The sequence below is a fragment of the Pseudomonas sp. TE3644 genome (assembly GCF_056278815.1).
Genome location: NZ_JBWBQF010000001.1, coordinates 6,887,476 through 7,002,818, shown reverse-complemented (window position 1 = coordinate 7,002,818; position 115,343 = coordinate 6,887,476). Strand labels below are relative to the sequence as shown.

Below are 115,343 nucleotides of genomic sequence, written 5' to 3'. Positions count from 1 at the left end.
AGCGCCTGAACGGCTATGTCGACCTGCAGACTGTGCTTGCCGGCGACGACATCAATTACAGCTACTTCCCCGTGGGCCTGCAGAACCAGGCCGAGGCCCTGGCCGTGCGTGATGCCCTGCAAGCCCAGGGGATCAACCCGCGCCGCTACTTCTACCCGTCGCTGGACACCCTCGACTACCTGCAACCCCAGGCCGCGCAGCCGCATTCGCGCGGCTTGAGCCAGCGCATCCTGTGCCTGCCGATCTACCCGGGACTGGAGCGAAGCGTGCAGGACCAGGTGATCGACACCCTGCTGCGCCAGCGCGAGCAGCCCCAGGATGCGTCCCTGGCGCGCGCGGTATAACGGCGATGAAAAAGCGCTCGGTGGTGCACAACACCACGATCAGCTACCTGGGCCAGGCCTACGCGCTGCTGGTGGGCATCCTGATCATGCCGTTCTACCTCGGCCACCTGGGCGCCGAGGTGTACGGCCTGATCGGTTTCTACACCGTGCTGCAGGCCTGGTTGCAGTTGCTTGATGCCGGCATGTCGCCAGCGCTGGTGCGCGAGATCGCCCATCAGCAAGGCAAGGCCGACAGCCAGTACCTGTCCGGCTGGCTGCTGCGCTGCTTTGAATTGATCTTTCTGCCGCTGGCCCTGCTGTCGATGCTCGGCGTGTGGCTGGCCAGCCCGTGGATCGCCGGGCAGTGGCTGAACGCGCAACACCTGGCACCCGATACCCTGGCGCACTGCGTGGCGCTGATGGGGCCGCTGGTGGCCTGCCGGCTGTACGCCACGCTGTACAAAAGCGGGCTGCAAGGGCTGGAACTGCACGCCTGGCTCAACGGCGCCAACGTGCTGGTGGCCACCCTGCGCTACTTCGGCGGCCTGGCACTGGTGGCCTGGGTGTCCCAGGACCCGGTGGTGTTCTTCCAGTTCCAGGTGCTGGTGGCCGTGCTCGAAGCGCTGCTGTTCGCCGGCAAGGCCTGGCGCCGGCTGCCACCACCAGGCTGGCTGAGCGGCTTCAACTGGGCGCTGGTCAAGCCGGTGCTGCCGTTCGCTGCCAGCCTTTCAGGCAGCTCGGTGCTGTGGATTCTGCTGACGCAACTGGACAAGGTGCTGCTGTCCTCGGCCCTGACCCTGAAGGACTACGGCTACTTCTCGCTGGTGGCGCTGGTCAGCACCGGCATCGTCATGCTGATCAACCCGCTGGTGCAAACCCTGCTGCCGCGCATGACCGCCTTGATGGCCGAGGGTCGCGAAGCCGACATGCAGCGCCTGTACCTGGCCGCGCACCGCTTTGTCGCCACCTTCATCGTGCCCATGGCTGCCGTTATCGCCGTGCATGGCGGCGCACTGATCTACGCCTGGAGTGGTGATCGCCAGGCCGCCGAGTGGGTGGCGCCGATCCTGTTCTGGTACGCCCTGGGCAGCGCGATTCTCAGTCTGAGCGGCTTTCAGTTCTACCTGCAATACGCCCATGGGCGGATGCAACTGCACCTTTGGTACAGCCTGATCTCGGCGGCCATCACCGTACCCGTGCTGATCCTGGCCGTGCATTACCACGGCGCGCTGGGCGCCGCCATCGCCTGGTTTGCCCTGCGTCTGCTGTCGTTCGCCCTGTGGCCGGCCTTCATCCATCAGCGCCTGGCCCCCGGCCTGCAGGGCGCCTGGGTGCACGACGTGCTGCGCATCAGCCTGATGAGCGCCCTGGGCGTGCTGTTGACCCGGCCGCTGGTGCAGGCACTGAGCAGCGATAACCGCCTGCAAACGTTTCTGGCCCTGGCCCTGTGCGGGCTGATCACCCTGCTGCTGGTGGCAGGCAGCTACCGCCCCTTGCTGCAACGCGTGGTTTTGATCTTCAACCGGATGAGCACCCAACGATGAACAGCAGACCCGAAAGCGACATCACCCGAAACTGGGGCGCAACCCGCGAGCCCCTGCTGAGCATTGTCTGCCCCACCTATAACCATGTGAATTTCGTGGCCCAGACCCTGGACAGTTTCCTGGCCCAGCAAACCACCTTCCCGTTCGAGGTAGTGATCAACGACGACTGCTCCACCGACGGCACCACCGCCATCGTCGCCGATTACGCGCGCCGCTACCCGGGCATCATCCGCCCGCTGTTCCACACCGAAAACCAGTACCAGCAGGGCAGGCACCCCTGCCCCGAGCTGTTTCGCCTGTCGCGCGGCAAGTACATCGCCTTCTGCGAGGGCGACGACTACTGGACCGACCCGTTCAAGCTGCAGAAGCAGGTGGACTTCCTGGAAGGCCACCTGGACTACGTGATGACCTATCACGACGCCATCGCCTTCAACGAAACAGGCGTGCAGGGCGTGCAACTGGTCGGCAAGGGCCAGCGCGACGCCAGCAGCCTTGAGCTGATGAAGGGCCGGCCCATCTCCACCCTCACCACCTGCTGGCGCAACGTGCTGCACGAGTTGCCCCGCGAGCTGTCCAGCGCCCCGCTCAACGACCTGGTGTGGTGGGCGCTGCTGGGGGCCCACGGCAAGGGCAAGTACCTGGGCGACATCGCCCCGGCCGCCTACCGCGTGCACAGCGGCGGGGTGTTCTCCATGCGCTCGGACAAGAAAAAGCTGCAGATGACCCTGCACACCTACAGCGCCCTGGGCAATTACTACTTCCGCATCGGTAACCAGGCGCTGTACGAGCACTGCCTGGTGCAGGTGTTCGGCCTGGCCCTGTCGGCCATTTCACCGCTGCAGAAACTGCTGGCACTGGCGCTTGTAGCGCGCAACGTCAGCGTAAACCTGTTCCGCCGGGTCACCGCACCCGCGGCACGGGGCTGAAGTGCAACAGAGCAAGTGGACCGCCCTGCCCCGACGTGCGATGGGCGGGTTTTCTGATCGGCATGTGTGGCGCTGCGTCGATGACGGGTTGCCCTACCTGAGTATTGAGGATCAATAAAAATGACAGCCATGACGCGTTCTTCGCTGGATCACTACCAGGATACTCAGCTGGACCTGGCAACCATCCTGCGCACCCTGTTCGACCACAAGCGCCTGATTGCCAGCGTGGTCGGCGCCTTTGCCGTGGCGGGCCTGGCGTTTGCCATTCTGTCCACGCCGATCTACCAGGCCAACGTGATGATCCAGATCGAGCCCAAGCGCGTCGGCCTGGACAACACCCCAGAGATCAACACCAAGCCCAACGCGGTGTCCCAGGCCACAGCCGAGATCGAGCTGATCCGTTCGCGCTCGGTGCTGGGCCAGGTGGTCAACGAGCTGAACCTGGACATCGTCCACAAGCCCAACTACCTGCCGGGCATCGGTGCCTTCATGGCCCGTCACTTCAAGCCAACGGCGGCCGAACCGCTGGCAGCCCCGCTGCTGGGCCTGAACAGCTACGCCTGGGGCGGCGAGAAACTTGCGGTCTCGACCCTGGAAGTGCCTGAAAACCTGCTGGGCAAGAAAATGACCCTGGTGGCCGGTGAAGGCGGCCAGTACCGCCTGCTGGACAGCGACAGCCTGACGCTGCTCAAAGGCCAGGTGGGCGAGCTGGCCACCGGCAGCGACGTGAGCCTGAAGATCGATACCCTGCAGGCCCGCCCCGACACCGAATTCACCCTGACCCGCAACCGCGCGCTGGTCACCCAACTGGACTACCAGACCAAACTCAAGGTGGTAGAGGCCGGCAAGGACTCGGGCATCGTCTACCTGTCGCTTCAGGACCCGGACCCGGCCCAGGCCAACCGCGTGCTCAATGAAGTCAGCAACCTGTACGTGCGCCAGAACCTGCAACGCACCTCCGCCGCCGCCGAACAGCGCCTGGACTTCCTGCGCTCGCAACTGCCGTTGGTGCGCGCCCAGCTGACAAAAGCGGAAGACGCTCTGCATGACTATCAGATGCGCAGCAAGTCGGTGGACATCACCCAGGAAACCTCTTCGCTGCTCAGCCAGGTGGTGGCCGCCGATACGTCCATCTCCGACCTCAAGCTCAAACGTGTCGACCTGGACCGCCTGTACACCCGCCAGCACCCTGCGCAAGTGGCGCTGACCACCCAGATCAACCAGCTCGAAAGCCAGAAGGCCAGCATGCAGGCCAAGGTCCGCAACCTGCCTGAAACCCAGCAGGAACTGCTGCGCCTGACCCGCGAGCAACAGGTCACCAATCAGACCTATACCCAACTGCTGAACAAGACCCAGGAACAGGACATCATCCGCGCCGGCAACATCGGCAACGTGCAGATCATCGACAAGGCCGACGCCAACGTCGAAGAGCCGGTCAAGCCGATGAAGAAACTGATCGTGGCCATCGCGGTGCTGCTCGGCGGCCTGCTGGCCGTGGCCATCATCTTCATTCGCCAGGCCTTCGACCGCGGCATCGTCAACCCTGACGACATCGAGAACCTGGGTATTCCGGTATACGCCTCGGTACCGCTGTCGCGCCTGCAGGACCGCCTCGACAAAGGCCGCCAGCCACGCAAGGGCACCAGCGAAACCAAGCTGCTGAGCATCGCCGAACCTACCGAGCTGGCCGTGGAATCGCTGCGCAGCCTGCGTACCAGCCTGCACTTCGCCATGTTGGAGGCACGCAACAACATCCTGATGATCTCCAGCCCCAGCCCCGCGGTGGGCAAGTCGTTCGTCAGCGCCAACCTGGCGGTGATCATCGCCCAGACCGGCAAGAAGGTACTGCTGATCGACGCCGACATGCGCAAGGGCTACCTGCACAAAGTGCTGGGCCTGCAACCGCGCCACGGCCTGTCGGACGCCCTGGCCGCGCGCCTGAGCAACCGTGAGGTGATCAATGGCACCGCGGTGGACAACCTGCACTTCATTTCCTGCGGCTTCGCGGCGCCCAACCCGTCCGAGCTGCTGATGCATGACAACTTCCACAAGCTGCTGCGTGAACTGTCGCCCAAGTACGACCTGGTGCTGATCGACACCCCTCCGATCATGGCGGTTACCGATGCCGCCCTGGTGGGCCGCCAGGCGGGTACCACCCTGCTGGTGGCGCGCTTTGGCAAAAGCTCGGCCAAGGAAGTGGAAAGTGCCAAGCGGCGCTTGGCCCAGAACGGCGTGCTGGTCAAGGGCGCCATTTTCAACGGTATCGAACGCAAGGCGTCCACCGCCGAATACGACTGCTCTGCCTACGACTACAGCCCAGGCAAGAAGTAAACCGGGCGCCCGACAATGTCCCCGGCGCAGGCCGGGGCAGCCAGCGAGAGATTGACCATGAGCTACTACGACGACAGTTCCAACTGGTACCTGATCCAGACCAAACCACGCCAGGAAGCCCGTGCCGAAGAACACCTGGTGCGTCAGCAGTTCGAATGTTTTCGCCCCCTGAAAACCAGCAGCGAAAAACAGCGCCGTGCGGCGGACGAGGAGCTGTTCCCCGGTTACCTGTTCATCCGTCTGGAGCAGGGCGACAGCTGGTACCCCATCCGCTCCACGCGCGGTGTCTGCCGCATCGTCGCCTTCGGCGGCGCCCCGTGCCCGGTACCCGACAGCCTGATCCAGCAAATCCGCCGCCGCCTGGCCGCCCCGCCCGCGCCGCTGTCCTTCAACCAGGGCGAAGCGGTGATGGTGCGCACCGGCAACAGCGAAATCCAGGCCATCTTCCTCAGCGACGACGGCCAGGAACGCGCGGTGATTTTGCTCAATCTGTTGCAGCGCGAGCAGCGCATCAGCCTGCCAAAAAGCAGCCTGTCGCGCATGGCGATGCCGGTGTGTTGAGCAACCACCACCGAAGCCACGCCATGCAAACAAGGCTGGCGACCCAGGCCTGACAGGCCATGGCACGTTGCAAAAGATGTGGGACCGAGCGCAGCTCGGGAAGCGCCGCGCGGGCGGCGCTCGATCTCAAGGGCGCCCCACACATCAAGACAAGCCCTGTAGCCGCTGCCGCCAGGCTGCGCTCGCCCTGTGCCTGGCTGGAGATCTCCAGTGGCCACAAGGGCCAGCGCAGCCTGGCGGCAGCGGCTACGGGCCTGCGGTGGGGCTCAGAGGCGCATGTCGATGATTTTATGGCGCTCTTGAGATCGAGCGCCGCCCGCGCGGCGCTTCCCGAGCTGCGCTCGGTCCCACATCTTTTGCAACGTGCCATGGCCTGATCCATCGAGTTGCCAGCCTTGTGCGGTTGGCGTCAGTCCGGTGTAGCAGCAGTTTGAACAACCATAACAACAGGGGTACCCTGCCATGCCCGCCACGACAACCCTGGTCACCCTCACCTACGGTGACCGCCTGCGCTACCTGCAAGTGCTGATCGAACGCTCCCTGGCATGCGCCGAGATCGGTCAGGTCATCGTGGTCAACAACGCCGCCACCGCCAACCTGGACTCGCTGGCCCAACGCTGGCCCGGGCAGGTGCAGGTCATCGACCTGCCCAGCAACACCGGTTCGGCCAACGGCTACGCCGTGGGCATCGACGCCGCCCTCAAGGCCGGCGCCGAGTACATCTGGCTGATGGACGACGATAATGCCCCCACCCCCGGGGCCATCGAAGCACTGCACCTGCGCCTGGCCGAATGTTCCTGCAAACTGGGCCGCGCCCAGGTGGCCGTGCTGGGCTTTCGCCCCACCCACCAGGCCGACATCGCCAGCGGCGTGCCACGGCGTTATGCCTTCCCGCACCGCTCCAGCTGCTTCGGTTTCCACATCGCCCAGTTGCCCTACAAGCTGTGGCGGCGCCTGCCCTGGGGCAAACCCCACGCCGACAGCCTGCATCACAGCCTGGTGAAACTGCCGTTCGCCACCTATGGCGGCCTGCTGGGCCATCGCGCCATGTACGAGAACATCGGCCTGCCCCGCGCCGACATGATCCTGTACGCCGACGACACCGAATACACCCGTCGTATCACCGCCAGCGGCGGGCACATCTTCCTGGTCACCGATGCCTTGCTTGAAGACCTGGAGCAGTCCTGGAACATCAAGGCACGCACCAACAACATCTACGAAACCTTCCTGCTTGGCGACTCCGACCTGCGCGCCTACTACACCGCGCGCAACCAGGCCTGGTTCGACAAATTCGTATGGGCCCGCTGGGGCTGGCTGTACCACCTCAACCGCGCCGTGTTCATGACGCTGTTGCACCTGGTGGCCGTGCGCCGCGGCGCACGGCGGCGCCTGGCCCTTCTGCAGCAAGCCATCGCCGACGGGGAGTCCGGGCGCCTTGGCATCAATAAGTCCTTCCCCCTATGAACGTGCTTTTTCTCTCCAGCCTGTACTCGCCCAACATCGGCGGCGGTGCTGAAATCGTGCTGCAACGCACGGTCGAAGGGTTACACCAGCGCGGCATGAACGTATGCGTGCTGACCACCGGCCCCCAGGCCGGCCTGAGCAACGATGAAGTTCGCGGCGTAAAGGTGTACCGCGCCGGCGTGCTCAACACCTACTGGCACTTCAGCGACCAGCGCCCCAACGCGCTGGCTCGCCTGGGCTGGCACCTGCGCGACCGCTACAACATGGGCATGCGCGCCTATGTGCGGCAGGTCATGACACAGGAAAACATCGACCTGGTGGTGTGCCACAACCTGGGCGGCTGGTCAGTGGCGGTGTGGGACGAGATTTCCAAGGCCGGCGTGCCCATCGTGCAGGTACTGCACGACATGTACCTGCTGTGCCCCGGCAGCCTGATGTTCAAGAAGCGCCAATGCTGCGGCGGCCCGTGCACCCTGTGCACAACGTTGCGCCAGGGCCATGCCGACCGCTCCTCGCAGGTGGATGCGGTGGTAGGCGTAAGCCACTTTCTGCTGGAGCGCCTGCAGAACGCGCGGTTCTTTCGCAACGCCACCGCCCAGGTGATCTACAACGCCAGCCCCGACGTCGAGGAAGCCCCCCGTCAGCGCCCCAAGGGTCGCCTGGCCGACAGCGAGCCGCTGCGTTTCGGCTACCTGGGCACCCTCTCGGACCACAAGGGCGTGCGCTGGATGATCGAGCAGTTCAAGCGCCTGCCCTTCAACGCCACCCTGCAGATCGCCGGGCGCGGGCAGCAGGACTACGAGCGGGAAATCCGGCAACTGGCCGATGGCGACGAGAACATTCATTTCGTTGGCTACCAGGCGCCGGAAAGCTTCTACCGGCAGATCGATGTGGCGCTGGTGCCGTCGCTGTGGAACGAGCCCTTCGGCATGGTCGCAGTGGAAGCCTGCGCGCACTCGATTCCGGTCATCGCCAGCCACCGCGGCGGTCTGCCGGAAATCATCCGCGAAGGCATCAATGGCCTGCTGTGCAACCCGGACGAACCCGAGTCGCTGGCCCTGGCCATGCTGCGCCTGTACCGCCAGCCCGAACTGCGTCGGCAACTGGCCGCCCAGGCCCGGGCCAGCGTAGCGCCGCTGCTGGACATCGAACGCATGCTCGACAGTTACCAACAGCTGTTTTTCCAGGTCCATCAGAATAGAAGCGCCCACCATGAAAACCAGCGTGCCTCTCAGCCTCTCTAAACCCGCGTACCGCCTGGGCGTCAGCAAATCGCTGATCGTACTGTTAGTCGCCATCAGCCTGGTCGTGGTGGAAACCTTCAGCGGCGCGCTGCGCTTCTTCCTCGACCAGGCAGGCCTGTCAGTGTTGATGTACCCGGCCAAGGCCGCGTGCCTGGCGCTGTTTGCCGTGGAACTGCTCAACTACAAGGGCAGCCGCAGCTTCTGGGTGCTGCTGGTGATGCTGGCCATCGCCGCCGTACTGGGCATGCTCAACGGGGCGGCGCCAGGCAATATCGGCTTTGCCTTCTACATGTACAGTCCGTTCCTGTTCGGCCTCGTCTGCGGCGTGCACCTGGAGCATCGCAAGCGCGCCCTGGCCTGGATAATCGGCCTGTGCCTACTGGCCTCGCTGGCCGGGCTGGTACTGGACATGTACAGCACGGTGCCGTGGAAGGGCTACAGCTACAACGTAGGCGACACCGAGGTCAGCGCCAACCAGGCGTGGTCCACCAACGGCGTGGACCGCATCGCCGGCTTCACCCGGCTGTCCACCACGCTGTCGGTGCTGATCGCCATCTTCAGCCTGTACCTGACGGCCTTCATTCGCTCGCGGCTGGTGCTGCTGGCCATGTTCGCCACCAGCATGGCCGCCATTTACCTGACCACCAACAAATCCACCGCCGTGGCCTACGGCTGCACCCTGGCGCTGATGCCGCTGCTGCGCCATCGCCTGAGTTGCCGCATCGTCTTCGCCATTGTCGTGGCCATCGGCATCATCCTGCCGGTGATCGGCTTGACCATGGACTTTGACCCGCATGCGGCCACTGCGCAGACCGGCTTCCTGTCATCGTTCTATGACCGTCTGATCAATACCTGGCCCAACGTGGTCGGCAGGCATTGGGTGCAAGGCTGGAGCGTGTGGGGTGCAGGGTTCGGCATGGTCGGCAGCACGGTGGCCGCCCTCCCGGTATACACGGCCTTTACCACGATCGTGGCCGACAACAGCGCCCTGTACCTGTGGGCCACCTTTGGTTTTGCAGGGCTTGCCCTCTACTTCCTGATGCTGCCGCTGATGATTCGCCTGCGTGACAAGTCCACGCGCATGTCCCGGGCCCTGGTGAGTATCTGTTTCTGCCTGGTGCTGGTGAGCTGGACCACCGACGTTCCCGAGATTGCCGTCGCGGACCTGTTCCTGGGGCTGGCGGTATCGGTGGCCCTGCGCCGCAAAACCATGCCTGCCAACGTTACCCGTACGGCCTATCCGTGGCTGCCCAGACACGCGGCGCTGAATGTGCCCTCGCGACTTTTGTGAACCCACCATGCGCCCATTGCTATCTTGCCTGGCCCTGCTGCTGCACGGGCTGTTCAGCCCTGTCGCGCAGGCGGCCGACGAGCCGTTCATCATTGGTACCGCCACCCATCTCAAGGATGGCTCGCCCCAGCTGGCGCGACTGTTCCAGCTGGCCGGCGAGGCGGGCATCGACTCGGTACGCGAAGACGCCTACTGGGCCCGCGTGGAACTGGCCCCCGGCCAACTGCAGATCCCGGCCAGCTGGCGCGCCTATGAGGCCGCCCGTACAGAGCGGCGCATGGGCAACGTGGTGGTGCTGGACTACGGCAACCAGTTCTATGACAACAACGCATTGCCGCGCACACCGGCAATCAGCGATGCCTTCGCCGTCTACGTGGACTTCGTCACCCGCGCCCTGTCCGGCACGGTCGACTTCTACGAGGTGTGGAACGAATGGGACCTGACCGGGCCGGGTGATCGGAAGGTCAGCGACGACTACCTGACCCTGGTCAACAGCACCAGCGCCCAGATTCGCCGCAACGACCCGAAGGCCCGCATCCTGGCTGGCGCCATCACCAGCGAGGGCATTGCCAAGGGCTTCGCCGACCGGCTGGTGGAAGGTGGCGTGGCAGGGCAGGTCGACGGCCTGTCCCTGCACCCTTATGTGCACTGTGCAGGCGACCTGGGCAAGACCCCGGAAAGCTGGATCAAGTGGCTGGGCAGTGTCGACCAGCGCCTCACCCGCCTGGCCGGCAAATCGGTGCCGCTGTACCTGACCGAGATGAGCTGGCCGACCTCCAGCGAACCTTGCGGGGTGGATGAAAACACCCAGGCCAGCTACCTGGCCCGTGCCTACTTCCTGGCCAAGACGCGCCCCAACATCAAGGGCATGTGGTGGTACGACCTGATCAACGACGGCAACGACCCCGGCGAGCGCGAACACAACTTCGGCCTGCTGCGCACCGACCTTGCGCCCAAGCCGGCCTACAAGGTGCTCAAGGCCATCGCCCCGGTGCTGGCCAACTATCGCTACGACAGCCTCAAAAGCCTGCAGGCCGACAACCTCTACCTGCTCAATTTCGCCAAGGGTGACGAGCAGGTGCTGGTGGCCTGGGCCGTGGGCCGCCCGCGCCAGGTCAAGATCGAAGCCAACGGCCGCCAGCAAGGCGACGTGCAGACGCTCGACACCCGTCGCCCCGAACGCGGGCGCACCGCCGCCGGGCAATGGCTGTGCCCCAAGGCACCGGAAGAACACTGCACCACGGTGATAACGCTGGACGATTTCCCTCGAATCATCAGCCTGGGTGACGCCAGTTGGCTGTTTACCCGCTGAGCACAAGGCCAGGCCTTGAAGGACCGAACCATGGTAGTGATCAATGCTCGCTTTCTGACCCAGGAACTGCGCGGTGTGCAGCGCTTCGCCGAACAGGTCAGCCTGGCCCTGCAGGCCCGGCGCCCGGACCTGGTATTCGTGTGCCCCGACAACATTCAGATGCACGACACCGCCCGACGCCTGAACGTGCAGGTGATCGGCCGTCGCACCGGGCACCTGTGGGAACAACTGGACCTGCCGCGCTACCTGCATCGCCAGGGCTCGCCCCTGCTGGTGTCGCTGGGCGCCACCGCGCCGCTGCTGTACCGCAACCAGATCGCCAGCCACCACGACATCACCTACGTGCGCCACCCGCAAAGCTATACCCGGGCGTTCCGCACCGCCTACCGGCTGATCACCCCGGTGCTGCTGCGGCACTTGAAGGACCTGGTGACGGTGAGCGAATTCTCGCGCGGTGAAATCTCGGCGTTCTACGGCTTCCCCAAGGAACGCATCCTGGTGGTGCCCAACGCGGTGGGCGACGAGTTCCAGCCCGGCATCCCCAGCCGTGCCCGCAAGACCTACCTGCTGGCAGTGTCCTCGCCCAGCGAGCACAAAAACTTCGCGCGCATGATCAAGGCCTTCCTGCAGTTGCGCGGCCATGAGCGGGTGGAGCTGCGCATCGTCGGCGCGGCCGGCGGGGTGTTCTGCGACCCCAGCCTGGAACGCCTGGCCAGCAACAACCCGCGTATTCGCTTCCTGGGCCGGCTCAGCGACGAAGAACTGATCCTGCAGTACCAGGGCGCCGCCGCCTTTGTCTTCCCTTCGCTGTACGAAGGCTTCGGCATCCCGCCCCTGGAGGCGCAGGCCTGCGGTTGCCCGGTACTGGCGGCCAACGCGGCGTCGATACCCGAGGTGCTGCAGTCCAGCGCCCTGTATTTCGACCCGCTGGACGTGGAACACATGGCCCAGGCCATGCACCTGGTGCTGGCCAACCAGTGCATCCGCCAGCAGTTGCGCACCCTGGGCCTGCACAACGTGTCGCGCTTCGACTGGAACCACTCCGCCGGGCTGATCAGCGAGCGCATCGACGCCCTGCTGGCGCAGCAGCCCCCCAGCCACGCCGGACTGCCCCTCAACGCTGGCCTACCCAAATAACGGGGCCTGGCCCCCTGCATAACAACAAATGGTGGCACCATGAAAATCGCAATCGTCCATGACTGGCTGGTGACTTACGCAGGTGCCGAGCGCGTGCTGTCGGCGCTGCTGAAAATCTGGCCGGAAGCCGATCTGTTCTCCGTCATCGATTTCCTCAGCGATGAAGACCGCGCCCACCTGGGTGGCAAGCACGCCCAGACCACCTTCATCCAGCACCTGCCCAAGGCCCGCACCCGCTACCAGCAATACCTGCCGCTGATGCCCCTGGCCATCGAGCAGCTGGACCTGTCGGGCTACGACCTGGTGATTTCCAGCAGCCACGCCGTGGCCAAGGGCGTGCTGACCGGCCCGGACCAGTTGCACATCAGCTACGTGCACTCGCCTATCCGCTATGCCTGGGACTTGCAGCACCAGTACCTGAACGAAGCCGGCCTCAGCCACGGGCTGAAAAGCAAGATGGCGCGCATGATACTGCATTACATGCGCATGTGGGACCAGCGCACCGCGGCGGCCGTGGACGAGTTCATCGCCAACTCGCACTTCATCGGCCGGCGCATCGACAAGGCCTACCGCCGCCCTTCCACCGTCATCTACCCACCGGTGGACACCCGTGGCTTCGATCTGCAGGTGCAGAAGCAGGAGTACTACCTGACCACCTCGCGCATGGTGCCTTACAAACGCGTGCCGATGATCGTCGAAGCCTTCCGCGCCATGCCCGACAAGCACCTGATCGTGATCGGCGACGGCCCCGAGATGGAAAAATGCCAGGCCCTGGGCGCCAGCAACGTCAGCCTGCTGGGCTTCCAGCCGTTCGGCGCGCTGCGTGAATACCTGCGCAACGCCAAGGGCTTTGTCTTCGCCGCCGAGGAAGACTTCGGCATCAGCCCGGTGGAAGCCCAGGCCTGCGGTACCCCGGTGATCGCCTTCGGCCGTGGCGGCAGCCTGGAGACCGTGCATGGCCTGGATCACGAGCAACCCACGGGGGTGTTCTACCACCAGCAGACGGTTGGCGCGCTGATCGCCGGCATCCATGACTTTGAAGCCAACGCCCACCGCATCACGCCCCAGGCCTGCCGCGAAAATGCCGAACGCTTCTCGGCCGAGCGTTTCGAGCGTGAGATGCGCCAGTTCGTCGAATCGCGCTGGAACGAAGAACACCCGCCGGTGGCCCTGCCCGTGCCCGTCGGCACACCGCGCCTGGCCCTGGCACCCACGCTGGCCCCCACGCTGGTGTCCAGCGTGAAAAACCTGTGACCGGGAGGCATTGTCATGGCACGACCGCTCAAAGGCATTCTGCAAGCCCACCAATCGGCCCTGTCCCTGGCCCATCGGGCGCTGGACCTGGCCGTCATCACCGGCATCACCCTGTGGTTCGCCTGGATGGAAGGCCGCCTGCACGACGGCGACACCTGGGTGCGCATCATGGCCATGGTGCTGCTGTTTCACTGGATCTGCGAATACCACCAACTGTATGGCTCGTGGCGCGGCGAACGGGTGGCCCGGGAGCTGTTGCGGGTGTTCAACTACTGGGCGCTGACGTTTTGCTGCCTGCTGCTGGCCGACTACCTGTTCAACAAACCCGAGGTGGTGCTGGATAAAACCCGCATGGCCTGGTTCGCCCTGGTGCTGTTCTGCCTGTGCGGCTACCGCCTGCTGATCCGCAGTACGCTGCAGGCCCTGCGCCGCCGCGGCTTCAATACCCGCACGGTGGCCATCGTCGGCACCGGGCAGATCGGCGAACGGCTGGCATGCTCCATCGCCGCTGCACCCTGGATGGGCCTGCACCTGCTGGGTTTCTACGACGATGAACCCCAACAAATGGCCCTGGACGAACTGGGCAAGCGCCTGCCGGTGCTGGGCGGCCTTGACCAACTGGTGCTGGATGCCCGCGAGGGGCGCATCGACAAGGTCTACATCACCCTGGCCATGAGCTGCGAGCCGTCGCTGTGCTGCCTGGTCAAGGGCCTGAGCGATACCACCGCCTCGGTGTACCTGATTCCCGACGTGTTCATGTTCGACCTGCTGCACGCCCGCAGCGAGAGTATCAATGGCCTGACCAGCATCAGTCTGGTGGACACGCCGATGGATGGCTCCAGCCAGCTGGTCAAGCGGTTCGAGGACGTTGTGGTGACCAGCCTGATCCTGGCGCTGATCGCCGTGCCCATGCTGCTGATCGCCCTGGGCATCAAATTGACCTCGCGTGGCCCCGTGTTTTTTCGCCAGACACGCTATGGTTTAGATGGGCGACCGATCATGGTCTGGAAGTTCCGCAGCATGACGGTCCAGGAAAATGGCAGCGAAGTGGTGCAAGCGAGTCGAAATGACACGCGCGTGACCCCGTTCGGCGCGTTTTTGCGACGTACGTCACTGGACGAACTGCCGCAGTTTTTCAATGTGCTGCGCGGCGACATGTCGATCGTCGGCCCGCGTCCCCATGCAGTGGCGCACAACGAGCAGTATCGCAAACAGGTCAACGGCTACATGTTGCGGCATAAGGTCAAGCCCGGCATTACCGGCTGGGCGCAAGTCAATGGATGGCGCGGGGAGACAACGACCTTGGACAAAATGCAGAAACGCATCGAATTCGACCTCGACTACATCGAGCACTGGTCTATCTGGCTGGACCTGAAAATCATCGCGCTGACCCTGTTCAAGGGCTTTATCCACAAGAACGCCTTCTGACCCCCTACAAGACCCAAGACTGGAGAAATACGCTTTCTCCAAGGAAGACTTTGCCATGAAGCGATCGCTATTCGGTGTTTTGCTGTTCACTGCACTGTTGCAGGGTTGCGCGTTTGCGCCCGGGCAACACATGACGCCCTCCGACGCCCAGGACGAGGACACGGGCCCGGTCACCGTGGTGCCCATCACCTCCACCACGGTCAACCAGCAGAAGGTCATCTACAAGCCCCAGCCCATTCCGGCGGCGCTGCTCAACTACCGGCCGGGGGATTACCGCATCGGCCCGGGCGACAACCTGATCATCACCGTGTGGGAACACGCCGAACTGAACTCGCCCAGCAACCAGACCCAGGCGGAGGCCAGCGCACGGGTGGTGCGCCTGGACGGCACGCTGTACTACCCCTACATCAACTCGATCAAGGCTGGCGGCCTGACCGTGCCGGAATTTCGCGCCAACCTGCAGAAAGCACTGGGCCAGTACCTGACCGGCGCCCAGGTGGACGTCAACATCCAGTCCTACGACAGCCAGAAAGTGATCATCTCGGGGGCGGTGAAAAACCCCGGGCCACAGTCGCTCAACAACCTCCCGCTCAATTTGGTCAACGCCATCAGCCGGGCGGGTGGCGAGGCTTCGGATGCCAACCTGGCCAACCTGATCCTCAAGCGTGACGGCCACGAGTACGTGATGGACATCGACACCCTGAACCGTACCGAATCCAAACTCAACGAGATCTACCTCAAGGATGGTGACCAGTTGCACCTGGGGAATGACCACGCCAACAAGATCTACGTACTGGGCGAGGTGCCGAAGCCGCAGGTGATGAACTACGGCACCAGCACCTTCAACCTGATGGAGGCCCTGGGCAATGCCGGTGGTATCGCCCAGGAAACCGCCAATGCCGAGGCGATCTACGTGATCCGCGGGGCGCAGGATGGCAATGGTCAGCCGCCGACGGTGTTTTACCTGAATGCCAAGAAGCCGACGGCTTTCCTGTTGGCGCGCCAGTTTGATTTGCGCACGTCGGATGTGGTGTTTGTGGGGCCGGCGAATATTACGCGGTGGAATCGGTTTATCAGTCAGTTGTTGCCGTCCGCGACAGTTGTAGGGACTACGGCGGCGTTTAATCACTAGGCGGGGGTTTTGCGGCGCTCTTGAGATCGAGCGCCGTCCGCACGGCGCTTCCCGGGCAGAGCCCGGTCCTACGTTTGTTTCGGGCCAGTTATGTCTGTGAGGGCACCTCGTCCGCCTTGTTCGCACCACCACAGATTTGTAGTGAAAAAAACAAAGCGGACCAGGTGATGCTCCAGACATAACTGGCCCGAAACAAACGTAGGACCGGGCTCTGCCCGGGAAGCGCCGCGCGGGCGGCGCGCGATCGCAAGCACACCACCCGCCCAAAGACATGCACCCGCCCCCCCAACAATCTCCAAAAAAGCCCGCCGGCCGCCCGGCGGGCTTTTTTGCGTTATATCCCTGGCAAAAGATCCGCTAGCATTAGGCTGGTATCGCAATGCCACTGGAACCCTCATGCCGGACGTCGCCCCACCCGAATTCGCCCTGCTGACGCTGGAAAACGGCCTGCGCGTGCAACTGCGCCACGATCCGCGTCTCAAACGCGCCGCCGCCGCGCTGCGCGTGGCCGCCGGCAGCCACGACGTGGACCCGGCCTGGCCTGGCCTGGCGCATTTCCTGGAACATCTGTTTTTCCTCGGCACCACGCGCTACAGCGGCGACCACGCACTGATGCCGTTCGTCCAGCGCCACGGGGGCCAGCTGAACGCCAGCACCCGCGAGCGCACCACCGACTTCTTCTTCGAACTGCCCACCGAGTCCTTCCCCGGCGCGCTGGACAGGTTGTGCGAAATGCTCGCCCACCCGCGCCTGGACCGGCAAGACCAGCTGCGCGAACGCGAAGTGCTGCATGCCGAATTCATCGCCTGGTCCCGCGACCCGCAGGCCCGCCATCTGCAATGGCTGACCGCGCCGCTGGCTGCCAGTCACCCGCTGCGCGCCTTCCATGCCGGCAACCGCTACAGCCTGCCGGTGCCCCGCGAGGCGTTTCAGCACAGCCTTCTGGCGTTCTACCAGCGCTTCTACCAGGCCGGGCAGATGTCCCTGACCCTGGCTGGCCCCCAACCACTGGAAGAACTGCGCGCCCTGGCCGAAAAGGCCGGCGGCCTGCTGCACCCCGGCGCGGCCAGCCCACGCTTGCCCTCGCCGCCCTTGCTCGACCAGCTGCCAACAGCGATGGAGCCGGCCGACCCCAGCCGCCTCAACCTGGTCTTCGCCTGCCAGCAGATCCCGGGCGACAGCGCCTCGGCCGTCGACTTCCTCGCCACCTGGCTGGTCTCGGCTCAGCCCGGCGGGCTGCTGGCCGAACTGCAACGCCGTGGCCTGGTGGAAACCCTGAGCCTGACCCCGCTGTACGACTTCGACGGCCAGGTGGTACTCAACATCGAATTCAAGCTCACCGCCGCCGGCCAACAGCCACGGGCGCTGATCAGTGAGCTGTGCCTGGATTGGCTGGAGTTCTTCCAGTCCCACGACGACTGGCAAGGCCTGTGTGACGAATACCACCTGCTGCGCCAGCGCCGCGAGCTGGTCCGCACCGCCCTGGAACTGGTGCGCCGCGACAGCGAGCACTTCGGTCAGGGGGGCGTTACCCACGTCAGTGCCGATGCACTGGTTGCCCTGCGGGCCATCCTTGGCCAATTGCGCGCCGATGCCATCCTGCACGGCCCGCTCACCCGCAGCGGTGCCGATAGCGACGTCAAATGGCGCCTGCCGCAGCGCAACCGCTTCCTGCGCCCCAGCCGCCGCCCGGCGCAACCCGTCCCCACGCCGGCGTGCCTGGATATCATCGATACAGCGCAACCGCCCGGTCACGAGGCCTGCCTGTACCTGCGCTGGCGGGTGAAGTCGGCGCAACGGGCCGGCCTGTGGCGCATGCTTGATCACAGCCTGGCCAAGCTTCGCGAGGAAGCCAGCCAGGCGGGCGTGCAACTGAGCTTCACCAGCCTGGGCGATGACTGGCAACTGCGCCTGTGTGGTGTGCAGGACCCCATGCCCGCCCTGGTCGAACAGGCCCTGGAGACCCTTGTCCATCCGGCCCCGGAAACCTGGCGCCAGCTGGGCCAGCTGAATGCTCCCGCGCCGTTGATCCCTATCCGCGAATTGCTCAAGCGCCTGCCCGAGCACAGCCTGGGCTACTACCAGCCACCCTCGCGCGGCCGCGGCGAACAACTGCAGCCTCCCGCATTGCAGCGCCTGTGGCACGACGCCCGCTGGGACGGCATGGCCCTGGGCCTCACCCCGGCCACCACCCAGGCGCTGAACGTGGCCCTGGCGAAAATGCCCGGCCACGCCGACACCGCCCTGTGCCAGCCGCCGCTGCCCCTGCACGGCCGTACGTGGAGCCAGGTGCCCACCGATTCCGGCGAGCAGGCACTGCTGCTGTTCTGCCCGGCCGCTGGCGAGCAGATCATCGACCAGGCCGCCTGGCAGCTGCTGGCGCAGCTGTGCCAGTCGCCGTTCTACCAGCGCATGCGGGTCGAACTGCAACTGGGCTACGCCGTGTTCAGCGGTTTCCGCCAGGTAGCAGGGCGCCCCGGCCTGCTGTTCGGCGTGCAGTCCCCCAGCACGCCCATGGCCGAGATCCTCGAGCACCTGCAGGCATTCCTGCACACCCTGCCCGCCCTGGTGCGTGCCCAGTCGGGCAACACCCTGAGCCAACAGTGCCGGGACCTGGCCGCCCGCACCAGCCTCAGCGACATGGAGCTCGGCCAGGCAGCCGAAAGCCTGTGGCAAGCCCGGCTGGGCGGCCACTCGTCCGATTTCATCGATCAGTTGCGCAAGGCCTTCGGGCGCTTGCGCAGCGACGCGTTGCAGCAGGCCATCGGCCAGTTGCTGGAGGCTCAAGCTGGCTGGTTGTGCCTGGCCAATGGCCCTGCCGTGGATGAATCCTGGCAAGTGGCACAATGATCTTTACGCAGGCTGTAACGAGCTTTCTCAGCACCGTTAATGCAATTTAACGTTTCAGTACATGGGAATTTAGTAAGATAGTGCCCTAAGCATACGAACATCTCCCCACGGAGGTGGTTCTAATGTGTTGTACCAGCACCACTTCCATCCATCACCCAGAAGGAGCCATCCTATGTGGACCAAACCAGCTTACACCGACCTGCGCATCGGCTTTGAAGTCACCATGTACTTCGCCAGCCGTTGATTTTTATCGCGGTACAGCGCCTCGGTCAGCCGGGGCGTTTTTATTTTTGCTTTCCCCTTTGAAGTCAGACGTCACAGGCCTCCCATGTACATCCAGATTCTAGGTTCTGCCGCCGGTGGCGGTTTCCCCCAGTGGAACTGCAACTGCGTGAACTGCAAGGGCTACCGCGACGGCACCCTGAACGCCAAGGCGCGCACCCAGTCGTCCATCGCCCTGTCCGATGACGGCGTGCACTGGGTCCTGTGCAACGCCTCGCCCGACATCCGTGCCCAACTGCAGGGCTTTGCGCCCATGCAACCGGCCCGCGCCCTGCGTGACACCGGCATCAACGCCATCATCCTGCTGGACAGCCAGATCGACCACACCACCGGCCTGCTCAGCCTGCGCGAAGGCTGCCCGCACCAGGTGTGGTGCACCGACATGGTCCACCAGGACCTGACCACCGGTTTCCCGCTGTTCAACATGCTCAGCCACTGGAACGGCGGCCTGCAGTGGAACCGCATCGAACTGGAAGGCAGCTTCACCATCCCGGCCTGCCCGAACCTGCGCTTCACCCCGTTCCCGCTGCGCAGCGCCGCGCCGCCCTACTCGCCGCACCGCTTCGACCCGCACCCGGGCGACAACCTGGGCCTGCGCGTGGAAGACCTGCGCACCGGCGGCAAGCTGTTCTACGCCCCGGGCCTGGGTCAGGTCGACGACACGCTGCTGGGCCACATGGCCGACGCCGACTGCCTGCTGGTGGACGGCACGCTGTGGGACGATGATGAGATGCAGCGCCGTGGCGTGGGCACCCGTACCGGCCGTGAAATGGGCCACCTGTGCCAGAACGGCCCCGGCGGCATGCTGGAAGTGCTGGACGGCCTGAGCAAGCCGCGCAAGGTACTTATCCACATCAACAACACCAACCCGATCCTCGACGAAGACTCGCCCGAGCGCGCCGAAGTGACCCGTCGTGGCGTCGAAGTGGCCTTCGACGGCATGAGCATCGAGCTGTAGGAGTGTGACCATGACCGACGCCAAGGCAATGTCCCCCGCCGAATTCGAGCAGGCCCTGCGGGCCAAGGGCGCCTACTACCACATCTACCACCCTTATCACGTGGCGATGTACGAAGGCCGCGCCACCCGCGAGCAGATTCAGGGCTGGGTAGCCAACCGCTTCTACTACCAGGTCAACATCCCCATGAAGGATGCCGCGATCCTGGCAAACTGCCCGGACCGCGAAGTGCGCCGCGAGTGGATTCAGCGTCTGCTGGACCACGATGGCGCGCCTGGCGAGGACGGCGGCATCGAGGCCTGGCTGCGCCTGGGCCAGTCTGTGGGCCTGGACCCGGACCAACTGCGTTCCCAGGAACTGGTGCTGCCCGGCGTGCGCTTTGCCGTTGACGCCTACGTCAACTTCGCCCGCCGCGCCAGCTGGCAGGAAGCGGCCAGCAGCTCGCTGACCGAACTGTTCGCCCCACAGATCCACCAGTCGCGCCTGGACAGCTGGCCGCAGCACTACCCGTGGATCGACCCGGCCGGCTACGAATACTTCCGCACCCGCCTGGGCCAGGCCCGGCGTGACGTGGAGCATGGCCTGGCCATTACCCTGCAGCACTACACCACGGCTGAAGGCCAGCAGCGCATGCTGGAAATCCTGCAGTTCAAACTCGACATCCTGTGGAGCATGCTCGACGCCATGACCATGGCCTACGAGCTCAACCGTCCGCCCTACCACAGCGTTACCGACCAGCGTGTCTGGCACAAGGGGATAGCCTTATGAGTCTTGATCGCAACCTGACGCCCACATGGCGCCCCGGCTACCGTTTCCAGTACGAGCCGGCACAGAAAGGCCACGTGCTGCTCTATCCTGAAGGGATGATCAAGCTCAACGACAGCGCCAGCGCCATCGGCGGCCTGATCGATGGCCAGCGCAGCGTTTTTGCCATCATCGCCGAGCTGGACAAGCAGTTCCCCGGCGTACCTGAGCTCGGTGACGACATCGAGCAATTCATGGAGGTCGCTCGTGCAGAGCACTGGATCGAACTTGCCTGAGCTGCCGGCCACGCCTGCGGTCGGCCTGCCCCTGTGGCTGCTGGCCGAGCTGACCTACCGCTGCCCATTGCAGTGCCCGTACTGCTCCAACCCCCTGGACTTCGCTGCCCAGGGCAAGGAGCTGACGACCGAGCAATGGTTCAAGGTATTTCGTGAAGCCCGGAAAATGGGCGCTGCACAAATCGGTTTCTCCGGTGGCGAGCCACTGGTGCGCCAGGACCTCGCCGAGCTGATCCACGAGGCGCGTCAGCTGGGGTTCTACACCAACCTGATTACCTCGGGCATCGGCCTGACCGAACAGAAGATCGCCGACTTCAAGGTGGCCGGCCTGGACCATATCCAGATCAGCTTCCAGGCCAGCGACGAGCAGGTCAACAACCTGCTGGCCGGCTCCAAGAAGGCGTTCAAGCAGAAGCTGGAAATGGCCCGCGCCGTGAAAGCCCACGGCTACCCGATGGTGCTGAACTTCGTCACCCATCGGCACAACATCGACAAGATCGACCGCATCATCGAGCTGTGCATCGCCCTGGAAGCCGACTTCGTCGAGCTTGCCACCTGCCAGTTCTACGGCTGGGCCGAGCTCAATCGCCTGGGCCTGCTGCCCACCAGGGAGCAGTTGGTGCGGGCCGAACGCATCACCAACGAGTATCGGGAAAAATTGGCGGCCGAGGGCAACCCCTGCAAGCTGATCTTCGTCACCCCGGACTACTACGAAGAACGACCCAAGGCGTGCATGAACGGCTGGGGCAGCATCTTCCTCACCGTGACCCCGGACGGTACGGCCCTGCCCTGCCATGGCGCGCGGCAGATGCCGATCCAGTTCCCCAATGTGCGCGAGCACAGCATGCAGCACATCTGGTATGACTCGTTCGGCTTCAACCGCTTCCGCGGTTATGATTGGATGCCCGAGCCGTGCCGCTCCTGCGACGAGAAAGAAAAGGACTTCGGTGGCTGTCGTTGCCAGGCTTTCATGCTGACCGGCGATGCCAGCAATGCCGACCCCGTGTGCAGTAAATCGGCGGACCACGGGATCATCCTCAAGGCCCGTGAAGAGTCCGAGACTGCCACGCAGACCATCGAACAACTGGCCTTCCGTAATGAACGAAACTCGAGAATCATCGCCAAGGCCTGACCTGTTCAGCGCCGCCCAGGCCGTTGCCGCCGGTACCGACTTTGCAGAGCTTGCGGTCGGCCCTGGCGGGCTGTTCTGGAACGAATTCCGCCCCCAGGAGGCGGCCTGCCGCATCTGGAACTGGCAGGCCGGGCAACTGCGCTGCCTGACGCCGGATGGCTTCAGCGTGCGCAGTCGCGTGTATGAATACGGCGGGGGCTCGTTTTGCCTGGTCGAGGGCGGTTTGGTCTTCGTCAACGAAGGCGACCAGCAGCTTTATTTCCAGGACTTTGTCGGCTCAGTTCCGCGTCCACTGACCCACGGTTCCCTGCGCTATGGCGGCGTCGAAGCGGCCAACGATCGGGTGCTGGCCGTGGAAGAAAGCCATGGCAGCGAGCACGTTGACCATTGCCTGGTCAGCATTGCCTTGGCTGATGGCTCGCGCCACGTACTGGCTGAAGGCGCCGACTTCTACGCCTCCCCCACCTTGAGCCGCGACGGCCAGCGCCTGGCCTGGATCGAATGGAGCCGGCCGCATCAGCCGTGGACCGTGACCCGTTTGATGGTGTGCCAGCGCCTGCCTTCCGGGCAGTGGGGCCAGCCGGTTCAACTGGGCGGCGACCACGAACAGTCGTTGCAACAGCCCCGCTTCGATGGCGAAGGCCGCCTTTATTGCCTGTCCGACCTGGCCGGGTTCTGGCAGCCATGGGGCGAGACCGCTGATGGCTGGCAGCTGCTGCCCTCACGCCCGGCCGACCACGCCGGTGCCCCTTGGCAACTGGGCGCCTGCACGTTGCTGCCGCTGCCGGGCGCGCGCTACCTGGCCACCTGGTTCGAAGAAGGTTTCGCCCGCTTGGGCATCGGCCAGCCCGACGGCCTGATCGAAGACTACAGCGGCGACTTCAGCCGCTTCCGCAGCCTGGCCATCGATGATCAATGCATCTACGCCATCGCCGCCTCGGCCACCTGTCCGCCGGCGGTGATCGCCATCGACCGGCGTACCCGCGACGCCCGCGTGCTGGCTGGCGGCGTACTGCCCCTGCCCGCCGACCAGATCAGCCGCCCGCAACCGCTGCGCTACGCCAGCGGTGACAGCCACGCCTTCGGCTTCTTCTACCCGGCCATGAACGGCGACAGCCAGCCGCCGCTGGTGGTATTCGTGCACGGCGGCCCCACCTCGGCCTGCTACCCGGTGTTCGACTCGCGCATCCAGTACTGGACCCAGCGCGGCTTCGCCGTGGCCGACCTCAACTACCGCGGCAGCAGCAGCTATGGCCGCGCCTACCGCCAGGCCCTGCACCTGCGCTGGGGCGAAGCCGACGTGGAAGATGCCTGCGCGGTGGTCAGCCACCTGGCCGCCCGCGGCCTGATCAACCCGGCCCAGGCCTTCATCCGCGGCGGCAGCGCGGGCGGCTACACCACCCTGTGCGCCCTGGCCTTCCACAACGTCTTCCGCGCCGGCGCCAGCCTGTACGGCGTCAGCGACCCGCTGGCCCTGACCAAGGCCACCCACAAATTCGAAAGCGACTACCTGGACTGGCTGATCGGCGACCCCCAGCGCGACGAAGCCCGCTACCGGGAGCGTACGCCGCTGCTCCACGCCAGCAACATCAAGGTGCCGGTGATCTTCTTCCAGGGTGAACTGGACGCCGTGGTGGTGCCCCAGCAAACCCACGACATGCTCAAGGCCCTGCACGACAACGGCCTGCCGGCCGAGGTGCATTACTACCCGGATGAGCGTCATGGGTTCCGCAAGGCGACGAATCTGGCGCATGCGCTGGAGCAGGAGTGGGGGTTTTATCGGCGGGTGCTTGAGGGGTGATACTGGCGCTCACCCCACCGTAAGGGTAACGGGCTTGCCCACCCGGCTGAGCATTGTTACCAGGCAATCGAGCGTGAACTTCGAGGTCTTCAAGTTCACAACATCAGAGACACGAGGCCGAGATACCATGAGGATCCTGGCCGCCTCTGCCTGCTTGAGGTGTTCTTGCTCAATCCACCCCGCCAAAGCCGACATCAGCTGACCTTTAAGAGCGACTGTGTCGTTGATCTGTTTCTGAGACTGGGCCTTCAGACGCACGGCCTCATCGGGAGAAAAACCGAGGTCTGCAAATACATTGCCGTCCGCCTCGGTCACGTGGCGAATCTGGGTATCTACCTTCATTTTTCATCCCTCTCCATTTTCAACACGGCCAGATAACGAGCTCGGGCAAGCTGAACATCAGAGCTCGCTCCCCCCAGGAAACTTGGCCAGATAAAGCACACGAAACGCGCCCTCTTCGTCTCTGACTCGGATTTCACGAACTCCGGTGCCTACGCGGCTAAAAGACTTCCAGTCATCCGGTGTATCGCCGCATTGCACTTTGTGCAACTGGAATCCCATGCAACGTCGCACGACCCACGGAAACTGGAGGAGATCATCATAGGAGCTCCCTACCCACCGGAGCGGTTTAGCGCAGCTCAAGTAGCACCTGACGTATAAAATATTATACCAAAAAGGCAGGTGCTGGATCGCGTAAAAGACAAAGGCCTCACCTCAAATGAAAAGAGGTGAAGCCTATTTGATCCGATAAGGATTGAATGTCAGGCAGATCCCATGAAAACGTCAGTCGTTTCCGATCTCCCGTACAGCTCAGCGCTTGGCGATGATATACACCGCATGCACGATGCCCGGGATATAACCGCACAGCGTCAACAGGATGTTCAGCCAGAAGGCCCCGCCGAACCCGACCTGCAGAAATACGCCCAGTGGTGGCAGCAGAATGGCGATGATGATGCGGATAAAGTCCATGTTACGGCTCCTGGAAGTTGATAACCAACTGACATCATGGAGCGCGCAAGGGTTCAACCCAGGGCGGCGGAGTTCACGCTGAGAGAGAAAGGGGCACGCCAATCCTGTAGCAGCTGCCGAAGGCTGCGTCGCAGGCGGCGCGGTGTAACAGCCAGTGCGCGGCGCCCATGACGCGGCCTAGCGGCCGCTGCTACGGGATCGAGGCGCGGCGTAGAGATACATCTACATAAAAAACACCCCGACCCAAGGGGGAGCCAGGCCGGGGCGATGCGCATTTACGCAGACGGTACAGGGTAATCAGTGCAACCGCTGGCTGCGGGCGCGGGCGAAGGCCAGGCTCAGGCGCTGGAACAGGCGCGGGGGTTCGGTTGGCGTCGGGACCGGTTCGGCATCGTCAATGATCAGCAGGATGTCCAGCGCCCGGCACAGTTGCTCCACGCCTTGCAGGTAGGCGTCAGCATCCGCCGTGGGCTGGAGCATGATCGCCACCGTCTGCGCATCAACCGCAGCATGCAAAGCTGCCAGATTACCAAACGGTACGCTCACCCCGACGGTGATGATGCGCCCTTCGTCCCGACGGCGCATGGCGCCCCACTCCAACGCCAGGCTCAAGGCCGCGTCACGCGCGCAGGCGTCGGCGCCCAGCAGCAACGCCTGATCACGGGCCGTGGCTTGGCACAGGCATTCGGCCAGGCTCGGCAGGCCATTTTCATCGGGCAGCAAGGCCAGGTTGAGCACGTCTGAGGGCTGCGTGGTCTTTCCTATGTAAATGCCCTGCTGTCTCAGACTACCCATTGCCGCCAGCGCCCCTGCAACCCTTGTGAATGCGGCGTAGACTAGGGGTTTGCCGGCCTTGTGGCCATTTCGATTTTCGAACTATTTCGATAAGTGATACTTATGGATTTTCGCCAACTGCGCTATTTCGTCGCAGTGTACGAAGAGGGTCATGTTGGTCGTGCCGCCGAGCGCCTTTCACTGTCCCAGCCAGCGCTGTCACAGCAGATCCGCCAACTGGAACACAGCCTGGATGTAAGCCTGTTCGAGCGCGGCAACAAGCGCCTGTTGCCGACCCTGGCCGCCCACACGCTGTACAACCACGCACTGCCGCTGCTCGACGGCATGCAGAAAGCCCGCGAGGCGCTGCTGGGTTTTCGCGGCCAGGCCCTGCGCACCCTGGCCATCGGTGTGCTGCAAACTGTGCACCCGGCCCTGGTGCCACAGCTGCTGGAGCGGGTGCGCAAGGCCCAGCCGCACCTGGTGATCCAGATCTACGAGCTGTCCGGTTCCGAAATCGAGAAACGCCTGCTCAACGGCACCCTGGACATCGGCATCAGCTACCTGCCACCGCGCCAGGCCGGCCTGCACGGCGTGCTGCTGTACGAGGACGAGCTGCAACTGGTGATCAGCACCGAGCACCCCTTGCGCGAGTTCAAGAAGGTGTCGCTGCGGCAGGCCGCAGAACTGCCGATGCTGTTGCTGGGCGAGGAATTCCAGGTGCGGCAGATCTGGCAGGCGCAACTGGCCAACCTGGGCCGTCGCGCGCAGGTGCAGGCAGAGCTGAACACCATGGCCGCCATCCTCGACAGCCTGCCCTATATGCGCCTGGCCACCGTGCTGCCAGGCCGCGCGCAGCAGATCGGCGAACACCCGGACCTGCTGTGGAAGCCGCTGAGCGAGCCGCGCGTGCCGTTGCAGGTGGGGTTGGTGTACCGCGATGCCCAGCGTCAGCAAGCGTCGGTGACCTTGCTGCGGCAGTTGCTGGAAGACGTCATCACCGCCTGACAAAACGCGCGCGCAAGAAAAAACCCCGCCGTGGCGGGGTTTCGCAATCTATATCCCTGACTTCCTTTTCTGCCCGCCGTCCAGTGGCAGGTTCCTTACGTGTCCGTGTTCTGCTTGGCGCTTCCTGCGCGACGTCCATGAAGCAAGATTACCCATGGATCCGTTTACCCGGTATCGCCGAAAGGCAACACGTCACGTAGGAAAATGCCTACAGCGACGCACGGGCATCAGAACTGCTCGGCCTCCAGCAGGAACAGCGATTCACTGCCCGCCTTCACCGATGCCGTCAGCGAGTGAATACGCGGCAACAGACGGGCGAAGTAGAAGCGCGCGGTGCCCAGTTTGCTGGCGTAGAAATCCTCCTGCTCCTGTTTGCCCAATGCGGCGCGGGCCATCAGTGCCCACATGTAGGCATAGGCGGTGTAGCCAAACACGTGCAGGTATTCCACGGACGCCGCGCCGATTTCATTCGGGTCGTTCTTGACGCGGTCCAGCAGCCAGGCGGTCAGCTCGTCGAGGTTATCCACAGCCGCCGCCAGGGGCTTGGTGAACTCGCCGAGCTCCGGCGCTGCCGTGCTGATGAAATGACGCACTTCGTCGGCAAACAGTTGGTAGAACGCGCCACCGCTACCGATCACCTTGCGGCCCACCAGGTCCAGCGCCTGAATACCGTTGGTGCCTTCGTAGATCTGGGTAATGCGCACATCACGGACCAACTGCTCCTGGCCCCACTCGCGAATAAACCCGTGGCCGCCAAACACTTGCTGGCCGTGAACGGTGGTTTCCAGGCCCAGGTCGGTCAGGAACGCCTTGGCCACCGGGGTCAGCAAGGCCACCAGGTCTTCGGCGCGTTTGCGCGTGGTGGCATCTTCGCTGAACTTGGCAGTGTCGAGCTGCATGGCCACGTAGGTGGAGAACGCCCGGCCGCCTTCGTTGAAGGCCTTCATGGTCAACAGCATGCGGCGCACGTCGGGGTGCACGATGATCGGGTCGGCGACCTTGTCCTTGGCTTTCGGGCCAGTGGGCGAACGGCTTTGCAGGCGGTCGCGGGCGTACTCGATGGCGTTCTGGTAGGAACGCTCGGCCGACGCCAGGCCTTGAATGCCAACGCCCAGGCGCTCGTAGTTCATCATGGTGAACATCGCGGCCAGGCCCTTGTTGGGCTCGCCGACGATATAGCCCACGGCGCCGTCGAAGTTCATCACGCAGGTGGCCGACGCCTGGATGCCCATCTTGTGCTCGATGGAACCGCAGCTCACGGCGTTGCGCGCGCCCAGACTGCCGTCGGCATTGACCATGAACTTGGGCACCAGGAACAGTGAGATACCCTTGGGCCCGGCGGGCGCGTCAGGCAGCTTGGCCAGCACCAGGTGGATGATGTTCTCGGTCAGGTCGTGCTCGCCGCCGGTGATGAAGATCTTGGTGCCGCTGATGGTATAGCTGCCATCGGCCTGGGGCTCGGCCTTAGTACGGATGATGCCCAGGTCGGTACCGGCATGGGCTTCGGTCAGGCACATGGAACCGGCCCAGACGCCGGCGTACATGTTGGGCAGGTAGGCCTGCTTCAGCTCGTCGCTGGCGTGGGCGTTGATCGACAGGCAGGCGCCAGCGGTCAGCATCGGGTACAGGCCAAATGCCAGGCTGGCGGAGTTGATCATTTCCTCGACCTGGGCCGAGACCACCTTGGGCATGCCCATGCCGCCGTAGGCAGGATCGCCGCCCACGCCTACCCAGCCGCCTTCGGCGTAAGTCTGGTAAGCCTGGGGGAAGCCCGCCGGGGTGGTGACCACGGTGTCTTTCCAGTGGCAGCCTTCTTCGTCGGCGCCGCGGTTCAACGGCGCGATGCGCTGGCTGGTGACCTTGCCGGCTTCTTCGAGGATGGCTTCCACAGTCTCCGCGTCCACGGTCTCTGCCAGGGCCGGTAGCTGGGCCCACAGGCTGGCTACATCGAAGACTTCATTGAGGACGAAGCGCATATCGCGCAGGGGCGCTTTGTAATCAGCCATGGCAACCTCGCAAACGGGAGTGGGAGAGTGGATTCAATCCAGTGTAACCCAACAACTTTTGCGACACATAGGGTCGTCTTGTGACCAATAGGTCTAACCTGGTATTACAAAATTTGACTGTGGGAGCGGGCTCTGCCCGCGAAAAGAGCGCCGCGGTAGACCAGATGTTGCGCGGTGCGTTCTTCGCGGGCAGAGCCCGCTCCCACAGTAGATAGAAGGATGAACGATCAGGCCGAGGCGGCGGTACGCACTGCGCCGCGGCGGGTCTGGCCGTAGCCCACCACGCAGTTGCGGCCCGCGCCCTTGGCGCTGTAAAGCGCTTCGTCGGCAGACTTGAGCACTTGCTCAGGGGTGCGATGGTCAATCAACCGCTCGGCTACGCCGATGCTGATGGTTACCGACACGCTGGTGGCCCCCGAGCCGTGGCGGCGCTGGCGCCCCTGCTTGTCGTCCTGCGGCCGGCTGTCGGGGTTGCGCAACTGGATGTTGTAGCTGGCGATGGCCTCGCGGATCGCCTCCAGGTGCGGCATGCACTCCTCCATGGTCTTGGCGGCGAACACCAGGGCGAACTCCTCTCCGCCGTAGCGATAGGCGCGCCCGCCGCCGGTGACCTTGGACAGCTTGCTGGCCACCAGGCGCAGCACCTGGTCGCCCACGTCGTGGCCGTGGGTATCGTTGAATTTCTTGAAGTGGTCGACGTCGGTCATGGCCAGCACGTAGTTGCGCCCCAGGCGCTGCATGCGCTCGTTCAGCGCGCGGCGCCCGGGCAGGCCGGTCAGCTCGTCACGGAAGGCCATTTGATAAGCCTCGTGGGCCACCGCCGCAGCAATCATCAGCATCACCTGGCTGCACATGATGTTCAGGGTGAACGGCAGGATGAAGGTCTTGGGCAACATCCAGAACAATCCGATCAGGCCCACCAACTGCGCGGCGTGCAAGGGCCGCGGCTGACGCAGGTACTGCACCGTCAGCAGCACGGCGGCCAGGAAAAATACCGGATAGGCCATCTGGATCAGGCTCATCCATTGGCCGTGCCAGGAAGGCCAGCGGATCTCGGCCAGCCAGTTCAGCAACGGCACCGGGAAACTCTGCTCCAGCCCAAGGGCGGTACTGCCCACGGCCAGCAACACCGCGAAGCGCGCCACCATGTCCTGGAACAGGTGCGTGCGCTCCTGCCAGGCGCCGAACAACCCGTACAGCGCTGGCAGCAACAGGCAACACAGGTGGAACACCACGGCGGCGTCTTCGCGCACCCGGCCGTTGTCGCGGTAGAAGTCGGTCTGGGTGTCCAGCAAGAAATAGGCGATGTACACCGTGACCATCAGGAACAGCTCGCGCTGGCGGCGGTAGACCGCGCAGTAGGCGCCGCCCAGCAACAGCACCAGGGTGGGCAGCACGTTGAACAGCGAGGTGAAGAATACGTTCAGGTCTTTTACGTAGGCAGCCGCGAGCCCCGCAAGCAACAACAACAGCGACGGTAGGAAATGACTGAAATTAAAAGCTGATAAACGCGGCAAAAGGGAAAATCCGATAGCAAGCAAGATTATGGCATTGTGCCTTTACCTGTATCGGCAATCATTACGATTGTTTAATGCTCAACACATATTGACGCCAAAAAAATTTCCCTAAGCCCATACACCCCGTAGCCGCTGCCGAAGGCTGCGCTGGCCCTATACCGCGCTGGAGATCTTCAGGGTTCACGCCGGCCAGCGCAGCCTGGCGGCAGCGGCTACGGATCGCGTGGGCAAAAAAAAACCGCTGCACCAGGGCAGCGGTTTTTTTAACGAAGGTTTCGACGCTTAGTAGCTAAGCCCGAAATGCTCTTCGTCCATCGCCATCAGGTTGTTGGCGCCCGACAGGATCGCCGCCACGTGGGTACGGGTACGCGGCAGGATGCGCTGGAAGTAGAAGCGCGCGGTCTGCAGCTTGGCGGTGTAGAACGCCTGCTCGGTGGTGCCGGCAGCCAGTTTCTCGGCCGCCACACGTGCCATGTCGGCCCAGAAGTAGGCCAGGCATGCGTAGCCGGAGTACATCAGGTAGTCCACCGAAGCGGCACCCACTTCCTCGCGGTCTTTCATGGCGGCCATGCCGATCTTCATGGTCAGCTCGCCCCACTCTTTGTTCAGCTGGGCCAGCGGGGTGACGAACTCGGTGACAGCTTCGTTGCCTTCGTTGGTCTGGCAGAACTTGTGGACGATCTTGGTGAAGCCCTTCAGCGCTTCGCCCTGGGTCATCAGCACCTTGCGGCCCAGCAGGTCGAGTGCCTGAACGCCGGTGGTGCCTTCGTACAGCATCGAAATGCGGCTGTCGCGCACGTTCTGCTCCATGCCCCACTCGGCGATGAAGCCGTGGCCGCCGTAGATCTGCACGCCGTGGTTGGCCGCTTCAAAACCGACTTCGGTCATGAACGCCTTGGCGATCGGGGTCATGAAGGCCAGCAGCGCGTCGGCCTTTTTCTTCTCTTCTTCGTCGACGCCGTATTTGACGATGTCCACTTGCTTGGCGGTGAAGTACACCATGGCGCGGTTGCCTTCGGCGAACGCCTTCATGGTCAGCAGCATGCGACGTACGTCAGGGTGCACGATGATCGGGTCAGCCGCTTTGTCCGGCGCTTTCGGGCCAGTCAGCGAACGCATCTGCAGACGATCACGGGCGTATTTCAGGCCACCCTGGAACGCGATCTCAGCGTGGGACAGGCCTTGCAGCGCAGTACCCAGGCGAGCGGTGTTCATGAAGGTGAACATGCAGTTCAGGCCTTTGTTCGCCGGGCCGATCAGGAAACCGGTGGCCGCGTCGAAGTTCATCACGCAGGTGGCGTTGCCGTGGATGCCCATCTTGTGTTCCAGCGAACCACAGTTCACCGCGTTGCGGGTGCCTGGGGTGCCGTCTGCGTTGGGCAGGAACTTGGGCACGATGAACAGCGAGATACCCTTGGTACCGGCCGGGGCATCGGGCAGGCGGGCCAGCACGATGTGGACGATGTTGTCGGCCATGTCGTGTTCGCCGGCCGAGATGAAGATCTTGGTACCAGTGACTTTGTAGGAACCATCGGCCTGCGGCTCGGCCTTGGTGCGCAGCATGCCCAGGTCGGTACCGCAGTGCGGCTCGGTCAGGCACATGGTGCCGGTCCACTCGCCCGAAACCAGCTTGGTCAGGTAGGCCTCTTGCTGCTCGGGGGTGCCGTGCTCGGAGATGGTGTTCATGGCGCCATGGGACAGGCCCGGGTACATGCCCCACGACCAGTTGGCCTCGCCGACCATTTCGCTCACGGCCAGGCCCAGCGACTCGGGCAGGCCTTGGCCGCCATGGGCCACGTCGTGGGCCAGGCTTGGCCAGCCGCCTTCGACGAACTGTTTGTAGGCTTCCTTGAAGCCGGTCGGCGTCTTCACGCCCGACTCGCTCCAAGTGCAGCCTTCGATGTCACCCACCCGGTTCAGCGGGGCCAGTACCTGCTCACAAAACTTGGCGCCTTCCTCGAGGATGGCGTCGACCATGTCCGGGGTAGCGTCCTCACAAGCCGGCAGGCTTTGATAGTGCGCTTCATAGCCAAGCAGTTCGTCACGTACGAAGCGAATATCACGCAAGGGGGCCTTGTAATCAGGCATAGCGATAAACCTCTGCTGATGAAACTGGAATGTGTGACCGCAACAGACCAACCAGCGCTTGATGGCTTTCTGTCAAACAGTTGTTTGAAACATACGTTTACGCCCAAAAGTTGTCAAGCATCCATCGACCACACTACACCCGACACGCACGAAATACCCGCCCACAGGTCATCGCCACAGGTGCAGAACACTGTGGTGAATATCGGGAAATAAAGGTCTTAAACGCCGTAGCCTGGCGGCAGCGGCTAGGAGACGGTGTCGTCTGCATCGCGGCCAAGGCCGGCTCCTAACACGGACGGCGTAGGAGCCGACTTTAGTCGCGATGCAGACGCCGCGGTTATAGGATCAGGCGTAGGTGTCGATCAGAGTGCCGAGGGTTTCGGCCGCAGCCTTTTCAACCTTGAGGCCGGCTTCCACTTCCATGCGGCCCTGGTTCAGCTGCACGGCGCTGTTGGCCAGGTCTTGCTGGCTGATGTCCACGGAGAGCAAACGCTTGGCCTGCAGGTCGGTGGACTGGTTGGTAACCGGGGAGGTGCTCTCCACGGTATTGCTGGCGATCTGGCTGGCGGCCTGGTCAACACGCGCCAGGCCACTCTGTACCGAGCTCAGGCCTGCGTAGTAGGCGCTGCCGCTGGTGATTTGCATGGTCAAACCCCGAAATCATTAAGCTGATGCCTTCTATTGAAGCAGACACCGTCAATAAATTCACGTCAATAAGACGAATGGCACTTGGCCATCTTGATAGCTAAATTCAATCCAGCAAATCCAGCTGCAAGTGCTCGGCCACCATCGCCGCCGAAATCCCCTTCAGGCGAGGCACACGCCCCAGGCAAGGCGCCGGCAGGCACTCGGCCAGGGTGGCCAGGTTTTCTTCCAGGCGCGAGGTACGGCCATCGATGACGTTGGCTACCCAGCCCGCCAGTTGCAGCCCGTCGCGGGCAATGGCCTCGGCAGTCAGCAGTGCATGGTTGATGCAGCCCAGGCGTACGCCCACCACCAGAATCACCGGCAGCTTGAGGGCCATGGCCAGGTCGGACAGGTTGGCCTGGCCCGACAGGGGCACGCGCCAGCCGCCGGCGCCTTCGATCAAGGTGAAGTCGGCCTGGTGGGCGAGAATCTCGCGCATGGGCTCCAGCAAGGTCTGCACACTCAGCGTCACACCGGCTTCACGGGCCGCTAGGTGCGGGGCGATGGGCGGCTCGAAGGCGATCGGGTTGACCTGCTCGTACGGCAACTGAATCGAGCTTTCGGCCATCAGCGCCAGTGCATCGGCGTTGCGCAGGCCCTTGGGCGTGACATCGCAGCCCGACGCCACGGGCTTGGCGCCCAGGGTGCTGAGGCCATTGAGCCTGGCTGCGTGCAGCAACCCGGCGGCGATGGTGGTCTTGCCGACGTCGGTATCGGTACCGGCGATAAAGTAAGCTGGGCCCATCTCAGTTGTCCCCTTCCAGCGGTTTGTGCAGTACCGCGTAGACCACCTGGTAGGTGGCCGGCAAGCCTTGCGGCTGGCGGAATTGCTCGTAAGCCTGCAACAACCCGGTCATGCGCGCACGCCCGGTCAACCCGCCATTACGGCCCGGGTTGAGGTTGTGTGCCCCCAATGCCTTGAGTTCATGGGTCAACCCACGCACATCAGGGTAGTACAACACGTGAGGAACCTGTTCCAGACACAGCACTTGCAGGCCACTTTCGCCGCACAGGCGCTGATAATCCTCGAACGGGCGGAAGCGATTGACGTGCACCAGGCCGTCCACCGCCTGCCAGCTTTCACGTAATTCACGCAAGGTACCCACGCACAGGCTGGCGAAGGCCATCACCCCGCCCGGTTGCAGGCTGCGCCGCGCTTCGGCCAGCACCGCGGCGAAGTCGCTGCACCATTGCACGGCCAGGCTGGAAAACAGCAGGTCGACGCTGGACGAGCGCACGGGCAGGCGCTCGGCGTCACCCACCACATACCCCGCCGCGCCACCCAGCGGACGGGCGTGCTGGAGCATGCCTTCGGCGATATCCACCGCCACGCCGTAGGCATCGGGGTAGGCAACGGCCAGGGCGCGGCTGAAATAGCCGGTGCCACTGCCCAGGTCCAGCCAGCGGCGCGGCTGGAAGCGTTGTGGCAAGCGCTCGATCAGCGCAGTGCCGACATTGCGTTGCAGTTCGGCGACGCTGTCGTAGCTGGCTGCCGCACGGGAGAACGAAGCCGCCACCTGACGCTTGTCCGGCAGTGCGCCGGGCAGCGGGGGCGTGGAAAGATCAGTCATCGGGGGACTCATGCAGAAAGGCCTGGATGGCCGCCGCCAGTTCATGGGGGTCTTCCAGGGGGAAAGCGTGGCTGGCCGCTTCAATGAGGCCAACTTCGACATCGGGCAGCAGGGTCAGCACATCACCGGCTACCTCGGCCGGCACCAGGGCATCGTGGCCGGCGTACAGATGCAATTGCGGCCCGGCGTAGGCCTGCAGGGCGGCGCGGATATCCAGTTGCGCCAGCAACTCCAGGCCATGACGCAGCGCATCGGCCGAGGCTTCAGGCGCACCGGCGCCCAGCAGCCGGGACAGGCTGCGCGGGTCTTCCACCGCGCCTTGGGCACACAGCAGGCTGAAGCGCTTCAAGGTGCTTTGCGGGTTGGCGCTGCAACCGGCCAGGAAGGCGTCGAAGGTCTGCGCCGGCATCGCGTTGGGCCATTCGGCGCGGGCGACGAAACACGGGTTGCTGGCCAGGGTCAGCAGGCCGCAGCAGCGGTCGCCACGGCGCGCCGCCAGCTCCGCAGCCAGCATACCCCCCAGCGACCAGCCGCCCAGCCAGCAGTCCTGGGGCACGCTGGCGTCCAGGGCGTCGAGCCAGGCATTCAGGTCGCTGCTGCCTGGGGTGGGCAGCGGCTCGATATGCACGTGCAGGTGCTCGTCCAGCCCTTGCAAGGCAGCGGCCAGGGGCTGCAAGGGCCCAAGGCCCATGCCCCAGCCCGGCAACAGAATCAGGCGATCACGCATCGCTCGGCTCCAGCAACGGATAACAATCGGCCAATGCACTCAACAATAGCTGCACCTGCGCCTCGCTGTGGGCCGCCGACAAAGTCACGCGCAGACGGGCGCTGCCCGCCGGTACGGTCGGTGGGCGGATGGCCGTGACCATCAGGCCGCGCTCGCGCAGCAGCTGCGACAGGCGCACAGCGCGGCCGGCATCGCCGATCAGGATTGGCTGGATGGGCGTGAAGCTGTCCATCAACTGCAGGCCGATCTGCTCGGCACCGTGGCGGAACTGACGGATCAGCGTGGCCAGGTGCTCGCGACGCCAGTGCTCGGTACGCAGCAGCTCAAGGCTCTTGAGCGTGGCGCAGGCCAGCGCCGGTGGCTGGCTGGTGGTGTAGATGTAGGGCCGGGCGAACTGCACCAGCGCTTCGATCAAGTCATCACTGCCCGCCACGAAAGCACCCGCGGTGCCGAACGCCTTGCCCAAGGTACCGACCAGCACCGGCACCTCGTCGATGCCCAAACCAAAATGCTCGACGATGCCTGCCCCAGTGGCGCCCAGCGGGCCGAAGCCGTGAGCGTCATCCACCATCAGCCAGGCGCCCTTGGCCTTGGCGACCTTGACCAGTGCCGGCAGGTCGGCAATGTCGCCGTCCATGCTGAACACGCCATCGGTCACCACCAATGTATTGCCGGTGGCTTTCTCCAGGCGGTTGGCCAGGCTGGCCGGATCGTTGTGCAGGTAGCGATTGAATCGCGCGCCGCTGAGCAGGCCGGCGTCCAGCAGCGAGGCATGGTTGAGACGGTCTTGCAGCACCGTGTCGCCCTGCCCCACCAGCGCCGTGACCGCGCCGAGGTTGGCCATGTAGCCGGTGGAGAACAGCAAGGCGCGCGGGCGCCCGGTGAGCTCGGCCAGCGCCAGTTCCAGGTCGTGGTGCGGGCCGCTGTGGCCGATCACCAGGTGCGAGGCCCCGCCGCCCACGCCCCAGCGCGCCGCGCCGGCTTGCCAGGCGGCGATCACCTCGGGGTGGTTGGCCAGGCCCAGGTAGTCGTTGTTGCAGAAGGCCAACAGCGGTTGGCCATCGACCACCACTTGCGGGCCCTGGGGGCTCTCAAGCAGCGGCCGCTGACGGTAGAGGTCGGCGGCGCGGCGCTCGGCCAGCCGCGCGCTGAGGTCGAAGGCCATCGGCGGTCAGGCCGACGCAGCGTCGTAGAACAGCTCGCCGCTCTTCTGCTCGATCAGCGCCTGCTCGATGGCGGCCTGGTGCACTTCGTCAGCGTGCTCTTCGCGGGCTTCAGGCTTGATGCCTAGGCGTGCGAACAGCGCCATGTCCTTGTCGGCCTGCGGGTTGGCGGTGGTCAGCAGCTTGTCGCCGTAGAAAATCGAGTTGGCGCCGGCGAAGAAGGCCAGGGCCTGCATCTGCTCGTTCATGGCTTCGCGGCCGGCGGACAGGCGCACGTGGGACTGCGGCATCAGGATACGGGCCACGGCCAGCATGCGGATGAAGTCGAACGGGTCGACGTCCTCGGCGTTCTCCAGCGGCGTGCCGGCGACTTTCACCAGCATGTTGATGGGCACCGACTCCGGGTGCTCCGGCAGGTTGGCCAACTGGATCAGCAGGCCGGCGCGGTCGTCCAGCGACTCGCCCATGCCCAGGATGCCGCCCGAGCAGATCTTCATGCCGGCGTCACGCACGTAGGCCAGGGTCTGCAGACGCTCGCTGTAGGTACGGGTGGTGATGATGCTGCCGTAGAACTCGGGCGAGGTGTCGAGGTTGTGGTTGTAGTAGTCCAGGCCCGCTTCGGCCAGGGCAGCGGTCTGCTCCTTGTCCAGCTTGCCCAGGGTCATGCAGGTTTCCAGGCCCATGGCCTTCACGCCGGCCACCATCTTCAGCACGTAGGGCATGTCCTTGGCCGACGGGTGTTTCCAGGCAGCGCCCATGCAGAAACGGGTGGAACCGATGGCCTTGGCGCGCGCGGCTTCTTCCAGCACCTTCTGCACTTCCATCAGCTTTTCTTTTTCAAGACCGGTGTTGTAGTGGCCCGACTGCGGGCAGTACTTGCAGTCTTCCGGGCAGGCGCCGGTCTTGATCGACAGCAGGGTGGACACTTGCACGCGGTTGGCATCGAAATGCGCGCGGTGCACAGTCTGGGCCTGGAACAGCAGGTCGTTGAAAGGCTGGGTGAACAGGGCCTTGACCTCAGCCAGGGACCAGTCGTGACGAAGCGTTGCAGTTGTGCTGGCGCTCATGGGCGATTCCTTGGTTATGCTTGGGCTGGCGGCCGGGATAAGGGAAATACCCACAACCGCCACACGGATAATGGGCATATTTAAGGAAGACGCATGGACTGTCAACCGGGTCACGGAAGGTCGGTTTACAACTGGCTAATAAACAACCAATCGTGTTTATTGTGCGATGAGCCGGCCCAGCAGGCTTACCCATTGTGCGCCGCCTGCGAAACCGAGCTGCCTTGGCTGCAGGAGCGCTGTGGTCGCTGCGCCCTGCCCATGGCCATCGACGGCGTGCTGTGCGGCCAGTGCGCCCGCCGCGCCCCGCCGTTCACCCAGGTCGAGGCGCCCTGGCATTACGGTTTCCCGGTGGACAGCCTGATCAGCCAATTCAAGCACAACGCCCGCTGGCCGCTGGGCCGGTTGCTGGGCGAGCTGCTGTGCCACTGGCTGCAAGCCCGCTTCGATGAAGGCCTGCCACGCCCCGACTGCCTGCTGCCGGTGCCCATGGGCCGCAAGCGCCTGCGTCAGCGCGGCTTCAACCAGGCAGCGCTATTGGCGCGCTGGCTGGGGGCACAACTGCGTCTGCCCGTGGATGAACACATGCTGCTGCGCCCGGTGGAAACCCGCGCCCAACAGGACCTGGACGCACGCCAGCGCCAGCGCAACCTGTTGCAGGCCTTCACCCTGGCGCCGCGCCCGTGGGTGCAGGGGCGGCACCTGGCGCTGATCGACGACGTGATGACCACCGGCGCCACGACGCGCGCCCTGGCGCAATTGCTGCTGCGTGCCGGTGCGGCGCGGGTCGATGTGTATTGCCTGGCGCGCACGGCGAAACCGGGCACGGCTTGACTTGCCTGGCGACGGAGTTCAACGTCGTGCGCTCTATAACACCGACACAGCGCCACTACTGCCATGCCCTTGCCCAGCCTGCTCACCCAACACATCGCCCGTCGCCCGCAGCGCATCGCCCTGCTGCAACACATTGCCGAACAAGGCTCGATCACCCGCGCCGCCAAAGCCGCGGGCATGAGCTACAAGGGCGCCTGGGACGCCATCGACGAACTCAACAACCTGGCCGAAAAGCCGTTGGTGGAGCGCGCCGTGGGCGGCAAGGGTGGCGGTGGCGCGCGGCTGTCGGAAGAAGGCCAGCGCGTGCTGCGCCTGTACCAGCGCTTGCAGGCTTTGCAGACGCAGGTGCTGGAAGTGGCCGAAGATGTGCGCGACCTTGATCTGCTGAGCCGCCTGATGCTGCGTACCAGTGCGCGCAATCAATTGCAGGGCAGTGTCCGGGCCATTACCGCTCAAGGTCGCAATGACCTGATCGAACTGGACCTGGGCGCCGGGCAGTCACTGTGCGCGCAGATCACCCATGAAAGCACCCAGACCCTGGAATTGAGCGAAGGCGTGCAGGTGCTGGCCCTGATCAAGGCCGGCTGGCTGCGCCTGCATGATGCGGCGGGGCCTGTGCCGGCTGGCGAGAATGGGCTGGTGGGCCGAGTGGAACAAATCATCGATGACCCTGAAGGACCGAGCGAAGTGCGGGTCGGCCTGCCCAATGGCCAGACCCTGTGTGCGCTGGAAGATGCGGCGCGGGTCGAGGAGCTGGGTGTGGTGGAGGGCAAGGATGTGTTGGTGGCGTTTGCGCCCACTTTTGTGCTGCTGGGTACACCGCTGTAGATCTCCGGATCTCTTGAAACCGCGTCGCCTGCATCGCGACTAAAGTCGGCTCCTACGAGGGCAGACGACGCGGTCCTGTAGCCGCTGCCGCCAGGCTGCGCTGGCCCTGTGCCCCACTGAAGATCTACAGGGTTCACCCCGGCCAGCGCAGCCTGGCGGCAGCGGCTACAGGGCAGGATTGTTGCGGGATGTGTATTGAAATATCCCTGTCACAGGCCCTCCCTAGCGTGATCCCCCTACCCGCAGGGAGCCTGATCATGCACCTCTTACAAGACCAAGAACCAACCGACCTCGAACGCCTCACCGGCCTCACCCGCCGCCACTTCCTGGGCGCCGGCGCGCTGGGCGGCGCGGCGCTATTCCTGGGCGGCAGCCTGCTGGCGCGCAGCGTCAATGCCGCCGTCGGCAGCGGCACCTTGCTGGGCTTCGACGGCATACCCGCCGCCACCGCCGACAGCATCAGCCTGCCCAAGGGCTACCAGGCCAAGGTGTTGATCAGTTGGGGCCAACCCCTGCACAGCGACGGCCCCGCCTTCGACCCCAGCGGCAACGGCAGCGCCGCTCATCAAGAATTGCAGTTCGGCGACAACAACGACGGCATGAGCCTGTTCGCGTTCAAGAACGATCCCAACCGTGCCCTGCTGGCCATCAACAACGAATACACCAACTACCGCTACCTGTACGCCCACGGCGGCCGCCCGCAGTCCGCCGAGGAGGTGCGCAAGGCGCTGGCCAGCGAAGGCGTGTCAGTGATCGAGGTGCACCGTCAGGACGGCCATTGGCAGTTCGTCCAAGGCTCGCCCTACAACCGGCGCATCCACGGCAATACGCCCATCGCCTTCAGTGGCCCGGCGGCGGGCCACGCACTGCTCAAGACGGCCGCCGACCCGCAGGGCCTCAAGGTGCTGGGCACCTTCCAGAACTGCGCCAACGGCAAGACCCCGTGGGGCACCTACCTGACCTGCGAAGAAAACTTCAGCGACTGCTTTGGCAGCAGTGCCGCAACCCCCAGCTTCGACGCCGCGCAGAAGCGCTATGGCCTGACCGCCGCCAGCAAGGAAGTCGACTGGCACCCCCACGATCCTCGCTTCGACGTGGCGCACACGCCCAACGAGTTCAACCGCCATGGCTGGATCGTCGAGATCGACCCCTTCGACCCGGCTTCCACGCCCATCAAGCGCACCGCACTGGGCCGCTTCAAGCACGAGAACGCCGCCCTGGCGCAAACCCGTGACGGCCGCGCCGTGGTGTACATGGGCGACGACGAGCGCGGCGAGTTCATCTACAAGTTCGTCAGCCGCGACCGCGTGGACAGCGGCCAGCGCGACATCCTCGACCACGGCACCCTGTACGTCGCCCGCTTCGACGCCGGCAGCCAGCACAAGGGCCAAGGCCAATGGCTGGAACTGACCCACGGCCAGCACGGCCTGGACGCCGGCAACGGCTTCGCCAGCCAGGCCGACGTACTGATCCACGCACGCCTGGCCGCCAGCCAGCGCCAGGCCACGCGCATGGACCGCCCCGAGTGGATCGTGGTCAGCCCCAGCGATGGCCAGGTCTATTGCACCCTCACCAACAACAGCAAACGCGGCGAAGACGGCCAGCCGGTGGGCGGCCCCAACCCACGGGCCAAGAACATCTACGGGCAAATCCTGCGCTGGCGCGAGCAAGGCGACGATCACGGCGCCATGACCTTCGAATGGGACCTGTTCGCCGTGGCCGGCAACCCCACCGTGCATGCCGGCAAACCCGAAGGCGGCTCGGCCAACATCAACGCCCAGAACATGTTCAACAGCCCCGACGGCCTGGGGTTCGACGATGCCGGCCGGCTGTGGATACTCACCGACGGCGATGCCAGCAACAGCGGCGACTTCGCCGGCATGGGCAACAACCAGATGCTCTGCGCCGACCCGCGCAGCGGCGAGATACGCCGCTTCATGGTCGGCCCGGTGGGCTGCGAGGTCACCGGCATCAGCTTCGCGCCGGATCAGCGCACCCTGTTCGTCGGCATCCAGCACCCCGGCGAGAACGGTGGTTCGACCTTCCCCGAGCACCTGCCGGGCGGCAAACCGCGCTCTTCGGTGATGGCCATCACCCGCACTGACGGCGGCGTGATCGGCGCCTGACCCCACGCCGCGTCTGGTACCATGTGAGGCCGGACGCGGCCACCTGCCGCACGCAGGAGTCAGCATGTCCCACCCGTTTGAAACCCTCACCCCCGACCTGGTGCTGGATGCCGTCGAAAGCATCGGCTTCTTGAGCGACGCCCGCGTCCTGGCGCTCAACAGCTATGAAAACCGCGTCTATCAGGTCGGCATCGAAGACGGCCAACCGCTGATCGCCAAGTTCTATCGCCCGGACCGCTGGACCGACGCCGCCATCCTCGAAGAACACGCCTTCACCGCTGAACTGGCCGACTGCGAAGTGCCGGTGGTGGCGCCAATGATTCATGAAGGCAAGACCCTGTTCGAACACCAGGGCTTCCGCTTCACCCTGTTCCCGCGTCGCGGTGGCCGGGCGCCGGAGCCGGGCAACCTTGACCAGCTGTACCGTCTGGGCCAATTGTTGGGCCGCCTGCACGCTGTGGGTGCTACGCGCCCCTTCGAGCATCGCGAAGCCCTGGGGGTGAAGAACTTCGGCCACGATTCGCTGACTACCCTGCTGGAAGGCAACTACGTGCCGCGCAGCCTGCTGCCGGCCTACGAGTCGGTGGCCCGCGACCTGCTCAAGCGCGTGGAGGAGATCTACCGCGACACGCCCTACCAGAACATCCGCATGCACGGCGACTGCCACCCCGGCAACATGATGTGCCGCGACGAAATGTTCCACATCGTCGACCTCGACGACTGCCGCATGGGGCCTGCCGTGCAGGACCTGTGGATGATGCTGGCGGGCGATCGCCAGGAATGCCTGGGCCAGCTATCGGAACTGATGGACGGCTACAGCGAATTCCACGACTTCGACCCGCGCGAACTGGCGCTGATCGAACCGCTGCGCGCCTTGCGCCTGATGCACTACAGCGCCTGGCTGGCGCGCCGCTGGGACGACCCGGCATTCCCGCGCAGCTTCCCCTGGTTCGGCACCGAGCGTTACTGGGGCGACCAGGTACTGGCCCTGCGCGAACAACTGGCGGCGCTCAACGAAGAGCCGCTCAAGCTGTTCTGATAACAACAACCAGCCACACCGTGACCACTGCCTGAGAAAAACAAGGACGCTGCATGCAAGCCGCCAACCCGCGCCGCGGGTATCTGCTGGGCCTGACGGCCTACACCTGCTGGGGACTGTTCCCGCTCTACTTCAAGGCCATCGAGAGCGTCCCCGCCCTGGAAATCATTGTCAGCCGCGTGCTGTGGTCGGCGCTGTTCGGCTCGCTGCTGCTGGCGGCCTGGAAGCACCCCGGCTGGTGGCGTGACCTGCGCGACAACCCGCGCCGCCTGGGCATCCTGGCCGGCAGCGGGGCGCTGATTGCCGCCAACTGGCTGATCTACGTGTGGGCCGTGAACAACGGGCGCATGGTGGAAGCCAGCTTGGGCTACTACATCAACCCGCTGGTGAATGTGCTGCTGGGCATGCTGTTGCTGGGCGAACGCCTGCGCCGCCTGCAATGGCTGGCCGTGGGCCTGGCCGCCGCCGGCGTGGCGCAGCAAGTGTGGCAAGTGGGCAGTCTGCCGTGGGTATCGCTGGCGCTGGCGCTGACGTTCGGTTTCTACGGCCTGATCCGCAAGCAGGCGCCCGTAGCCGCCCTGCCCGGCCTGGTGGTGGAAACCTGGCTGCTGGTACCGCTGGCGTTGGGCTGGCTGGCTCTGCACCCCGGCGTGCCCAGCGCTCAACCGGAATTCTGGCTGACCACCGACGGCCTCTGGCTACTGGCCGCCGGGCCCATCACCCTGGTGCCACTGGTCAGCTTCAACGCCGCCGCCCGCCACCTGCCTTACACCACGCTGGGCTTCCTGCAATATCTGGCGCCTACGCTGGTGCTGTTGCTGGCGGTGTTCAAATACCACGAGCCATTGACCGCCAATGCGCTGGTGGCCTTCGCCTTTATCTGGGCGGGTCTGGTTATTTACAGCCTGGACGCCATCGTGACAATGCGCCGCAAAAGCTGATCAAAAAACGATCAAACCTCTGCAGGCCACGGTTCTCGTGGCCTGCAACGGACTACCCCAAGGTTATCCACAGCTCGATCCCCGCCGTTTGTGCACAAGCCCCTGAAATTGCTCGTTTTTTAGCCAGATACCGGAGAAGCCCGGCCGGCGGGCGTCTGCGCGGTGTTCCCCCAGCTTATCCACAGGCAGGTGCAAGATAAACATGAACAACTTTCAGGGCTCGGTACGCAGCACCAACTCCACCATCAAGTCATCGGCCAGGGCTTCCAGGCGCTGCTGCAACTGATCCAGCGACAGGGTCAGGGGCAAGCCCAGCACGGCCTCGGCATGGAATAGCGGCTCGCTGCTCATGGGCGCAGGGCGCACATCGGTCACCAGGCGCTCCACGTTCACGCCCTGTTCGGCCAGCAGGCGGGTGATGTCACGGACGATGCCGGGGCGGTCATTGCCCACCAGCTCCATGGCGATCGGCTTCCAGGTGCAGCTTTGCTCAACGCCCGTTTCGGCGATCAGCACGCGTATGCCACGGGTCGATAGCGCTATCAGCGCATCCACCAGCCCGTCATGACTTTCCGCCGGCACGGCCACCCGCAGAATGCCGGCGAACTGCCCGGCCAGGCGCGACATACGGCTGTCCAGCCAGTTACCGTTGTGGTCGGCCACGCATTGGGCGATCCGTTCGACCTGCCCGGGCTTGTCCGGGGCAAAAACCGTCAATACTAAGTGCTCCACGCTGGCGCCCTCTTGTTGTGGTCGATTGAGTATAGGCAACTCGCAACAGCGCCTGTCTTCAAACCGGCGTCGTCTGCATCGCGGCCAAGGCCGGCTCCTACGCGGTCGTGGTAGGAGCCGGCCTTGGCCGCGATGCAGACGACGCGATCGACGGGTGAGCGAATGAAAGGTGTGTACTGTTTCCAGATTTATCTGGAACAATTACCTTAAGTTTTGAGAACATACGATTCGTACTGTGACCGGTAGTCCAAAATCGGTCGCAGATCGACGTATTTAGTCTGATTTTCACAACCGCAACTCATCATGTAGTATGCCGCAGCGCGGACTACATAATGACAATCGATGTCTGGCCAGGCGCCTGTGAAAATACGTCAAGCCCACTGGCATGCGCCCGCGGGTCCGCCCAGCCGCCCGTCAGGGCACGTTCTGGCAGCGTATTTAGAGAAGCGCTACAGGCTTTAATACAAGAGCTGAATAGCTGAGCAGAGTGAGGCAAGCAATGACTGAACACGTTCAAGTCGGTGGCCTTCAGGTCGCCAAAGTCCTGTTCGACTTCGTGAACAACGAAGCCATCCCCGGAACCGGCCTCAACGCCGAACAGTTCTGGGCCGGGGCGGAAAAGATCATCAACGACCTCGCTCCAAAGAACAAAGCGCTACTGGCCAAACGTGACGCCCTGCAAGCCAAGATCGATGGCTGGCACCAGGCACGCCAGGGCCAGGCTCATGACGCCCCGGCTTACAAGGCCTTCCTGCAGGAAATCGGTTATCTGCTGCCAGAAGCGGCGGACTTCCAGGCCACGACGCAAAACGTCGACGAAGAAATTGCCCACATGGCCGGCCCGCAACTGGTGGTGCCGGTGATGAACGCCCGCTTTGCCCTCAACGCCTCCAACGCCCGCTGGGGCTCGCTGTACGATGCGCTGTACGGCACCGACGCCATCAGCGAAGAAGGCGGCGCCGAGAAAGGCAAGGGTTACAACAAGGTCCGTGGCGACAAGGTCATCGCCTTCGCCCGCGCGTTCCTGGATGAGGCCACCCCACTGGCGGCCGGCTCCCACGTGGACTCCACCGGCTACAAGATCGTCGATGGCAAGTTGGTGGTCAGCCTCAAGGGCGGCAGCAACAGCGGCCTGCGCGACGATGCGCAGCTGATCGGCTACCAGGGCGACGCCAACGTGCCCACCGCCGTGCTGCTGAAAAACAACGGCCTGCACTTCGAAATCCAGATTGATGCGCAAAGCCCGGTCGGGCAGACCGACGCTGCCGGGGTCAAGGACCTGCTGATGGAAGCGGCCCTGACCACCATCATGGACTGCGAAGACTCGGTTGCCGCCGTGGACGCCGACGACAAGGTGGTGATCTACCGCAACTGGCTGGGCCTGATGAAAGGCGATCTGGCTGAAGAAGTGTCCAAGGGCGGCACCACCTTCACCCGCACCATGAACCCGGACCGTCACTACAGCGCCCCCAATGGCGGTGAAGTGAAGCTGCACGGCCGTTCGCTGCTGTTCGTGCGCAACGTCGGCCACCTGATGACCATCGACGCCATTCTCGATGGCCAGGGCAACGAAGTGCCGGAAGGCATCCTCGACGGCCTGGTCACCAGCCTGGGCGCTATCCACAGCCTGAACAATGGCAGCAGCCGCAAGAACAGCCGCACCGGTTCCGTGTACATCGTCAAACCGAAGATGCACGGCCCTGAAGAAGCCGCGTTCACCAACGAACTGTTCGGCCGTATCGAGGAAGTGCTGGGCCTGGCCCGCAACACCCTCAAGGTCGGCATCATGGACGAGGAGCGCCGCACCACGGTCAACCTCAAGGCCTGCATCCAGGCCGCCAGCGAGCGCGTGGTGTTTATCAACACCGGCTTCCTGGACCGTACCGGCGACGAGATCCACACCTCCATGGAAGCCGGCGCCGTGGTGCGCAAGGCTGCCATGAAGGCCGAGAAATGGATCGGTGCCTACGAGAACTCCAACGTCGACATCGGCCTGAAAACCGGCCTGCAGGGTCGCGCGCAGATCGGCAAGGGCATGTGGGCCATGCCCGACCTGATGGCGGCCATGCTGGAGCAGAAGATCGCCCACCCGCTGGCCGGTGCCAACACTGCCTGGGTGCCGTCGCCGACCGCCGCCGCGCTGCACGCGCTGCATTACCACAAGGTCGACGTGTTCGCCCGCCAGGCCGAACTGGCCAAGCGCGTGCCTGCCTCGCTGGACGATATCCTGACCATCCCGCTGGCCAAGGACACGAATTGGTCGGCCGAGGAAATCCAGAACGAACTGGACAACAACAGCCAGGGCATTCTGGGTTACGTGGTGCGCTGGATCGACCAGGGCGTGGGTTGCTCGAAGGTGCCGGACATCCACGACGTGGGCCTGATGGAAGACCGCGCTACCCTGCGTATCTCCAGCCAGCTGCTGGCCAACTGGCTGCGCCACGGCATTGCGACTGAAGCGCAGATTCTGGAAAGCCTGAAGCGCATGGCGCCCGTGGTGGACCGCCAGAACGCCAACGACCCGCTGTACCGCCCGCTGGCACCGGACTTCGACAGCAACATCGCCTTCCAGGCGGCGGTTGAACTGGTGATCGAGGGTGGCAAGCAGCCCAACGGCTACACCGAGCCGGTGCTGCACCGCAAACGCCGCGAGTTCAAGGCCCGCAACGGGTTGTAAGTCGTAGCCGCTGCCGCCAGGCTGCGCTGGCCCCAAGCCTCACTCGAGATCTCCAGTGTGGATAAGGGCCAGCGCAGCCTTCGGCAGCGGCTACATGTTTACTCCAACCCCAGCTCCTTCCTGGCCAACTGCACCAGATGCCGGGTATCAATCGGCTTGAGCAGAAAATCCACCACGCTCAAGTGCATCGCCGCAATCGCATCCTTCACCCCCGCATCCCCGGACATGATGATGATCGGCATCGCCGCGCGATCGGAAGCACGCACGTCACGAATCAGGTCCAGCCCGGTATGCGGCGCCATGCGCAGGTCAGTCACCAGCAAGCCGATGCTTTTGTTGGAGGCAAGCATGCTCAGTGCCTCGGCAGCACTGGCAGCGGTCACGCAGCTGATCCCCTGCAACACCAGAATCTCGGCCAGCAACTCCCGTGAAACCTGATCGTCATCGACGATCAACGCCTGTTGAGGGGGCAGATCCGGCACCTGCATGACGGCACTCAGTGCCTCGCGCTCGGCATCGCTCAAAATATCGTGATCGGACATACGCCTCTCATCAAAGGGAAAACCGGACGTTCCACATCCAGTTGAGACCGCAGACGAGTGGCTTTACCTGTGCACTTCGTCGGGTCGTCACGTGAAGATCAGCATGATGTCGAGGAATGAGATCCAGTTGAAGCATTTTTTTTAGACTTACGTCCAATGGGCTCACCGGCCCATCAGGCCGACCATGTCCAGCTATAAGAACAAAGCGGTCATGGACATGAGCAAACCCGACGCCTACGCCCTGGCGGGCAGGACAGCAGTGCTGCAGAACATCCAGGGGACGCTGCAATTCCTGCAGCGCTACGCCCCTTTCAACCAGATGGACCAGGCGCACCTGGCCTATCTCGTGGAGCAGTGCCAACTGCGTTTTTACGCGGCCGGCGACAGCATCATCAAACCCGCCGACGGGCCGGTGGAACACTTCTACATCGTCAAGCAGGGCCAAGTGGTGGGCGAGCGCCCGCACACCTCACGGCGCGGCACCGAAACCACCTTCGAAATCGCCACCGGCGAGTGCTTCCCCCTGGCGGCCCTGCTGGGCGAACGCGCCACGCGCACCGAACACCTGGCAGCCCAGGACACGTTTTGCCTGCAACTGAACAAGGCGGCCTTCATCAAGCTGTTCGCCCTGTCGGCGCCGTTCCGCGACTTCGCCCTGCGCGGCGTCAGCAGCCTGCTGGACCAGGTCAACCTGCAAGTGCAGCGGCGTGCGGCGGAAACCCTGGGCACCCAGTATTCGCTCAACACCCGCCTGGGCGAACTCGCCATGCGCCACCCGGTCACCTGCGATGCGCAGACGCCGGTGCGCGAAGCCGTGGCGCTGATGCACGAGCAGCAGGTGGGCAGCATCGTCATCGTCGATGAACGTCGTTATCCACAGGGCATCTTCACCCTGCGCGACCTGCGCCAGGTAGTGGCCAGCGTCGACGCCGACTTCAACCAGCCCATCGCCCGGCACATGATCGCCGAGCCGTTTTACCTCAGCCCCGACGCCAGCGCCTTCGATGCGGCCATCGCCATGACCGAACGGCACATCGCCCACGTCTGTTTGGTCAAGGAAGGACGCCTGTGCGGCGTGGTCTCGGAGCGCGACCTGTTCTCGCTGCAACGGGTGGACCTGGTGCACCTGGCGCGCACCATCCGCAACGCCGGGCGCCTGGAACAACTGGTGACCCTGCGCGGCGACATCGGCCAGCTGGTGGAGCGCATGCTGGCCCACGGCGCCTCGTCGACGCAGATCACCCACATCATCACCCTGCTCAACGACCATACCGTGTGCCGGGTAATCGAGCTGGTATTGCAGGACAAGGGCGACCCCGGCGTGCCCTTCAGCTGGCTGTGCTTTGGCAGCGAAGGCCGCCAGGAACAGACGCTGTTCACCGACCAGGACAACGGCATCCTGTTCGATGCCCGCGACGCCGCCCACGCCGCCGAAATCCGCGGCAAGCTGCTGCCCATCGCCCACCAGATCAACCTCAACCTGGCCCAGTGCGGCTTCACCCTGTGCAGCGGCAATATCATGGCCGGCAACCCCGAGCTGTGCCTGTCGCGGGCTGAATGGGCGCGGCGCTTCGCGGCGTTCGTGCGTGAGGCCACGCCGGAAAACCTGCTGGGCTCCAGTATCTACTTCGACCTGCGCGTGGTGTGGGGCGATGAGCAAGGCTGCCAGCAACTGCGCCGCCAGGTGCTGGACCAGGTGGGCGACAACCGCCTGTTCCAGCGCATGCTGGCCGAGAACGCCCTGCGCCAGCGCCCGCCGGTGGGGCGTTTCCGCGAGTTCGTGCTGGCCCGCAAGGGCACCGACAAGGCCGGCACCCTGGACCTCAAGGCCCAGGGCCTGACACCCTTCGTCGACGGCGCACGGCTGCTGGCCCTGGCCAACGGCATCGAGGCCACCAACACCCTGCAGCGCCTGCGCCAACTGGTGGCCAAGGAGGTGATCGACAAGCTCGACGGCGCCGCCTACGAGGAGGCTTATCACTTCATCCAGCAGACGCGCATGCAGCAGCACCAGCGCCAGACCCGCGACAACCAGGCCTGGTCCAACCGCATCGACCCCGACAGCCTCAACGACCTGGACCGGCGCATCCTGCGCGAGTCCCTGCGCCAGGCCCAGCGCCTGCAGGCCAGCCTGACGCTGAGGTACCAGCTGTGAACCTGTTTGCCTGGCTGCGCCAACCAGCGCCTACCCTCAACCCTGCGCAGCAACTGGCACTGCAACGCCTCAGCGCCCCCGCAGTAATGGGCGATTGCAGCCTGCGCCAGCAACGCTGGGTGGTACTGGACCTTGAAACCACGGGCCTGAACCCCAACCGCGATCAGTTGCTGGCCATCGGCGCAGTGGTGATCGAAGACGGCGCCATCGACCTGTCCCAGCAGTTCGAATGCACCCTGCACCGCCAGGGCCACAAACCCAGCCCCAGCGTGCTGCTGCATGGTTTGGGGCCGGACGCCCTCGCCGCCGGCCGCGACCCGGTGGACGGCCTGCTGGATTTCATGGACTTTGTCGGCGACAGCCCGGTGCTGGCGTTCCACGCGCCTTTCGATCAGCGCATGCTGAGCCGCGCCCTGAAAGAGACGCTGGGCTACAAACTGCAGCACAACTTCATCGACGCGGCCGAACTGGCACCGCTGCTCAACCCCCAGACCGTGCTGCGCGAGGCCTCGCTGGACGACTGGATCGCCCACTTCGGCCTGCAGGTGGACGAACGCCACAACGCCAGCGCCGACGCCTATGTCACGGCGCAACTGGCGCTGATCCTGCTCAGCCAGGCACGGCGGCTGGGGCTGGACAGCCCGGCGCTGTTGTTGGAACGGCTCAGCCAGTGGCGCCGCCGCCAGGCCATGCCCGGCCTGTAGCTGCGCCTGAAAACCGCGTCGTCTGCATCGCGGCCAAGGCCGGCTCCTACACGGCCGAGGTAGGAGCCGGCCTTGGCCGCGATACGGACGACGCGATCCCCGTAACTGCCCCCCGGAGAAACATTTCCACCGACGAACGCCAATTGCACTACGACATCACTCCTGACACAATCGCGAATAATTCTCGTTAGTTTGAACACTTGCATTCGGGGAACGTCTTGTCGTCAGCCCATAGCCCTCATGGTGAGCTCGTCGGTACGCTTTATCGCGACCATCGCGGCTGGCTGCTTGCCTGGCTGCGGCGCAATATCGCCTGCGGCCAGCGCGCCGAGGACTTGAGCCAGGACACCTTCGTGCGCCTGCTCAGCCGCGACGAGCTGAGCGCCCCGCGCCAGCCCCGGGCGTTCCTGGCAGCCATCGCCAAGGGTCTGCTGTTTGACCACTTCCGCCGCGCCGCACTGGAGCAGGCCTACCTGGCCGAACTGATGCTGATCCCCGAAGGCGAGCAGCCTTCACCCGAAGAACAGCAACTGATCCTGGAAGACCTGCAAGCCATCGACCAGATGCTGGGCAAACTGTCCAGCAAGGCCCGCAGCGCCTTCCTGCTAAACCGTCTGGAAGGCCTGGCCCACGCCGAGATCGCCGAACGCCTGGGCGTGTCGGTGCCACGCGTACGCCAATACCTGGCCCAGGGCATGCGCCAGTGCTACGTGGCCCTGTACGGTGAACCGACATGAGCCCCAACGGCCCGGTCTCGGCACGCGTGCTGGACGCCGCCATCGAGTGGCAACTGTCCCTGGACGGCAACAACCCGACCCAGCAGGCCGAATTCGCCCTGTGGTACGCCGCCCATGAAGAACATGCCCGTGCCTGGCAACAACTGGGCATGCTCGACCAGCGCCTGCGCGTAACGCCATCAGCGGGCCGCAAGGCTCTGCTCGGCAGTGCCGGCAGCGCCCGGCAACGCCTACGCAAGCTGGGCAGCGGCTTGGCCAGCGTGGTGCTGGTACTGGGCCTTGCCACCCTGGGCCTGAAAAAATGGCAACCCCTGGACTACTGGCTGGCCGACCAGCGCACCGCCACCGGTGAGCAGCGCACCCTGACCCTGGCCGACGGCACCGAAGTGGAACTCAACACCCACAGCGCCGTGGACATCCGCTTTGATCAGGACCAGCGCCTGATCGTGCTGCGCGAGGGCGAGATCATGGTGCACAGCGGCCACCCGCCCGGCGAACAGCGGCCCTTGATCGTGGAAACCAGCGACGGCCGCCTGCGCGCCCTGGGCACACGCTTCCTGGTGCGTCGCGAAGCCGAAGGCACGCGCCTGAGCGTGCTGCAATCAGCCGTGGCCGCCCACGCCAAAGAATTGCCCGGCGAAGTGGTGTTGCACGAAGGCCAGCAAATGCTGATGCAGCGCAGCGCCCTGGGCGAGGCCGTCGCCCTCACCCCCGGCGCCGACGCCTGGACCCGCGGCATGCTGGTGGTGGACAACGCCCGCCTGAGCGACCTGGCCCATGAACTGTCGCGCTACCGCAGCGGTTACCTGGGCGTAAGCCCCAAGGTGGCCGACCTGCGCATCACCGGCAGCTTCCCGCTCAAGGACACTGACCTTGCGCTGCGCGCGCTGCTGCCCACCCTGCCCATCCAGATCCAGCAGCACACACGCTGGTGGGTCAGCCTGGAAGAACGCCCGGCCGCCCCGCAAGCCCTGTAACCATCGTCGCTGTAGCCGCTGCCGAAGGCTGCGCTGGCCCCTATGGACACTGCAGAACTGCAGCGAGGGTCAGGACCAGCGCAGCCTGGCGGCAGCGGCTACGGGTTGCGCTAGCAGATCTTAATCAAAATTATTTTCAATCAGCCCTATCACTTTTTGAATCTCGTCCGGCACACAGGCAATTGAGAAATATTCCCTGTCAGGAGTGCCCGCATGTCCCGCTCGCTCGAATCGCTGCTCCGGCCCAGCCTCATGGCTGTCGCCATTGCCCTTGCCGTCCCCACGACCAGTACTGCCCTGCAGGCCGCCGAACAGGCCAGCCAGTTGCGCAGCTACAACCTGCCGGCCGCCCCCCTGGCCAGCACGTTGAACCAGATCGCCAGCGGCGCTGGCCTGGTACTGGCCATCGAGCCGGGCCTGGTAGCGGGCAAGACCAGCGCGGCGGTACGCGGCCAGTTCGACGCGGCCGGCGCACTGCGCCAGGCGTTGGCAGGGAGCGGGCTGCAGCTGGTGCAGACCAGCGCCGGCACTTTTACGTTGATCGCAGCGCCAGAAGGGACACTGGCGCTGCCTGACACCAACGTGAATGCGGCCAGCGACTACGAAAGCGCCTGGGGGCCAACCACTGGCTACCTGGCCACCCGCACTGCGGCAGGGACCAAGACTGATACCGCGCTGGTGGAAGCACCGCGTTCCATTTCCGTGGCCACCCGCCAGCAGATGGACGACCGCGGCGTGCAAACCCTGGAAGATGCCGTGAAATACATGCCCGGCATCGTGTCGGCCAGCTACGGCAGCGACACCCGTTACGATTGGATGCGCGTACGTGGCTTCGAACCAACCCAGTTCCTGGACGGCCTGCCACTGCCCAAGGGCGTGTACGCCAACCCGAAAATGGAAACCTGGGACCTGGATCGCATCGCCCTGCTGCGCGGCCCGGCTTCGTCGCTGTACGGCCAGACCCCGCCCGGCGGCCTGCTGGACATGGTCAGCCGTCGCCCCAGCGAAGAAACCAGCCACGAGATCTCCCTGCAATACGGTAGCGACAACTGGCGCCAGATCGACTTTGCCAGCACCGGCAAGATCGACGACGAGGGCAGGTTCCTCTATGGCGTGAGCGGTGTGATTCGTGACAGTGGCACCCAGATCGACCACATCGACAACAAGCGCTACAACATCGCCCCCAGCCTGACCTGGAACATCGACCCGGACACCAAGCTGACCTTCCTCAGCCAGTTCACCCGCGACGATACCGGCGCCACCAGCCAGTTCCTGCCGATCCAGGGCACCAAGATCAGCTCGCCGCTGGGTGATATCTCGCACCACAAGAACCTGGGCGACCCCAACTACGACCATTACGACCGTACCTACTACGCGCTGGGGTACTCGTTCGAGCACCGCTTCAATGACGTGTGGCAGTTCCATCAGAACCTGCGCTACACCAAGTCGGACCTGGCCTTCCAGCAGATCACCGTCAACAGCTACATCCCCGGCCTGGCCGGCTATACCGTGGACGCGAACGGCAACGTCGGGCGCCTGAGCACTAACGTCGACGAAGACATCAGCCAGTTCGCGATGGACAACAACTTCCAGGCCGACTTCGCCACCGGTGACATCAGCCACACCGTGCTGATCGGTGCTGACGTGCAGCACATCAACACCAACTACCTGTCGATCTACGGCTTCAACGTGCCGGACATCAACGTCAACAACCCGACCTACACCGATACCATCACTCGTCCGGCACGTTCGGGGGCGTTTTACGACTACAACCAGAAAACCACCCAGACCGGCGTCTACCTGCAGGACCAGATGGCCTTGGACAAATGGCGCTTCACCGTGGGCGGCCGCGAGGACTGGGTGCACACTGGTACCAAATTCTTCAACAACGCAGACGCCACCAACACCGAACGCGACAGCAATTTCAGCCTCAACTCGTCCGTCAGCTATGTGTTTGACTCGGGTTTCGTCCCTTACCTGTCGTATGCCGAGTCGTTCCAGCCCACCACTGGCGCGGACATGACGTCCACCAGCTCGCTGAAACCGACCCAAGGCAAGCAGTGGGAACTGGGTATCAAATACCAGCCGCCCGGCTCCAGAACCCTGCTGACCGCTGCCGTGTATGACCTGACCCAGAAGAATGTCACCGTCACCAGCAACGTCGGCGGCATCTCCGTGACCGGCCAGACAGGCGAAGTGAAAGTGAAGGGCCTGGAACTGGAAGCCGTTTCCGACCTGACCGACAACATCAAGTTGATCGCTTCCTACACACTGGCCAAGTCGGAGGTACAGGACGGCCTCTACAAAGGTAATCGCCTGACTTTGATGCCTAACCAGACCGCCTCCCTGTGGGCCGACTACACCTGGCACCAGGGCCTGCTGGAAGGCTTCGGCATCGGCGGCGGCGCCCGCTACACCGGCAACACGTACGGCGACCAAGCCAACACCTGGCTGGGCAAGGCCGACGCCTACACCGTGTTCGACGCCTCGGCCCACTACGACCTGGGCGCGCTCTCCGGTTCGCTGAAAGGCGCGTCCCTGAGCCTGACCGCCAAGAACGTGTTCAACAAGGACTACATTTCCACCTGCGACGGTTACTATTGCTACTATGGCGACCTGCGCAGCGTGGTCGCCGCGGCCACCTACAAGTGGTAATCGCCTGACGCTTCACACAAGCCGCCCTCCGGGGCGGCTTTGTTATTTCGGACTCCCGTGAAATGAAAAGTAACACTATTCGTCGCTGGTCCTTCATCCATACCTGGACCAGCCTGATCTGCACGCTGTTCCTGTTGTTGCTGGCCGTCACCGGCCTGCCCTTGGTGTTCCATCACGAGATGGAAGAGCTGCTGGGCAATGCCCCGCATTACCGCGAAATGCCCGCCGACACCCCGAAACTGGACCTGCAACAGCTGGTACAGGCCGCCCTGGCGCACCGCCCGGGCGAAGTGGTGCAGTACTTTGGCTGGGATGAAGACCAGCCCGAGGGCATGTTCGCCATCACCGCCGCCACGCCGGGCACCGAACCCAATTCGTCGCACACCTTCAGCCTCGATACCCGCACCGGCGAAGCGGTGGAAACCCCGGCGGCCAATGGCGGTTTCATGATGGTGATGCTGCGCCTGCACGTGGACATGTACGCCGGGCTGCCGGGCAAGCTGCTGCTGGCGTTCATGGGGCTGCTGTTCGTCGTGGCGATCGTCTCGGGGGTGGTGCTGTACGCGCCGTTCATGGGCCGGCTGAAGTTCGCCAGCGTGCGCCGGGAAAAATCCCGGCGGGTGCGTTGGCTGGACCTGCACAACCTGATCGGCATCGTCACCCTGACCTGGGCCGTGGTGGTGGGCCTGACCGGGGTGGTCAACGCCTGCGCCGACCTGCTGATCGACGCCTGGCGCAGCGACACCCTGGCGGCCATGGTCGCGCCGTATCACGACGCGCCACCCCTGACCTCAATGGCCCCCGCCAGCCGCCTGCTGGAGATTGCCGAAGCGGCGGCGCCGGGCATGAAGGCTGACTTCATCGCCTTCCCCGGCACGCTGTTCTCCAGTGCGCATCACTATGCAGTGTTCATGAAAGGCGCTAGCCACCTAACCTCACACTTGCTGACCCCAGTGCTGATCGACGCCAGCACCCTGGCGGTCACTGCCGTTGGCGAACGTCCCTGGTACATGGACGCCTTGGGCCTGTCGCAGCCGCTGCACTATGGCGATTACGGCGGCAGGCCGATGCAGATCCTGTGGGCGGTGCTCGATGTGCTGACCATCGTGGTGCTGATCAGCGGGCTGTACCTGTGGTGGGTACGGCGCAAGGTGAAAGCATGAGCCGCAAGCGTTCGCGGTTCTGGCCAATGTTCGGTGCCCCTTTGGTGATCGGCCTACTGGGCGCGGCGGGGTTGTTCGCCGCGCTGCTGGGCGATGGCGCCTGGGACTGGCTGTCGTGGATCGGGCTGGGCATCCCCGCGCTGATCAGCGTACATGCCCTGCGCAAATAGCAACGCCCCCCCGTAAACCGCGTCGTCTGCATCGCGACTAAAGTCGGCTCCTACACCGGCCGGGGTAGGAGCCGGCCTTGGCCGCGATGCAGGCGACGCGGTCGGTCTGGCTGGCCTCTTCCCGAGCTTCGCCCGGTCCCACAGTTGCGCTGCAACAGCTCCAGCAACCCCTGCGCCCAACGCTGTTCTTCACGCAACATCACCCACCTCCTGCACGGCCTTGGCCGGCCCCACGCCATACCAGTCCAGCCGACGGGTCAGCACCATGAACAGCCCCAGCATGGCGAACAGCAGCAGCGAGCCCATCAGCAGCGCGTAATCCTCGGCACTCAACAACCCGAACAACAAGCCATACAAGGCGGCCAGCCCGGCAGCAAACCCCAACCCGTTGCGCCAGCTGTGCAGCACATGGCTGACGTAGAAGCCGATCAACAGCACGCAGCCACTGGCCGACAAGCCATACGCCATGGCGAAGCCAATGTGCTCGGCCAGCGACAGCAACAGCAGGTAGAACAGCGCCAGGGCAAACCCCACCAGGGCGTACTGCATCGGGTGAATGGCCAGGCGCTTGAGCACTTCGAACAGGAAGAACCCGGCAAACGTCAGCGCCACGAACAACAGCGCATATTTGATCGCCCGATCAGCCTTCAGGTATTGATCCACCGGGTCCACCAGGCTGACGCCAAAGGTGGTGTTGGTGAGTGTTTCACAGCGCAGGCCACGCACGCAGTCGTCCAGGCGCTCCTGCAAATTGGTGGAGAAGAACGACGTTTGCCACTGGGCGTCGAAGCCAGTTGCCGCCACGTTGCGCTGCACCGGCAGATAATCGCCGACGAAGCTGGGGTGCGGCCAGTCGGCCTTGAGTGCCACGGAAGTCTCGCGCCCCACGGGCAGCACGTCGAAGCGGCCGGTGCCCTGCAGGCCCAGATCGAAACCAACCTTGAGGGCCTTGGGCTGGCTGGCATCGAACAGCGGCAACTGTACGTGCACGCCATTGCCCAGCCAGCTCACCTGGGTACCCGGCTGGAAGTCCAGCCGCTGACCGTCGAGCTCCAGTTTCAGCCCGGCCTCGATGCCGCGAATATCGCTGATACCCACCGCCAGGAACGGCGCATCAAACTGGTAATCGGCCAGGTTATCCGTGATGCCCAACTGCGCAGGCAGTTGGAAGTCAGCCTCGATATGGTTGCTGGCGTGGTAAAGCCGCGCTTCGTAGATACCGCGGGCGCGCAGTTCGGTGCGCAGGTCGGCCGCCAGGTCGAAACGCTGCGGCAGGAAATACAGACGACCCGAAGAATGGGATTCCTGCTGGTAGCGGTTACCCGTCTTCTCATCGGTTTTCCATTCGCGCTCGGTCTTGCGGTACGGCACCACCAGCACCGGGCCGCTGAGTTGCTGGTTGGTGCTGGAACTGCGGGCGATGTCATCGAGCACCACGTCGCGGCGCGCCTGGCGCTCGCTGATCAGGTTGCCAATCAAGTACAGGGGAATCAGCAGCAACACGATCAGCGTGGTGATCATGGCCAGTTTGACGCTGAGGTTTCGGTTCATGGGGGGGCTCGCTCCTTGGCAATGGAGCGAGTGTGCAAGCGCCGCATGGGCGCTTTATGGGCGTTGTGTGGAGATTATGTGGAGATGCGCGTCCACGGGAACCACAGGCGCACCTCCACACCGCCGTCGACATTGCCAATGTGCAGGCGGCCGCCATGCAGCTGCATCACTTCCTCGACGAAGTTGAGCCCAAGGCCCGTGCTTTTGCGCCCGGTGCCAGGCCTTGGCAGCGAATAGAAGCGCTCGCTCAGACGCGCCAGCGCGTACTCGGGGATCGGTTCGGCCTGGTTGAACAGCACCAGTTGCTGGCCGTCCAGGTACAGGCGCAAATGGCCACCGGCCGGGCTGAAATCCAGGGCATTGTCCAACAGGTTGTTCAGCGCCTGGCGCAGCAGGAATGGCTCGCCCAATACCGTCAGGCCGGGCGGCAGAGCAGGCTCGATCCGTACATTCAGCCCTTCTATTCGGGTCATCTGCCCATGCAGCAACTGGCGGACGAGCGCCTCTATCGGCACATCCACCTGCTCCTCCAGGCCTTGGCGTTGTTCGACCATGGCCAGGTTCAGCAGGCGTTCGATCAGCTGTTGCAAGCGTGCGCTTTCCCGGTCGATGTTGGCCACGAAGCGTTGCTGCTGGTCAGCGGGCATCGGCCCTTGCAGCAGCTCCGCCGCGCCACGGATAGCCGCCAGCGGGCTTTTCAGTTCGTGGGTCAGGGTGTGCACGTAGCGCTCCACGTAGTCCTTGCCCTCCAGCTGGCTGCGCATGTGCGCCACCGCCGTGGCCAGCAGCGCCAGCTCGCCGCCGCTGTAGGCCGGCAGCGCCGCACGCTCGCCCTGGCTGACGGCCTGGGCATAGTGGGTGAGCTTGCGCAGCGAGCGGGTCAGCCACCACGACAGCGCTGCCCCCACCAGCAACCCCAGCACCATCAAGCCCACGCCGAAGGCCATCAGCCGGTGCTCCGAGCGGTCGATGTAAGGCTGCAGCGAGCGGTTGGGCTTGGCCACGGTGACTTCGCCGATGATGCGCTCGCCGTCCATGATCGGCGCGCCCACATGCATCACCGACGACTCGGGGTCGGCCGGATCGCTGCGGGTAGAGCGCGCACCGTACTGGCCGCGCAAGGTCAGGTACACGTCGTTCCAGCGCGAATAGTCCTGGCCCACAGCCTGCCCGGCCGAGTCCAGCAGCACGATGCCGTGGGCGTCGGTGACGTAGATGCGGTGGCTGACCTGATTCTTCTGCAGGCCCCAGATATCAGCGTTGGGCTCGCGCTCGCCGTAGGCCTTCAGCACCTCATTGAGCCGGCTCTGTTGCAGGGTGCCGGCCTTGACGTCGGCCTCCAGGATTTCCGCCAGCAGGTTGGCCGTGTCTACCAGGGTTTCCTCGGTGGACTGGCGCACCCCCGGGCGGATTTCCTCGCGCACGGTGTACAGCAGGAAGTAGCCCGCCAGGCCGACGAAAAAGAAATACACCAGGAAGATGCGAATCCCCAGGCGCATCAGCTGTTGGCCGGGCTGTAGCTGTAGCCGACGCCGCGATGGGTCTGGATGGGTTCGGCGTCGGCGGCCACCGTGCGCAGCTTGGCGCGCAGGCTTTTGATGTGGCTGTCGATGCTGCGCTCGTAGCCGGCGTCGCTGGGCACGCCCACGGCGTCCAGCAATTGCTCGCGGCTGAACACCCGCTCTGGCTGCTCGAGCAGGGTTTGCAGCAGGCGGAACTCATGGCGCGTCAGGGTCAGCGGCTGGCCGCGGTAGCTGATCAGCAAGCGCTCGATGTCCACCTGGAACAACGTCGCGGCCTGCCGCGGGGCCACGCGCTTGAGGATAGCGCGCACCCGCGCGGCCACCTCGCGTGGGCTGAACGGCTTGACCACGTAATCGTCGGCGCCGATTTCCAGGCCCACCACGCGGTCGATCTCGGCGTCGCGGGCGGTAAGAAAAATCACCGGCACTTCACTGAAGCGGCGCAATTGCTTGCAGGTCTCGAAACCGCTGATGTCCGGCAGGCCGACATCGAGAATGATCAGGTCGGCCGGCTGGCGGCGCTGATGTTCCAGCGCGGCCTGGCCCAGGATAACCCAGGTGGTTTCGAAGCCCTCGCCTTGCAGCGCGTAGATCAGGGTGTCGGCAATGGCCGCTTCGTCTTCGACGATGAGTATGTGTGGCATCCGATCAGCACTCGGGGTCGCCGGCGGTGTAGCGGCGGGCCGGGTTTACCGCGGCGCCGAACTCGCGCAGGGCCTTAGCGCCGATCAGCAGCGGGTAGTTGAAGGTGCTGCGGTCCACCAGGTTGGCCTCGATGGTGCGCTTGGTGCCGCCCAGGCACATCTCCAGGTCGACCACCGGGCGCTTGGCCACTTCGGTGCCCTCGCCTTCATCTTCCTCGTCGGCGCGGCTCTTGATACGGCTGATGCGCGCCACCTTGTGCTCGAAGACCTTGCCGTCGGCGTCCTTGGTGGCCAGGCGGAAGCGCACCCAGTCTTCACCGTCGCGCTGGAACAGCTGGATATCGCGGGCCGACAGCGACGCGGTCAGTGCGCCGGTGTCCATCTTGGCCTTGAAAGTAGCACCGCCGATTTCCGGCAGTTTGATGTATTCATAGCGCCCATACAGGGTCGGCTCGGCGGCCATGACCGGCAGGGCCAACAGCGACAACAGTGCGAGAACGGATTTCACCGGTGGTTTCCTCGGTTGAGAGATGGGCTGCGGGCAGCATACGCAAAAAATCGTGAAACATTTGTCCACAACCATTCGGCATGCCGGATTTGGTGTTAAGCCCCGGCCTCTTTATGATTGCCGGCCACAATGACACCAAGAGTCGTTTTATGCGTCGCCTGCTTGCCGGCAGTTTCACCATGCTGCTGCTTTTACTCAATACCCTGGTGCTGATTGGCCCCCTTCTGCTCTGCGCGCTGCTCAAGCTGATCGCGCCCGGCCACTGGCGTGACCACGCCTCCAAGGCAGTGATGTGGTTCGCCGAAACCTGGGCCGAAATCAACAAGCTGATCTTCCGCCTGTGCATCCCCACCCGCTGGGACATCCGTGGCGCCGAGAGCCTGCGCGTCGACACGTCCTACCTGGTGGTCTGCAACCACCAGTCGTGGGTCGACATCCCCGCGCTGATCCAGGCCCTGAACCGCCGTACACCGTTCTTCAAGTTCTTCCTCAAGAAAGAACTGATCTGGGTGCCGTTCCTGGGCCTGGCCTGGTGGGCGCTGGACTACCCCTTCATGAAGCGCTACACCAAGGCCTTCCTGGACAAGCATCCGCACCTCAAGGGCAAGGACCTGGACATCACCAAGGCGGCCTGCGAGCTGTTCAAGCGCCAGCCGGTGACCGTGGTCAACTACCTGGAAGGTACGCGCTTCACCCAAGCCAAGCATGATCAACAGGCTTCGCCGTTCCGCAACCTGCTCAAGCCCAAGGCCGGTGGCGTGGCGTTCGTGCTGGCGGCCATGGGGCAGCAGCTGGACCGCATGCTGGATGTGACCGTGGTGTATCCGCAAGGCAAGATCCCGGGGTTCTGGAACCTGGTGTGCGGGGATGTAAGCCAGGTGATCATCGACGTTCATTCGCGTGAAATCGACCCGGCGTTGCTGTCGGGCGATTACGAGAACGACCCGGCGTTTCGCCAGACCGTGCAGGACTGGGTGAACCGGTTGTGGGCGGACAAGGATGCGCGGATTGAGGCGTTGCGGCTGGAGTTGAGCCAGTAGGATCTGCAGTGCCCCTATCGCGAGCAAGCTTTGCTCCCACAGTGTTAAGCCTTATGTCGATGTAAGGTTCGGCGCTGTGGGAGCAAAGCTTGCTCGCGATAGGGGCGACGCGGTCTTGGGAATCAGCCGCCCACACCCCAAATCCCGCTCAGGCTTTTCAGCAACGTGCCGCCCACGCCCTGCTGCCCCAGGTACTGCAGGATCACCGGCGCAAACTGCCCCACCATCGAGCTGTCCATACCCAACGCGCCGAACGCATTGTTCAGGTCACTGGTGTTCTTGACGTTGCCCAAGGCGCCATCGAGCGCGCCCTTGTCGGCCCCCGACTGCCCCAGCAACCCACCCAGGCCGCTGATGGCATTGGCACCGGCGACCTTGTCGACGCCCGGCACCTGCTTGGCCAGTTGCGAGTAATCGGCCGCGCTGAGCTTGTTCTTGGCCAGCCCCAGCATCGCGCCGGTACCGCCGATGGCCTGTTCAGGCGTGACGTTGAGCTGTGTGCCAACGCTGTTCAGCAGCCCTGCCGCCTGCGGTGCGGTGCTGGTGCCCTGGTTGCCGTTCTGGATCGACGAAGCCGCGTTCACCGCATCGTTGAGGTTGAAGGCGAAGGCCGGGCTGGCCGCCAAAGCGGTCAGGGTTGCCAGGGTGATGGCGCGCATGGTGTTCATTGGGTTCCCCTTGAATCTGTGGTCGCCACCCGGGTGGCCGGGCAACGAAAGCCACAATTTGACTCGCTTTATGTCGCTCTGTTCCAGAAACGAAATAATTTCGTACACATTGCATCCGATTGCGTGGCCTGCGCGTATATCAGGCAACGCGGCGCCCGCTGGGCTAGGCTCAAACAGCCACCCACTGCGGAGACCGTACCATCGACAACGATCCGCTCAGCCAGCTGCTGGCCGACTGCGCGCAGGGTAACCGGCGTGCCTTCGAGACCCTGTATCGCACCAGCAGCGCGCGCCTGCATGGCGTGGCGCTGCGCTGCGTGGGGCGTCGGGACCTGGCCGAGGAAATCGTGCAGGAGAGTTTCGTGCGCATCTGGCACAACGCATCGCGTTACGACCCCAGCCTGGCCGCGCCGATGACCTGGATGGTCAACATCACCCGGCACCTGGCCATCGACCTGCTGCGGCGCCACCACGAACTGCCGCTGGATGACCAGCAGATGGAAAGCCTGGCCGACGCCAGCCCGTCGGCCCATGAACAACTCAATCAAACCCGCGAAGCCTCGGCACTGGGCCGCTGCCTGGAAGACCTGGAGGGCATGCAGCGCCAGTCGATCCTGACCGCCTATTTCCACGGCCTGTCCAATGCTGACCTGGCCCGGCACCTGTCGGCGCCACTGGGCTCGGTGAAATCCTGGATCAGGCGCGGCATGGAGCGCCTGCGCCGGTGCCTTGAATCATGAACTACCACGATCCGGCCCTGCGCCGCGCCCTGGCGGCCGACTACGCCATCGGACTGATGCCGCCCACGGCACGGCGACGTTTCGAGCAGCTGATGGCTGACGATCGCGGTTTGCAGGTGGAGCTGGCGCAGTGGCAGGCAACCCTGGCCAGCCTGACGGCGCCCATCGCCGAAGAGCCTGTGCCGGAGCAGGTGTGGGAGCAGATCGTTGCCCGTATCGAACCGCAGCGTCTGCACATGCCGCGACGTTCGCGGCGGCGCGGCTGGCTGATGGCGGTTGCGGCGACTGTGGTGCTGGCCGTGGCAATCGGCCTGTTCCATGGGCGTGACCAGGCGCAGTACAGCGCCACGTTGGTGGGCGCGGGTGATCAGACGGCGGTGAAGATCGAAGCGTTCGACCAGTATTTGCAGGTGGAACCCGTTTCCCTGGGTCGCGCACCGGCTGACCGCAGCATGGAATTGTGGGCGATCCCGGCCAATGGTATGCCGGTGTCGTTGGGGTTGATGCCTGAGGGAGGCAGGGGAAGGATCAAGCTCAGTGAAGCGCAGCGCAAGTTGCTGGGCGCGCAGGTGACCTTGGCGATCAGCCTGGAACCGGCCGGTGGTTCACCCACCGGCCAGCCAACCGGGCCTGTCCTCTACCACGGCCAAATCCTGTAGCCGCTGCCGAAGGCTGCGCTGGCCCCATACCCCACCGAAAATCTCCAGCGAACCCAAGGCCCAGCGCAGCCTGGCGGCAGCGGCTACAGATCGGTGTAGCCGCTGCCGAAGGCTGCGCTGGCCCTATGCCCCACCGAAAATCTCCAGCGAACCCAAGGCCCAGCGCAGCCTGGCGGCAGCGGCTACAGATCGGTGTAGCCGCTGCCGAAGGCTGCGCTGGCCCTGTGCCCCACCGAAAATCTCCAGCGAACTCAAGGCCCAGCGCAGCCTGGCGGCAGCGGCTACAGATCGGTGTAGCCGCTGCCGAAGGCTGCGCTGGCCCTATGCCCCACCGAAAATCTCCAGCGAACCCAAGGCCCAGCGCAGCCTGGCGGCAGCGGCTACAGATCGGTGTAATTGGATGGACTCGCCCAAGCCGAGGCGTCAATGCGCCACGGTGGCAGTCTAAACAGCCAACGACAGCGAGGGCGAGTCCATGAAAAAGCATACTTCGATTGATCAATCCTTGTCTTCCGCCAATTTGTCGGTCTGCACGACCGTGGCGGTCGATCTGGCCAAACATGTCTTCCAGGTTGCCGGCGAAGACGCTCTAGGCCACGTGCACTATGAACAGCGCCTCAAGTCGCGCGAAGCGTTCTACGAATTCCTTCAACAACTGGCACCTCACGTCATAGTCTTGATGGAGACGGGGCCAGGTGCTCAAGCCTGGGCGCGACAGCTGCAGGAACAGGGCGTCGAGGCTCGGATTTTGCCGGCCAAGTTGGTGACGGCACACCGCACAGGACCCAAAAACGATCGTAACGATGCGTTGGCGATTTTGCGGGCCGGTCGTGATGAGAAAATCTGCGCAGTACCGATCAAGAGCGTTGCGGCGCTTGCCATGCAGGCATTGCATCGTGCCCGCCAGGGCTATGTGCGCCGCCGCACGGCATTGAGTAATCAGATGCGCGGCCTGCTGCTTGAGCACGGCGTGGTCCTGGCTCAAGGTGATATCGCCATCAGCCAGAGAATTCCACGAGTATTGGAGGATGCTACTCAACCAGTGCCAGCCATGTTGCGCGAGTTGATCGATGAACTGCTCGCGGAATGGCGCTTTTTGGGCGAGCGCATTGCGGTGTTGACGGGCCGTCTGGAAGCAGCGGCAAATGCCGACAGCACGGCCAAGCGGCTGATGAGCGTGCGCGGTATCGGTCCGGTCACCGCCACGGCGTTGGTAGCCAAGGAAACCCAGCCCGAACGGTTCCCCAATGCACGCAAGTTCGCGGCCTACTTTGGCCTGGTTCCCGACCAACACAGCAGCGGGAATAAAGTTCGCCTGGGCGGTATGAGCAAGCGAGGCGATTCATATCTGCGCAGCCTGATGATCCAGGGCGCGCACGCGGTGCTGCAACAACTGCGATCCGATTCGGAGCAACCCGACGACCGCCGATTACTGCGCTGGATGAGCCGCCTGGGCCGCAAACAGGCTGCGGTCCGGCTGGCCAATCGCAACCTGCGTATCGTCTGGAGGCTTCTACAGAATGACCAGACTTATCGTCGACAGCATGGCAGCGGCCAGCCAGCGATGATGAGCCACTGATCCACCGAGTTCTGCCACCGAGGTAACTACTGTCCAACCCTGTGCTGAAAAACATTGACCCCAGATAGGATCGGCGTGGATTGATGCCTAAGCGGCTAGCGGCCTTCGAGGCCTGACTGTAATCGGCATACCACGAGCTCTTCCAATGTCGGCCAGAGGCCCAAAGCGGCTTCCTTGAATAGGCCTAATACATAGATGCAACGGGCGGCAGTTTTTCAAAAGCGGGTAGACAGGAGGGGCGAGTCCATACATAGCCGCTGCCGCAGGCTGCGCTGGCCCTATACCCCACCGAAAATCTCCAGCGAACTCAAGGCCCAGCGCAGCCTGGCGGCAGCGGCTACAGATCGGTGTAGCCGCTGCCGAAGGCTGCGCTGGCCCTATACCCCACCGAAAATCTCCAGCGAACTCAAGGCCCAGCGCAGCCTGGCGGCAGCGGCTACAGATCGGTGTAGCCGCTGCCGAAGGCTGCGCTGACCCTATGCCCCACCGAAAATCTCCAGCGAACTCAGGGACCAGCGCAGCCTGGCGGCAGCGGCTACAGATCGGTGTAGCCGCTGCCGAAGGCTGCGCTGGCCCTATGCCGCACCGAAAATCTCCAGCGAACTCAGGGACCAGCGCAGCCTGGCGGCAGCGGCTACGGGGTCAGGCAGCGCTGAACAGTTTGTGCGGGTCGATCACGAATTTCTTCGGTACGCCGGCATCGAACTCGCCATAGCCTTCCGGCGCCTGGTCCAGGGTGATCACCTGCACACCCACCACTTCAGCAATGTTGATGCGGTCCCACATGATGGCCTGCATCAGCTGGCGGTTGTACTTCATCACGGGGGTCTGGCCGGTGTGGAAGCTGTGGGACTTGGCCCAGCCCAGGCCGAAGCGAATGCTCAGGCTGCCGATCTTCGCCGCAGCATCCACGGCGCCCGGGTCTTCGGTCACGTACAGGCCAGGGATACCGATCTTGCCCGCCACGCGCACCACGCCCATCAGCGAGTTAAGCACCGTGGCCGGGGCCTCGTGCTGGGCACCGGCATGGCCGTGGCCGCGGGCTTCGAAGCCCACCGCATCGACGGCGCAATCCACTTCCGGCTCGCCCAGCAGGTCGGCGATCTGCTCGTGCAACGGGGTGTCCTTGGACAGGTCGGCAATCTCGAAACCCTGGGCCTTGGCGTGGGCCAGGCGCACCGGGTTGACGTCACCGACAATGACCACTGCAGCGCCCAGCAGGCGGGCCGAGGCAGCGGCCGCCAGACCAACGGGGCCTGCGCCCGCAACATACACGGTGCTGCCCGGGCCTACGCCTGCAGTGACGGCACCGTGGTAACCGGTAGGCAGAATGTCGGACAGGCAGGTCAGGTCACGGATTTTCTCCATGGCCCGGTCACGATCGCCCAGTTTCAGCAGGTTGAAATCGGCGTAAGGCACCAGCACGTATTCGGCCTGGCCACCCACCCAGTCGCCCATGTCGACGTAACCGTAGGCACCGCCAGCGCGGGCCGGGTTGACGGTCAGGCAAACGCCGGTGTGTTGTTCCTTGCACGACCGGCAGCGGCCGCAGGCAACGTTGAAAGGTACCGACACCAGGTCGCCGACTTTGAGGTTTTCCACGTCCTTGCCGACTTCCAGCACTTCGCCGGTGATCTCGTGGCCCAGCACCAGGCCGACCTGGGCCGTGGTACGGCCGCGCACCATGTGCTGGTCGGAGCCGCAGATATTAGTGGAGACAACGCGCAGAATGACGCCGTGTTCAATGCGTTTTCCGCGTGGATCCTGCATTTTCGGGAAGGGAATTGTTTGCACCTCGACCTTGCCGCCGCCGAGATACACCACACCGCGATTACCAGACATGCTTTCACCTCATTGTTGTATTTATTGAGATTGCGCAAATCGTGTGGGAGCGGGCTCTGCCCGCGAAGATCACACTGCGGTGCCTGCTTCGCGGGCAGAGCCCGCTCCCACAACTGCCAATTCGGCGCCGGTATTACTCCTTACAAGACGACCGTGCGGTTGGCGTTGAGAAACACCCGCCGCTCAATATGGAAACCCACCGCCCGCGCCAGCGTCTGGCACTCGATGTCGCGACCCTTGGCAATCAGGTCCTCGGCATAGTGGCTGTGGTCGACCACCTCGACGCCCTGGGCAATGATCGGCCCTTCGTCGAGGTCGTTGTTGATGTAGTGCGCCGTGGCGCCTACCAGCTTCACGCCCTTGTTGTAGGCCTGGTGGTACGGCTTGGCGCCCTTGAAGCCGGGCAGCAGCGAATGGTGGATGTTGATGGCCCAGCCATCCAGGCGGCGGCACAGTTCGGGCGACAGCACTTGCATGTAGCGGGCGAGAATCACCAGTTCCGCACCCTTTTGCTCGATGACCTTGAGCACCTTTCGCTCCTGCGCGGGCTTGTCGTTGGGGTCCAGGGGGAAATGGTAGTAGGGAATTTCGTGCCAGCGCGCCAAAGGTTCCAGATCCGGATGATTGGAGACCACGGCCACCACATCCATGGGCAGTTGGCCGATGCGCTGGCGGTAGAGCAAGTCGTTGAGGCAGTGGTCGGCCTTGGAGACCATGATCACCACCTTGGGGCGGTAGTGCGGGGCGGTCAGTTCGAAGACCATGCCGAAAGCAGCACCGCGCTCAGCCAGGCCGGCGCGGAAGGACTGCTCGTCAAAGCCATCGGGCTGGCGGAATTCGACGCGGATGAAGAAGCGTGCCGACAGGCGATCATCGAACGAATGGTGCTCGGTGACATAGCAGCCCTGTTCGAACAGGTAGCGGGTCACCGCGTCCACCGTGCCGAGCACGCTGGGGCAATCGGCGGTAAGGATCCAGGTATCGGGGGCGCGGCTCATGGGTACGGCTCCATCTCGGTGGTGGGGCCTTCGCGGCCACAGGCCGCTCCTACAGGTTCAGCGCCAACCCTGTAGGAGCGGGCCGTGCCCGCGAAGAGGCCAGCAAAGTCAGCCAACAATCTCAAGGCCATACTCGGCCGACGCATCCTGCAGCCACAGCCACCAGTAATCGGAGAAGCTGCGACGTACAACCAGCTCCCACACATCTTCGCTGGGGCGACGAATCACCAGCTGCGACTTGGCGAACACCGTGCCCACCGCCTTGCCCACCGGGAAGCTGTCGGGGTGCACGTCGTAGCTGGTGGACTTCATCAGCACCTCGCGCACCTTGGGGCCGCTCAGTTCCAGCAAGCTTTGCCCGCCGCTGACGTTGACCACGGCGAAATGCTGGCCATCCAGCGCTTCACGCAGGCGGTTCTCGGTGGCCACTTCTTCGCCGGCCGGCACCACCAGCAGCCATTCATCCGGGCCCAGCCATTGCAGCGAGGTGTCGCCGCTGGCAACCATGGCCAGGGCACCCGGCAGTTCCAAGCCCAGCGCCTTGAACACGCCACCGGCGAAGGCCTGGTCGTGACCGTTGCCACGCAGGGTCAAGTGGCCCAGCAGTTTCTTGTCGCGCAGCTTCACGCCGGCGTTCTTGCGGCCCTTGCCGACCAGGCTGGCGAGGTCGGCGTGGTGCAGCGGCGACTCGACCTTGGCACCCGAGGCTGGGCGTTGTTCGTATACGTTGACTGTGGTCATGGGGACACCTGTCAAAAAAATCATAGAACCCTTAAAGCCTTACTCCGAACCTGTGGGAGCGGGTTCTACCCGCGAAGAGGCCAGTGGCAGCACCATCGCATTCGCGGGCAGAGCCCGCTCCCACGGGGGGAGCGAGGTCCGAGGGGTTAAACGTTCTGTTGTTCGCCTTTGGGGTCGAAGAACACCGAGCTGCAGATTTCGGCTTCAACGAAGCTGCCATCCACCAGCGGCGCATACACCTTCTCGCCCATGCGTTTGAGGCCGCCCTTGACCACCGCCAGGGCAAACGAATGGCCCATGGTGGAGCTCATGTAGCTGGAGGTCACGTGACCGACCATGCTCATGGGGATGGTCTGCTTGGTGTCGAACACCAGTTGCGCGCCTTCCGGCAATACCTTGTTCGGGTCCACGGGGCGCAGGCCTACCAGCTGCTTGCGCTGGTCACGCACGCAGTCTTCGCGGTTCATGCCACGCCAGCCGATCCACGAGAACGGCTTGGTGCGGCCTACGCACCAGCCCATGTTCAGGTCGTCCGGGGTCATGGAGCCGTCAGTGTCCTGGCCGACGATGATGAAACCCTTCTCGGCACGCAGCACGTGCATGGTCTCGGTGCCGTACGGGGTCAGGTTGTACTGCTTGCCCGCCTCGGCGATCTGCTCCAGCACGCCCATGGCATAGTCGGCCTGGATGTTGACTTCGTACGACAGCTCGCCGGTGAACGAGATACGGAACACCCGCGCCGGCACGCCGCCGACCTTGCCTTCCTTCCAGGTCATGAACGGGAAGGCGTCCTTGTCCAGGTCGATGTCGGTCACGTGGCTCAGCAACTTGCGGCTGTTGGGGCCCGACAGGGTCAGGGTGGCCCAGTGGTCGGTGACCGAAGTGAAGTACACCTTCAGGTCCGGCCATTCGGTCTGCTGGTAGATTTCCAGCCACTGCAGCACACGGGCAGCGCCGCCGGTGGTGGTGGTCATCAGGAAGTGGTTGTCGGCGAGACAGGCGGTAACGCCGTCGTCGAAGACCATGCCGTCTTCCTTGCACATCAGGCCGTAGCGGGCCTTGCCCACGTCCAGCTTGGTCCAGGCGTTGGTGTAGATGCGGTTGAGGAACTCGCGGGCGTCCGGGCCCTGGATATCGATCTTGCCCAGGGTGGAGGCGTCCAGCAGGCCCACGCTGTCACGCACGGCCTTGCATTCGCGGGCCACGGCGGAGTGCATGGTTTCGCCGCGTTTCGGGAAGTACCAAGGGCGCTTCCACTGACCGACGTCTTCAAACTCGGCGCCGTTCTTCACGTGCCAGGCATGCAGGGCAGTGAAGCGCACCGGTTCGAACAGGTGGCCGCAGTGACGCCCGGCAATGGCACCGAAGGTGATCGGGGTGTAGTTGGGGCGGAACATGGTGGTGCCCATCTCGGTGATCGAGATGCCACGGCTCCGGGCCGCGATGGCCAGGCCGTTGATGTTGCCCAGTTTGCCCTGGTCGGTACCGAAGCCCAGCGCGGTGTAGCGCTTGACGTGTTCCACCGACTCGAAGCCCTCGCGGGTCGCCAGTTCGATGGCGGCGGCGGTGACGTCGTTCTGCTGGTCGACGAATTGCTTCGGCGCACGGGCAGTCGGCTTGTCGTGGGGCACCTGGAACAGCGCCAGGGTCGGCTCTTCCTGACGGTTCAAGGCCTTCGGCACAGTGCCTTCGACAATCTTGAAGCCCGCCTCGGCCGCCGCACGGGCGCCGCCTTCGAAGCCGTCCGACAGCGCGTCGGCCAGGTTGAACACGCCATTGATGCCGCCCACGCACACGCGCTTCTGCGGTGCATCGCCGGGTACGAAGGCGAGGATGTCTTCACGCCAGATCGGCTTGCCACCCAAGTGCGACGCCAGGTGAACCACCGGGCTGTAGCCGCCGGAGCTGCCGATCAGGTCGCAGTCCAGCCATTCGCCGGGGCTGGTCACTTTGTGGGATTTGACATCGATGGCGGCAACACGGGCAGCGGTCACGTGCTTGCTGCCACGCGATTCGATCACGGCGCTGGAGGTCAGGATGCGGATGCCCTTGGCACGCGCTTCTTCCACCAGGGCGCCACGCGGGTTGTGACGGGCATCGGCCACGGCCACTACCTGCAGGCCGGCGTCGAACCAGTCCAGGGCCACGCGGTAGGCGTAGTCGTTGTTGGTGGACAGCACCAGTTTCTTGCCTGGCGCCACGCCGTAACGGCGCACGTAGGTAGAGATGGCACCGGCCAGCATGTTGCCCGGCACGTCGTTGTTGCCGTACACCAGCGGACGCTCATGGGCACCGGCGGCCAGCACCACGCGCTTGGCGCGGACACGGTGGATGCGCTGGCGCACCTGGCCGATCGGGGCGCGGTCGCCCAGGTGGTCGGTCAGGCGTTCGTGAATGGTGAGGAAGTTGTGGTCGTGGTAGCCATTGACGGTGGCACGCGGCAGCAGCACCACGTTGGCCAGGCCCTTGAGCTCGTTGACCACCTGCACTACCCATTCGGCGGCCGGTTTGCCGTCCAGGCTTTCGCGGGTGTCCAGCAGGCTGCCGCCGAACTCTTCCTGCTCATCGGCGAGAATAACGCGGGCACCGCTGCGGGCAGCGGCCAGCGCTGCGGCCAGGCCGGCAGGGCCGGCGCCGACGATCAGCACGTCGCAGTGCTGGTTGAAGTTGTCGTAGGTGTCCGGGTCGTTCTCGGTGGGCGAGCGGCCCAGGCCGGCAGCCTTGCGGATGTACTTCTCGTAGGTCATCCAGAAGGACTGCGGGTACATGAAGGTCTTGTAGTAGAAGCCCGGCGGCATCAGCTTGCCGCCGACCTTGCCGAGAATGCCCATCATGTCGTTGTTGACGTTCGGCCAGCCGTTGGTGCTGGTGGCCACCAGGCCCTGGTACAGCGCCTGTTGGGTGGCGCGCACGTTGGGGATCTGGGTGGCTTCGGTGGCGCCGATCTGCAGGATGGCGTTCGGCTCTTCGGTACCGGCGGCGATGATGCCGCGTGGGCGCGAGTACTTGAAGCTGCGGCCCACGATGTCGACGCCGTTGGCCAGCAGCGCGGCGGCCAGGGTGTCGCCTTCATAGCCGGTGTAGCTCTGGCCGTTGAAGGTGAAGGTGATTTTCTTGCTGCGATCGATACGACCGCCGCTGGACAGGCGATTGACCTGGCTCATGCTTTATCTCCCGCGGCCGTGAACTGAGGCTTGGTGCCGATCGGATAGGTTTCGAGAATCTCGTACGTCACCGTGTCGCGGGTGGCGTTGAAGTACTGGCGGCAGCCGGCGGCATGAATCCACAGTTCGTGGTGCAGGCCACGGGGGTTGTCGCGGAAGAACATGTAGTCGCCCCACTGCTCGTCGGTGCAGGCACCGGGGTCCAGTGGGCGTGGAATGTGGGCTTGGCCGGAGCTGTGGAACTCTTCTTCGGAGCGCAGTTCGCCGCAATGAGGACAGAAGATATGCAACATGTAGGGGTTCTCCTGTAATTAGTGGGCGACCGCGGCAGCGCCGTGTTCGTCGATCAGCGCGCCGTTGTGGAAACGCTCGATGGAAAATGGCGCGGCCAGCGGGTGCATCTCGCCCTTGGCCAGGCTTGCAGCGAAGACGTTGCCCGAACCCGGGGTGGCCTTGAAGCCACCGGTGCCCCAACCGCAGTTGAAGAACATGTTCGGGACCGGGGTCTTGGAAATGATCGGGCAGGCGTCCGGGGTGGTGTCGACGATGCCGCCCCACTGGCGGTTCATGCGTACGCGCGACAGCACCGGGAACATCTCGACGATGGCCTGGATGGTGTGCTCGATCACCGGGTACGAACCGCGCTGGCCGTAGCCGACCCAGCCGTCGATACCGGCGCCGATTACCAGGTCGCCCTTGTCGGACTGGCTGATGTAGCCGTGCACGGCGTTGGACATGATCACGCTGTCGATGATGGGCTTGATCGGTTCCGACACCAGCGCCTGCAGCGGGTGGGATTCGACCGGCAGGCGGAAGCCGGCCAGCTTGGCCATGTGCCCGGAGTTACCGGCAGTGACCACGCCGACGCGCTTGGCGCCGATGAAGCCCTTGTTGGTTTCCACGCCGATGCACACGCCGTTTTCCTTGCGGAAGCCGATCACTTCGGTCTGCTGGATCAGGTCCACGCCCAGGGCGTCGGCGGCACGGGCAAAGCCCCAGGCCACGGCGTCGTGACGGGCCACGCCGCCACGGCGTTGTACGGTGGCGCCGATGATCGGGTAGCGGGTGTTTTTCGAGCAGTCCAGGTACGGGATCTCGTCGGCCACTTGCTTGCCGTTGAGCAGTTCACCGTCGACACCGTTGAGGCGGTTGGCGCTGACGCGGCGCTCGGAGTCCCGCATGTCCTGCAGGGTGTGGCACAGGTTGTAGACGCCGCGCTGGCTGAACATGACGTTGTAGTTGAGGTCCTGGGACAGGCCTTCCCACAGTTTCATGGCGTGCTCGTACAGGTGGGCCGATTCGTCCCACAGGTAGTTGGAGCGCACGATGGTGGTGTTGCGGGCGGTGTTGCCGCCGCCCAGCCAGCCTTTCTCGACCACGGCGACGTTTTTGATGCCGTGTTCCTTGGCCAGGTAGTAGGCCGTGGCCAGGCCATGCCCGCCACCGCCGACGATGACCACGTCGTAGACCTTTTTAGGGGTGGGCGTGCGCCACATGCGCTGCCAGTTTTCGTGGTGGCTGAGGGAGTGCTTGAGAAGGCCGAAGCCCGAATAGCGTTGCATAGTGGTTACTCCAACTCAGCGGTAAACCGGGAAGTCTGCGCACAGGGCGGCGACATTCTTGGCCACATCGGCTTCCACATCGGCATCGCCGAGGTTGTCGAGGATGTCGCAGATCCAGCCGGCCAGCGCGGTGCACTGGGCCACCTTGAAGCCACGGCTGGTGACGGCCGGGGTGCCGATGCGCAGGCCCGAGGTCACGAACGGCGACTGTGGATCGTTAGGCACGGCGTTCTTGTTGACGGTGATGTGGGCGCGGCCCAGGGCGGCGTCGGCGTCCTTGCCGGTCAGGCCCTGGCGAATCAGGCTGACCAGGAACAGGTGGTTGTCAGTACCGCCGGACACCACGTCGTAGCCACGGTCGATGAACACGGCGGCCATGGCCTGGGCGTTATTGATGACTTCCTGCTGGTAGGCCTTGAAGCCTGGCTCCAGCGCTTCCTTGAAGCACACGGCCTTGGCGGCGATGACGTGCATCAGCGGGCCGCCCTGGCCACCGGGGAATACCGCGGCGTTGAGTTTCTTTTCCAGGGCTTCGTTGGCACGTGCCAGGATCAGGCCGCCACGTGGACCGCGCAGGGTCTTGTGGGTAGTGGTGGTCACCACGTCGGCGAACGGAATCGGGTTGGGGTACAGGCCAGCGGCGACCAGACCGGCCACGTGGGCCATGTCGACGAACAGGTAGGCACCCACCTTGTCGGCGATCTCGCGGAAGCGCGGGAAGTCCAGGGTCTTGGAGTAGGCCGAGAAGCCGGCGATGATCATTTTTGGCTGGTGCTCGACGGCCAGGCGTTCTACTTCGTCGTAGTCGATCAGGCCGGTGTCGGTGTCGATGCCGTACTGCACGGCGTTGTACAGCTTGCCGCTGAAGCTGACCTTGGCGCCGTGGGTCAGGTGACCGCCGTGGGCCAGGCTCATGCCCAGCACGGTGTCGCCAGCCGACAGCAGCGCCAGGTAGACCGCGGCGTTGGCCTGGCTGCCCGAGTGCGGCTGGACGTTGGCGTAGTCGGCGCCGAACAGCTCCTTGGCGCGATCAATGGCCAGCTGCTCGACCTTGTCCACGTGCTCGCAGCCGCCGTAGTAGCGCTTGCCCGGGTAGCCTTCGGCGTATTTGTTGGTCAAACCGCTGCCCTGGGCCTGCATCACGCGTTTGCTGGTGTAGTTTTCCGAGGCGATCAGCTCGATGTGATCTTCCTGACGCTGTTCTTCGGCATTCATTGCCGCCAGCAGTGCATCGTCGTAACCCTGGATCTGGTCTTGCTTGCTGAACATCGCGGTTCTCCCAGCGGCGGCGCGGCGCCTTTCGTATTGGTCGGGAACCGTCTTTTGGCGGCCCCCTTTGAATGCGATGGTAGGGCTGGCGCTTATAGACCAGATGCCTGCGCGCGCCACACAAAGGTGCGTTAACGACATAGGCTGCAAAACCCCTGGAATTGCACGGGACATTCCCTGTGGGAGCGGGCTCTGCCCGCGAAAAGAACGCCGCGCAGGGCCTGGTACCGCAGTGTTTTCTTCGCGGGCAGAGCCCGCTCCCACAGAGAGTGGGGTTGTAACAAGTGCCCCATAGGCGCCGCGTGGGCGGTGGTTTACAGTGACCGGCTAGACGATCACAAGGAACCGGCCATGAACGAACAAAGCCAGCAGTTTGCCAGTGACAATTATTCGGGCATCTGCCCCGAAGCCTGGGCGGCCATGGAACAGGCCAACCACGGCCACCAGCGCGCCTACGGCGACGACCAGTGGACCGCCCGCGCTGCCGACGATTTCCGTCGCCTGTTCGAGACCGACTGCGAGGTGTTCTTCGCCTTCAACGGCACCGCGGCCAACTCCCTGGCGCTGTCGTCGCTGTGCCAGAGCTACCACAGCGTCATCTGCTCGGAGACCGCCCACGTCGAGACCGACGAATGCGGCGCGCCGGAGTTCTTCTCCAACGGCTCCAAGCTGCTGACCGCCCGCAGCGAAAACGGCAAGCTCACCCCCGAATCCATCCGCGAAGTGGCGCTCAAGCGCCAGGACATCCACTACCCCAAACCGCGGGTGGTCACCCTCACCCAGGCCACCGAAGTGGGCAGCGTGTACCGCCCCGACGAGCTGAAAGCCATCAGCACCACCTGCAAGGAACTGGGCCTGAACCTGCACATGGACGGCGCCCGCTTCGCCAACGCCTGCGCCACCCTGGGTTGCTCGCCGGCCGAGCTGACCTGGAAATCGGGCGTGGACGTGCTGTGCTTCGGCGGCACCAAGAACGGCATGGCCGTGGGCGAGGCGATTCTGTTCTTCAAGCATGAGCTGGCGGTGGATTTTGATTACCGCTGCAAGCAGGCAGGGCAACTCGCTTCGAAGATGCGCTTTCTGTCGGCGCCGTGGGTGGGGTTGCTGGAGAACGATGCGTGGCTCAAGCATGCGCGGCATGCGAACTATTGCGCGCAGTTGCTCAGCCAGTTGGTGGCGGACATCCCTGGCGTGGAACTGATGTTCCCGGTGGAAGCCAACGGGGTGTTCCTGCAGATGTCGGAGCCGGCACTGGAAGCGTTGCGCGGCAAGGGCTGGCGGTTCTATACCTTCATCGGTAACGGAGGGGCGCGGTTCATGTGCTCGTGGGACACCGAAGAGGCGCGGGTGCGGCAGTTGGCGGCGGATATTCGGCAGGTGATGAGCTGACACAACGCAACTCCCCTCGTGGGAGCGGGCTCTGCCCGCGAAAAGAACACCACGTAGTATCAGGTGCTACGCGGTGTGCTTTTCGCGGGCAGAGCCCGCTCCCACACCAGGAAAATGATGCCTGTGAATTACAACTTGAACCCACCCATCTGCCGCGCCAGATCATCAGCCAGCCCACGCAACACCTGACACTCCTCCCGCCCGCTACGCACTTCCCCCGCCGTAGCCCGGGCCAGGTCGGAAATACCCTGCACGTTGCGGTTGATCTCCTCGGTCACCGCTGTCTGCTCCTCGGTCGCCGTCGCCACCTGGTGGTTCATGTCGCTGATGCGCTCCACCTGATCGGTAATCGCCGTCAACGACGCGCCGGTGCGCTGGCTTGAAGCAACCCCGGTGCCCGTCGCCGCCTGCCCGCTGTGCATCGACGCCACGGCGGTCTCTGCGCCCTGCTTGAGCCGCCCGATCATTTTCTGGATCTCATCGGTGGAGGCCTGGGTACGCTGGGCCAAGGTGCGCACTTCATCGGCCACCACCGCAAACCCGCGCCCCATCTCCCCGGCCCGCGCCGCTTCGATGGCGGCATTGAGCGCCAGCAGGTTGGTCTGTTCGGAAATGCCACGGATTACAGCCAGCACCTGATCGATCGAACCCACCTGGTCCGCCAACTCGGTCACCGCACCTGCGGCGCTGCCGATTTCCACCGACATGCCTTCGATATGGGCGATGGAACGACCGACCACATCGCGCGCCTGCAGCGCTTCATCCCGGGCACTTTGCGAAGCTTCGGCCGCACTGCCGGCGTTGCGCGCGATCTCTTGTACCGTCAGGCCCATCTCATGCACGGCGGTGGCCACCATGTCAGTCATTTCCTGTTGTCTGCCAGCACGTTCGGCGGTGTTGTCCACCACCTTCGCCACATGGCCAACGGTGGTGCGCAGCCGTTCGCTGGTGCCCAATACGTCGGCGATCATGTCGCGCTGGCTGCCCAGAAAGCGGTTGAAACCACGGGCCAGGTCGCCCAGTTCATCCGCGCGCGAATCGTCCAGGCGGTGCGTCAGGTCACCCCCGCCACTGCCAATGGCCACCAACGCCGCCGTCACCTGGCGAATCGGCCGCACCAGCCCGCGCGCCAGCAGCACCACCAGCAACAGGCACACCAGCGCCACGCCCAGGCCGATCAGGCTGGTCAGCCACATGGCCTGGCGCGCCTGGGCGTAGATCTGCGATTCCGGCACTTCGGCCACCAGGCTCCAGTTCAGGTCGCGCAGGGGCAGGGCCAAGGCCAGGTAATCCTCGCCACCGCGCTGGAAGCGGCCGGTACTCAGGCCGGTATGGCCGAGTACGGCCTTGGCGGCTTCGGGGCCGATCTGTTCGGACAGCTGGCGTTTACCGCTCAGGTCAGCCTGGGGATCAACCTGGATCAAACCATCGTTGCGCACCAGGAACACCTTGCCGCGCTCACCGAAGCTGTAGTTGTGAATCAGCTCCGACAGCTCGCTCATGCTCAGGCCCAGCCCGGCGATGCCCAGGGTCTTGCCGGCCTGCTGCACGCGCAGGTCGATGAACAGGGTCAGGGCGCCGGTGGCGGTATCCGTATCAATGTTCAGGGTGCGCGGCTTGCCGCTGTCCAGGAACTCGTAGAACCAGGCGTCCTGAGCGCTGCTGCGGCTCAAGGTGCGGTCCAGGCCCTTCTCGGTGTAATAGCGGTTGGTGGCGGCGCTGGCGATCAGCGCGGAAAACGCCTTGTGCTCGCTGCGCACGCCTTCAAGGTATTGGCTGAATGATGGCACTTGGGCACTATTTTCGCCCTCTGCCAGCCATTGCTGCACCATGGTGTTACCGGCGATGTCAGTTGCCGCCGTCAATGGCTTGACCAGAATCCGTTCGATGTCGTTGCGCATGGCCTCCACGCTGGCGGGCAGCGCGGTGTCCAGCAGGTAGCTCTGGGCCAGGCGGTTGACCACCACCGTGTAGATGCCCACCACAATCAGGATGCTGGCCAGCAGGGCCGTGCCCATGCTGAGGATCAATTGCCATTGGATACTGCGGCGCCACAACTGCATGGGTGTAACCCTCTAAGTGTCTACACGGACTGACCTGCAACAGCCATGCCGATTGTATACATCACTCAGACGAACGGTTACACAATATCCACACGACACCGTAGGAGCCGACCTTGGTCGCGATAAAGGCACTGCGGTGCGTCAGGCACGGCCTCATCGCGAGCAAGCTCTGCTCCTACGGTCAGTAATAGGGAGGGAGGGGGAATCGAGCAAAGGCCCCGCCGCGAATGGCGAGGCCTGAAGATCAGCCGTGGCTGATGGTGTTCTTGATCACATCAACCGTGGCGTTGACTTGCTCTTGATAACGGTTGAGCGCCTCTTTGTGCTGCTGCTGCATTTCCAGCTGCTTGGAGCACAGGTTCAGCGCCGCCAGCACCAGCAACTTGTCGCCGATGAGGGAAGGGTACTTGCGCTTGGTCTCGGCCAATGACGCGTTGAGCAGGCGAGTGGCGTCGAGCAGTTTCTGCTCTTCACCCGGCGGCGCCTTGAGCGAGTAGTCATTGCCCAGGATCGACACGACCTTGATCGACTCCTGGTCGGTACTCATGCGCTCACGGCACCAGCGCTAGCGCGCTGAACCAGGGCCTGGATACGCGAAACGGTGGAAGTCTGCTTCTCTTCCTGTTCCATCAGGCTCAGTTGCAGGCTTTCGTTCTCTTCCTTGGCCTGGGCCAGTTGAGCACTCAGTTGAGTGTTGTTTTCGCTCAGGACGCGGTTTTGTTCAACCAGTTCACCGACCAGTTGTTCCAGTTGACTCAGGGTGGTTTCCAACATGATGTTTTCTCGGCAGTTTCAAGGGGCGGTAACGATAAAGAAAAGTCGCCGCGCAGGCCAGGGTTTATCGGGCTCCAGACCATGAAATCCGCTGCGGCGACCTCCCTGGCCTAGTCTCAAGGCTAGCCTGAAACAGACCCTGATGGACCGGCATATGCCCAACGGGTTCCCGACGGCCGGGGGTAGTGCGACAAAAGGTCCCTCAAGACTTGGCCGGAATGTCCGATAGGCACTGCAAGTTTCTTCCAAAACCGCATGGAATGCGGTCCCCCACCCTGGAACCCGCCATGTCCCTACGCAACATGAATATCGCGCCCCGTGCGCTGTCCGGTTTCGCCTGTATCGGCGCCCTGATGATCATCCTCGGCGTCTTCGCCCTGTCGCAGATGGGCAACATCCGCAAGGCGGGCCAGGACATCGAGACCAATACCCTGCCCAGCCTGGCCAACCTGGGCCAGATCACCCAGATGACCCTGCGCCTGCGCGTGCTGTCCTACCGCCTGCTGGCCAACCGCGACGCCCAGACCCAGGCCGAAGTGCTGCAACTGCTGGACTCGCGCAACCAGTTCATCGCCAAGGCCCAGGCTGCCTACGAGCCGCTGATCGCCGGCCCTGAAGAACGCGCTGCCTACGAGCAGCTGAAAACTGCCCTGGTTGAGTACCATCAGCTGGAAGCGCGGATGCGCTCGATCAACAGCACCAATGACGTGGACGCGCTGCGCCAGGTGGTCAACGGTGACCTTCAGGACAACTCGACGCGCATCAACGCCGCCCTGGACAAGCTGATCGAGATCAACACCCAGCAGACCGCCGACATGAACAAGGGCGCGGCCGACCAATACAGCTCGGCTTTCACCCTGGTCATCACCCTGCTGATCATCGCGGCCGCCCTGACCTTCCTGTTTGCCTGGCTGCTGACCCGCAGTATCGTGGTGCCGATCGACCAGGCGCTGAACGCCGCCGAGGAAATCGCCGAGGGCAACCTCACCCGCCCGATCCGCGTGGAAGGCCGCGACGAAGCCGCCCGCCTGCTGATGGCCATGGAAAAAATGCAGAACAAGCTGCGTGACACCCTGCAGCGCATCTCCGGCTCGGCCACCCAGCTGGCCTCGGCTGCCGAGGAACTCAACAGCGTCACCGACGAAAGCGCCCGTGGCCTGACCCAGCAGAACCATGAGATCGAACAGGCCGCCACCGCCGTCAACGAAATGACCAGCGCCGTGGAAGAAGTGGCCCGCAACGCGGTCAGCACCTCGGAAGCCTCGAAAGACGCCACCAGCTCGGCCAGCGACGGCCGCGACCTGGTGCAGGAAACCGTGGGCGCCATCGAGCGCATGAGCACCGACGTGCAAAGCACTGCCGAACTGATCGGCAACCTGGCCAACGAATCGCGTGACATCGGCAAGGTGCTGGACGTGATCCGCGGCCTGGCTGACCAGACCAACCTGCTGGCCCTGAACGCCGCCATCGAAGCGGCCCGTGCCGGTGAGGCCGGCCGTGGTTTTGCCGTGGTGGCCGATGAAGTGCGTGCGCTGGCCCATCGTACCCAGCAGTCGACTGCCGAGATCGAACGCATGATCGGCAGCATCCAGGGTGGTACCGAGCAGGCCGTGAACTCGATGCGCAACAGCACCGAACGCGCCGAATCGACCCTGAACATCGCCAAGGGCGCTGGCATGGCCCTGGACACCATCAACGGTGCCATCGTGCAGATCAACGAGCGCAACCTGGTGATCGCCAGCGCCGCTGAAGAACAGGCTCAGGTGGCCCGTGAAGTGGACCGTAACCTGGTGAACATTCGTGATCTGTCGGTGCAGTCGGCGACGGGTGCCAACCAGACCACCGCGGCCAGTGCCGAGCTGTCGCGTTTGGCGGTGGATTTGAACAGCATGGTGGCGCGTTTTAGCCTGTAAACCGCGTTGCCTGCTTCCCGAGCTTCGCTCGGTCCCACACCGATCGCGGCAGTGGTGTCAGGGAGGCAAAGCACTTAGCCTTTGGGGTAGCACAGGGAATCCTGCTGTGCTTCCAAGGGCTAAGCGCTTGATGGTATTGATTCAACTGCCGCGATCGGTGTGGGACCGAGCGAAGCTCGGGAAGCGGCCACCCCTAATCCAGGATCAATACTCGATCCGCACATCCCCTTTCGGCACGCTGCAGCACGACAGGATGTAGCCATCGGCAACGTCTTCGTCGGTAATGCCGCCGTTGTGCTCCATCTCCACTTCCCCGCCCAGCTTCATCACCTTGCAGGTGCCGCAGATGCCCATGCCGCAGGCCTTGGGAATCATCAGGCCCAGCTTGGCTGCCGCCGCGTGCACGGTTTCCCCGGGTGCCACGCGAATGCTCTTGCCCGCCGCAGTGAACTCCACCTGGTGCAGGTCGGAGGCATCCACCTCTGGCGCTTCGGCGGCCTGTTCGGCGTTCTCCACCGCGTCGGCGCGGGCCTCAGGCGGCGTCGCCCCGAAGGACTCCTCGTGGTAGCGCGACATGTCGTAGCCGGCCGCTTCCAGCAAGCGCTTGACCGCGTTCATGTACGGCGTAGGCCCGCAGCAGAAGATCTCGCGCTCCATGAAGTCCGAGGCAATCAACTCCAGCAGCTTGTGGTTGAGGTAACCGCGATAGCCCGCCCACGGTTCGCCCAGCCCGTGCTTCTCGCAAATGATGTGCAGGCTGAAGTTGTCGATGCGCGACGCCATGTGTTCCAGCTCGCGGTGGTAGATGATGTCCTTGGGTGAACGGGCGCTGTGCACGAACACCATGTCGACGTTGGCGTTGGTGTCGTAGAACCAGCGCGCCATGGACATCACCGGGGTAATGCCCACGCCGCCGCTGAGGTACAGCACCTTGGGCGCCGGGAAGTCGATGGCGTTGAACAGCCCCACCGGCCCGTGCACGGCCAGCTCCTGGCCTTCGTGCAGGGTGTCGTGCAGCCAGTTGGACACCCGCCCGCCCGGCACGCGCTTGATGGTGATGGAGAAGCTGTACGGTACCGATGGCGAGCTGGAGATGGTGTACGAACGCATCACCGGCGCGCCTTCGATCTCCAGCTCCAGGGTCACGAACTGGCCCGGCTTGAAGAAGAATAGAATCGGCTGGTCGGCCATGAAGCAGAAGGTGCGCACGTCCCAGGTTTCCTGGATGACCTTGACGCAACGGACCACATGGCGGCCATTGGCCCATGTCTGGGTATTTACGGGGCTCAGGAAGCTGTTGGACATGCTCATCTCCACGGCCGACTGTCGGCCTCATGGGGGAGGATTCTGCGTGGCCCGTGTCGCTGTCACTTTCCTATCTGCGACATTCACATACTTATGGCGACCAGCCCCATGGTGCAAGGGCTAGCGCGTCGGGAATGGATTGGGCCATGTCGCCCATGGATAAGGTTCGCGGCTGCGGCGGACGCACACTCCACGGCAAATGAACCGTTGTAAATGAACCCTTGCGTTGCAAACCGTATCAGCCACTTTTCGCGGCCGCACAGATGGCCATGAGGACACACACGATGGACGTTACCGCTACCCTGAGCCTGGGCGACCCGCTGGAACCCGCACGCAAGGCCACCGCTGAGATGCTGCAGACCCGGGAGCGGACGTTTTCGCTGCCCCAGCCGTTCTATAACGACGAGCGCCTGTTCGACATCGACATGCAGGAGATCTTCCAAAAGGAATGGCTGATCGCCGGCATGACCAGCGAGATCCCTACCAAGGGCAACTACATCACCCTGCAAATCGGCAAGAACCCGATCCTGGTGGTGCGTGGCGCCGATGGCGTGGTGCACGCGTTCCATAACGTGTGCCGTCACCGTGGTTCGCGGCTGTGCACCAGCGAAAAGGGCAAGGTCGCCAAGCTGGTGTGCCATTACCACCAGTGGACGTACGAGCTGGACGGCCGCCTGCTGTTCGCCGGCACCGAGATGGGCGCCGACTTCGACATGAAGCAGTACGGCCTCAAACCGGTGAACGTGAAGACGGCCGGCGGCTACATCTTCATCAGCCTGGCGCAGAACCCGCCGGCCATCGACGAGTTCCTGCGCACGCTGGAACACTACATGGAACCCTACGACATGGAGAACACCAAGGTGGCGATACAGACCACCCTGGTGGAAAAGGCCAACTGGAAGCTGGTGCTGGAAAACAACCGCGAGTGCTACCACTGCGGCGGCGCGCACCCCGAGCTGTTGAAAACCCTGCTGGAGTGGGACGACGTCACCGACCCGCGCGCCGACCAGGCCTTCAAGGACCACGTGGCCGCCAGCGCCGCCGCCTGGGAAGCCGAGAAAATCCCCTACGCCCACGCCAGCTTCGGCCTGCGCAACCGCATCGTGCGCATGCCGCTGCTCAAGGGCACCGTGTCCATGACCCTGGACGGCAAGGTCGGCTGCAAAAAGCTGATGGGCCGCATCCAGAACCCCGACCTGGGTTCGATGCGCATCCTGCACCTGCCGCACTCGTGGAACCACTGCATGGGCGACCACATCATCGTCTTCACCGTATGGCCCATCAGCGCCCAGGAAACCGTGGTCACCACCAAATGGCTGGTGCACAAGGACGCCGTGGAAGGCGTGGACTACGACGTGGACCGCATGCGCCAAGTATGGGACGCCACCAACGACCAGGACCGCCGCCTGGCTGAAGAGAACCAGAAAGGCATCAACTCCACTGCCTACCAGCCTGGCCCGTACTCCAAGACCTACGAGTTTGGCGTGGTGAACTTCATCGACTGGTACAGCGAGCGCATGCTGAGCAACCTGGGCGCGGCGCCGGCGCCTTACCTGAAGGGCGTAGCTGTACACGAGTAACCGCCCCGTAGCCGCTGCCGCCAGGCTGCGCTGGCCCTGATATGCGCTGTAGATCTGCAGCGTAACTGGGGGCCAGCGCAGCCTGCGGCAGCGGCTACGGGTTGGCTGATCAAATTATGATCAGATTGGATTGCGCCCTTGCCCAGTAGGGCCTGCAGCCTTGCACCAACATCTTATCCACAGCCAGGCCCACAGTAATTGTGGGCAAGCGCTGCCCGCCTGTGAAAGAAATCCAAAAAAAACCGTGACTTATCCGGTTGATGATTTTCTGACGCGCACTGATCAAAAATCGTACAAACGCCTGCAAGCCACGGAATACGTGGCCTACAGCGTAGCGCGAACACCTTATCCACAAAAGCGCCAACAGACTTTGTGTGCAACTCGTGCGCGTGGGCTTCGGGATTGTGGAAAACTGCTGGAGGCCGCAGAAAACCTGCTTTGCAGGCTTATTCAGGCTACTTTGGTCAAAAAACAACCAACCGGGTCAAACCCTCGCAGGCCGTGGCTTGCAGCGTTAGGCGAACAGATTATCCACAGAGGCACCAACAAGGATTGTGGGCAAAAGGCGGCGATTTTCTTCGGGAAAACAGCTCCTTAGATTGATCAAAATTTGATCATGTGGCTGCAGGGCTTGAATGGCGTGGCTTGCAGCCATGCACGAACAACTTATCCACACGGACACCCACACGGATTGTGGGCAACTACCTGTAGCCGCTGCCGAAGGCTGCGCTGGCCCCACGCCTCGCTGGAAATCTCCAGTGCATAGGGGGGCCAGCGCAGCCTGGCGGCAGCGGCTACAGGATCAGCGGACTACTCCTTCCTCAATCAGCAGCTTCAGAATCGCCTGCGCGCCTTCCTGGGCGCTCACACCCTTGAGCACCTGCCCGCCCCCACCACTGGCCTTGGCCGTTGCCGCCTTCATCCGATCGGCACCACTCTTGGCCTTGATCACCTTCAAGCGCTTGGGCCGCGGCTTGGCCGGGGTCAGTTCGGCACCTGTGTATAAGTCATCGATGACGATATCCACTTGGTCCACCTGAAACTGCCCGCGCTGGGCCGGCCCGTAAGCGCTCTGGCGCGCCTTGGGGGCGGCATTGTCCACAGTGGCAAGCATGGGCAGCCGCACCTTGAGGCGACGGCGCTGGCCGCGCGGCAGGGCTTGCAGCACCTGGGCTACGCCATTGCTCACGGATTCGACCTCGGCCAACCCCGTCACCAACGGCCACCCCAGCTTTTCCGCCAGCAGGAACGGCAACATGCCCGACCCTTCGCCGGTTTCGGCCTGGGTACCGGCCAGCACCAGCTGCGCGCCGACCTCGTGCAGGTAGTCGGCCAGGGCGGGCAGCACGTCGCTGCCCGCCGTCTGTTCCAGCACATCCATGTGCGCCAGCCCCATGCCCAGGTAGGCACGCAAGGCCGGTTCGGCGACATCGCCGGCATGCACCACCTGCAAGTTATCCCCAGCCAGCTGCAACCCCAGTTCCACCGCGCGCGAGTCCTGCTCGGCGCGGCGGCTGCGGCCGGAGGTGGGGTGGGCGCCGATCGATACCAGGCTGACGACTTTCATGTTCATGTGCACCTCAGGCGGCATCGCGCTTGGCTTCGTTACGGTAGGCGTCCACGGCATCGATCAGGGCCTTGAGCAGTTCGGCGCTTTCGCCGATCACCGACAGGTCGGCCCGCTTGATCATGTCGCAGCCAGGGTCCAGGTTGATGGCGATCACCTTGTCGCAGGCACCAATGCCCTGCAAATGCTGGATGGCGCCGGAGATACCCACAGCCACGTACACCCGCGCAGTGACCCAGGTGCCGCTGGCGCCGACCTGGCGGTCGCGGGTCATGAAGCCATCGTCCACGGCCACCCGCGAGGCGCCTTCGGTGGCGCCCAGGGCGGCGGCAGTGCGGTGGAACAGGTCCCAGTCCTTGACGCCGTTGCCGCCGGAGAAGATGAACTCGGCCTCGGCCATCGGGATGGCCGCCGGGTCCACGGCCACCGCGCCCAGATCGTCGATGCGCGACAGGCTGCGCGCCACGCTTGTGGATAACTGCACGGGCAGCGCTTCGTGGCGGGTTTCATCCACCGGCTCGGCGCATTCGGCAGCGGCCAGGATCAAGCGCGGCAGCGCGCGGCTGATGTCCTGCTGACCGGCACCGGCACGGCCCACGCACTGGCCGTCCTTGATCTGCCATACCCGCGTGGCCGGGCGTTCGCCGAGGCTTGCGCCCAAACGGCGGCCCAGTTCGCCGCCACCGCTGCGGCTGTCAGGCAGCAGCCAGTGGCGCGGGTTGAATTGGTTATCCACAGCCCGCAGGCCCTGGATACGCTGCTCCGGCGCGTAGCCGTCGTATTCCTCGCCGGTGATTTCCAGCAGGCGGTCGACACCGGCTGTGGAAAAGCCGCTCTCCTTGTGTTCGCCGAAGACGATGGCCACTACCGCGCCGTCGCTGCCCGCCAACTGGTGGGCCAGGCCCAGCAGGTCGCGGTCGTGAGTGCTCAGGCGGCCACCGACCATGTCCGGCACCACGGCGATGTAAAACGCAGGTTCCGTGACCCGATGCAGCGGCAACAGCACTTCCACGGCCGCCGAGCGCTTGCTCGCCCCGCCCTGTTGCGCGCCGCTGCGGTCAATGCGCTTGATGCCATTGGGGCCGATAAAGCCCACGGCATGGGGGTTCTTGCGGATGACGCCGGCAGGCCCCATCCACGAAGCCAGCACCGGCTGCATGGCCGCGTGCAGCGGGTGCAGGCGGTTGCGGGCGATCCTCTCGGCCCGCGGGTCGCGGCGGATAATGTCGCTCATCAATGCACCTCCGCAGGGATACGTTTAACCGCTGGCGGCTTTACCGCCACTACTTCTTCCACCAGCGCATCAGCCACCAGTTCGGCGATGTCCTTGATCAGGGGGCGGGGTTCGACAACGCCTTCGAGCATGGCGGTGCATTGTGGACAACCGACGGCCACCAGTTCGGCCTGGGTTTCGCGGATATCGTCCATACGCATGTCGGGGATGCGCTGCTTGCCGGGGATGTCGGTGATCGGCGCGCCACCACCGCCGCCGCAGCAACGGGAACGGAAGCCGGAACGCTGCATTTCGCGCACTTCAATACCCAGCGCCTTCAGCACATCACGCGGGGCCTGGTACTCGCCGTTGTAGCGGCCCAGGTAGCACGGGTCGTGATAGGTCACGCTGCCGCCCTTGTGCTGGCCCAAGTTGAGCAGGCCCTCAGTCACCAGTTCGGCCATGTAGGTGCTGTGGTGCTGCACCAGGTAGTTGCCGTCGAAGGCGCCGTATTCGTTTTTCAGCACGTGGAAGCTGTGCGGGTCGCAAGTGACGATGCGCTTGAAGCTGTATTTGCTGAGGGTCTGGATATTGCGCTTGGCCAGCATCTGGAACGTCGCTTCGTCGCCCAGGCGGCGGGCCACGTCACCGCTGTCGCGTTCTTCCAGGCCCAGCACGGCGAAGTCGACCTTGGCGGCTTTCAGCACTTTGACAAAAGCGCGCAGGGTGCGCTGGTTGCGCATGTCGAAGGCGCCGTCGCCGACCCAGAACAGCACGTCGGCGGTCTTTTTCTCGCTGAACAGGTTGAGGTTGAGGTCGGCCGCCCAGTTCATCCGCCCGCCGGGGTTGAAGCCGCCCGGGTTGTCGGTGGCGATCAGGTTGTCCAGCACCTCGGCGCCCTTGTTCGGCGTGGCGCCCTTTTCCAGGGTGAGGTGGCGGCGCATGTCGACGATGGCGTCCACGTGCTCGATCATCATCGGGCACTCTTCCACGCAGGCGCGGCAGGTGGTGCACGACCACAGGGTTTCGGCGTCCACCAGGCCGTTGACGATCGGCTGGTGCGGGTTGCCGCCGTGCTCACCGATTGGCTTGCCGGGGTACGGGCTGCCGGCGAACTTGGCGTCAGTGCCACCGGCCAGGCCCACGACCATGTCCTGAATCAGCTTTTTGGGGTTCAGCGGCTGGCCAGCCGCAAAGGCCGGGCAGGCGGCTTCGCACTTGCCGCACTGCACGCAAGCGTCGAAGCCCAGCAATTGGTTCCAGGTGAAGTCCTTGGGTTTCTCCACGCCCAGCGGCGCGGCCCGGTCGGCCAGGTTCAGCGGTTTGAGGCCGGTGGAACGGCCACCGCCAAAGCGCTCGGCGCGGCGGTGCCAGGCCAGGTGCAGGGCACCGGCGAAGGCGTGCTTCATGGGCCCGCCCCAGGTCATGCCGAAGAAAAGCTCGGACACGCCCCACAGCACGCCCACCGCCAGGATGGCGGCCAACACCCAGCCACCGAAGTCGGCAGGCAGAATGCCGGCCACCGGCAAGGTCAGCAGGAAGAAACTGGCCGAAAACGCCAGCAGGCTTTTCGGCAGGCGCATCCACGGGCCTTTCGACAGCCGTGCAGGCGGGTTGAGCCGGCGTTTGAAGACGAACACGGCGCCGACGAACATGATCACGGTAGCCAGCAGCAGGGCGTAACCGAGGAGGCGGTTATGCAGGCCGAAACCGTGCACCAGGATCGCCAGGACGATGGACAGCACCGCGCCACCGGCGGTGGCCACGTGGGTGTTGGCGATGTATTTGTCGCGGGCCACCACGTGGTGCAGGTCGACCATGTAGCGGCGCGGCATGGCCAGCAGGCCGCCGAGCAGGTCCACGGCGGCCGGGCGGCCCTGGCGCCACAGGCGCACGCGGCGCACGGCGCCGAGCACGCCGAGGGCCAGGGCGGCGAATAGCAGGATGGGGAGGATAGTGTTCAACATGTGAAGCCCCTAAAGACCCTGAGGTCTCGAATAAAGGGATGCCAACGCAGATCCTGTGGGAGCGGGCTCTGCCCGCGAATCAAGCACCGCGGTGGCTGCTTCGCGGGCAGAGCCCGCTCCCACACAATCCATTCCCACAGGAATTCAAGCGTCAGGGTGGCTCAGAAGTCCTTGCACAGGCGCAGAGCGTCATAGATCGCCGCATGGGTGTTGCGCTGGGCCACGCAGTCGCCGATGCGATACAGCAGGTACCCGTCCCCCGCCTGGCTCAATGCCGGCTGCGGCTGGATGGCGAACAGCGCCTCGATGTCCATCTGGCCCTTGTTGCGCGACTCCTGCTTCAGCTCGTAATAGAGCTTCTCGTCCGGACGCACGCCGTTCTCCACCACCACCTGATCCACCACGCGCTCCTCCTTGGCCCCGGTGTATTCGTTCTCCAGCACCGCCACCAGCTTGTCGCCCTCGCGGTAGACCTTTTCCAGCATGAAGTCGCCGGTCATGATCACTTCTTTGGGGTACATGCTGCGGTAGTAGGTGGGGAACGAGGTACCGCCAATCGCCACGCCCGGCTTGATGTCGTCGGTGACGATCTCCACCTGGGCGCCCTTGTCGGCCAGGTAGTCGGCCACCGACATGCCGGTGAACTCGCAGATGGTGTCGTACACCAGCACGTTCTTGCCCGGTGCCACCTTGCCGTCCAGCACGTCCCAACTGCTGACCACCAGGCCTTCTTCCGCGCCCCAGTGCTCGTTCTGCTCCAGGAACGGGTGGCCGCCCACCGCCAGCACCACCACGTCGGGGCGCAGGTCGCGAATGGTGGCCGCATCAGCGGCAGTGCCCAGGCGCAGGTCGACTTTCAAACGTGCCAGTTCCAGCTGGAACCAGCGGGTAATGCCGGCGATCTGGTCACGCTGCGGCGCTTTCGATGCCGTGGTGATCTGCCCGCCAATGAAATCTTTCTTCTCGAACAGCGTCACGTCATGGCCACGTTCGGCCGACACGCGCGCCGCTTCCATGCCCGCAGGGCCGGCACCGACCACCACCACCTTGCGTTTGGGCCCGGTGGATTTCTCGATGATGTGCGGCACGCCCATGTATTCACGCGAAGTGGCGGCGTTCTGGATGCACAGCACGTCCAGGCCCTGGTATTGGCGGTCGATGCAGTAGTTGGCGCCCACGCACTGCTTGATCTGGTCCACCTGGCCCATCTTGATCTTGGCGATCAGGTGCGGGTCGGCGATGTGCGCACGGGTCATGCCGACCATGTCCACGTAGCCGCCTTCCAGAATGCGCGTGGCCTGGTTGGGGTCCTTGATGTTCTGCGCGTGCAGCACCGGCGCCTTGACCACTTCCTTGATACCGGCGGCCAGGTGCAGGAACGGCTCCGGTGGATAACTCATGTTGGGGATAACGTTGGCCAGGGTGTTGTGGGTGTCGCAACCCGAGCCCACCACACCGATGAAGTCGATCATGCCGGTGTCGTCGTAGTACTTGGCGATCTGCTTCATGTCCTCGTGGCTGAGGCCATCGGGGTGGAATTCGTCGCCGCAGATACGCAGGCCCACGCAGAAGTCCGGGCCCACTTCCTTGCGCACGGCCTTGATCACTTCCAGGCCGAAGCGCATGCGGTTCTCAAAGCTGCCGCCCCATTCGTCGGTGCGCTTGTTGACCCGCGGGCTCCAGAACTGGTCGATCATGTGCTGGTGCACCGCCGACAGTTCCACGCCATCCAGGCCGCCGGCCTTGGCCCGCGCCGCAGCGCTGGCGTAGTTGCCGATCACGCGCCAGATTTCCTCGGGCTCGATGGTTTTGCAGGTGGCACGGTGCACCGGCTCGCGGATGCCCGACGGCGACATCAGCGTGGGCCAGTGCTCGCCGTCCCAGCGCGAGCGGCGGCCCATGTGGGTAATCTGGATCATGATCTTGGCGCCATGCTTGTGCATGGCGTCGGCCAGGTTCTGGAAGTGCGGGATGATCTTGTCGGTGGCCAGGTTCACCGACTTCCACCAGCCTTGCGGGCTGTCGATGGCCACGCTGGAGGAGCCGCCGCAGATCGCCAGGCCGATGCCGCCCTTGGCTTTCTCTTCGTAGTATTTGACGTAACGATCAGTGGTCATGCCGCCATCGGTGGCGTAGACCTCGGCGTGCGCAGTGCTGAGCACGCGGTTGCGGATCGTCAACTTGCCGATCTGGATCGGCTGGAACATCGCTTCGAAAGCCATGACGGTTTCCTCGACTTACAACGGCTTGACGGTGAACAGGCCATCTTCGTGGCCTTCTTCCGAACCGCCGTATACCTGTTCGGCGACGGTGCGGATGGCGCTGCCCTTGGCAGCCAGAATCTGGTCCATGGCGCCGGCGAACCAGCCGGTGAACATGTAATCCACCTTGCGGCCGACCTTGCCGTACACGTACACAAAGCAGGAGTGCTCAAGCTTGACGCTGGCGGTGCCCTTTTCCAGGTCGATGTCCTGGATCTTGAACAGGCCCCAGCCGCGTTGCGACAGACGCTTCATGTAGTGCTCGAACACCGCCACGCCTTCCAGGCCATGGCATTCGGCTTCCTTCTCGCACCAGTGCCAGGCCGATTTGTAGCCCGCCTTGTAGAGGATCTCGGCATAGGCGTCGGCGCCCAGCACTTCCTCGATGCCCATGTGGTTGTTGACGAAGAAATGGCGCGGCACGTACAGCATCGGCAGGGCGTCGGAGGTCCAGACACCGGTTTCGCTGTCGACTTCGATTGGCAATTGCGGGGCGATCTTGGCCATGGAAACTTAACTCCAGAAATTTGAAATAAGGGGGTGAGGCGGGTTAAGGCGTTATTCGCCCCACACGTCCTTCAATACGTTGACCCAGTTTTCGCCCATGATCTTGCGCACCACGCGTTCGCTGTGGCCGCGCTTGAGCAGGGTTTCGGTCAGATTCGGGAACTCGCCCACGGTGCGGATGCCCAGCGGGTTGATGATCTTGCCGAAGTTGGTCAGGCGACGGGCGTAGCCCTTGTCGTGGGTCAGGTATTCGAAGAAGTCCTGGCCATGGCCCTGGGTAAAGTCGGTGCCGATGCCGATGGAGTCTTCGCCGACGATGTTCATGGTGTATTCGATGGCTTCGGCGTAGTCGTCGATGGTCGACTCGATGCCCTTGGCCAAAAACGGCGCAAACATGGTCACGCCAACGAAACCGCCGTGGTCGGCGATGAACTTCAGTTCTTCATCGGACTTGTTGCGCGGGTGCTCCTTGAGCCCGGACGGCAGGCAGTGGGAGTAGCACACCGGCTTCTTGGATTCGAGGATCACCTCTTCGGAGGTCTTGGAGCCGACGTGGGACAGGTCGCACATCACGCCTACGCGGTTCATCTCGGCGACGATCTCGCGGCCGAAACCCGACAGGCCGCCGTCGCGCTCGTAACAGCCGGTGCCCACCAGGTTCTGGGTGTTGTAGCACATCTGCACAATGCCCACGCCCAGTTGCTTGAACACTTCCACGTAGCCGATCTGGTCTTCGTAGGCGTGGGCGTTCTGGAAGCCGAACAGGATGCCGGTCTTGCCCAGCTCTTTCGCCTTGCGGATGTCGGCGGTGGTGCGCACGGGCATCACCAGGTCGCTGTTCTCGCGCATCAGCTTCTGGCTTTTGCAGATGCTGTCGATGGTGGCCTGGAAGCCTTCCCACACCGAAACGGTGCAGTTGGCCATGGTCAGGCCGCCTTTGCGCATGTCCTCGAACAGCTCGCGGTTCCATTTGGCGATGATCAAGCCATCGATAACGATGCTGTCGGCGTGCAGTTCGGCTGGGCTCATCAGGCTGTCCCCTTTGGTTAATCACGCGCCGAAACGTCTGCCGGCGCTTTGGGGCCAGCATATGCCTGCGCGCAGAAGCATCCGGATGCAAAAACGACAGGGGGGTTGTTGAAAGCGTCAACGGGGGGATTTGTGGTGCTGCCTTCCCGAGCTTCGCCCGGTCCCACAAGGGCTCGCAGCCCCCCGCCTCCCTTTGTGGGACCGGGCGAAGCTCGGGAAGCAGGCGCCGCCGCTCCAGAACCAGACCAAGACTACTGTATGATCGGAAATGCCTGACACGGTCATCTCAAGGGGCAATGCTACCCTCCGGCGGTCGTCAAACCTGACGGCCGGGCGTGAGAACCCGGAGATAGATCCTGGGGCAGCCGTAATGGCAGCTGCTCGCGGGCAGGCTTTTGCCTGGCCGGATCTATCTCCCGGTTTCTCACCCCGCGAACAGCTGCCACCTCTCCCGTGAGAAGGAAGGTGCCAGCCTTGATTTGAGAGATAGCTGATGAAAGAACAAACAATCGGTACCGCCACCTTCGGCCCCGTCGACACTCACAACCTCCCCCTATTTACCATTACACCCGGCTTCAACGGCGAAGACGCCCTGGCCCACGTCACCGTGCTGCTCAAAGGCGCCGAGGCCTGCGCTTACGAGCTTACTGAAAGCCCTGGGGATACCGCCCACGGCCTGGCGCTGGCCCTGTTGCATCAGCTGGAAATGGCCCGCGGGGTCATCAATGCCCTGCTCCACGGTAGGGTTTCACCTGTTGCCCCCTGTTCTTTAGCCCCGGCGTAAGCCAAAATCCCCGCCATTGTTCTGCACATCTTGGCGGGGGTCTCGCACATGAAATCTTGGTTACTGGTACTGGCGTTGGCTTCCCTGGGTGCCCACGCGGCCGAAGACGGCCCTACCCCTTGCGACAACGTTGACGACAGCAAGGCCAGCCTGGCCTGCTCGGCGTACAACAAGAAAACCGCCGAAAGCGAACTCAAGGACGCCTTCAAAGACCTGCTCGACCGCGCCAAGACCAACTTCAGCGGCGAACCGGCCAAGCAGGCCAAAATGAAAGACTTGATCACTGCCGCCCAGGCTCAGTGGGAAAAGACCCGCGACGCCGACTGCGCCATCGAGACCTTCGAGGCCAAGCCGGGCACCCCGGAGTTCACCACCGCCCAGGACGACTGCATCGCGCAGAAGAGCGACGAGCGGTCTGAATACCTGCAAACCCTGGCCAACCCAGGCGATGAAGGCGACGTGCCCGAGCAATAACCCCCTCCCAACCCAAGGCATCCCATGAAAATCTGCGGTATCGACATCAAGGCCAGCGAAGCCATCTTCGCCCTGGCCAGCGTTGAAGGCGGAGCACTGGCCCACCTGCCACTGCCCCTGAAGAAACTGGCGCTGGAGGACGATGACGATGCCGCACAGGTCAAGGCCTTCGCTCGTCAGGCGGCGGCATTGATTGCCGAAAATGGCATTACCCATCTGGCGATCAAGAAACGCAGCAAGAAGGGCGAGTTCGCCGGGGGGCCAGTGACCTTCAAGATTGAAGGCATTTTGCAGTTGCTGGAAAACTGTGAGGTGGAACTGGTGTCGCCGCAGACTATCAATGCGCAGGCGAAGAAGCATGGCATTGAGCTGCCCACTTCGCTGAATAAGTATCAGCATGATGCATTCAAGGCCGCTTGTGCAGTGTTGCTCAAACGAAGCTGATCCCCCGGCCACTGCATTAATACTCGATCAGGACACTCACTTCTTAAGCGAATGAGTGTTTTGCCCGAGCAGGTACAAGTTCCAACTGCTGCGCCCCTCTTCAATTATCGACACTCTCCGCTCGCCCAACCGGGCGACAACAATCATTGGAGAGTGACGATGTTTAACATTGACCTGCAAAACTTGTCTGATGCAGAACGCGCACGCCGATTTCACGCGATGCGCTTACCCGCCTATAAGCACGCTGCACCCGGGTTCTCGACTCGAACACTGCCGGACGATGACGACGCCGACTTCAAGCCTGCAGAAGGCGAAGAACATGGTGTGGTGCTGGGCGATTCGGTTGTAACGCTCGAGCCGAAGATGTCTAACCTGGCGCTTGAAGCAGTACAGTATTCGACGTTCTATGCACAAATCTGGGCGAACGGCGAATACCCCAACAAAGAGAAGGATCTCAAGGAATGGTATACGGCGTACACCGAGGCGATGACGTTCATGGGTTGGAACATGACGTCTTTTCAGTTCAAGGAACAGCAGACAAACAATACGTCGGTGGATGTCGACCAGATAGCCCTTAAAATGCTGGCCGCAGCGGCTGGCCCCGGCGCCGCTGGGGCTGTGTTGATGGCGTCGATCAAGGCAGGCCTCGAAGGCCTCAAGGAAAGCAAAAAAGCCATCGGCCTGTTCCACAAGGAAAGTGCCAAAGAGAATAACGGCAGTTTCCAACTGATCCCCGGCGGCGAGCTGTCCAACGGCTCGCCGATGATATTACTCAACTCGGTTTACTGTTCGACCAAGAAGAACATGGGCAAAATTCTGTTCGTCTCCTGGAACAACTCTGATGTTCGCGTGTGGGGGAACGCACAGAAACTGGGGATGATCCTGGACATCTACAAAAGGAACGAAAACAAAATCAAGGATGAGCTGGATGACTATCTGGTCAGTGGCTTCCACGAGAAATTCAAGCTGAAACGCAAGCCAAAGTAAGGTCTCGAAAACCTGGAGCCGCCACACATGGATATCTCGGAATTCAAGACTTACTTGCATTATCGAACGGCTATCGCCTTGCGGTCGCCAGACAGTTCGCAGGAAAAAGCACTGCTGCGCGCTGTCGGCTATACACAGCTTCTGGCCGATGACGCCATGCAGTCATCACTCGAACCTTGGGTAAACACCAAGCTTCTTGCTTATGAGGAGCTTTATTGGGCAATCCGCAGCCAACGCGACACAACCGCCTCCGGGGGCGTTGATACCAACGGCCTGGAACAATCGCAAGTGATGATGCGCAATGCGGTGCGCAGTTGTTTGCCCGACAGCCTTCAACCCATGGCCGCAAGCCTGCTCAATGTTTACTTTGAAGCGCTGCGAACACTCCCACCAACAGCGCCCAGTGACAAGGACGCTGAAGTGGCCAAACCAGCACCGTCGCACCTTGAGGTGGTGACGGTGACGTCCAAGCGCTCCGCCTATGTGATTGCCGTGGATACACAGGATTGTCGAGTGTCATTCAGGCACTTCGAAATACTGCCAATGTTTTGGAACGCTTCGCTGAAATTGGCGGATGACGTTGATGACGACATCAAACGGCACTTGAAAACCCTTTGACACCACTGCCAAGTCGCCCCGATCCGGCCGGACCGGATCGGGGCGCAAGGAGCGCATCATGAGAATCGAACCTGCGAGCAAGGAAGAGGGCGATTATATTTTCGAGGAACTGCGAAAAGCCTTGAGGGAGCAACCTGTGCTGCCCCGCACAACACGCCTCGCAACCAGCACCCTGGGCCACAGCGCCAAGGAGCGCGACGTGGTGCTGGTCGGCAAGGGCAAGGTCACGGCGTTGCAAAGCGGGCTTCCGGACGACGAGTGCGAGGCAGCACTCAACTGCACGTACCTGGCGCACTACTACGCCAGCTCAAGGGCAAAACCGGACGAACCGGCCTGGGCCGAGCGATACGCGAAGTTCATGACCATTTCGGGCTGGCCAATGGTCAATCAAACCATTCAAACGCAAAAAGATCACTGGGTTGGCCGGAACACCATTGCCAGCGTTACCTTCGCGTTGTTGCACGAGGTCAAGGAAACTGAAATGGGTGAGTTCATGGCCCATCACTTGCGGGCGATCGAAGGTAATAGCGCTTCAATGAAACGCTTTCATTCCCCCACCCATGAGAAAACAGCCAGTTTCCAAATGCTGCCGGTGAAGGGTGATGGCCGGGGTAACCCTACTCTGGTCTTTACCAGCCTGGCGACACAAAGCGGCAGCGAACGCGACTGGGGCAAGTTACGCAACGTGGTCGACTTCTTTAGCGGCAGCCATGACATGACCTTTCAGGGCAGAGCCTCACGGCACAGTCTGGATGAACAGCTGTACCAGACCCGGTTACCCACCATCAAGTTGTGCATGGACGAACTTGCGCTGACGGGATACTCGGATATTGCCGAGAACTTTAACGCATCCGTCAGACGTTGACCCTGAGCGATGACGACTCACCTGGCTGCTCCCTGCGCCGCTCCTCCCGTGGGCACCGCGCAAACCGCACCCGATAACTGCGGGTAAAGTACGACGCCGACTCAAACCCGCAGGCAATGCTGACCTGCAGCACACTCATGCCCGTCTGCCGTAACAGCTGGCGGGCCTTTTCCAGGCGCAGCCCCAGATAGAACGCACTGGGCGTGTCGTTGAGGTGCAACTTGAACAGCCGCTCCAACTGCCGTCGGGTCACGCCGATGCTTTGCGCCAGCGCCAGGGTGCTCAGCGGCGGCTCGGTGTGCTGCTCCATGTCGCCAATTACCTGCACCAGCTTGCGATTGCTGACGCCATAGCGCGACGCGATCTGCATGCGCTGATGGTCTTTGCGTGGGCGGATGCGCCCTACCACGAACTGCTCCGACACCTCGACGGCCAGTGCGCTGCCGTGGGCGTGACCGATCAGGTCCAGCATCAGATCGATGGAGGCGGTGCCGCCGGCCGAGGTGATGCGCCGCCGGTCGATCTCGAACAGTTCCTGAGTGGCCTGCAGGTGTGGATACGTTTCCTTGAACGCCTCCAGCGCTTCCCAGTGCAGGGTCACGCGGTAACCATCGAGCAGGCCGGCCTTGGCCAGCACAAAAGCCCCCGTATCGATACCACCCAGCGTGACGCCATTGTGATCAAGGCGACGCAGCCATTGGTGCAGCGTTGGGGTGAACGCCTTTAGTGGTTCGAACCCGGCAACGATCAGCAGCGTGGCGCCAGGCCCCAGTGGCTCCAGCGCCGCATCGGCGTTCACCGACATGCCGTTGCTGGCCAACACCGGCCCACCGTCCAGGCTCAGCACGTGCCAGCGATACAGCTCACCGCGAAAGCGGTTGGGCCACACGCAAAGGCTCCACCGCCGAGATGAAGCCGATGGCGGAAAAGCCGGGTAGCAAGAGGAAGTAATAGTCCTGGGACATGGCCGCGCTCGTGCAGGGAAGCCTCGTTAATACGCCGCAGGTCGCCGCAGTGCAAGTGCAGGTCGCCGCAGTGCGAATTTCCCCTGCCCGCAAGGGCTACCTTGTTGTCCAGGGTGCGCAGACACCCTCCCCCCCAATAACTAGAAACTGCCGCGAGAGGAGCCATCATGAAAAGACTGATCAGCTGCTGTCTGCTGATGCTCACCAGTACCGCGATGCTGCCGGCCGCGCAGGCCGCCGACCCCGAAAGCTGCAAGAACGTGCGCCTGGGCGTGGTCAACTGGACCGACGTGATGGCCACCAGCGCCATGACCCAGGTGCTGCTCGACGGCCTGGGCTACCAGACCAAGCAGACCAGCGCCTCCCAGCAAATTATCTTCGCCGGCATCCGTGACCAGCGCCTGGACTTGTTCCTGGGCTACTGGAACCCGCTGATGACGCAGACCATCACCCCTTTCGTGGACCAGAACCAGGTGAAAGTGCTGGCCGAGCCCAGCCTCAAGGACGCCCGCGCCACCCTGGCCGTGCCCACGTACCTGGCGGACAAAGGCCTGAAAAGCTTCTCCGACATCGCCAAATTCAAGAAGGAACTGGGCGGCAAGATCTACGGCATCGAGCCCGGCTCCGGGGCCAACAAGCAGATCAAGGAAATGATCGCCAAGAACCAGTTCGGCCTGGGTGGCTTCCAGCTGGTGGAGTCCAGCGAGGCCGGCATGCTCTCGGCGGTGACGCGCGCCACACAGCGTAACGAAGCGATCGTGTTCTTCGGCTGGGCGCCGCACCCCATGAACGTCAACCTGAAGATGACCTACCTCTCCGGCAGCCAGGACGCCCTGGGCCCGAATGAAGGCATGGCCACCGTATGGACCGTCACCGCGCCGGACTACGCCAGCCGCTGCCCCAACGTGGGCAAGCTGCTGACCAACCTGACCTACAGCGCCGAAGACGAGAGCCGCATGATGCAGCCGCTGCTGGACCACAAGGACGCCCTGGAGTCGGCCAAGGCCTGGCTCAAGGCCCACCCCGAGGACCAGAAACGCTGGCTGTCGGGCGTGACCACCTTCGACGGCAAGCCGGCTGAACAGAACCTGCAACTGACCACCAATCCCTAAACAACCCTACTCAAACCTTGGGAACGACCGGCTTTGTGGGAGCGGGTTCTACCCGCGAATCGGACACCGCGCATGTGCTGTAAGGCGCGGTGTGCTTTTCGCGGGCAGAGCCCGCTCCCACGGGGTAGTCCCAGGGAAACGTGCGCCTGAAATTCAAGGAGACAGCATGAACCACGACGTGATCATCACCTGCGCCCTCACCGGCGCCGGCGACACCACCGGCAAAAGCCACCTGGTGCCCATCACCCCGAAACAGATCGCGGCAGCTGCCGTGGAAGCCGCCAAGGCCGGCGCCACCGTGGTGCACTGCCACGTGCGCGATCCAGACACCGGCAAATTCAGCCGCGACGTGGCCCTGTACCGCGAAGTGATGGAGCGCATCCGCGAGGCCGACATCGACATCATCGTCAACCTTACTGCAGGCATGGGCGGCGACCTTGAAATCGGCCCGGGCGAGTCGCCCATGGAGTTCGGCCCCAACACCGACCTGGTCGGCCCGCTGACCCGCCTGGCGCACGTGGAAGCACTGCTGCCGGAGATCTGCACCCTGGACTGCGGCACCCTTAATTTCGGCGACGGCGACACCATTTACGTCTCCACCCCGGCGCAGCTGCGCGCGGGCGCCAAACGCATCACCGAACTGGGCGTGAAGGCCGAGTTGGAGATCTTCGACACCGGCCACCTGTGGTTCGCCAAGCAGATGATCAAGGAAGGCCTGCTGCATGACCCGCTGTTCCAGCTGTGCCTGGGCATCCCCTGGGGCGCGCCCGCCGACACCACCACCATGAAGGCCATGGTCGACAACCTGCCGACAGACGCCGTGTGGGCCGGTTTCGGCATCGGCCGCATGCAGATGCCCATGGCGGCGCAGGCGGTGCTGCTGGGCGGCAACGTGCGCGTGGGCCTTGAGGACAACCTGTGGCTGGAAAAGGGTGTGCTCGCCAGCAATGGCCAACTGGTGGAACGCGCCAGCGAAATCCTCACCCGCCTGGGCGCCCGCGTGCTGACCCCCGCCGAGGGCCGCGCCAAGATGAACCTGACCCGTCGCACTTAAGGAATTGCCATGACCTTCATCACCGAGATCAAGACCTTCGCCGCACTGGGCAGCGGTGTCATCGGCAGCGGCTGGGTAGCCCGTGCCCTGGCCCACGGCCTGGATGTAGTGGCCTGGGACCCGGCGCCGGGTGCCGAAGCGGCGTTGCGCAAGCGCGTGGCCAACGCCTGGCCGGCGTTGGTACAAAGCGGCCTGGCCGCAGGCGCATCGCAAGAGCGCCTGCAATTCGTCGACACCATCGAAGCCTGCGTGCGCAACGCGGATTTCATCCAGGAAAGCGCACCTGAGCGCCTGGAACTCAAGCTCGACCTGCACGCCAAGATCAGCGCCGCCGCCAAACCCGACGCCCTGATCGCCTCCAGCACCTCGGGCCTGCTGCCCAGCGAGTTCTACGAAGGCGCCAGCCACCCCGAACGCTGCGTGGTCGGCCACCCGTTCAACCCTGTCTACCTGCTGCCGCTGGTGGAAGTGGTAGGTGGCCGGCAAACGGCGCCCCAAGCGGTGCAGGCGGCTATCCAGGTGTATCAATCCCTGGGCATGCGCCCCCTGCACGTGCGCAAGGAAGTGCCCGGTTTCATTGCCGACCGCCTGCTCGAAGCCCTGTGGCGCGAGGCCCTGCACCTGGTCAACGACGGCGTGGCGACCACGGGTGAAATCGACGACGCCATCCGCTTCGGTGCCGGCCTGCGCTGGTCGTTCATGGGTACCTTCCTGACCTACACCCTGGCGGGTGGCGACGCCGGCATGCGCCATTTCATGAGCCAGTTTGGCCCGGCCCTGAAGCTGCCCTGGACCTACCTGCCAGCCCCGGAACTGACCGACAAACTGATCGACGATGTAGTCGATGGCACCAGCGACCAACTGGGCAGCCGCAGCATCAGCGCGCTTGAGCGCTATCGCGATGATTGCCTGCTGGCGGTGCTGGAAGCGGTGCGCGTGACCAAGGCCAGACATGGCATGGAGTTCAGCGAATGATCAGCTACCGCACCCCGGTGCTGGAAGAATGGGTGGACTACAACGGGCACCTGCGTGATGCCTTCTACCTGCTGATCTTCAGCTATGCCACCGATGCGTTCATGGCCGAGATCGGCGTGGACCCGGCGCGCGACCAGCGCTCATTGTTTACTCTGGAATGCCACCTCAACTATTTGCATGAGGTGAAGCTGGGGACGCAGGTGCAGGTACATACGCGGGTAATCGGTCATGACCGCAAGCGGCTGCACCTGTATCACAGCCTGCATGCCGGTGCCGATGGACAGCCGTTGGCTACCACTGAACAGATGTTGCTGCACGTGGACCTGGCGGGGCCCAGGTCGACGCCGTTCAGCGAGGCGACGGTGCAGTGCCTTGAGCGGTTGCAGGCGGGGCAGGCCGATGAGCAACCTATCAACATAGGCCGCAGCATCACCCTGTGAGGGCCTCATCGCGAGCAAGCTTTGCTCCCACAGTGGTGAGGCATGCACCTGTATTCGGTTCAACACTGTGGGAGCAAAGCTTGCTCGCGATGAGGCCCTCACAGACAAAAAAAGCCCCGATCCAGCCGTATCCGGATCGGGGCGCAGGGAACTGCGATCAGCGTGACGAAGGTGACCAAACCCGCACGCTGGAAGCCGACGCCAGTGTGCCCTGCCAACCCGCCGGCGATTTAGCCGAAAACGACACGCTCATGCCCACCGCGGCCACGGCGACGATCACCCCTTGCCGCGCTGCCCGGGCCCTTACAGAATCGGCCAAAGCCCCTAACAAAAGGACTCGCCTCATGATGCACGTGGATCTGATCGACCAGGATGACCTGCTTGGCCACCTCAAGGCCCTGGGCTTCGAAATGCCCGCAGGCGCCAGCGCCGAGCAAGCCTGTGAATACGCCGTGCGCGGCCTGAGCGAAGCCCGCGCCAAGGCCCTGCGCAACATGGTCGAGCAGTTGCTGACCGGCAGCGCCACCATCCTGCCGGCCGTGCGCCAGGCCATCGACAAGCAACTGCTGCCCGCACTGGCCCAGTACCAGCAATCGCGTGCCTGACAACCTGTTGCTGGCCCGCAAGCCGCGGGCCAGACGCCTCGCCTACGGCGCGACATAAACAAAACACATACCCGCATAACCGTTTCGCGGCAGACGGCCGGTGGATCCAGTCGTACCTTCTTTCTTACAGCGCCCCGGCGCCATGACAAGAAAGAGAGTGTATGCCGATGAACAACAGCCCTGCAGTTGACGTCAAGGCGTGGATCGATTCACGTGCCATTTCCCCCTACCAGTGGCTCGTCCTGGCACTGTGCTCCCTGATCATCCTGTTCGACGGCTACGACGCCGCGGTCATGGGTTTCATTGCCCCCGCCCTGGCGCAGGACTGGGGCCTGGCCCCGGCGCAGATGGGCCTGATCCTGGGCGCGGCGATGTTCGGCGTGGCCCTGGGCGCGCTGGTGGCAGGCCCCTATTCCGACCGCCTGGGCCGCAAGCGCGTGCTGCTGGTGTCGATCTTCTGCTTCGCGTTGTTCAGCGTGATGTGCACCTTTGCCCGCAACCCCTATGAAATGGCCCTGCTGCGCTTCCTCACTGGCCTTGGCCTGGGTGCGGTGATGCCCAACTGCGTGACCCTGGTCTCGGAATACATGCCCGAGCGCCGTCGCGGCCTGCTCATCACCCTGATGTACTGCGGCTTCAATATCGGCTCCGGCGCCGGCGGCTTCGTCGCGGCCGCCCTGTTGCCCGTGGGCGGCTGGAAATCGGTACTGCTGCTGGGCGGTCTCTGCCCGCTGGTGGTGCTGCCGCTGCTGGTGTGGCTGCTGCCTGAATCGGCCCTGTACATGGTGGTGCGCAACCACACCCAGAGCAGCATCGGCGACATCCTGCGGCGCATGGGCGGTGTGTTTGCCGCCGGTACGCGCTTCACCCTCAAAACCCCGGCCCTGGACAAGAAAGCCCAAGTGTTCAAGCTGTTCTCCAACGGCTACGCCCATGGCACGCTGATGCTCTGGCTGACGTACTTCATGGGCCTGTTCGTGATTTACCTGCTCAACGGCTGGCTGCCCACCATCATGCGCGCCGGCGGCCTGAGCCTGGAAAAAGCCGCGATCACCGCCGGCCTGTTCCAGCTGGGCGGCACCCTGGGCGGCCTGCTGGTGGGCAGCCTGATGGACCACTTCCAGGCGCGCAAGAAAGTCATCGGCGCCTTCTACCTGATGGGCATGTGCTGCCTGCTGGCCGAAGGCATCTTCGGTTTCGGCCCTACCGTGCTGGGCATGCTGGTGTTCGTCAGCGGCATGTGCGTGAACGGCGCACAGACCGGCCTGCAGGCTTTCTCGCCCACCTTCTACCCCACCGAAATGCGCGCCACCGGCGTCAGCTGGATGCACGGCATCGGCCGCAGCGGCGCTATCATCAGCTCCTCGCTGGGCGGGCTGTTGCTGGGCGCCTTTCCCGGTACCAGCAGTATCTTTATCGTGCTGTCGATTCCTGCCCTGTTCGCGGCGCTGGCCATCGTCAATCACCGCAACGCCGTAGTGGCTCCACCGCTCGAGCGCGCTCGGCGCCTGCTTGAAGCACCTATTCGATGAGTGATCCATGAGTGTACTGACGCAACCCAAGATCGACTGCCACCACCACATCTTCGACCCGGCGCAGTTCCCCTACGTGGCCGATACCCAATATCGCCCCGAGGGGCACGAACTGGGCACCTCGCTGCATTACGACGCGGTGATGCAGGCGTACAACATTCGCCACTCGCTGATCGTGGGCCCTACTTCGGCCTACAACACCGACAACCGCTGCCTGCTGGCCGCGCTGGCCGAACACCCGGGGCGCTCCAAGGGCATTGCCGTTGTGCCGTTGACCATCGGCAGCGATGAGCTGGCAGCGCTCAAGGAACAAGGCGTGGTGGGCATCGCCTTCAACGTTGCCATGCTCGGCACTGCGCCGTTCGTGGCGGTGGATGGGCTGATGGGGCGCCTGGCCGAGCTGGAGCTGTTTGCCCAGGTGCAGGTGATGGATGATCAATTGCCGGACTTGATGCCGCTGCTGAAACGCACGACCACACCGTTGCTGATCGACCACAGCGGCCGCCCGGACGTAACGGCGGGGCTGGACCAGGCGGCGTTCAAGGCGTTGCTGTCGCTGGCGGGGCAGGAACGTACGTGTGTGAAGCTGTCGGGGTTGTCGAAGTTTTCCCGGCAGCAGTATCCGTGGGCCGATGGGCAGCCTTATCAGGTGGCGTTGCTGGAGGCGTTTGGCGCGCAGAACTGCATGTGGGGCTCGGACTGGCCGTTCTTGCGGGCGGGTGAGCGGATGGATATCGGCACGTTGCTGATGCTGGTGGAACGGTTGTTCCCGGATGAGAAGGTGCTTGAGCAGATTCTGTGGAGCACGCCGAAGCGGGTGTTTGGCTTTACTGATTGATCTGGATTTTGCTGTGTTGCTGCTGACCTCATCGCGAGCAAGCTTTGCTCCCACAGGCGTGCACCGCACTGAAGGTATACACCCGTGGGAGCAAAGCTTGCTCGCGATGAGGCCGGCAGCCTCACCACAAATCCCTAAATCCGCACGCTGGCAAAGGTCGACTCATTACGCGCCTGGCTCAGCGCCGACATCGGCCCCGACAACGGCGCCAGCACCATGGCCTGCGGGATCGGCATCATCGCCACCTGCTGCGCCGTGTTGGACCCCACGCGCTCGTCACGCGGCGGGATGCCGAAGTATTCGCGGTAGCACTTGGAGAAGTGCGGCGTGGACACGAAGCCACACACCGACGCCACTTCAATGATCGACATGGGCGTCTGCTTCAGCAGCTGGCGCGCACGAATCAGCCGCAGCTTGAGGTAGTAGCGCGACGGCGAGCAGTGCAGGTATTTCTGGAACAGGCGCTCCAGCTGCCGACGCGACACCGACACATACACGGCCAGCTCATCCAGATCGATCGGCTCTTCCAGGTTGGCTTCCATCAGCGCCACGATTTCCTGCAGCTTGGGCTGGTTGGTGCCCAGCATGTGCTTGAGCGGCACGCGCTGGTGGTCCTGTTCGTTGCGGATACGCTCGTACACGAACATCTCGGAGATGGCCGCCGACAGTTCACGACCGTGGTCGCGGCTGATCAGGTGCAGCATCATGTCCAGCGGCGCGGTGCCGCCCGAGCTGGTGAAACGGTTACGGTCCAGGGTGAACAGGCGGGTGCTCATGGCCACGCGCGGGAAGGCTTCCTGCATCGAGGCCAGGCATTCCCAGTGCACGCTGCAATCGAAACCGTCCAGCAGACCGGCGCAGGCCAGGGCCCAGCTGCCGGTGCACACAGCGCCCAGACGCTTGGACTGGCGGGCCTGGCTTTGCAGCCAGGTCACGTGCTCGCGGGTCACGGTGCGTTGAATGCCGACGCCGCCACAGACAATCACGGTATCCATGGCCGGAGCCTTGTGCATTGCCGCATCCGGGGTGATCTGCAGGCCATCGCTGGCCCAGACCTGCCCGCCGTCCACGCTCAAGGTCGTCCAGCGATACAGCTCGCGGCCGGACAACTGGTTGGCCATGCGTAGGGGTTCTACTGCAGAGGCCAGGGAAATCAGCGTGAAATTATCCAGCAGCAGAAAGCCGATGGATTGAGGCGTACGGGTCTGGGGTTGGGCCCCGGAGTTGAACGACGTCATCGCGGTATCTCCTCACTCAAAGCGGGTGATGGCCTCAGGCGGAGGCTCTTCTTATGGCCCTGCTTGAAGGAGGGCTTTGCAATGACAACGCAAATGCCATGCCTAAAGTTGAATGGCTATTCAATAAATCCTGAAAACGACGTCGCGATGCGGCCAGATGCCGCAGATGGCCAATGGACATCTTCGGCAGGCCTCAAGGGCTGTGAGCACTTCGGTAGCACTTGTGTGAAGCGACAGGCGGAACGTGGGTAAACAGTGTCACCGCAAGCACGAACGAGCGGCGCCCGAAGGAGGGTCGCCGCTGCAGGAAACGATGAGCGCTAAACGCGCCAAAACGTTGCGGGCAAAACGCACTGTGAACGAAAACAGCGCAGGGTCAGCACTCGATGGCGCTGACTGCCAGGCCGCCGCGCGACGTCTCCTTGTACTTGTCGTGCATGTCGGCGCCGGTGTCGCGCATGGTGCGGATCACCCGGTCCAGGGAAATGAAGTGCTGGCCGTCGCCACGCAGGGCCATCTGCGCCGCGTTGATGGCCTTTACCGCAGCGATGGCGTTGCGCTCGATGCACGGCACCTGCACCAGGCCGCCCACCGGGTCGCAGGTCAGGCCCAGATTGTGTTCCAGGCCGATCTCGGCAGCGTTTTCCAGTTGCGCCGGGGTAGCCCCCAGGATCTCCGCCAGCCCCGCCGCCGCCATGGCGCAGGCCGAACCGACTTCGCCCTGGCAGCCCACCTCGGCGCCGGAGATGGACGCATTCTTCTTGCACAGGATGCCGATGGCCGCGGCCGCCAGCAGGTAATCGACGACGTTGGCCTCGCTGACCTCGTCGCTGAACTTCATGTAGTAATGCAGCACCGCCGGGATGATGCCTGCCGCACCGTTGGTCGGCGCCGTGACCATGCGCCCGCCGGCGGCATTCTCTTCGTTGACCGCCAGGGCGAACAGGTTCACCCACTCCATGGCGCTGAGGGTGGAACCGATGACATTGGGTTTGTTCAGTTCCTGCAAGCTGCGGTGCAGGCGTGCCGCGCGACGGCGTACGTTGAGGCCGCCGGGCAGAATGCCTTCGTGCTTGAGGCCGTGTTCAACGCAGTCCTGCATGGCGCGCCAGAGCTTCATCAGGCCGGCGCGGATTTCCGCTTCGCTGCGCCAGACTTTCTCGTTGGCCATCATCAGTTGCGACACGCGCAGGTCGTTTTGCTCGCACAGCTCCAGCAGTTCCACGGCGGTGTCGAAATCGTAGGGCAACACGGTGTTGTCGGCGTCCAGCACACCACTGGCGGCCTGGGCCGAGTCCACCACAAAACCGCCGCCCACCGAGTAGTAGGTGTCGCGATGCAGTTCGCCCGCCTCGCCCTCGGCGATCAGGGTCATGGCGTTGGGGTGGTAGGGCAGGTTTTCGTCCAGCAGCAGCATGTCGCGCTGCCACACGAACGGGATGGGCCGCTCGTTGGCCAGCTTCAAGGTGTCGGTTTCACGCAGGGTGGCGATGTGCTGACCGATGCTGGTGGGGTCCACGGCATCCGGCCATTCGCCCATCAGGCCCATGATCACGGCGTTGTCGCTGCCGTGGCCCACGCCGGTGGCGGACAGCGAGCCATACAGGCGCACTTCCACGCGTGTCACCTGCTGCAGTTCGCCGCGTTCGCACAGGCCCTGCACGAACAACGCGGCGGCGCGCATGGGCCCCACCGTATGGGAACTGGACGGCCCGATGCCGATCTTGAACAGGTCAAACACACTGATAGCCATTGCCGCGCACCTCCTGAATTGGGCAGACCGGGCCGCCACTGCGGCCACTGGCGCAACTGCTACGCTTGAGCCACGTGCGCCGGATTGCCTTCATCATCGGGCTTCCGGCCACGGGTGCGACGTCTGCAACCGACCCGCTCATGCCCACCAGCGCCCAGCCCTGCCAGGGGCCGTTTTCGGCGATGCCGGCGGTCGAAAATGGGCTTTCCAGGGCCAGGAAAATCTGTAAGCGACACCACCGGCACTGGAAGCGACTCCCTATGTACTGGTTACGACGCCCCCTGTAGGCGACGGTTTTTCACTGGTCCATGATCAGTCTCGACTCGATTGCAAGGCACCCGGCTAGCGCTGTCTTTCCAGAGCGCCGCCCGCCACCCAACCGCGACCAGAAAGCGGGTCAGCCTGAGCAGGCCGCCCGAGAAAAAACATCCAGGAGCGCAACCCCATGAAAGGTTCACCATCGTTGTTGTTGGCCGCCATGCTGAGTCTGCCGATGCTGGCCAACGCCGCCGAACCGGCGCAGTGCCAGACCGTGAATTTCTCCGACGTCGGCTGGACTGACATTACCGTCACCACGGCCGTTACCAGCGCCGTGCTGCAGTCGCTGGGCTACAAGACCAACACCACCATGATCTCGGTGCCGGTTACCTACAAATCCCTGGCTGACGGCAAGAACATGGATGTATTCCTCGGCAACTGGATGCCGACCATGGAAAACGACATCAAGGCCTACCGTGATGCCGGCACCGTGGAAACCGTGCGCGCCAACCTGGAAAACGCCAAGTACACCCTGGCAGTGCCCCAGGCGCTGTACGACAAGGGCCTGCACGACTTCGCCGACATCGCCAAATTCAAGAAGGAACTGGACGGCAAGATCTACGGCATCGAGCCGGGCAACGACGGTAACCGCCTGATCCAGAGCATGATCGACAAGAACGCCTTCGGCCTCAAGGACGCAGGTTTCAAGGTGGTCGAGTCCAGCGAAGCCGGCATGCTCAGCCAGGTTGACCGCGCCCAGCGCCGCAACACCGACGTGGTGTTCCTGGGCTGGGAACCGCACCCAATGAACACCCGCTTCAAAATCAAATACCTGACCGGCGGCGATGACTACTTCGGCCCCAACTTCGGCCAGGCCACCATCTACACCAACGTGCGCAAGGGCTACACCCAGGAATGCAGCAACGTGGGCCAGTTGCTGAAAAACCTGGCCTTCACCCTGCCGATGGAAAGCTCGCTGATGGGCAACGTGCTGGACGACAAGATGAAGCCAGCCGTGGCCGCCAAGGCGTGGCTGAAGAAAAACCCGCAAGTGCTCGACACCTGGCTGGCGGGCGTGACCACCGTGGACGGCAAACCAGGCCTGGAGGCCGCCAAAGCCAAGCTTGCGCAGTAACCGCTGAACTTGCGGCGGGTACGCCCGCCGCAAGACGTTCTTTCAACTTGCATGCGGACGTTCATTACCATGCTGACTGATCATAAAATCCCGCTGGGCCAATACATCGCCGGCTTCGTCGACTGGCTGACGCGAAACGGCGCCAGCACCTTCGACAGCATTTCCTCCTCCCTCGAAGCAATGATCCATGGCCTGACGTTCTGCCTGACCTGGTTCAACCCCTTTGCCCTGATCTTCCTGATTGCCGCGCTGGCGCACTTCATCCAGCGCAAGTGGGGGCTGACTGCCTTCGTGGTGCTGTCATTCCTGTTGATCCTCAACCTGGGGTACTGGCAGGAAACCATGGAAACCCTGGCCCAGGTGCTGTTCGCCACCCTGGTGTGCGTGGCCATCGGCGTGCCGCTGGGCATCGTCGCGGCGCACAAGCCCATGTTCTACACCATGATGCGCCCCGTGCTGGACCTGATGCAGACCGTACCGACCTTCGTGTACCTGATCCCAACCCTCACTCTGTTCGGCCTGGGCGTGGTGCCGGGGCTGATTTCCACGGTGGTGTTCGCGATTGCCGCGCCCATCCGCCTGACCTACCTGGGCATCCGCGACGTGCCCCACGAACTGTTGGACGCTGGCAAGGCCTTTGGCTGCTCGCGCGGCCAGCTGCTGTCGCGTATCGAACTGCCGCACGCCATGCCCAGCATCGCCGCCGGCATCACCCAGTGCATCATGCTGTCGCTGTCGATGGTGGTGATCGCCGCCCTGGTGGGCGCCGATGGCCTGGGCAAACCCGTGGTCAACGCACTCAACACCGCCGATATCGCCCTGGGCTTCGAAGCAGGCCTGGCCATCGTGCTGCTGGCGATCATGCTCGACCGTATCTGCAAACAACCCGATGCAAAAGTAGGGGGTGACGCATGAGCATAATCCGCTTCGACAAGGTAGACGTCGTCTTCACCAATAAACCGCGGGAGGCCCTCAGCCTGCTGGACCAGGGCCTGTCGCGGGATGAGATCCTGAAAAAGACCGGCCAGGTGGTGGGCGTGGAAAAGGCCAGCCTGGACATCAACAAGGGCGAGATCTGCGTGTTGATGGGCCTGTCCGGTTCAGGCAAGTCCAGCCTGCTGCGCTGCATCAACGGCCTGAATACCGTGAGCCGTGGCAACCTGTTCATCGAGCACGAAGGCTCGCAGATCGACATTGCCAACTGCACCCCGGCCGAATTGAAACTGATGCGCACCAAGCGCATCGCCATGGTGTTCCAGAAGTTCGCGCTGATGCCCTGGCTGACCGTGCGTGAAAACATCAGTTTTGGCCTGGAAATGCAGGGCCGCCCTGAAAAGGAACGGCGCAAGCTGGTGGAAGAGAAGCTGGAGCTGGTGGGCCTGACCCAGTGGCGCAACAAGAAGCCCGACGAACTGTCCGGCGGCATGCAGCAACGGGTCGGCCTGGCCCGCGCCCTGGCGATGGACGCCGACATCCTGCTGATGGACGAACCCTTCTCGGCCCTTGACCCGCTGATCCGCCAGGGCCTGCAGGACGAACTGCTGGCGCTGCAGAACAAGCTCAGCAAGACCATCGTTTTCGTCAGCCACGACCTGGATGAGGCGCTGAAACTGGGCAGCCGCATCGCCATCATGAAAGACGGCAAGATCATTCAGTACAGCAAGCCGGAAGAAATCGTGCTGAACCCGGCCGATGACTACGTACGTACCTTCGTCGCCCACACCAACCCGCTGAACGTACTGTGCGGCCGCAGCCTGATGCGCACGCTGGACAACTGCAAGCGCATCAACGGCTCGGTGTGCCTGGACCCGGGCGGCGACTCGTGGATTGACCTGGCCGAAGGCAACACCATCAAGGGTGCGCGCCAGGGTGCGGGCGTGCTGGACTTGCAGCAATGGGTACCGGGGCAGGCCGTGGAAGGCCTGGGCCGTCAGCCGACCGTGGTAGGCGCGGACATCGGCATGCGCGATGCGCTGCAGATTCGTTACCACACCGGCAACAAGCTGGTGTTGCAGGATGGCAACCGGGTGGTGGGTATTCTGGGGGACAGCGAGCTGTATCACGCGCTGCTGGGTAAGAATCTGGGGTGATAGGCCCACTCGCCCACACCAAAGAAGGCCATTGTGGGAGCGGGCTCTGCCCGCGAAGCAGCCACCGCGGTGAATAAGCTAATACGCGGTGTTTTCTTCGCGGGCAGAGCCCGCTCCCACAGGGGGTAAGGCAACTCAACGGCGGATAAACTCCCGGCCACCCAGCGCCAGCAACTCCGCCTGCATCTGCTCCAACCGGTCTTCTTCGACCTTGGCGTCCTGTTTCATGGCCTTCACCAGCCCGAACATGAACAGCACCAGCACCACCGAGAACGGCAGGCCAGCCAGCACCACCATGGTCTGCATGGCTTCGAAGTTGCCTGCAAACAGCAGGCCGATGGTTACCAGGGTAATGATCGCCGACCAGAGGATACGCAACCAGTGAGGGGCATCTTCATCCACGTCGCCGCCTTTGCACGACAGGTTGGCCATCATCACCGCGCCGGAATCGGCTGGGGTCAGGAACAGCACGAAGCCGACGAAAATGGCCACGCCGATGACGATCTTCGACGCCGGGTAGTGGTCCAGCAACTGGTACATGGCCATGGACGGCTGTTCCAGCGCCGTCTTGCCCAACTCCACCGCGTTCTGGTTCATCACCAGGTCCAGCGCGGTATTGCCGAACACCGACAGCCACGCCAGGGTGAAACCCAGCGGAATCAGCAGCACGCCGAAGATCAGTTCACGCACCGTGCGGCCACGGGAAATACGCGCGATGAACATGCCCACGAATGGCGCCCAGGAAATCCACCACGCCCAGTAGAACAGGGTCCACAGGCCCAGCCAGCGCTCGGACTTGGCGACGTCGCCGGTGTAGACGTACAAGTCAAAGGTCTTCAGCACCACACCGTTCAGGTAGTCGCCGATGTTCTGGATGAAGCCATTGAGCAGGTGCAGGGTGTTACCGGCCAGCAGCACGAAAATCAGCAGGCCGCTGAACAGCACGATATTGAGGTTGGACAGCCGGCGGATGCCGTTCTCCACCCCCGACACCGCGGCAATCGTAGCCACGGTGCTCATCACCAGGATCACGATCAGCAGGTTGGTGTTGCTGTGCTCCATGCCAAACAAGTGTTCCAGCCCCGACGACACCTGCATGGCGCCAATGCCCAGGTTGGTCACCAGGCCCAGGAGGGTCACGAACATGCCGAAACCGTCCACCGCATCGCCCGCCAGGCCCTTGACCCAGCGCTGGCCGACCAGCGGGTACAAGGCCGAACGCAGCGCCAGCGGCTGGTTGTGGCGGTAGGCGAAATAGGCCACGGCCAACCCCACCAACGCGTAGATCGCCCAGCCGTGCAGGCCCCAATGCAGGAATGTCAGTTGAATGGACTGACGAGCGGCTTCATGGCTGGCCGAAACGCCCTCGGGCGGGTTGAAAAAGTGGTCCAGCGGCTCGGAAGCGCCAAAGTACAGCAGCGAAATGCCGATGCCGGAAGAGAACAGCATGCCGGCCCATGCGCCGTAGCTGAAATCGGGGGTGTCGTCCTTGGTACCCAGCTTGAGTTTGCCGAAAGAAGTGAACGCCAGTGCCACCACAAACACCAGGTAGGCGCCGATGACCAGCATGTAATACCAGCCAAAACTCTTGGACAGCCAATCCTGGGCCACGCCCAGCATATGCCCGGCCTGTTGGGGTGCGGCGATCAGCACCGCGGTCAGCAGCAGTATCAAAATCGTCGATGCATAAAACACGACGGGGTTGAGCCGAACCCTTTCGGAGGGGTTCTTGATCAGGGAGGCAGAACTCATGGCACAGATGCTCCAGGCAGTGCGAGAGAAAGACACACAAGGACTCATTCCTTAGGCGAATGGAGCAATGCCCACACGCCCAGGAGTGATATAAAGCACCTCGATTTTTTTCGGGGTGCCATTTGTGCCACTCGGACGCCCGCAAAGCATGTCAATGGCACAAATTGTCGCAGAGCTTATTCTTTGTTGATTGAACGTTCAATCAAAACAAAATAGACTGGTCTTCGCCGAGACGGGCGGCTTGCTGTCCGTCGCAAGGCCAAAGGAGAAGTTTTCAATGCCCAAGGTCGGTATGCAGCCCATCCGCCGCCAGCAGTTGATCGAAGCCACGCTGCTTGCGGTCGATCAGGTCGGCATGGCAGATGCCAGCATTGCGCTGATCGCCCGCCTGGCGGGTGTGTCGAACGGAATCATCAGTCACTACTTTCAGGACAAGAACGGCCTGATCGCGGCGACCATGCGCTACCTGATGAACGCCCTGATCGAGAACGTGAGGGCGCGGCGCCAGGCACTGGGGGACGAAAGCCCCCGCGCCCACCTGCAGGTGATCATCGAAGGCAACTTCGACGCCAGCCAGGTCAACGGCCCGGCAATGAAAACCTGGCTGGCCTTCTGGGCCGCCAGCATGCACCAGCCGTCTTTGCACCGGTTGCAGCGGATCAACGACCACCGCCTGTATTCCAACCTGTGCTGCCAGTTCCGCCGCGTATTGCCGCAGGAACAGGCACGCAGCGCCGCCCGCGGGCTGGCTGCACTGATCGACGGCCTGTGGTTGCGCGGCGCGCTTTCGGGCGACGCCTTTGACACTGAGCAGGCGCAGCAAATCGCCTACGAATACATGGATCAGCAATTGGCAAAGCAGATGCACTGACGGTTCGCCGCTCGCATCTGCCCAGCTACCCAGACAAGCACTTGCGAGGACACTATGGCCCGTTTCGAACTGCAAAAACTCTACATTGACGGCGGTTACGTGGACGCTTCCAGCGACGCCACCTTCGACGCCATCAACCCGGCCAACGGCGAGGTCCTTGCCCACGTGCAACGGGCCACCCAGGCTGACGTGGAGCGCGCTGTGGTCAGCGCCGAAAAGGGCCAGAAAGTCTGGGCCGCCATGACCGCCATGGAGCGTTCGCGCATCCTGCGCCGCGCCGTCGACATCCTGCGTGAGCGCAACGACGAGCTGGCCGCCCTGGAAACCCTGGACACCGGCAAGGCCTACTCCGAAACCCGCTACGTGGACATCGTCACCGGTGCCGACGTGCTGGAATACTACGCAGGCCTGGTGCCGGCCATCGAAGGCGAGCAGATCCCGCTGCGCGACACCTCGTTCGTCTACACCCGTCGCGAGCCGCTGGGCGTGACCGTGGGCATCGGTGCCTGGAACTACCCGATCCAGATTGCCCTGTGGAAATCGGCCCCGGCCCTGGCCGCCGGCAACGCGATGATCTTCAAGCCCAGCGAAGTGACGTCGCTGACCACCCTGAAGCTGGCCGAGATATACACCGAGGCTGGCCTGCCGGCAGGTGTGTTCAACGTACTGACCGGTAGCGGCCGCGAAGTGGGCAGCTGGCTGACCGAGCACCCGCGCATCGAGAAAATCTCCTTCACCGGCGGCACCGACACCGGCAAGAAGGTCATGGCCAGCGCCTCCAGCAGCTCGCTGAAGGAAGTGACCATGGAACTGGGCGGCAAGAGCCCGCTGATCATTTTCGACGACGCCGACCTGGACCGCGCCGCCGACATCGCCATGATGGCCAACTTCTACAGCTCGGGCCAGGTGTGCACCAACGGCACCCGCGTGTTCGTGCCCAACGCCCTGAAGGCCGCCTTCGAAGCCAAGATCGTCGAGCGCGTGCAGCGCATCCGCGTCGGCAACCCGCAGGACGAGAACACCAACTTCGGCCCGCTGGTGAGCTTCGCCCACATGGAAAGCGTGCTGGGCTACATCGCCAAGGGCAAGGAAGAAGGCGCCCGCGTACTGTGCGGCGGCCAGCGCCTGACCGAAGGTGAATTCGCCCAGGGCGCCTACGTGGCCCCGACCGTGTTCACCGACTGCCGCGACGACATGACCATCGTCCGTGAAGAGATCTTCGGCCCGGTAATGGCCATCCTCGGCTACGACAGCGAAGAAGAAGTGATCCGCCGTGCCAACGACACCGACTTCGGCCTGGCCGCCGGTATCGTCACCCAGAACCTTACCCGCGCGCACCGCGTGATTCATCAGCTGGAAGCCGGTATCTGCTGGATCAACGCCTGGGGCGAATCCGACGCCAAGATGCCAGTGGGCGGCTACAAGCAATCGGGCGTGGGCCGCGAGAACGGCATCAGCTCGCTGAACCAGTACACCCGGATCAAATCGATCCAGGTCGAGCTGGGCGAGTACGCCTCGGTCTTCTAAACGCCGCGCCCTTTCCCTGTGGGAATGGGTACTTGTGGGAGCGGGCTCTGCCCGCGAATGGATCGCCGCCGACCTTTTCGCGGGCAGAGCCCGCTCCCACGGGTTTCACATCCCATAGGCATTTGCCCACCCTACGACTTTGACAGGGAGCAGAAATGTCCAAAGAATTCGATTACATCATCATCGGTGCCGGCTCGGCCGGTAACACCCTGGCCACCCGCCTGACCGAAGATGCAGGCGTCACCGTCCTGCTGCTGGAAGCCGGCGGCCCCGACTACCGCGCCGACTTCCGCACCCAGATGCCCGCCGCCCTGGCCTTCCCGCTGCAAGGCCGCCGCTACAACTGGGCCTACGAGACCGATCCCGAGCCGCACATGGACAACCGTCGCATGGAATGCGGCCGTGGCAAGGGCCTGGGTGGCTCGTCGCTGATCAACGGCATGTGCTACATCCGCGGCAACGCCATGGACTACGACGGCTGGGCCAAGCTGCCGGGCCTGGAAGACTGGACCTACCTGGACTGCCTGCCGTACTTCCGCAAGGCCGAAACCCGTGACATCGGCGCCAACGACTACCACGGCGGCGAAGGCCCGGTCAGCGTCACCACGCCCAAGGCCGGCAACAACCCGCTATTCCACGCCATGGTCGAGGCCGGCGTGCAGGCCGGTTACCCGCGCACTGACGACCTCAACGGTTACCAGCAGGAAGGCTTCGGCCCCATGGACCGTACCGTCACGCCAAAGGGCCGCCGCGCCAGCACCGCCCGTGGCTACCTGGACACCGCCAAGCAGCGTGACACCCTGACCATCGTCACCCACGCGCTGACCGACCGCATCCTGTTCGACGGCAAGCGCGCCGTGGGCGTGTCCTACCTGGTGGGCGACAGCAACACCCCGGTTGAAGCCCGTGCCCGCAAGGAAGTGCTGCTGTGCAGCGGCGCCATCGCGTCGCCGCAGATTCTGCAACGTTCCGGCGTAGGTCCGAAGGACCTGCTCAAGACCCTGGACATTCCCGTGGTGCACGACCTGCCTGGCGTCGGCCAGAACCTGCAGGACCACCTGGAAATGTACTTGCAGTACGCCTGCACCAAGCCGGTGTCGCTGTACCC

The 115,343-nt window shown here is 63.7% G+C and carries 101 protein-coding genes and 2 pseudogenes (2 of these 103 only partly in view); 61 read left to right on the top strand and 42 right to left on the bottom strand.

Annotated elements, in window-relative coordinates:
- The 20 genes from ACZ9GA_RS31275 to ACZ9GA_RS31180 form a co-directional block, all read left to right on the top strand.
- Window positions 1-344 carry the end of a DegT/DnrJ/EryC1/StrS family aminotransferase gene (locus ACZ9GA_RS31275; RefSeq protein WP_457358251.1) on the top strand. Its footprint begins 766 nt before the window's first position, so 344 of the gene's 1,110 nt are visible here — the last part of the coding sequence; its start codon lies off the left edge, out of view; it ends in the stop codon at window positions 342-344.
- A gap of 5 nt (window positions 345-349) precedes the next feature.
- Window positions 350-1,867: an oligosaccharide flippase family protein gene (locus ACZ9GA_RS31270; protein ID WP_457358253.1), complete on the top strand. Its 1,518-nt coding sequence runs from the start codon at window positions 350-352 to the stop codon at window positions 1,865-1,867.
- Complete coding sequence (locus tag ACZ9GA_RS31265; RefSeq protein WP_457358255.1) at window positions 1,864-2,793, top strand: glycosyltransferase family 2 protein; 930 nt, start codon at window positions 1,864-1,866, stop codon at window positions 2,791-2,793. Before ACZ9GA_RS31270 ends, ACZ9GA_RS31265 begins: the two co-directional genes overlap by 4 nt.
- Window positions 2,794-2,913: 120 nt before the next feature.
- On the top strand, window positions 2,914-5,124 hold the full coding sequence (locus tag ACZ9GA_RS31260; RefSeq protein WP_457358257.1) for a polysaccharide biosynthesis tyrosine autokinase: 2,211 nt from the start codon (window positions 2,914-2,916) through the stop codon (window positions 5,122-5,124).
- Window positions 5,125-5,181: 57 nt separating this feature from the next.
- The gene (gene rfaH, locus ACZ9GA_RS31255; RefSeq protein ID WP_457358259.1) at window positions 5,182-5,685 is read left to right on the top strand and encodes a transcription/translation regulatory transformer protein RfaH; all 504 of its coding nucleotides are present in this window, start codon (window positions 5,182-5,184) and stop codon (window positions 5,683-5,685) included.
- A 462-nt stretch (window positions 5,686-6,147) separates the two neighbouring features.
- Window positions 6,148-7,149: a glycosyltransferase gene (locus ACZ9GA_RS31250; RefSeq protein ID WP_457358260.1), complete on the top strand. Its 1,002-nt coding sequence runs from the start codon at window positions 6,148-6,150 to the stop codon at window positions 7,147-7,149.
- Window positions 7,146-8,393, top strand: a complete 1,248-nt coding sequence (locus tag ACZ9GA_RS31245) for a glycosyltransferase family 4 protein (RefSeq protein WP_457358262.1) — start codon at window positions 7,146-7,148, stop codon at window positions 8,391-8,393. Before ACZ9GA_RS31250 ends, ACZ9GA_RS31245 begins: the two co-directional genes overlap by 4 nt.
- Complete coding sequence (locus ACZ9GA_RS31240; RefSeq protein ID WP_457358264.1) at window positions 8,362-9,684, top strand: hypothetical protein; 1,323 nt, start codon at window positions 8,362-8,364, stop codon at window positions 9,682-9,684. The genes ACZ9GA_RS31245 and ACZ9GA_RS31240 overlap by 32 nt, the downstream gene beginning before the upstream one ends.
- Window positions 9,685-9,691: 7 nt before the next feature.
- On the top strand, window positions 9,692-10,996 hold the full coding sequence (locus tag ACZ9GA_RS31235) for a hypothetical protein (protein WP_457358266.1): 1,305 nt from the start codon (window positions 9,692-9,694) through the stop codon (window positions 10,994-10,996).
- A 30-nt stretch (window positions 10,997-11,026) separates the two neighbouring features.
- Window positions 11,027-12,133, top strand: a complete 1,107-nt coding sequence (locus ACZ9GA_RS31230) for a glycosyltransferase family 4 protein (RefSeq protein WP_457358268.1) — start codon at window positions 11,027-11,029, stop codon at window positions 12,131-12,133.
- A gap of 39 nt (window positions 12,134-12,172) precedes the next feature.
- Window positions 12,173-13,387, top strand: coding sequence for a glycosyltransferase family 4 protein (locus ACZ9GA_RS31225; RefSeq protein WP_457358270.1), 1,215 nt, complete (start codon window positions 12,173-12,175; stop codon window positions 13,385-13,387).
- A 15-nt stretch (window positions 13,388-13,402) separates the two neighbouring features.
- On the top strand, window positions 13,403-14,815 hold the full coding sequence (locus ACZ9GA_RS31220; protein WP_457358271.1) for an undecaprenyl-phosphate glucose phosphotransferase: 1,413 nt from the start codon (window positions 13,403-13,405) through the stop codon (window positions 14,813-14,815).
- 55 nt (window positions 14,816-14,870) lie between these two features.
- Window positions 14,871-15,947, top strand: a complete 1,077-nt coding sequence (locus ACZ9GA_RS31215) for a polysaccharide biosynthesis/export family protein (RefSeq protein WP_457358273.1) — start codon at window positions 14,871-14,873, stop codon at window positions 15,945-15,947.
- 396 nt (window positions 15,948-16,343) lie between these two features.
- Entirely contained in the window at window positions 16,344-18,797 is a 2,454-nt protein-coding gene (gene pqqF / locus ACZ9GA_RS31210; protein WP_457358275.1) for a pyrroloquinoline quinone biosynthesis protein PqqF, read from the top strand.
- A 172-nt stretch (window positions 18,798-18,969) separates the two neighbouring features.
- Complete coding sequence (pqqA, locus tag ACZ9GA_RS31205) at window positions 18,970-19,041, top strand: pyrroloquinoline quinone precursor peptide PqqA (RefSeq protein WP_008365141.1); 72 nt, start codon at window positions 18,970-18,972, stop codon at window positions 19,039-19,041.
- 84 nt (window positions 19,042-19,125) lie between these two features.
- Window positions 19,126-20,037 carry a pyrroloquinoline quinone biosynthesis protein PqqB gene (pqqB, locus tag ACZ9GA_RS31200; protein ID WP_027980315.1) on the top strand — a complete coding sequence of 304 codons (912 nt, stop codon included), beginning with the start codon at window positions 19,126-19,128 and terminating at the stop codon, window positions 20,035-20,037.
- Window positions 20,038-20,047: 10 nt separating this feature from the next.
- A complete protein-coding gene (gene pqqC / locus ACZ9GA_RS31195) occupies window positions 20,048-20,803 on the top strand; it encodes a pyrroloquinoline-quinone synthase PqqC (RefSeq protein ID WP_027980314.1) in 756 nt (251 codons plus the stop codon).
- Window positions 20,800-21,075, top strand: coding sequence for a pyrroloquinoline quinone biosynthesis peptide chaperone PqqD (pqqD, locus tag ACZ9GA_RS31190; RefSeq protein ID WP_457358277.1), 276 nt, complete (start codon window positions 20,800-20,802; stop codon window positions 21,073-21,075). The genes pqqC and pqqD overlap by 4 nt, the downstream gene beginning before the upstream one ends.
- Window positions 21,047-22,207, top strand: coding sequence for a pyrroloquinoline quinone biosynthesis protein PqqE (gene pqqE / locus ACZ9GA_RS31185; RefSeq protein WP_457358279.1), 1,161 nt, complete (start codon window positions 21,047-21,049; stop codon window positions 22,205-22,207). The genes pqqD and pqqE overlap by 29 nt, the downstream gene beginning before the upstream one ends.
- The gene (locus ACZ9GA_RS31180; protein WP_457358281.1) at window positions 22,173-24,008 is read left to right on the top strand and encodes an alpha/beta hydrolase family protein; all 1,836 of its coding nucleotides are present in this window, start codon (window positions 22,173-22,175) and stop codon (window positions 24,006-24,008) included. Before pqqE ends, ACZ9GA_RS31180 begins: the two co-directional genes overlap by 35 nt.
- 9 nt (window positions 24,009-24,017) lie before the next feature.
- On the opposite strand, the gene ACZ9GA_RS31175 is transcribed toward ACZ9GA_RS31180, so the two are convergent.
- From ACZ9GA_RS31175 to ACZ9GA_RS31160, 4 genes are all read right to left on the bottom strand, one after another.
- Complete coding sequence (locus tag ACZ9GA_RS31175) at window positions 24,018-24,350, bottom strand: helix-turn-helix domain-containing protein (RefSeq protein WP_457358283.1); 333 nt, start codon at window positions 24,348-24,350, stop codon at window positions 24,018-24,020.
- 57 nt (window positions 24,351-24,407) lie between these two features.
- Window positions 24,408-24,650 carry a type II toxin-antitoxin system RelE/ParE family toxin gene (locus tag ACZ9GA_RS31170; RefSeq protein WP_457358285.1) on the bottom strand — a complete coding sequence of 81 codons (243 nt, stop codon included), beginning with the start codon at window positions 24,648-24,650 and terminating at the stop codon, window positions 24,408-24,410.
- 168 nt (window positions 24,651-24,818) lie between these two features.
- On the bottom strand, window positions 24,819-24,977 hold the full coding sequence (locus ACZ9GA_RS31165) for a YqaE/Pmp3 family membrane protein (RefSeq protein WP_003228885.1): 159 nt from the start codon (window positions 24,975-24,977) through the stop codon (window positions 24,819-24,821).
- Window positions 24,978-25,274: 297 nt separating this feature from the next.
- Complete coding sequence (locus ACZ9GA_RS31160; RefSeq protein WP_457358287.1) at window positions 25,275-25,772, bottom strand: hypothetical protein; 498 nt, start codon at window positions 25,770-25,772, stop codon at window positions 25,275-25,277.
- 102 nt (window positions 25,773-25,874) lie between these two features.
- Between ACZ9GA_RS31160 and ACZ9GA_RS31155 the strand changes: the two genes are divergently transcribed.
- Window positions 25,875-26,759: a LysR family transcriptional regulator gene (locus ACZ9GA_RS31155; protein WP_457358288.1), complete on the top strand. Its 885-nt coding sequence runs from the start codon at window positions 25,875-25,877 to the stop codon at window positions 26,757-26,759.
- Between the two features lie 227 nt (window positions 26,760-26,986).
- Here ACZ9GA_RS31155 and ACZ9GA_RS31150 read toward each other — a convergent pair whose 3' ends face one another.
- The 9 genes from ACZ9GA_RS31150 to bioB all read right to left on the bottom strand — a co-directional run bounded on the left by ACZ9GA_RS31150 (window position 26,987) and on the right by bioB (window position 37,585).
- Complete coding sequence (locus ACZ9GA_RS31150; protein WP_457358290.1) at window positions 26,987-28,765, bottom strand: acyl-CoA dehydrogenase C-terminal domain-containing protein; 1,779 nt, start codon at window positions 28,763-28,765, stop codon at window positions 26,987-26,989.
- A gap of 227 nt (window positions 28,766-28,992) precedes the next feature.
- Window positions 28,993-30,282, bottom strand: a complete 1,290-nt coding sequence (locus ACZ9GA_RS31145) for a GGDEF domain-containing protein (RefSeq protein ID WP_457358292.1) — start codon at window positions 30,280-30,282, stop codon at window positions 28,993-28,995.
- Between the two features lie 282 nt (window positions 30,283-30,564).
- Window positions 30,565-32,370, bottom strand: coding sequence for a phenylacyl-CoA dehydrogenase (locus ACZ9GA_RS31140; protein WP_457358294.1), 1,806 nt, complete (start codon window positions 32,368-32,370; stop codon window positions 30,565-30,567).
- A 345-nt stretch (window positions 32,371-32,715) separates the two neighbouring features.
- Window positions 32,716-33,015 (bottom strand): hypothetical protein, encoded by a 300-nt coding sequence (locus ACZ9GA_RS31135; protein ID WP_027980306.1) that lies wholly within the window; start codon window positions 33,013-33,015, stop codon window positions 32,716-32,718.
- A 106-nt stretch (window positions 33,016-33,121) separates the two neighbouring features.
- The gene (gene bioD / locus ACZ9GA_RS31130; protein WP_027980305.1) at window positions 33,122-33,802 is read right to left on the bottom strand and encodes a dethiobiotin synthase; all 681 of its coding nucleotides are present in this window, start codon (window positions 33,800-33,802) and stop codon (window positions 33,122-33,124) included.
- A 1-nt stretch (window position 33,803) separates the two neighbouring features.
- On the bottom strand, window positions 33,804-34,628 hold the full coding sequence (bioC, locus tag ACZ9GA_RS31125) for a malonyl-ACP O-methyltransferase BioC (RefSeq protein WP_457358296.1): 825 nt from the start codon (window positions 34,626-34,628) through the stop codon (window positions 33,804-33,806).
- On the bottom strand, window positions 34,621-35,355 hold the full coding sequence (locus ACZ9GA_RS31120) for an alpha/beta fold hydrolase (RefSeq protein WP_457358298.1): 735 nt from the start codon (window positions 35,353-35,355) through the stop codon (window positions 34,621-34,623). Before ACZ9GA_RS31120 ends, bioC begins: the two co-directional genes overlap by 8 nt.
- Complete coding sequence (gene bioF / locus ACZ9GA_RS31115) at window positions 35,348-36,520, bottom strand: 8-amino-7-oxononanoate synthase (protein ID WP_457358300.1); 1,173 nt, start codon at window positions 36,518-36,520, stop codon at window positions 35,348-35,350. The genes ACZ9GA_RS31120 and bioF overlap by 8 nt, the downstream gene beginning before the upstream one ends.
- Window positions 36,521-36,526: 6 nt before the next feature.
- Complete coding sequence (gene bioB / locus ACZ9GA_RS31110) at window positions 36,527-37,585, bottom strand: biotin synthase BioB (RefSeq protein WP_457358302.1); 1,059 nt, start codon at window positions 37,583-37,585, stop codon at window positions 36,527-36,529.
- 93 nt (window positions 37,586-37,678) lie between these two features.
- Here bioB and ACZ9GA_RS31105 point away from each other — a divergent pair, with 93 nt between their 5' ends.
- The 5 genes from ACZ9GA_RS31105 to rarD all read left to right on the top strand — a co-directional run bounded on the left by ACZ9GA_RS31105 (window position 37,679) and on the right by rarD (window position 43,350).
- Entirely contained in the window at window positions 37,679-38,416 is a 738-nt protein-coding gene (locus ACZ9GA_RS31105; protein ID WP_457358304.1) for a ComF family protein, read from the top strand.
- 63 nt (window positions 38,417-38,479) lie between these two features.
- Window positions 38,480-39,244, top strand: a complete 765-nt coding sequence (locus tag ACZ9GA_RS31100) for a TOBE domain-containing protein (protein ID WP_457358306.1) — start codon at window positions 38,480-38,482, stop codon at window positions 39,242-39,244.
- 257 nt (window positions 39,245-39,501) lie between these two features.
- The gene (locus ACZ9GA_RS31095) at window positions 39,502-41,370 is read left to right on the top strand and encodes a PhoX family protein (protein WP_457358308.1); all 1,869 of its coding nucleotides are present in this window, start codon (window positions 39,502-39,504) and stop codon (window positions 41,368-41,370) included.
- Between the two features lie 64 nt (window positions 41,371-41,434).
- The gene (locus tag ACZ9GA_RS31090) at window positions 41,435-42,409 is read left to right on the top strand and encodes a serine/threonine protein kinase (RefSeq protein WP_457358310.1); all 975 of its coding nucleotides are present in this window, start codon (window positions 41,435-41,437) and stop codon (window positions 42,407-42,409) included.
- 53 nt (window positions 42,410-42,462) lie between these two features.
- A complete protein-coding gene (gene rarD, locus ACZ9GA_RS31085) occupies window positions 42,463-43,350 on the top strand; it encodes an EamA family transporter RarD (RefSeq protein WP_457358312.1) in 888 nt (295 codons plus the stop codon).
- A 213-nt stretch (window positions 43,351-43,563) separates the two neighbouring features.
- On the opposite strand, the gene ACZ9GA_RS31080 is transcribed toward rarD, so the two are convergent.
- On the bottom strand, window positions 43,564-44,082 hold the full coding sequence (locus tag ACZ9GA_RS31080) for a glycine cleavage system transcriptional repressor (RefSeq protein ID WP_457358314.1): 519 nt from the start codon (window positions 44,080-44,082) through the stop codon (window positions 43,564-43,566).
- Between the two features lie 499 nt (window positions 44,083-44,581).
- Between ACZ9GA_RS31080 and ACZ9GA_RS31075 the strand changes: the two genes are divergently transcribed.
- On the top strand, window positions 44,582-46,759 hold the full coding sequence (locus ACZ9GA_RS31075; protein ID WP_457358316.1) for a malate synthase G: 2,178 nt from the start codon (window positions 44,582-44,584) through the stop codon (window positions 46,757-46,759).
- A gap of 98 nt (window positions 46,760-46,857) precedes the next feature.
- Here the strand turns inward: ACZ9GA_RS31075 and ACZ9GA_RS31070 are convergent, their stop codons facing one another.
- The gene (locus tag ACZ9GA_RS31070; RefSeq protein ID WP_457358318.1) at window positions 46,858-47,301 is read right to left on the bottom strand and encodes a response regulator; all 444 of its coding nucleotides are present in this window, start codon (window positions 47,299-47,301) and stop codon (window positions 46,858-46,860) included.
- A gap of 217 nt (window positions 47,302-47,518) precedes the next feature.
- On the opposite strand from ACZ9GA_RS31070, the gene ACZ9GA_RS31065 reads away from it, so the two are divergent.
- From ACZ9GA_RS31065 to ACZ9GA_RS31035, 7 genes are all read left to right on the top strand, one after another.
- Window positions 47,519-49,456: a putative nucleotidyltransferase substrate binding domain-containing protein gene (locus ACZ9GA_RS31065; RefSeq protein ID WP_457363609.1), complete on the top strand. Its 1,938-nt coding sequence runs from the start codon at window positions 47,519-47,521 to the stop codon at window positions 49,454-49,456.
- Window positions 49,453-50,160: a 3'-5' exonuclease gene (locus tag ACZ9GA_RS31060; RefSeq protein ID WP_457358320.1), complete on the top strand. Its 708-nt coding sequence runs from the start codon at window positions 49,453-49,455 to the stop codon at window positions 50,158-50,160. Before ACZ9GA_RS31065 ends, ACZ9GA_RS31060 begins: the two co-directional genes overlap by 4 nt.
- Window positions 50,161-50,378: 218 nt before the next feature.
- Entirely contained in the window at window positions 50,379-50,897 is a 519-nt protein-coding gene (locus tag ACZ9GA_RS31055) for an RNA polymerase sigma factor (protein ID WP_457358322.1), read from the top strand.
- The gene (locus ACZ9GA_RS31050) at window positions 50,894-51,874 is read left to right on the top strand and encodes a FecR domain-containing protein (protein WP_457358323.1); all 981 of its coding nucleotides are present in this window, start codon (window positions 50,894-50,896) and stop codon (window positions 51,872-51,874) included. The genes ACZ9GA_RS31055 and ACZ9GA_RS31050 overlap by 4 nt, the downstream gene beginning before the upstream one ends.
- A gap of 213 nt (window positions 51,875-52,087) precedes the next feature.
- Window positions 52,088-54,529, top strand: coding sequence for a TonB-dependent siderophore receptor (locus tag ACZ9GA_RS31045; protein WP_457358325.1), 2,442 nt, complete (start codon window positions 52,088-52,090; stop codon window positions 54,527-54,529).
- A gap of 62 nt (window positions 54,530-54,591) precedes the next feature.
- Window positions 54,592-55,692, top strand: a complete 1,101-nt coding sequence (locus tag ACZ9GA_RS31040; protein ID WP_457358327.1) for a PepSY-associated TM helix domain-containing protein — start codon at window positions 54,592-54,594, stop codon at window positions 55,690-55,692.
- On the top strand, window positions 55,689-55,862 hold the full coding sequence (locus tag ACZ9GA_RS31035; RefSeq protein ID WP_457358329.1) for a hypothetical protein: 174 nt from the start codon (window positions 55,689-55,691) through the stop codon (window positions 55,860-55,862). The genes ACZ9GA_RS31040 and ACZ9GA_RS31035 overlap by 4 nt, the downstream gene beginning before the upstream one ends.
- Before the next feature lie 189 nt (window positions 55,863-56,051).
- Here ACZ9GA_RS31035 and creD read toward each other — a convergent pair whose 3' ends face one another.
- The 4 genes from creD to rloA2 form a co-directional block, all read right to left on the bottom strand.
- Window positions 56,052-57,413, bottom strand: coding sequence for a cell envelope integrity protein CreD (creD, locus tag ACZ9GA_RS31030; RefSeq protein WP_457358331.1), 1,362 nt, complete (start codon window positions 57,411-57,413; stop codon window positions 56,052-56,054).
- Window positions 57,414-57,487: 74 nt separating this feature from the next.
- Window positions 57,488-58,912 (bottom strand): two-component system sensor histidine kinase CreC, encoded by a 1,425-nt coding sequence (gene creC / locus ACZ9GA_RS31025; RefSeq protein ID WP_457358333.1) that lies wholly within the window; start codon window positions 58,910-58,912, stop codon window positions 57,488-57,490.
- Entirely contained in the window at window positions 58,912-59,580 is a 669-nt protein-coding gene (creB, locus tag ACZ9GA_RS31020) for a two-component system response regulator CreB (protein WP_457358335.1), read from the bottom strand. The genes creC and creB overlap by 1 nt, the downstream gene beginning before the upstream one ends.
- Window positions 59,581-59,584: 4 nt before the next feature.
- Window positions 59,585-60,088 (bottom strand): retropepsin-like aspartic peptidase RloA2, encoded by a 504-nt coding sequence (gene rloA2 / locus ACZ9GA_RS31015; RefSeq protein ID WP_457358337.1) that lies wholly within the window; start codon window positions 60,086-60,088, stop codon window positions 59,585-59,587.
- 149 nt (window positions 60,089-60,237) lie between these two features.
- On the opposite strand from rloA2, the gene ACZ9GA_RS31010 reads away from it, so the two are divergent.
- Complete coding sequence (locus ACZ9GA_RS31010) at window positions 60,238-61,128, top strand: acyltransferase (protein WP_457358339.1); 891 nt, start codon at window positions 60,238-60,240, stop codon at window positions 61,126-61,128.
- Between the two features lie 122 nt (window positions 61,129-61,250).
- Here the strand turns inward: ACZ9GA_RS31010 and ACZ9GA_RS31005 are convergent, their stop codons facing one another.
- Window positions 61,251-61,796 (bottom strand): DUF2780 domain-containing protein, encoded by a 546-nt coding sequence (locus ACZ9GA_RS31005; RefSeq protein ID WP_457358341.1) that lies wholly within the window; start codon window positions 61,794-61,796, stop codon window positions 61,251-61,253.
- Window positions 61,797-61,996: 200 nt separating this feature from the next.
- On the opposite strand from ACZ9GA_RS31005, the gene ACZ9GA_RS31000 reads away from it, so the two are divergent.
- The 3 genes from ACZ9GA_RS31000 to ACZ9GA_RS30990 all read left to right on the top strand — a co-directional run bounded on the left by ACZ9GA_RS31000 (window position 61,997) and on the right by ACZ9GA_RS30990 (window position 64,774).
- Complete coding sequence (locus ACZ9GA_RS31000) at window positions 61,997-62,536, top strand: sigma-70 family RNA polymerase sigma factor (protein ID WP_457363610.1); 540 nt, start codon at window positions 61,997-61,999, stop codon at window positions 62,534-62,536.
- Window positions 62,533-63,195 (top strand): anti-sigma factor, encoded by a 663-nt coding sequence (locus tag ACZ9GA_RS30995; RefSeq protein ID WP_476227502.1) that lies wholly within the window; start codon window positions 62,533-62,535, stop codon window positions 63,193-63,195. The genes ACZ9GA_RS31000 and ACZ9GA_RS30995 overlap by 4 nt, the downstream gene beginning before the upstream one ends.
- A gap of 520 nt (window positions 63,196-63,715) precedes the next feature.
- Window positions 63,716-64,774 (top strand): IS110 family RNA-guided transposase, encoded by a 1,059-nt coding sequence (locus ACZ9GA_RS30990; RefSeq protein WP_457363611.1) that lies wholly within the window; start codon window positions 63,716-63,718, stop codon window positions 64,772-64,774.
- Window positions 64,775-65,416: 642 nt separating this feature from the next.
- Here ACZ9GA_RS30990 and fdhA read toward each other — a convergent pair.
- The 7 genes from fdhA to glyA all read right to left on the bottom strand — a co-directional run bounded on the left by fdhA (window position 65,417) and on the right by glyA (window position 74,350).
- Entirely contained in the window at window positions 65,417-66,616 is a 1,200-nt protein-coding gene (fdhA, locus tag ACZ9GA_RS30985; RefSeq protein WP_457358343.1) for a formaldehyde dehydrogenase, glutathione-independent, read from the bottom strand.
- 140 nt (window positions 66,617-66,756) lie between these two features.
- Window positions 66,757-67,614 carry a formyltetrahydrofolate deformylase gene (gene purU, locus ACZ9GA_RS30980; RefSeq protein ID WP_455922056.1) on the bottom strand — a complete coding sequence of 286 codons (858 nt, stop codon included), beginning with the start codon at window positions 67,612-67,614 and terminating at the stop codon, window positions 66,757-66,759.
- Window positions 67,615-67,722: 108 nt separating this feature from the next.
- Window positions 67,723-68,355, bottom strand: a complete 633-nt coding sequence (locus tag ACZ9GA_RS30975) for a sarcosine oxidase subunit gamma (RefSeq protein ID WP_457358345.1) — start codon at window positions 68,353-68,355, stop codon at window positions 67,723-67,725.
- Between the two features lie 146 nt (window positions 68,356-68,501).
- Window positions 68,502-71,519: a sarcosine oxidase subunit alpha gene (locus tag ACZ9GA_RS30970; RefSeq protein ID WP_457358347.1), complete on the bottom strand. Its 3,018-nt coding sequence runs from the start codon at window positions 71,517-71,519 to the stop codon at window positions 68,502-68,504.
- Window positions 71,516-71,812 (bottom strand): sarcosine oxidase subunit delta, encoded by a 297-nt coding sequence (locus ACZ9GA_RS30965; RefSeq protein ID WP_027980273.1) that lies wholly within the window; start codon window positions 71,810-71,812, stop codon window positions 71,516-71,518. Before ACZ9GA_RS30965 ends, ACZ9GA_RS30970 begins: the two co-directional genes overlap by 4 nt.
- A gap of 18 nt (window positions 71,813-71,830) precedes the next feature.
- Window positions 71,831-73,081, bottom strand: a complete 1,251-nt coding sequence (locus ACZ9GA_RS30960; protein WP_457358349.1) for a sarcosine oxidase subunit beta family protein — start codon at window positions 73,079-73,081, stop codon at window positions 71,831-71,833.
- 15 nt (window positions 73,082-73,096) lie between these two features.
- Complete coding sequence (gene glyA / locus ACZ9GA_RS30955) at window positions 73,097-74,350, bottom strand: serine hydroxymethyltransferase (protein ID WP_027980271.1); 1,254 nt, start codon at window positions 74,348-74,350, stop codon at window positions 73,097-73,099.
- Between the two features lie 351 nt (window positions 74,351-74,701).
- Here glyA and ACZ9GA_RS30950 point away from each other — a divergent pair, with 351 nt between their 5' ends.
- Window positions 74,702-75,739, top strand: a complete 1,038-nt coding sequence (locus ACZ9GA_RS30950; RefSeq protein ID WP_457358351.1) for a threonine aldolase family protein — start codon at window positions 74,702-74,704, stop codon at window positions 75,737-75,739.
- Between the two features lie 128 nt (window positions 75,740-75,867).
- On the opposite strand, the gene ACZ9GA_RS30945 is transcribed toward ACZ9GA_RS30950, so the two are convergent.
- From ACZ9GA_RS30945 to ACZ9GA_RS30930, 4 genes and pseudogenes are all read right to left on the bottom strand, one after another.
- A complete protein-coding gene (locus tag ACZ9GA_RS30945) occupies window positions 75,868-76,596 on the bottom strand; it encodes a methyl-accepting chemotaxis protein (protein ID WP_455926543.1) in 729 nt (242 codons plus the stop codon).
- Window positions 76,597-76,731: 135 nt separating this feature from the next.
- A pseudogene (locus tag ACZ9GA_RS30940) lies at window positions 76,732-77,757 on the bottom strand (HAMP domain-containing protein); the annotation flags it as partial.
- A gap of 289 nt (window positions 77,758-78,046) precedes the next feature.
- Window positions 78,047-78,349 carry a cell division protein ZapA gene (locus ACZ9GA_RS30935; RefSeq protein WP_455922059.1) on the bottom strand — a complete coding sequence of 101 codons (303 nt, stop codon included), beginning with the start codon at window positions 78,347-78,349 and terminating at the stop codon, window positions 78,047-78,049.
- The gene (locus ACZ9GA_RS30930; RefSeq protein WP_027980267.1) at window positions 78,346-78,576 is read right to left on the bottom strand and encodes a hypothetical protein; all 231 of its coding nucleotides are present in this window, start codon (window positions 78,574-78,576) and stop codon (window positions 78,346-78,348) included. Before ACZ9GA_RS30930 ends, ACZ9GA_RS30935 begins: the two co-directional genes overlap by 4 nt.
- Before the next feature lie 218 nt (window positions 78,577-78,794).
- Here ACZ9GA_RS30930 and ACZ9GA_RS30925 point away from each other — a divergent pair, with 218 nt between their 5' ends.
- Window positions 78,795-80,489 carry a methyl-accepting chemotaxis protein gene (locus ACZ9GA_RS30925; protein ID WP_476227495.1) on the top strand — a complete coding sequence of 565 codons (1,695 nt, stop codon included), beginning with the start codon at window positions 78,795-78,797 and terminating at the stop codon, window positions 80,487-80,489.
- 204 nt (window positions 80,490-80,693) lie between these two features.
- Here the strand turns inward: ACZ9GA_RS30925 and gbcB are convergent, their stop codons facing one another.
- Window positions 80,694-81,794, bottom strand: coding sequence for a glycine-betaine demethylase subunit GbcB (gene gbcB, locus ACZ9GA_RS30920; RefSeq protein WP_027980265.1), 1,101 nt, complete (start codon window positions 81,792-81,794; stop codon window positions 80,694-80,696).
- A 284-nt stretch (window positions 81,795-82,078) separates the two neighbouring features.
- Between gbcB and gbcA the strand changes: the two genes are divergently transcribed.
- Window positions 82,079-83,374: a glycine-betaine demethylase subunit GbcA gene (gene gbcA, locus ACZ9GA_RS30915; protein ID WP_457358353.1), complete on the top strand. Its 1,296-nt coding sequence runs from the start codon at window positions 82,079-82,081 to the stop codon at window positions 83,372-83,374.
- Window positions 83,375-83,534: 160 nt separating this feature from the next.
- The gene (locus tag ACZ9GA_RS30910) at window positions 83,535-83,972 is read left to right on the top strand and encodes a hypothetical protein (RefSeq protein ID WP_457358354.1); all 438 of its coding nucleotides are present in this window, start codon (window positions 83,535-83,537) and stop codon (window positions 83,970-83,972) included.
- Window positions 83,973-84,176: 204 nt separating this feature from the next.
- Here ACZ9GA_RS30910 and etfB read toward each other — a convergent pair whose 3' ends face one another.
- From etfB to ACZ9GA_RS30880, 6 genes are all read right to left on the bottom strand, one after another.
- Window positions 84,177-84,947, bottom strand: a complete 771-nt coding sequence (etfB, locus tag ACZ9GA_RS30905; RefSeq protein WP_457358356.1) for an electron transfer flavoprotein subunit beta — start codon at window positions 84,945-84,947, stop codon at window positions 84,177-84,179.
- A gap of 7 nt (window positions 84,948-84,954) precedes the next feature.
- Complete coding sequence (etfA, locus tag ACZ9GA_RS30900; RefSeq protein WP_457358358.1) at window positions 84,955-86,175, bottom strand: electron transfer flavoprotein subunit alpha; 1,221 nt, start codon at window positions 86,173-86,175, stop codon at window positions 84,955-84,957.
- On the bottom strand, window positions 86,175-88,121 hold the full coding sequence (gene dgcB / locus ACZ9GA_RS30895; RefSeq protein ID WP_457358360.1) for a dimethylglycine demethylation protein DgcB: 1,947 nt from the start codon (window positions 88,119-88,121) through the stop codon (window positions 86,175-86,177). Before dgcB ends, etfA begins: the two co-directional genes overlap by 1 nt.
- Before the next feature lie 161 nt (window positions 88,122-88,282).
- Window positions 88,283-90,343 carry a dimethylglycine demethylation protein DgcA gene (gene dgcA, locus ACZ9GA_RS30890; RefSeq protein ID WP_457358362.1) on the bottom strand — a complete coding sequence of 687 codons (2,061 nt, stop codon included), beginning with the start codon at window positions 90,341-90,343 and terminating at the stop codon, window positions 88,283-88,285.
- A 15-nt stretch (window positions 90,344-90,358) separates the two neighbouring features.
- Complete coding sequence (locus tag ACZ9GA_RS30885) at window positions 90,359-90,889, bottom strand: DUF5943 domain-containing protein (RefSeq protein WP_027980258.1); 531 nt, start codon at window positions 90,887-90,889, stop codon at window positions 90,359-90,361.
- Between the two features lie 51 nt (window positions 90,890-90,940).
- The gene (locus tag ACZ9GA_RS30880; RefSeq protein WP_027980257.1) at window positions 90,941-91,918 is read right to left on the bottom strand and encodes a dipeptidase; all 978 of its coding nucleotides are present in this window, start codon (window positions 91,916-91,918) and stop codon (window positions 90,941-90,943) included.
- Between the two features lie 493 nt (window positions 91,919-92,411).
- Here ACZ9GA_RS30880 and ACZ9GA_RS30875 point away from each other — a divergent pair, with 493 nt between their 5' ends.
- The 6 genes from ACZ9GA_RS30875 to ACZ9GA_RS30850 all read left to right on the top strand — a co-directional run bounded on the left by ACZ9GA_RS30875 (window position 92,412) and on the right by ACZ9GA_RS30850 (window position 96,090).
- Window positions 92,412-92,702, top strand: coding sequence for a hypothetical protein (locus tag ACZ9GA_RS30875; RefSeq protein ID WP_457358364.1), 291 nt, complete (start codon window positions 92,412-92,414; stop codon window positions 92,700-92,702).
- 48 nt (window positions 92,703-92,750) lie between these two features.
- The gene (locus ACZ9GA_RS30870) at window positions 92,751-93,176 is read left to right on the top strand and encodes a lysozyme inhibitor LprI family protein (protein ID WP_455922067.1); all 426 of its coding nucleotides are present in this window, start codon (window positions 92,751-92,753) and stop codon (window positions 93,174-93,176) included.
- A gap of 24 nt (window positions 93,177-93,200) precedes the next feature.
- Entirely contained in the window at window positions 93,201-93,620 is a 420-nt protein-coding gene (locus ACZ9GA_RS30865; RefSeq protein ID WP_457358366.1) for a DUF3010 family protein, read from the top strand.
- Between the two features lie 159 nt (window positions 93,621-93,779).
- Window positions 93,780-94,607 carry a hypothetical protein gene (locus ACZ9GA_RS30860; protein WP_457358368.1) on the top strand — a complete coding sequence of 276 codons (828 nt, stop codon included), beginning with the start codon at window positions 93,780-93,782 and terminating at the stop codon, window positions 94,605-94,607.
- A gap of 27 nt (window positions 94,608-94,634) precedes the next feature.
- Window positions 94,635-95,225, top strand: a complete 591-nt coding sequence (locus tag ACZ9GA_RS30855) for a hypothetical protein (RefSeq protein ID WP_457358369.1) — start codon at window positions 94,635-94,637, stop codon at window positions 95,223-95,225.
- A gap of 58 nt (window positions 95,226-95,283) precedes the next feature.
- Window positions 95,284-96,090 carry a hypothetical protein gene (locus ACZ9GA_RS30850; protein ID WP_457358371.1) on the top strand — a complete coding sequence of 269 codons (807 nt, stop codon included), beginning with the start codon at window positions 95,284-95,286 and terminating at the stop codon, window positions 96,088-96,090.
- Here the strand turns inward: ACZ9GA_RS30850 and ACZ9GA_RS30845 are convergent.
- A pseudogene (locus tag ACZ9GA_RS30845) lies at window positions 96,080-97,055 on the bottom strand (GlxA family transcriptional regulator). The gene ACZ9GA_RS30850 and the pseudogene ACZ9GA_RS30845 overlap by 11 nt on opposite strands.
- 167 nt (window positions 97,056-97,222) lie before the next feature.
- On the opposite strand from ACZ9GA_RS30845, the gene ACZ9GA_RS30840 reads away from it, so the two are divergent.
- The 7 genes from ACZ9GA_RS30840 (at window position 97,223) to ACZ9GA_RS30810 (ending at window position 103,611) form a co-directional block, all read left to right on the top strand.
- The gene (locus ACZ9GA_RS30840) at window positions 97,223-98,167 is read left to right on the top strand and encodes a choline ABC transporter substrate-binding protein (RefSeq protein WP_457358374.1); all 945 of its coding nucleotides are present in this window, start codon (window positions 97,223-97,225) and stop codon (window positions 98,165-98,167) included.
- Window positions 98,168-98,333: 166 nt separating this feature from the next.
- On the top strand, window positions 98,334-99,221 hold the full coding sequence (gene cdhC, locus ACZ9GA_RS30835; RefSeq protein ID WP_457358375.1) for a 3-dehydrocarnitine:acetyl-CoA trimethylamine transferase CdhC: 888 nt from the start codon (window positions 98,334-98,336) through the stop codon (window positions 99,219-99,221).
- Between the two features lie 9 nt (window positions 99,222-99,230).
- Window positions 99,231-100,196 (top strand): L-carnitine dehydrogenase, encoded by a 966-nt coding sequence (locus ACZ9GA_RS30830; RefSeq protein WP_457358377.1) that lies wholly within the window; start codon window positions 99,231-99,233, stop codon window positions 100,194-100,196.
- A complete protein-coding gene (locus tag ACZ9GA_RS30825; protein WP_457358379.1) occupies window positions 100,193-100,636 on the top strand; it encodes a thioesterase family protein in 444 nt (147 codons plus the stop codon). The genes ACZ9GA_RS30830 and ACZ9GA_RS30825 overlap by 4 nt, the downstream gene beginning before the upstream one ends.
- 344 nt (window positions 100,637-100,980) lie before the next feature.
- Window positions 100,981-101,241, top strand: a complete 261-nt coding sequence (locus ACZ9GA_RS30820) for a hypothetical protein (RefSeq protein WP_457358381.1) — start codon at window positions 100,981-100,983, stop codon at window positions 101,239-101,241.
- A gap of 167 nt (window positions 101,242-101,408) precedes the next feature.
- Window positions 101,409-102,773, top strand: a complete 1,365-nt coding sequence (locus ACZ9GA_RS30815) for an MFS transporter (RefSeq protein ID WP_457363613.1) — start codon at window positions 101,409-101,411, stop codon at window positions 102,771-102,773.
- A gap of 7 nt (window positions 102,774-102,780) precedes the next feature.
- Window positions 102,781-103,611, top strand: a complete 831-nt coding sequence (locus tag ACZ9GA_RS30810) for an amidohydrolase family protein (protein ID WP_457358383.1) — start codon at window positions 102,781-102,783, stop codon at window positions 103,609-103,611.
- Between the two features lie 134 nt (window positions 103,612-103,745).
- Here ACZ9GA_RS30810 and gbdR read toward each other — a convergent pair whose 3' ends face one another.
- Complete coding sequence (gene gbdR / locus ACZ9GA_RS30805) at window positions 103,746-104,849, bottom strand: choline metabolism transcriptional regulator GbdR (RefSeq protein ID WP_027980241.1); 1,104 nt, start codon at window positions 104,847-104,849, stop codon at window positions 103,746-103,748.
- 376 nt (window positions 104,850-105,225) lie between these two features.
- Window positions 105,226-106,602, bottom strand: a complete 1,377-nt coding sequence (locus tag ACZ9GA_RS30800; protein WP_457358385.1) for an L-serine ammonia-lyase — start codon at window positions 106,600-106,602, stop codon at window positions 105,226-105,228.
- Window positions 106,603-107,047: 445 nt separating this feature from the next.
- Here ACZ9GA_RS30800 and ACZ9GA_RS30795 point away from each other — a divergent pair, with 445 nt between their 5' ends.
- The 3 genes from ACZ9GA_RS30795 (at window position 107,048) to choV (ending at window position 110,085) form a co-directional block, all read left to right on the top strand.
- Window positions 107,048-107,995: a choline ABC transporter substrate-binding protein gene (locus ACZ9GA_RS30795; protein ID WP_457358386.1), complete on the top strand. Its 948-nt coding sequence runs from the start codon at window positions 107,048-107,050 to the stop codon at window positions 107,993-107,995.
- A 69-nt stretch (window positions 107,996-108,064) separates the two neighbouring features.
- Window positions 108,065-108,910: a choline ABC transporter permease subunit gene (gene choW, locus ACZ9GA_RS30790; protein ID WP_457358388.1), complete on the top strand. Its 846-nt coding sequence runs from the start codon at window positions 108,065-108,067 to the stop codon at window positions 108,908-108,910.
- Entirely contained in the window at window positions 108,907-110,085 is a 1,179-nt protein-coding gene (choV, locus tag ACZ9GA_RS30785; protein ID WP_457358390.1) for a choline ABC transporter ATP-binding protein, read from the top strand. The genes choW and choV overlap by 4 nt, the downstream gene beginning before the upstream one ends.
- A gap of 135 nt (window positions 110,086-110,220) precedes the next feature.
- Here the strand turns inward: choV and ACZ9GA_RS30780 are convergent, their stop codons facing one another.
- Window positions 110,221-111,780, bottom strand: a complete 1,560-nt coding sequence (locus ACZ9GA_RS30780) for a BCCT family transporter (protein WP_457363614.1) — start codon at window positions 111,778-111,780, stop codon at window positions 110,221-110,223.
- A 334-nt stretch (window positions 111,781-112,114) separates the two neighbouring features.
- On the opposite strand from ACZ9GA_RS30780, the gene betI reads away from it, so the two are divergent.
- The 3 genes from betI to betA all read left to right on the top strand — a co-directional run.
- Window positions 112,115-112,708, top strand: a complete 594-nt coding sequence (gene betI / locus ACZ9GA_RS30775) for a transcriptional regulator BetI (protein WP_027980235.1) — start codon at window positions 112,115-112,117, stop codon at window positions 112,706-112,708.
- A 54-nt stretch (window positions 112,709-112,762) separates the two neighbouring features.
- Entirely contained in the window at window positions 112,763-114,235 is a 1,473-nt protein-coding gene (gene betB, locus ACZ9GA_RS30770) for a betaine-aldehyde dehydrogenase (RefSeq protein WP_457358392.1), read from the top strand.
- A gap of 155 nt (window positions 114,236-114,390) precedes the next feature.
- Window positions 114,391-115,343: the 5' portion of a choline dehydrogenase gene (betA, locus tag ACZ9GA_RS30765; RefSeq protein WP_457358394.1), read on the top strand. 739 nt of this gene lie beyond the right edge of the window; 953 of the gene's 1,692 nt are visible here — the first part of the coding sequence; it begins with the start codon at window positions 114,391-114,393; the stop codon falls past the right edge of the window.

Coding starts and splice junctions, on each gene's coding strand:
- ACZ9GA_RS31270 (WP_457358253.1), top strand. CDS start 350: ATGAAAAAGCGCTCGGTGGTGCACAACACCACGATCAGCTACCTGGGC.
- ACZ9GA_RS31265 (WP_457358255.1), top strand. CDS start 1,864: ATGAACAGCAGACCCGAAAGCGACATCACCCGAAACTGGGGCGCAACC.
- ACZ9GA_RS31260 (WP_457358257.1), top strand. CDS start 2,914: ATGACAGCCATGACGCGTTCTTCGCTGGATCACTACCAGGATACTCAG.
- rfaH (WP_457358259.1), top strand. CDS start 5,182: ATGAGCTACTACGACGACAGTTCCAACTGGTACCTGATCCAGACCAAA.
- ACZ9GA_RS31250 (WP_457358260.1), top strand. CDS start 6,148: ATGCCCGCCACGACAACCCTGGTCACCCTCACCTACGGTGACCGCCTG.
- ACZ9GA_RS31245 (WP_457358262.1), top strand. CDS start 7,146: ATGAACGTGCTTTTTCTCTCCAGCCTGTACTCGCCCAACATCGGCGGC.
- ACZ9GA_RS31240 (WP_457358264.1), top strand. CDS start 8,362: ATGAAAACCAGCGTGCCTCTCAGCCTCTCTAAACCCGCGTACCGCCTG.
- ACZ9GA_RS31235 (WP_457358266.1), top strand. CDS start 9,692: ATGCGCCCATTGCTATCTTGCCTGGCCCTGCTGCTGCACGGGCTGTTC.
- ACZ9GA_RS31230 (WP_457358268.1), top strand. CDS start 11,027: ATGGTAGTGATCAATGCTCGCTTTCTGACCCAGGAACTGCGCGGTGTG.
- ACZ9GA_RS31225 (WP_457358270.1), top strand. CDS start 12,173: ATGAAAATCGCAATCGTCCATGACTGGCTGGTGACTTACGCAGGTGCC.
- ACZ9GA_RS31220 (WP_457358271.1), top strand. CDS start 13,403: ATGGCACGACCGCTCAAAGGCATTCTGCAAGCCCACCAATCGGCCCTG.
- ACZ9GA_RS31215 (WP_457358273.1), top strand. CDS start 14,871: ATGAAGCGATCGCTATTCGGTGTTTTGCTGTTCACTGCACTGTTGCAG.
- pqqF (WP_457358275.1), top strand. CDS start 16,344: ATGCCGGACGTCGCCCCACCCGAATTCGCCCTGCTGACGCTGGAAAAC.
- pqqB (WP_027980315.1), top strand. CDS start 19,126: ATGTACATCCAGATTCTAGGTTCTGCCGCCGGTGGCGGTTTCCCCCAG.
- pqqC (WP_027980314.1), top strand. CDS start 20,048: ATGACCGACGCCAAGGCAATGTCCCCCGCCGAATTCGAGCAGGCCCTG.
- pqqD (WP_457358277.1), top strand. CDS start 20,800: ATGAGTCTTGATCGCAACCTGACGCCCACATGGCGCCCCGGCTACCGT.
- ACZ9GA_RS31180 (WP_457358281.1), top strand. CDS start 22,173: ATGAACGAAACTCGAGAATCATCGCCAAGGCCTGACCTGTTCAGCGCC.
- ACZ9GA_RS31175 (WP_457358283.1), bottom strand. CDS start 24,350: ATGAAGGTAGATACCCAGATTCGCCACGTGACCGAGGCGGACGGCAAT.
- ACZ9GA_RS31165 (WP_003228885.1), bottom strand. CDS start 24,977: ATGGACTTTATCCGCATCATCATCGCCATTCTGCTGCCACCACTGGGC.
- ACZ9GA_RS31160 (WP_457358287.1), bottom strand. CDS start 25,772: ATGGGTAGTCTGAGACAGCAGGGCATTTACATAGGAAAGACCACGCAG.
- ACZ9GA_RS31155 (WP_457358288.1), top strand. CDS start 25,875: ATGGATTTTCGCCAACTGCGCTATTTCGTCGCAGTGTACGAAGAGGGT.
- ACZ9GA_RS31150 (WP_457358290.1), bottom strand. CDS start 28,765: ATGGCTGATTACAAAGCGCCCCTGCGCGATATGCGCTTCGTCCTCAAT.
- ACZ9GA_RS31140 (WP_457358294.1), bottom strand. CDS start 32,370: ATGCCTGATTACAAGGCCCCCTTGCGTGATATTCGCTTCGTACGTGAC.
- ACZ9GA_RS31135 (WP_027980306.1), bottom strand. CDS start 33,015: ATGCAAATCACCAGCGGCAGCGCCTACTACGCAGGCCTGAGCTCGGTA.
- bioD (WP_027980305.1), bottom strand. CDS start 33,802: ATGGGCCCAGCTTACTTTATCGCCGGTACCGATACCGACGTCGGCAAG.
- bioC (WP_457358296.1), bottom strand. CDS start 34,628: ATGACTGATCTTTCCACGCCCCCGCTGCCCGGCGCACTGCCGGACAAG.
- ACZ9GA_RS31120 (WP_457358298.1), bottom strand. CDS start 35,355: ATGCGTGATCGCCTGATTCTGTTGCCGGGCTGGGGCATGGGCCTTGGG.
- bioF (WP_457358300.1), bottom strand. CDS start 36,520: ATGGCCTTCGACCTCAGCGCGCGGCTGGCCGAGCGCCGCGCCGCCGAC.
- bioB (WP_457358302.1), bottom strand. CDS start 37,585: ATGAGCGCCAGCACAACTGCAACGCTTCGTCACGACTGGTCCCTGGCT.
- ACZ9GA_RS31105 (WP_457358304.1), top strand. CDS start 37,679: ATGGACTGTCAACCGGGTCACGGAAGGTCGGTTTACAACTGGCTAATA.
- ACZ9GA_RS31100 (WP_457358306.1), top strand. CDS start 38,480: ATGCCCTTGCCCAGCCTGCTCACCCAACACATCGCCCGTCGCCCGCAG.
- ACZ9GA_RS31095 (WP_457358308.1), top strand. CDS start 39,502: ATGCACCTCTTACAAGACCAAGAACCAACCGACCTCGAACGCCTCACC.
- ACZ9GA_RS31090 (WP_457358310.1), top strand. CDS start 41,435: ATGTCCCACCCGTTTGAAACCCTCACCCCCGACCTGGTGCTGGATGCC.
- rarD (WP_457358312.1), top strand. CDS start 42,463: ATGCAAGCCGCCAACCCGCGCCGCGGGTATCTGCTGGGCCTGACGGCC.
- ACZ9GA_RS31075 (WP_457358316.1), top strand. CDS start 44,582: ATGACTGAACACGTTCAAGTCGGTGGCCTTCAGGTCGCCAAAGTCCTG.
- ACZ9GA_RS31070 (WP_457358318.1), bottom strand. CDS start 47,301: ATGTCCGATCACGATATTTTGAGCGATGCCGAGCGCGAGGCACTGAGT.
- ACZ9GA_RS31065 (WP_457363609.1), top strand. CDS start 47,519: ATGAGCAAACCCGACGCCTACGCCCTGGCGGGCAGGACAGCAGTGCTG.
- ACZ9GA_RS31050 (WP_457358323.1), top strand. CDS start 50,894: ATGAGCCCCAACGGCCCGGTCTCGGCACGCGTGCTGGACGCCGCCATC.
- ACZ9GA_RS31045 (WP_457358325.1), top strand. CDS start 52,088: ATGTCCCGCTCGCTCGAATCGCTGCTCCGGCCCAGCCTCATGGCTGTC.
- ACZ9GA_RS31040 (WP_457358327.1), top strand. CDS start 54,592: ATGAAAAGTAACACTATTCGTCGCTGGTCCTTCATCCATACCTGGACC.
- ACZ9GA_RS31035 (WP_457358329.1), top strand. CDS start 55,689: ATGAGCCGCAAGCGTTCGCGGTTCTGGCCAATGTTCGGTGCCCCTTTG.
- creD (WP_457358331.1), bottom strand. CDS start 57,413: ATGAACCGAAACCTCAGCGTCAAACTGGCCATGATCACCACGCTGATC.
- creC (WP_457358333.1), bottom strand. CDS start 58,912: ATGCGCCTGGGGATTCGCATCTTCCTGGTGTATTTCTTTTTCGTCGGC.
- creB (WP_457358335.1), bottom strand. CDS start 59,580: ATGCCACACATACTCATCGTCGAAGACGAAGCGGCCATTGCCGACACC.
- ACZ9GA_RS31010 (WP_457358339.1), top strand. CDS start 60,238: ATGCGTCGCCTGCTTGCCGGCAGTTTCACCATGCTGCTGCTTTTACTC.
- ACZ9GA_RS31005 (WP_457358341.1), bottom strand. CDS start 61,796: ATGAACACCATGCGCGCCATCACCCTGGCAACCCTGACCGCTTTGGCG.
- ACZ9GA_RS30995 (WP_476227502.1), top strand. CDS start 62,533: ATGAACTACCACGATCCGGCCCTGCGCCGCGCCCTGGCGGCCGACTAC.
- fdhA (WP_457358343.1), bottom strand. CDS start 66,616: ATGTCTGGTAATCGCGGTGTGGTGTATCTCGGCGGCGGCAAGGTCGAG.
- purU (WP_455922056.1), bottom strand. CDS start 67,614: ATGAGCCGCGCCCCCGATACCTGGATCCTTACCGCCGATTGCCCCAGC.
- ACZ9GA_RS30975 (WP_457358345.1), bottom strand. CDS start 68,355: ATGACCACAGTCAACGTATACGAACAACGCCCAGCCTCGGGTGCCAAG.
- ACZ9GA_RS30970 (WP_457358347.1), bottom strand. CDS start 71,519: ATGAGCCAGGTCAATCGCCTGTCCAGCGGCGGTCGTATCGATCGCAGC.
- ACZ9GA_RS30965 (WP_027980273.1), bottom strand. CDS start 71,812: ATGTTGCATATCTTCTGTCCTCATTGCGGCGAACTGCGCTCCGAAGAA.
- ACZ9GA_RS30960 (WP_457358349.1), bottom strand. CDS start 73,081: ATGCAACGCTATTCGGGCTTCGGCCTTCTCAAGCACTCCCTCAGCCAC.
- glyA (WP_027980271.1), bottom strand. CDS start 74,350: ATGTTCAGCAAGCAAGACCAGATCCAGGGTTACGACGATGCACTGCTG.
- ACZ9GA_RS30950 (WP_457358351.1), top strand. CDS start 74,702: ATGAACGAACAAAGCCAGCAGTTTGCCAGTGACAATTATTCGGGCATC.
- ACZ9GA_RS30945 (WP_455926543.1), bottom strand. CDS start 76,596: ATGGTGGCCACCGCCGTGCATGAGATGGGCCTGACGGTACAAGAGATC.
- ACZ9GA_RS30935 (WP_455922059.1), bottom strand. CDS start 78,349: ATGAGTACCGACCAGGAGTCGATCAAGGTCGTGTCGATCCTGGGCAAT.
- ACZ9GA_RS30930 (WP_027980267.1), bottom strand. CDS start 78,576: ATGTTGGAAACCACCCTGAGTCAACTGGAACAACTGGTCGGTGAACTG.
- ACZ9GA_RS30925 (WP_476227495.1), top strand. CDS start 78,795: ATGTCCGATAGGCACTGCAAGTTTCTTCCAAAACCGCATGGAATGCGG.
- gbcB (WP_027980265.1), bottom strand. CDS start 81,794: ATGTCCAACAGCTTCCTGAGCCCCGTAAATACCCAGACATGGGCCAAT.
- gbcA (WP_457358353.1), top strand. CDS start 82,079: ATGGACGTTACCGCTACCCTGAGCCTGGGCGACCCGCTGGAACCCGCA.
- etfB (WP_457358356.1), bottom strand. CDS start 84,947: ATGAACATGAAAGTCGTCAGCCTGGTATCGATCGGCGCCCACCCCACC.
- etfA (WP_457358358.1), bottom strand. CDS start 86,175: ATGAGCGACATTATCCGCCGCGACCCGCGGGCCGAGAGGATCGCCCGC.
- dgcB (WP_457358360.1), bottom strand. CDS start 88,121: ATGTTGAACACTATCCTCCCCATCCTGCTATTCGCCGCCCTGGCCCTC.
- dgcA (WP_457358362.1), bottom strand. CDS start 90,343: ATGGCTTTCGAAGCGATGTTCCAGCCGATCCAGATCGGCAAGTTGACG.
- ACZ9GA_RS30885 (WP_027980258.1), bottom strand. CDS start 90,889: ATGGCCAAGATCGCCCCGCAATTGCCAATCGAAGTCGACAGCGAAACC.
- ACZ9GA_RS30880 (WP_027980257.1), bottom strand. CDS start 91,918: ATGAGCCCAGCCGAACTGCACGCCGACAGCATCGTTATCGATGGCTTG.
- ACZ9GA_RS30875 (WP_457358364.1), top strand. CDS start 92,412: ATGAAAGAACAAACAATCGGTACCGCCACCTTCGGCCCCGTCGACACT.
- ACZ9GA_RS30870 (WP_455922067.1), top strand. CDS start 92,751: ATGAAATCTTGGTTACTGGTACTGGCGTTGGCTTCCCTGGGTGCCCAC.
- ACZ9GA_RS30865 (WP_457358366.1), top strand. CDS start 93,201: ATGAAAATCTGCGGTATCGACATCAAGGCCAGCGAAGCCATCTTCGCC.
- ACZ9GA_RS30860 (WP_457358368.1), top strand. CDS start 93,780: ATGTTTAACATTGACCTGCAAAACTTGTCTGATGCAGAACGCGCACGC.
- ACZ9GA_RS30855 (WP_457358369.1), top strand. CDS start 94,635: ATGGATATCTCGGAATTCAAGACTTACTTGCATTATCGAACGGCTATC.
- ACZ9GA_RS30850 (WP_457358371.1), top strand. CDS start 95,284: ATGAGAATCGAACCTGCGAGCAAGGAAGAGGGCGATTATATTTTCGAG.
- ACZ9GA_RS30840 (WP_457358374.1), top strand. CDS start 97,223: ATGAAAAGACTGATCAGCTGCTGTCTGCTGATGCTCACCAGTACCGCG.
- cdhC (WP_457358375.1), top strand. CDS start 98,334: ATGAACCACGACGTGATCATCACCTGCGCCCTCACCGGCGCCGGCGAC.
- ACZ9GA_RS30830 (WP_457358377.1), top strand. CDS start 99,231: ATGACCTTCATCACCGAGATCAAGACCTTCGCCGCACTGGGCAGCGGT.
- ACZ9GA_RS30825 (WP_457358379.1), top strand. CDS start 100,193: ATGATCAGCTACCGCACCCCGGTGCTGGAAGAATGGGTGGACTACAAC.
- ACZ9GA_RS30820 (WP_457358381.1), top strand. CDS start 100,981: ATGATGCACGTGGATCTGATCGACCAGGATGACCTGCTTGGCCACCTC.
- ACZ9GA_RS30815 (WP_457363613.1), top strand. CDS start 101,409: ATGAACAACAGCCCTGCAGTTGACGTCAAGGCGTGGATCGATTCACGT.
- ACZ9GA_RS30810 (WP_457358383.1), top strand. CDS start 102,781: ATGAGTGTACTGACGCAACCCAAGATCGACTGCCACCACCACATCTTC.
- gbdR (WP_027980241.1), bottom strand. CDS start 104,849: ATGACGTCGTTCAACTCCGGGGCCCAACCCCAGACCCGTACGCCTCAA.
- ACZ9GA_RS30800 (WP_457358385.1), bottom strand. CDS start 106,602: ATGGCTATCAGTGTGTTTGACCTGTTCAAGATCGGCATCGGGCCGTCC.
- ACZ9GA_RS30795 (WP_457358386.1), top strand. CDS start 107,048: ATGAAAGGTTCACCATCGTTGTTGTTGGCCGCCATGCTGAGTCTGCCG.
- choW (WP_457358388.1), top strand. CDS start 108,065: ATGCTGACTGATCATAAAATCCCGCTGGGCCAATACATCGCCGGCTTC.
- choV (WP_457358390.1), top strand. CDS start 108,907: ATGAGCATAATCCGCTTCGACAAGGTAGACGTCGTCTTCACCAATAAA.
- betI (WP_027980235.1), top strand. CDS start 112,115: ATGCCCAAGGTCGGTATGCAGCCCATCCGCCGCCAGCAGTTGATCGAA.
- betB (WP_457358392.1), top strand. CDS start 112,763: ATGGCCCGTTTCGAACTGCAAAAACTCTACATTGACGGCGGTTACGTG.